103 protein-coding genes, 4 tRNA genes and 3 pseudogenes (2 of these 110 only partly in view) are annotated in these 112,593 nt (G+C 67.4%); 69 read left to right on the forward strand and 41 right to left on the reverse strand.

Annotated elements, in window-relative coordinates; all coding sequences use genetic code 11:
- The 3 genes in view from DWG18_RS03570 to DWG18_RS03580 are tightly spaced (at most 1 nt apart) and all read left to right on the forward strand, a layout consistent with a single transcriptional unit that may run on beyond the window.
- A protein-coding gene (locus DWG18_RS03570) for a 3-oxoacyl-[acyl-carrier-protein] synthase III C-terminal domain-containing protein (protein WP_162823686.1) crosses the window boundary here: on the forward strand, positions 1–978 show its 3' portion. It extends 69 nt beyond the left edge of the window; 978 of the gene's 1,047 nt are visible here — the last part of the coding sequence; the start codon falls outside the window, past its left edge; its stop codon occupies positions 976–978.
- 1 nt (position 979) lies between these two features.
- Complete coding sequence (locus DWG18_RS03575; protein ID WP_115645478.1) at positions 980–1,993, forward strand: NAD-dependent epimerase/dehydratase family protein; 1,014 nt, start codon at positions 980–982, stop codon at positions 1,991–1,993.
- Positions 1,990–2,853 (forward strand): MBL fold metallo-hydrolase, encoded by an 864-nt coding sequence (locus DWG18_RS03580; protein WP_162823687.1) that lies wholly within the window; start codon positions 1,990–1,992, stop codon positions 2,851–2,853. The genes DWG18_RS03575 and DWG18_RS03580 overlap by 4 nt, the downstream gene beginning before the upstream one ends.
- A 9-nt stretch (positions 2,854–2,862) precedes the next feature.
- On the opposite strand, the gene miaB is transcribed toward DWG18_RS03580, so the two are convergent.
- Positions 2,863–4,263, reverse strand: a complete 1,401-nt coding sequence (gene miaB / locus DWG18_RS03585) for a tRNA (N6-isopentenyl adenosine(37)-C2)-methylthiotransferase MiaB (protein WP_115645482.1) — start codon at positions 4,261–4,263, stop codon at positions 2,863–2,865.
- Positions 4,264–4,409: 146 nt separating this feature from the next.
- Here miaB and DWG18_RS03590 point away from each other — a divergent pair, with 146 nt between their 5' ends.
- From DWG18_RS03590 to DWG18_RS03615, 6 genes and pseudogenes are all read left to right on the forward strand, one after another.
- The gene (locus DWG18_RS03590; protein ID WP_115645484.1) at positions 4,410–5,321 is read left to right on the forward strand and encodes a lytic transglycosylase domain-containing protein; all 912 of its coding nucleotides are present in this window, start codon (positions 4,410–4,412) and stop codon (positions 5,319–5,321) included.
- 219 nt (positions 5,322–5,540) lie between these two features.
- A complete protein-coding gene (gene petA / locus DWG18_RS03595) occupies positions 5,541–6,173 on the forward strand; it encodes a ubiquinol-cytochrome c reductase iron-sulfur subunit (RefSeq protein WP_115645486.1) in 633 nt (210 codons plus the stop codon).
- A 1-nt stretch (position 6,174) separates the two neighbouring features.
- Positions 6,175–7,464: a cytochrome b N-terminal domain-containing protein gene (locus DWG18_RS03600; RefSeq protein ID WP_115645488.1), complete on the forward strand. Its 1,290-nt coding sequence runs from the start codon at positions 6,175–6,177 to the stop codon at positions 7,462–7,464.
- Between the two features lie 130 nt (positions 7,465–7,594).
- Positions 7,595–8,251 (forward strand): annotated as a pseudogene (locus DWG18_RS03605) (cytochrome c1); the annotation flags it as partial.
- Positions 8,252–8,371: 120 nt separating this feature from the next.
- Positions 8,372–9,007 (forward strand): glutathione S-transferase N-terminal domain-containing protein, encoded by a 636-nt coding sequence (locus DWG18_RS03610; protein WP_115645492.1) that lies wholly within the window; start codon positions 8,372–8,374, stop codon positions 9,005–9,007.
- Between the two features lie 113 nt (positions 9,008–9,120).
- A complete protein-coding gene (locus DWG18_RS03615) occupies positions 9,121–9,618 on the forward strand; it encodes a ClpXP protease specificity-enhancing factor (RefSeq protein ID WP_115645494.1) in 498 nt (165 codons plus the stop codon).
- Positions 9,619–9,624: 6 nt separating this feature from the next.
- On the opposite strand, the gene DWG18_RS03620 is transcribed toward DWG18_RS03615, so the two are convergent.
- Entirely contained in the window at positions 9,625–9,966 is a 342-nt protein-coding gene (locus DWG18_RS03620; protein WP_115645496.1) for a DUF3301 domain-containing protein, read from the reverse strand.
- 66 nt (positions 9,967–10,032) lie between these two features.
- Here DWG18_RS03620 and DWG18_RS03625 point away from each other — a divergent pair, with 66 nt between their 5' ends.
- Positions 10,033–10,797, forward strand: coding sequence for an FHA domain-containing protein (locus tag DWG18_RS03625; protein WP_115645498.1), 765 nt, complete (start codon positions 10,033–10,035; stop codon positions 10,795–10,797).
- 16 nt (positions 10,798–10,813) lie between these two features.
- Here the strand turns inward: DWG18_RS03625 and nadC are convergent, their stop codons facing one another.
- Positions 10,814–11,665 (reverse strand): carboxylating nicotinate-nucleotide diphosphorylase, encoded by an 852-nt coding sequence (gene nadC, locus DWG18_RS03630; protein ID WP_115645500.1) that lies wholly within the window; start codon positions 11,663–11,665, stop codon positions 10,814–10,816.
- On the reverse strand, positions 11,662–11,928 hold the full coding sequence (locus tag DWG18_RS03635) for a Trm112 family protein (RefSeq protein WP_115645502.1): 267 nt from the start codon (positions 11,926–11,928) through the stop codon (positions 11,662–11,664). The genes nadC and DWG18_RS03635 overlap by 4 nt, the downstream gene beginning before the upstream one ends.
- Positions 11,929–11,983: 55 nt before the next feature.
- Here DWG18_RS03635 and purE point away from each other — a divergent pair, with 55 nt between their 5' ends.
- A complete protein-coding gene (gene purE / locus DWG18_RS03640) occupies positions 11,984–12,490 on the forward strand; it encodes a 5-(carboxyamino)imidazole ribonucleotide mutase (protein WP_115645504.1) in 507 nt (168 codons plus the stop codon).
- Positions 12,487–13,632, forward strand: coding sequence for a 5-(carboxyamino)imidazole ribonucleotide synthase (locus DWG18_RS03645; protein WP_115645506.1), 1,146 nt, complete (start codon positions 12,487–12,489; stop codon positions 13,630–13,632). Before purE ends, DWG18_RS03645 begins: the two co-directional genes overlap by 4 nt.
- A gap of 6 nt (positions 13,633–13,638) precedes the next feature.
- Here DWG18_RS03645 and DWG18_RS03650 read toward each other — a convergent pair whose 3' ends face one another.
- Positions 13,639–14,148 (reverse strand): hypothetical protein, encoded by a 510-nt coding sequence (locus tag DWG18_RS03650; RefSeq protein WP_115645508.1) that lies wholly within the window; start codon positions 14,146–14,148, stop codon positions 13,639–13,641.
- 101 nt (positions 14,149–14,249) lie between these two features.
- Positions 14,250–14,828 (reverse strand): Fe-Mn family superoxide dismutase, encoded by a 579-nt coding sequence (locus DWG18_RS03655; protein ID WP_115645510.1) that lies wholly within the window; start codon positions 14,826–14,828, stop codon positions 14,250–14,252.
- A 94-nt stretch (positions 14,829–14,922) separates the two neighbouring features.
- Here DWG18_RS03655 and grxD point away from each other — a divergent pair, with 94 nt between their 5' ends.
- The 5 genes from grxD to ppnN all read left to right on the forward strand — a co-directional run bounded on the left by grxD (position 14,923) and on the right by ppnN (position 21,573).
- On the forward strand, positions 14,923–15,243 hold the full coding sequence (gene grxD, locus DWG18_RS03660) for a Grx4 family monothiol glutaredoxin (RefSeq protein ID WP_115645512.1): 321 nt from the start codon (positions 14,923–14,925) through the stop codon (positions 15,241–15,243).
- Complete coding sequence (locus DWG18_RS03665; protein ID WP_115645514.1) at positions 15,240–15,995, forward strand: SDR family NAD(P)-dependent oxidoreductase; 756 nt, start codon at positions 15,240–15,242, stop codon at positions 15,993–15,995. Before grxD ends, DWG18_RS03665 begins: the two co-directional genes overlap by 4 nt.
- Positions 15,992–16,576 (forward strand): YhgN family NAAT transporter, encoded by a 585-nt coding sequence (locus DWG18_RS03670; RefSeq protein WP_115645516.1) that lies wholly within the window; start codon positions 15,992–15,994, stop codon positions 16,574–16,576. The genes DWG18_RS03665 and DWG18_RS03670 overlap by 4 nt, the downstream gene beginning before the upstream one ends.
- Before the next feature lie 151 nt (positions 16,577–16,727).
- Positions 16,728–20,066 (forward strand): TonB-dependent receptor, encoded by a 3,339-nt coding sequence (locus tag DWG18_RS03675; protein ID WP_115645518.1) that lies wholly within the window; start codon positions 16,728–16,730, stop codon positions 20,064–20,066.
- Positions 20,067–20,178: 112 nt separating this feature from the next.
- Entirely contained in the window at positions 20,179–21,573 is a 1,395-nt protein-coding gene (gene ppnN, locus DWG18_RS03680; RefSeq protein WP_115645519.1) for a nucleotide 5'-monophosphate nucleosidase PpnN, read from the forward strand.
- 4 nt (positions 21,574–21,577) lie between these two features.
- On the opposite strand, the gene DWG18_RS03685 is transcribed toward ppnN, so the two are convergent.
- Positions 21,578–22,603 (reverse strand): histidine kinase, encoded by a 1,026-nt coding sequence (locus DWG18_RS03685; RefSeq protein ID WP_115645521.1) that lies wholly within the window; start codon positions 22,601–22,603, stop codon positions 21,578–21,580.
- Positions 22,604–22,800: 197 nt separating this feature from the next.
- Here DWG18_RS03685 and DWG18_RS03690 point away from each other — a divergent pair, with 197 nt between their 5' ends.
- The 7 genes and pseudogenes from DWG18_RS03690 (at position 22,801) to DWG18_RS03720 (ending at position 29,345) form a co-directional block, all read left to right on the forward strand.
- Entirely contained in the window at positions 22,801–23,322 is a 522-nt protein-coding gene (locus DWG18_RS03690) for a GspH/FimT family pseudopilin (protein ID WP_162823688.1), read from the forward strand.
- A 3-nt stretch (positions 23,323–23,325) separates the two neighbouring features.
- Entirely contained in the window at positions 23,326–23,763 is a 438-nt protein-coding gene (gene pilV / locus DWG18_RS03695) for a type IV pilus modification protein PilV (RefSeq protein ID WP_115645525.1), read from the forward strand.
- Positions 23,760–24,797, forward strand: a complete 1,038-nt coding sequence (locus DWG18_RS03700; RefSeq protein WP_115645527.1) for a prepilin-type N-terminal cleavage/methylation domain-containing protein — start codon at positions 23,760–23,762, stop codon at positions 24,795–24,797. The genes pilV and DWG18_RS03700 overlap by 4 nt, the downstream gene beginning before the upstream one ends.
- Positions 24,794–24,976: pseudogene (locus DWG18_RS15465) on the forward strand (PilX N-terminal domain-containing pilus assembly protein); the annotation flags it as partial. The gene DWG18_RS03700 and the pseudogene DWG18_RS15465, both read left to right, overlap by 4 nt.
- A 77-nt stretch (positions 24,977–25,053) precedes the next feature.
- Positions 25,054–25,344, forward strand: a complete 291-nt coding sequence (locus tag DWG18_RS15470; protein ID WP_240318635.1) for a pilus assembly protein — start codon at positions 25,054–25,056, stop codon at positions 25,342–25,344.
- A 9-nt stretch (positions 25,345–25,353) separates the two neighbouring features.
- Entirely contained in the window at positions 25,354–28,908 is a 3,555-nt protein-coding gene (locus DWG18_RS03715) for a PilC/PilY family type IV pilus protein (protein ID WP_162823689.1), read from the forward strand.
- The gene (locus tag DWG18_RS03720) at positions 28,905–29,345 is read left to right on the forward strand and encodes a type IV pilin protein (protein WP_304466096.1); all 441 of its coding nucleotides are present in this window, start codon (positions 28,905–28,907) and stop codon (positions 29,343–29,345) included. The genes DWG18_RS03715 and DWG18_RS03720 overlap by 4 nt, the downstream gene beginning before the upstream one ends.
- Positions 29,346–29,398: 53 nt before the next feature.
- Here the strand turns inward: DWG18_RS03720 and DWG18_RS03725 are convergent.
- Both DWG18_RS03725 and DWG18_RS03730 read right to left on the reverse strand, forming a co-directional pair.
- Positions 29,399–29,475, reverse strand: a tRNA-Asn gene (locus DWG18_RS03725).
- A gap of 66 nt (positions 29,476–29,541) precedes the next feature.
- Positions 29,542–30,069, reverse strand: coding sequence for a GspH/FimT family pseudopilin (locus tag DWG18_RS03730; protein ID WP_115645537.1), 528 nt, complete (start codon positions 30,067–30,069; stop codon positions 29,542–29,544).
- 154 nt (positions 30,070–30,223) lie between these two features.
- Between DWG18_RS03730 and uvrB the strand changes: the two genes are divergently transcribed.
- Entirely contained in the window at positions 30,224–32,287 is a 2,064-nt protein-coding gene (uvrB, locus tag DWG18_RS03735; RefSeq protein WP_115645539.1) for an excinuclease ABC subunit UvrB, read from the forward strand.
- Between the two features lie 76 nt (positions 32,288–32,363).
- Positions 32,364–32,438, forward strand: a tRNA-Val gene (locus tag DWG18_RS03740).
- 1 nt (position 32,439) lies between these two features.
- Here the strand turns inward: DWG18_RS03740 and DWG18_RS03745 are convergent.
- The gene (locus tag DWG18_RS03745; RefSeq protein WP_115645541.1) at positions 32,440–32,781 is read right to left on the reverse strand and encodes a hypothetical protein; all 342 of its coding nucleotides are present in this window, start codon (positions 32,779–32,781) and stop codon (positions 32,440–32,442) included.
- Between the two features lie 166 nt (positions 32,782–32,947).
- Between DWG18_RS03745 and moaA the strand changes: the two genes are divergently transcribed.
- The 18 genes from moaA to DWG18_RS03835 all read left to right on the forward strand — a co-directional run bounded on the left by moaA (position 32,948) and on the right by DWG18_RS03835 (position 47,942).
- On the forward strand, positions 32,948–33,928 hold the full coding sequence (gene moaA, locus DWG18_RS03750; protein ID WP_115645543.1) for a GTP 3',8-cyclase MoaA: 981 nt from the start codon (positions 32,948–32,950) through the stop codon (positions 33,926–33,928).
- 21 nt (positions 33,929–33,949) lie between these two features.
- Positions 33,950–34,915: a bifunctional molybdenum cofactor biosynthesis protein MoaC/MoaB gene (gene moaCB, locus DWG18_RS03755; protein WP_115645545.1), complete on the forward strand. Its 966-nt coding sequence runs from the start codon at positions 33,950–33,952 to the stop codon at positions 34,913–34,915.
- Positions 34,912–36,153, forward strand: coding sequence for a molybdopterin molybdotransferase MoeA (locus DWG18_RS03760; RefSeq protein ID WP_115645547.1), 1,242 nt, complete (start codon positions 34,912–34,914; stop codon positions 36,151–36,153). The genes moaCB and DWG18_RS03760 overlap by 4 nt, the downstream gene beginning before the upstream one ends.
- Positions 36,150–36,407: a MoaD/ThiS family protein gene (locus DWG18_RS03765; protein ID WP_115645549.1), complete on the forward strand. Its 258-nt coding sequence runs from the start codon at positions 36,150–36,152 to the stop codon at positions 36,405–36,407. Before DWG18_RS03760 ends, DWG18_RS03765 begins: the two co-directional genes overlap by 4 nt.
- Position 36,408: 1 nt before the next feature.
- The gene (locus DWG18_RS03770; RefSeq protein WP_115648016.1) at positions 36,409–36,861 is read left to right on the forward strand and encodes a molybdenum cofactor biosynthesis protein MoaE; all 453 of its coding nucleotides are present in this window, start codon (positions 36,409–36,411) and stop codon (positions 36,859–36,861) included.
- Positions 36,825–37,400, forward strand: a complete 576-nt coding sequence (locus tag DWG18_RS03775; RefSeq protein ID WP_115645551.1) for a molybdenum cofactor guanylyltransferase — start codon at positions 36,825–36,827, stop codon at positions 37,398–37,400. Before DWG18_RS03770 ends, DWG18_RS03775 begins: the two co-directional genes overlap by 37 nt.
- A complete protein-coding gene (locus tag DWG18_RS03780; RefSeq protein WP_115645553.1) occupies positions 37,397–37,720 on the forward strand; it encodes a hypothetical protein in 324 nt (107 codons plus the stop codon). Before DWG18_RS03775 ends, DWG18_RS03780 begins: the two co-directional genes overlap by 4 nt.
- A 193-nt stretch (positions 37,721–37,913) precedes the next feature.
- Positions 37,914–39,812 carry a threonine--tRNA ligase gene (gene thrS / locus DWG18_RS03785; RefSeq protein WP_115645555.1) on the forward strand — a complete coding sequence of 633 codons (1,899 nt, stop codon included), beginning with the start codon at positions 37,914–37,916 and terminating at the stop codon, positions 39,810–39,812.
- A gap of 63 nt (positions 39,813–39,875) precedes the next feature.
- Positions 39,876–40,403 carry a translation initiation factor IF-3 gene (infC, locus tag DWG18_RS03790; RefSeq protein ID WP_240318636.1) on the forward strand — a complete coding sequence of 176 codons (528 nt, stop codon included), beginning with the start codon at positions 39,876–39,878 and terminating at the stop codon, positions 40,401–40,403.
- Positions 40,404–40,988: 585 nt separating this feature from the next.
- The gene (gene rpmI, locus DWG18_RS03795; RefSeq protein WP_027083463.1) at positions 40,989–41,186 is read left to right on the forward strand and encodes a 50S ribosomal protein L35; all 198 of its coding nucleotides are present in this window, start codon (positions 40,989–40,991) and stop codon (positions 41,184–41,186) included.
- Between the two features lie 13 nt (positions 41,187–41,199).
- Positions 41,200–41,559, forward strand: coding sequence for a 50S ribosomal protein L20 (gene rplT, locus DWG18_RS03800; protein WP_115645559.1), 360 nt, complete (start codon positions 41,200–41,202; stop codon positions 41,557–41,559).
- Positions 41,560–41,792: 233 nt separating this feature from the next.
- Entirely contained in the window at positions 41,793–42,803 is a 1,011-nt protein-coding gene (gene pheS / locus DWG18_RS03805; protein ID WP_115645561.1) for a phenylalanine--tRNA ligase subunit alpha, read from the forward strand.
- A 30-nt stretch (positions 42,804–42,833) separates the two neighbouring features.
- Positions 42,834–45,227 (forward strand): phenylalanine--tRNA ligase subunit beta, encoded by a 2,394-nt coding sequence (gene pheT, locus DWG18_RS03810; protein ID WP_115645563.1) that lies wholly within the window; start codon positions 42,834–42,836, stop codon positions 45,225–45,227.
- Between the two features lie 19 nt (positions 45,228–45,246).
- Positions 45,247–45,552: an integration host factor subunit alpha gene (locus tag DWG18_RS03815; RefSeq protein WP_115645565.1), complete on the forward strand. Its 306-nt coding sequence runs from the start codon at positions 45,247–45,249 to the stop codon at positions 45,550–45,552.
- Positions 45,545–45,901 carry a MerR family transcriptional regulator gene (locus tag DWG18_RS03820; RefSeq protein ID WP_115645567.1) on the forward strand — a complete coding sequence of 119 codons (357 nt, stop codon included), beginning with the start codon at positions 45,545–45,547 and terminating at the stop codon, positions 45,899–45,901. The genes DWG18_RS03815 and DWG18_RS03820 overlap by 8 nt, the downstream gene beginning before the upstream one ends.
- Before the next feature lie 396 nt (positions 45,902–46,297).
- Positions 46,298–46,567 (forward strand): hypothetical protein, encoded by a 270-nt coding sequence (locus tag DWG18_RS03825; RefSeq protein ID WP_115645569.1) that lies wholly within the window; start codon positions 46,298–46,300, stop codon positions 46,565–46,567.
- Positions 46,568–46,624: 57 nt separating this feature from the next.
- Positions 46,625–46,701: transfer RNA gene (locus tag DWG18_RS03830), tRNA-Pro, on the forward strand.
- A gap of 176 nt (positions 46,702–46,877) precedes the next feature.
- A complete protein-coding gene (locus tag DWG18_RS03835) occupies positions 46,878–47,942 on the forward strand; it encodes a TraB/GumN family protein (RefSeq protein WP_162823690.1) in 1,065 nt (354 codons plus the stop codon).
- Between the two features lie 113 nt (positions 47,943–48,055).
- Here the strand turns inward: DWG18_RS03835 and dxs are convergent, their stop codons facing one another.
- The 10 genes from dxs to DWG18_RS03885 all read right to left on the reverse strand — a co-directional run bounded on the left by dxs (position 48,056) and on the right by DWG18_RS03885 (position 60,991).
- Complete coding sequence (gene dxs, locus DWG18_RS03840; RefSeq protein WP_115645573.1) at positions 48,056–49,957, reverse strand: 1-deoxy-D-xylulose-5-phosphate synthase; 1,902 nt, start codon at positions 49,955–49,957, stop codon at positions 48,056–48,058.
- A gap of 91 nt (positions 49,958–50,048) precedes the next feature.
- Positions 50,049–51,266 carry a hypothetical protein gene (locus DWG18_RS03845; protein WP_115645575.1) on the reverse strand — a complete coding sequence of 406 codons (1,218 nt, stop codon included), beginning with the start codon at positions 51,264–51,266 and terminating at the stop codon, positions 50,049–50,051.
- 124 nt (positions 51,267–51,390) lie between these two features.
- Positions 51,391–52,050 (reverse strand): HNH endonuclease, encoded by a 660-nt coding sequence (locus DWG18_RS03850; RefSeq protein WP_115645577.1) that lies wholly within the window; start codon positions 52,048–52,050, stop codon positions 51,391–51,393.
- A gap of 74 nt (positions 52,051–52,124) precedes the next feature.
- Positions 52,125–53,921, reverse strand: a complete 1,797-nt coding sequence (locus DWG18_RS03855; protein ID WP_115645579.1) for an acyl-CoA dehydrogenase C-terminal domain-containing protein — start codon at positions 53,919–53,921, stop codon at positions 52,125–52,127.
- 10 nt (positions 53,922–53,931) lie between these two features.
- The gene (locus DWG18_RS03860) at positions 53,932–54,414 is read right to left on the reverse strand and encodes an LEA type 2 family protein (RefSeq protein ID WP_115645581.1); all 483 of its coding nucleotides are present in this window, start codon (positions 54,412–54,414) and stop codon (positions 53,932–53,934) included.
- A 70-nt stretch (positions 54,415–54,484) separates the two neighbouring features.
- Positions 54,485–55,126, reverse strand: coding sequence for a response regulator transcription factor (locus DWG18_RS03865; RefSeq protein WP_115645583.1), 642 nt, complete (start codon positions 55,124–55,126; stop codon positions 54,485–54,487).
- 55 nt (positions 55,127–55,181) lie between these two features.
- Entirely contained in the window at positions 55,182–55,877 is a 696-nt protein-coding gene (locus tag DWG18_RS03870) for a sensor histidine kinase (protein ID WP_115645585.1), read from the reverse strand.
- Positions 55,874–59,131, reverse strand: coding sequence for a serine/threonine-protein kinase (locus DWG18_RS03875; protein WP_115645587.1), 3,258 nt, complete (start codon positions 59,129–59,131; stop codon positions 55,874–55,876). Before DWG18_RS03875 ends, DWG18_RS03870 begins: the two co-directional genes overlap by 4 nt.
- Positions 59,128–60,033, reverse strand: coding sequence for an FHA domain-containing protein (locus tag DWG18_RS03880; RefSeq protein ID WP_240318595.1), 906 nt, complete (start codon positions 60,031–60,033; stop codon positions 59,128–59,130). The genes DWG18_RS03875 and DWG18_RS03880 overlap by 4 nt, the downstream gene beginning before the upstream one ends.
- Positions 60,034–60,166: 133 nt before the next feature.
- The gene (locus tag DWG18_RS03885; RefSeq protein WP_115648018.1) at positions 60,167–60,991 is read right to left on the reverse strand and encodes a DUF6689 family protein; all 825 of its coding nucleotides are present in this window, start codon (positions 60,989–60,991) and stop codon (positions 60,167–60,169) included.
- Between the two features lie 241 nt (positions 60,992–61,232).
- Between DWG18_RS03885 and DWG18_RS03890 the strand changes: the two genes are divergently transcribed.
- On the forward strand, positions 61,233–63,731 hold the full coding sequence (locus DWG18_RS03890; RefSeq protein ID WP_115645589.1) for a S8 family serine peptidase: 2,499 nt from the start codon (positions 61,233–61,235) through the stop codon (positions 63,729–63,731).
- Positions 63,732–63,818: 87 nt separating this feature from the next.
- Here DWG18_RS03890 and DWG18_RS03895 read toward each other — a convergent pair whose 3' ends face one another.
- Positions 63,819–64,232: a DUF6491 family protein gene (locus DWG18_RS03895; protein ID WP_115645591.1), complete on the reverse strand. Its 414-nt coding sequence runs from the start codon at positions 64,230–64,232 to the stop codon at positions 63,819–63,821.
- A gap of 151 nt (positions 64,233–64,383) precedes the next feature.
- On the opposite strand from DWG18_RS03895, the gene DWG18_RS03900 reads away from it, so the two are divergent.
- Positions 64,384–64,459: transfer RNA gene (locus DWG18_RS03900), tRNA-Phe, on the forward strand.
- Positions 64,460–64,777: 318 nt separating this feature from the next.
- On the opposite strand, the gene DWG18_RS03910 is transcribed toward DWG18_RS03900, so the two are convergent.
- Positions 64,778–65,665 (reverse strand): DUF4034 domain-containing protein, encoded by an 888-nt coding sequence (locus tag DWG18_RS03910; RefSeq protein WP_162823691.1) that lies wholly within the window; start codon positions 65,663–65,665, stop codon positions 64,778–64,780.
- A 677-nt stretch (positions 65,666–66,342) separates the two neighbouring features.
- On the opposite strand from DWG18_RS03910, the gene DWG18_RS03915 reads away from it, so the two are divergent.
- From DWG18_RS03915 to DWG18_RS03925, 3 genes are read left to right on the forward strand one after another with little or no spacing between them, the layout of a single operon-like run.
- Positions 66,343–67,233, forward strand: coding sequence for an MBL fold metallo-hydrolase (locus DWG18_RS03915; protein WP_115648019.1), 891 nt, complete (start codon positions 66,343–66,345; stop codon positions 67,231–67,233).
- The gene (locus DWG18_RS03920; RefSeq protein WP_162823692.1) at positions 67,230–67,946 is read left to right on the forward strand and encodes a TMEM43 family protein; all 717 of its coding nucleotides are present in this window, start codon (positions 67,230–67,232) and stop codon (positions 67,944–67,946) included. Before DWG18_RS03915 ends, DWG18_RS03920 begins: the two co-directional genes overlap by 4 nt.
- Positions 67,946–68,347: an MAPEG family protein gene (locus tag DWG18_RS03925; protein WP_115645597.1), complete on the forward strand. Its 402-nt coding sequence runs from the start codon at positions 67,946–67,948 to the stop codon at positions 68,345–68,347. Before DWG18_RS03920 ends, DWG18_RS03925 begins: the two co-directional genes overlap by 1 nt.
- A gap of 73 nt (positions 68,348–68,420) precedes the next feature.
- Here the strand turns inward: DWG18_RS03925 and DWG18_RS03930 are convergent, their stop codons facing one another.
- Entirely contained in the window at positions 68,421–69,929 is a 1,509-nt protein-coding gene (locus tag DWG18_RS03930; RefSeq protein ID WP_115645599.1) for an aminotransferase class III-fold pyridoxal phosphate-dependent enzyme, read from the reverse strand.
- Between the two features lie 204 nt (positions 69,930–70,133).
- On the opposite strand from DWG18_RS03930, the gene queA reads away from it, so the two are divergent.
- The 5 genes from queA (at position 70,134) to secF (ending at position 75,730) form a co-directional block, all read left to right on the forward strand.
- Positions 70,134–71,177 (forward strand): tRNA preQ1(34) S-adenosylmethionine ribosyltransferase-isomerase QueA, encoded by a 1,044-nt coding sequence (gene queA, locus DWG18_RS03935; protein WP_115648020.1) that lies wholly within the window; start codon positions 70,134–70,136, stop codon positions 71,175–71,177.
- A gap of 90 nt (positions 71,178–71,267) precedes the next feature.
- Positions 71,268–72,404, forward strand: coding sequence for a tRNA guanosine(34) transglycosylase Tgt (tgt, locus tag DWG18_RS03940; RefSeq protein ID WP_115645601.1), 1,137 nt, complete (start codon positions 71,268–71,270; stop codon positions 72,402–72,404).
- A 65-nt stretch (positions 72,405–72,469) separates the two neighbouring features.
- A complete protein-coding gene (gene yajC, locus DWG18_RS03945) occupies positions 72,470–72,814 on the forward strand; it encodes a preprotein translocase subunit YajC (protein WP_115645603.1) in 345 nt (114 codons plus the stop codon).
- Between the two features lie 73 nt (positions 72,815–72,887).
- Positions 72,888–74,750 (forward strand): protein translocase subunit SecD, encoded by a 1,863-nt coding sequence (secD, locus tag DWG18_RS03950; protein WP_115645605.1) that lies wholly within the window; start codon positions 72,888–72,890, stop codon positions 74,748–74,750.
- A gap of 8 nt (positions 74,751–74,758) precedes the next feature.
- Positions 74,759–75,730 (forward strand): protein translocase subunit SecF, encoded by a 972-nt coding sequence (secF, locus tag DWG18_RS03955; protein ID WP_115645607.1) that lies wholly within the window; start codon positions 74,759–74,761, stop codon positions 75,728–75,730.
- A 161-nt stretch (positions 75,731–75,891) separates the two neighbouring features.
- Here the strand turns inward: secF and DWG18_RS03960 are convergent, their stop codons facing one another.
- The gene (locus tag DWG18_RS03960) at positions 75,892–76,725 is read right to left on the reverse strand and encodes an inositol monophosphatase family protein (protein WP_115648022.1); all 834 of its coding nucleotides are present in this window, start codon (positions 76,723–76,725) and stop codon (positions 75,892–75,894) included.
- A gap of 93 nt (positions 76,726–76,818) precedes the next feature.
- Here DWG18_RS03960 and DWG18_RS03965 point away from each other — a divergent pair, with 93 nt between their 5' ends.
- The 3 genes from DWG18_RS03965 (at position 76,819) to DWG18_RS03975 (ending at position 80,744) form a co-directional block, all read left to right on the forward strand.
- Complete coding sequence (locus DWG18_RS03965; protein ID WP_115648021.1) at positions 76,819–77,577, forward strand: RNA methyltransferase; 759 nt, start codon at positions 76,819–76,821, stop codon at positions 77,575–77,577.
- A 153-nt stretch (positions 77,578–77,730) separates the two neighbouring features.
- A complete protein-coding gene (locus DWG18_RS03970) occupies positions 77,731–78,612 on the forward strand; it encodes a phosphate/phosphite/phosphonate ABC transporter substrate-binding protein (RefSeq protein WP_115648023.1) in 882 nt (293 codons plus the stop codon).
- Entirely contained in the window at positions 78,609–80,744 is a 2,136-nt protein-coding gene (locus tag DWG18_RS03975; protein WP_115645609.1) for an EAL domain-containing protein, read from the forward strand. The genes DWG18_RS03970 and DWG18_RS03975 overlap by 4 nt, the downstream gene beginning before the upstream one ends.
- Before the next feature lies 1 nt (position 80,745).
- Here the strand turns inward: DWG18_RS03975 and DWG18_RS03980 are convergent, their stop codons facing one another.
- Together DWG18_RS03980 and DWG18_RS03985 are read right to left on the reverse strand one after the other, a co-directional pair.
- On the reverse strand, positions 80,746–81,363 hold the full coding sequence (locus DWG18_RS03980; RefSeq protein WP_162823693.1) for an exopolysaccharide biosynthesis protein: 618 nt from the start codon (positions 81,361–81,363) through the stop codon (positions 80,746–80,748).
- Positions 81,347–82,663, reverse strand: a complete 1,317-nt coding sequence (locus DWG18_RS03985) for a hemolysin family protein (protein ID WP_115645613.1) — start codon at positions 82,661–82,663, stop codon at positions 81,347–81,349. Before DWG18_RS03985 ends, DWG18_RS03980 begins: the two co-directional genes overlap by 17 nt.
- A 217-nt stretch (positions 82,664–82,880) precedes the next feature.
- Here DWG18_RS03985 and DWG18_RS03990 point away from each other — a divergent pair, with 217 nt between their 5' ends.
- Both DWG18_RS03990 and DWG18_RS03995 read left to right on the forward strand, forming a co-directional pair.
- A complete protein-coding gene (locus DWG18_RS03990; protein WP_115645615.1) occupies positions 82,881–83,507 on the forward strand; it encodes a DUF47 family protein in 627 nt (208 codons plus the stop codon).
- A 10-nt stretch (positions 83,508–83,517) separates the two neighbouring features.
- Positions 83,518–84,645 carry an inorganic phosphate transporter gene (locus DWG18_RS03995; protein WP_115645617.1) on the forward strand — a complete coding sequence of 376 codons (1,128 nt, stop codon included), beginning with the start codon at positions 83,518–83,520 and terminating at the stop codon, positions 84,643–84,645.
- Positions 84,646–84,829: 184 nt separating this feature from the next.
- Here the strand turns inward: DWG18_RS03995 and DWG18_RS04000 are convergent, their stop codons facing one another.
- Positions 84,830–85,240: a hypothetical protein gene (locus tag DWG18_RS04000; protein ID WP_115645619.1), complete on the reverse strand. Its 411-nt coding sequence runs from the start codon at positions 85,238–85,240 to the stop codon at positions 84,830–84,832.
- Positions 85,241–85,273: 33 nt separating this feature from the next.
- Between DWG18_RS04000 and DWG18_RS04005 the strand changes: the two genes are divergently transcribed.
- Positions 85,274–85,618: an MGMT family protein gene (locus DWG18_RS04005; RefSeq protein ID WP_115645621.1), complete on the forward strand. Its 345-nt coding sequence runs from the start codon at positions 85,274–85,276 to the stop codon at positions 85,616–85,618.
- 80 nt (positions 85,619–85,698) lie between these two features.
- Positions 85,699–86,370 carry a rhomboid family intramembrane serine protease gene (locus tag DWG18_RS04010; RefSeq protein WP_115645623.1) on the forward strand — a complete coding sequence of 224 codons (672 nt, stop codon included), beginning with the start codon at positions 85,699–85,701 and terminating at the stop codon, positions 86,368–86,370.
- A 52-nt stretch (positions 86,371–86,422) separates the two neighbouring features.
- Here the strand turns inward: DWG18_RS04010 and DWG18_RS04015 are convergent, their stop codons facing one another.
- The gene (locus DWG18_RS04015) at positions 86,423–88,450 is read right to left on the reverse strand and encodes a M13 family metallopeptidase (protein WP_115645625.1); all 2,028 of its coding nucleotides are present in this window, start codon (positions 88,448–88,450) and stop codon (positions 86,423–86,425) included.
- A gap of 146 nt (positions 88,451–88,596) precedes the next feature.
- Entirely contained in the window at positions 88,597–90,702 is a 2,106-nt protein-coding gene (locus tag DWG18_RS04020) for a M13-type metalloendopeptidase (RefSeq protein ID WP_240318596.1), read from the reverse strand.
- A gap of 416 nt (positions 90,703–91,118) precedes the next feature.
- Here DWG18_RS04020 and DWG18_RS04025 point away from each other — a divergent pair, with 416 nt between their 5' ends.
- On the forward strand, positions 91,119–92,423 hold the full coding sequence (locus DWG18_RS04025) for a DEAD/DEAH box helicase (protein WP_115645629.1): 1,305 nt from the start codon (positions 91,119–91,121) through the stop codon (positions 92,421–92,423).
- A 99-nt stretch (positions 92,424–92,522) separates the two neighbouring features.
- Here the strand turns inward: DWG18_RS04025 and DWG18_RS04030 are convergent, their stop codons facing one another.
- The 10 genes from DWG18_RS04030 to trxA form a co-directional block, all read right to left on the reverse strand.
- The gene (locus DWG18_RS04030) at positions 92,523–93,665 is read right to left on the reverse strand and encodes a DUF1501 domain-containing protein (protein WP_115645631.1); all 1,143 of its coding nucleotides are present in this window, start codon (positions 93,663–93,665) and stop codon (positions 92,523–92,525) included.
- A 1-nt stretch (position 93,666) separates the two neighbouring features.
- Positions 93,667–95,082, reverse strand: a complete 1,416-nt coding sequence (locus DWG18_RS04035; protein ID WP_115645633.1) for a DUF1800 domain-containing protein — start codon at positions 95,080–95,082, stop codon at positions 93,667–93,669.
- Entirely contained in the window at positions 95,072–95,329 is a 258-nt protein-coding gene (locus tag DWG18_RS04040; protein WP_115645635.1) for a hypothetical protein, read from the reverse strand. The genes DWG18_RS04035 and DWG18_RS04040 overlap by 11 nt, the downstream gene beginning before the upstream one ends.
- A gap of 273 nt (positions 95,330–95,602) precedes the next feature.
- On the reverse strand, positions 95,603–97,417 hold the full coding sequence (locus DWG18_RS04045) for a DUF885 family protein (protein WP_115645637.1): 1,815 nt from the start codon (positions 97,415–97,417) through the stop codon (positions 95,603–95,605).
- Positions 97,418–97,504: 87 nt separating this feature from the next.
- Positions 97,505–98,311: a queuosine precursor transporter gene (locus DWG18_RS04050; RefSeq protein WP_115645639.1), complete on the reverse strand. Its 807-nt coding sequence runs from the start codon at positions 98,309–98,311 to the stop codon at positions 97,505–97,507.
- Positions 98,308–99,480 (reverse strand): SMP-30/gluconolactonase/LRE family protein, encoded by a 1,173-nt coding sequence (locus DWG18_RS04055; protein WP_115645641.1) that lies wholly within the window; start codon positions 99,478–99,480, stop codon positions 98,308–98,310. Before DWG18_RS04055 ends, DWG18_RS04050 begins: the two co-directional genes overlap by 4 nt.
- Positions 99,477–100,133, reverse strand: coding sequence for a DUF502 domain-containing protein (locus DWG18_RS04060; RefSeq protein WP_115645643.1), 657 nt, complete (start codon positions 100,131–100,133; stop codon positions 99,477–99,479). The genes DWG18_RS04055 and DWG18_RS04060 overlap by 4 nt, the downstream gene beginning before the upstream one ends.
- 28 nt (positions 100,134–100,161) lie before the next feature.
- Positions 100,162–102,138: a bifunctional serine/threonine-protein kinase/formylglycine-generating enzyme family protein gene (locus DWG18_RS04065; RefSeq protein WP_115645645.1), complete on the reverse strand. Its 1,977-nt coding sequence runs from the start codon at positions 102,136–102,138 to the stop codon at positions 100,162–100,164.
- A gap of 62 nt (positions 102,139–102,200) precedes the next feature.
- Entirely contained in the window at positions 102,201–102,650 is a 450-nt protein-coding gene (locus tag DWG18_RS04070) for a DUF4442 domain-containing protein (protein WP_115648024.1), read from the reverse strand.
- A gap of 77 nt (positions 102,651–102,727) precedes the next feature.
- Positions 102,728–103,594, reverse strand: a complete 867-nt coding sequence (gene trxA, locus DWG18_RS04075) for a thioredoxin (protein ID WP_115645647.1) — start codon at positions 103,592–103,594, stop codon at positions 102,728–102,730.
- 74 nt (positions 103,595–103,668) lie between these two features.
- Between trxA and DWG18_RS04080 the strand changes: the two genes are divergently transcribed.
- Complete coding sequence (locus tag DWG18_RS04080; RefSeq protein WP_115645649.1) at positions 103,669–104,298, forward strand: DUF998 domain-containing protein; 630 nt, start codon at positions 103,669–103,671, stop codon at positions 104,296–104,298.
- Here the strand turns inward: DWG18_RS04080 and DWG18_RS04085 are convergent.
- Both DWG18_RS04085 and DWG18_RS04090 read right to left on the reverse strand, forming a co-directional pair.
- The gene (locus tag DWG18_RS04085) at positions 104,246–104,497 is read right to left on the reverse strand and encodes a SemiSWEET transporter (protein ID WP_115645651.1); all 252 of its coding nucleotides are present in this window, start codon (positions 104,495–104,497) and stop codon (positions 104,246–104,248) included. The two genes, DWG18_RS04080 and DWG18_RS04085, sit on opposite strands and share 53 nt — an antisense overlap.
- Before the next feature lie 124 nt (positions 104,498–104,621).
- Positions 104,622–106,358 (reverse strand): diguanylate cyclase, encoded by a 1,737-nt coding sequence (locus DWG18_RS04090; protein ID WP_115645653.1) that lies wholly within the window; start codon positions 106,356–106,358, stop codon positions 104,622–104,624.
- 124 nt (positions 106,359–106,482) lie between these two features.
- On the opposite strand from DWG18_RS04090, the gene leuS reads away from it, so the two are divergent.
- The 6 genes and pseudogenes from leuS to rlmH all read left to right on the forward strand — a co-directional run.
- The gene (leuS, locus tag DWG18_RS04095) at positions 106,483–109,254 is read left to right on the forward strand and encodes a leucine--tRNA ligase (RefSeq protein WP_115645655.1); all 2,772 of its coding nucleotides are present in this window, start codon (positions 106,483–106,485) and stop codon (positions 109,252–109,254) included.
- 83 nt (positions 109,255–109,337) lie between these two features.
- Positions 109,338–109,913, forward strand: a complete 576-nt coding sequence (gene lptE / locus DWG18_RS04100; RefSeq protein WP_115645657.1) for an LPS assembly lipoprotein LptE — start codon at positions 109,338–109,340, stop codon at positions 109,911–109,913.
- A gap of 10 nt (positions 109,914–109,923) precedes the next feature.
- Positions 109,924–110,988: a DNA polymerase III subunit delta gene (holA, locus tag DWG18_RS04105; RefSeq protein WP_115645659.1), complete on the forward strand. Its 1,065-nt coding sequence runs from the start codon at positions 109,924–109,926 to the stop codon at positions 110,986–110,988.
- The gene (gene nadD / locus DWG18_RS04110; RefSeq protein ID WP_115645661.1) at positions 110,985–111,659 is read left to right on the forward strand and encodes a nicotinate-nucleotide adenylyltransferase; all 675 of its coding nucleotides are present in this window, start codon (positions 110,985–110,987) and stop codon (positions 111,657–111,659) included. Before holA ends, nadD begins: the two co-directional genes overlap by 4 nt.
- Positions 111,660–111,701: 42 nt before the next feature.
- Positions 111,702–112,079 (forward strand): annotated as a pseudogene (gene rsfS, locus DWG18_RS04115) (ribosome silencing factor); the annotation flags it as partial.
- A gap of 141 nt (positions 112,080–112,220) precedes the next feature.
- On the forward strand, positions 112,221–112,593 hold the 5' portion of the coding sequence (gene rlmH / locus DWG18_RS04120; RefSeq protein WP_115645665.1) for a 23S rRNA (pseudouridine(1915)-N(3))-methyltransferase RlmH. Its footprint extends 98 nt past the window's final position; only the first 373 of its 471 coding nucleotides appear in the window; it begins with the start codon at positions 112,221–112,223; the stop codon falls past the right edge of the window.

Here is a 112,593-nt window from a genome sequence, read left to right on the forward strand (position 1 = left end):
GTCCGTATCGCCGGCACCGGGCGTTACCTGCCGCGGCGCGTGGTCGACAGCGCGGAGATCGAAGCGCGTGTCGGGCTGCCGGCCGGGTGGGCGCGCACGTACAACGGTGTCGCGAGCCGGCACTGGGCGCAGCCCGACGAAACCGCGAGCTGGATGGGCGCACAGGCCGCATTGCAGGCGTGCGCCGCAGCCGGCATCACCCCGGAGTCGGTCGACCTGATCCTCGGCGCGTCGGGCTCGGTCGAGCGGGCGATCCCCGACGGCGGCCCGCTGCTGCAGCACGCGCTCGGGCTCGGACGATCCGGCATTCCGAGCTTCTCGGTGCACGCCACGTGCCTGAGTTTCATCGCCGCGTTCGAACTGGCAGCAGAACGCATCCACAGCGGACGTATCCGGCGTGCCCTGATCGTCAGCAGCGAGATCGCGTCGGTCGCGCTCGACTTCACCGCGCCCGAAGCCTGCACGCTCTTCGGCGACGGTGCGGCCGCGTGCGTGCTCGAACGCAGCGATGACGACGACACCGGACGCGTGCATCGCATCGAATGGATCACGCACGGCGCGGATCACGAACTCACGACGGTGCGCGGCTGCGGCACGTTCCGCCATCCGAACGCACCCGATGCCGATCCGCTCGACGCGCTGTTCCGCATGCAGGGCCGCGCGACGTTGCGACGCGCGTCGCGCCTGGCGCCGGAACTGCTCGATCGCCTCGCGCTCCATCACGCCGCACGCCGCGCGTTGCGCTGGGTCGCACCCCACCAGACCAGTCGCGCGGGAATGGATGTCGTGGCGGCGATGGAATTCGGCGATGACGCGGTAATCGACATCCTCGCCCAGACAGGCAACTGCATCGCCGCGTCGATTCCGATGGCGCTTGCGCACGGCATCGCCGAGGGACGTATCCAACGTGGCGAACGCGGGTTGCTGATCGGCACGGGTGCGGGCCTGTCCGCAGCCGGCATCGTGATGACGTACTGACGTGACGGCATCGCAGCGAATCGTCGTCACCGGTGCCACGGGATTTCTCGGCGGCGCGGTCGCCCGCCGCCTTCATGCGACGCGCCCGGACGTGCAGGTGCGCGCCGTGGGTCGCGACGCCGCGCGCGGCGCGGCGCTGACGGGCGAGGGTATCGAATTCGTCCGCACAGACCTGTGCGACGCCGCCGCCGTCCGGCATGCAGTCGATGGCGCCGATGCGGTCATTCACGCGGCAGCGCTTTCGAGCCCATGGGGAGCGCGGCCCGCGTTCGTCGCCGCGAACATCGATGCGACAGAAAACATCGCACGTGCGTGCGCCCACGCCGGTGTGTCGCGGCTGGTCCACATCTCGACACCCGGCATCTACCACGATGGCCGCCCGCATCTCGGCATCCGCGAAGACGACGCCTTACCGGCGCGCGCGGTGAACGACTACGCCGATACCAAACGCATCGCCGAGCGACGCGTGCTTGAACTGACGGACGGGACGTCGGTTTCGACGCTGATCCTGCGCCCGCGCGCCATCTTCGGTCCGGGCGACAGCTCGCTGCTGCCGCGCATCGCCGAAGCGCTGCGCCGCCGACGGCTGCCGCGCATCGGGGACGGGCGCTGCACCGTCGATCTCACCTACATCGACAACGCGGTCGACGCCGTGCTCAACGCGCTCGAAGCACCCGTGATGCTGCACGGCCGTGCCTACAACATCAGCAACGGCGAGCCGGCCCGCATCTGGGACGTGATCGATCGACTCGCAGCGGCACTGGGCGAACCAGCGCCGCGGCGTCACGTATCGGCATCGCTGCTCGGCGCCGTCGCCAGTGCGCTCGAACGCGTGCATCGCATCGCGATGCCGCAGCGGGAGCCGGCATTGCTGCGCTACGGCGTCGAACTGCTCAGCGTCGACATGACGCTCGATATCTCTCGCGCCCGGTCGGAGCTCGGGTACCAGCCGCGCGTGGCGCTGGACGACGCGCTGTCACGCACGTTCGCTGCGTTGGTGGAGCAGGGCACGTGACCCGCGTGTGGCTCGGCGTCTCCGGCCACAGTCACGTGGATCCGGTGCTGGCCTCGCTGCCCGAACGCGACGGTGGTCGTGTCGCGTTTCCCGCGGGTTGGGCGCTGATCGAACATCCGGCCCAGGGCCCCATCCTGTTCGACTGCGGTTACGGCGAACCCGCGCGTACCGCGATGCGCCGCGGTCTGCGACGCGTGTATCGCGGCGTGCTGGGCGTCTGCTGCCCGCCTGAGGGCGATGCCGTGACCTTGCTCCGTCAACGCGGCATTGCGCCGGAGGACGTGCGCTGGATCGTCATCAGTCACTTCCATCCCGACCACGTCGGTGGCCTGCGCGCATTCCCGTCCGCGCGTTTCGTCGCGCATGCCGATGCGTGGCGCACGATGCAGCGCGGCCCGCTCGCTCGCCTGCACGCGCAGGTCTGGCGCGAGCTGTTGCCGGACGATTTCGAGTCGCGTTTACAGGTGGTCGGCAGCGGTGACTTCGCGCCGCTCGGGCGCGATCTGGCATCGCTGGGGCGTGGGCACGATCTTTTCGGCGACGGCCACATCGTCCTGGTCGACCTGCCCGGTCATGCGCGTGGGCAGATCGGGCTGGCTGCGCGCCACGACGACGCACGCGTGCTGCTCGTTGCCGACGCCTTCTGGCAGCACGCGCAGCTCGATAGCCGCGGCCCGCTGTCGTGGCTGGCCCGGCAACTGGCGATGGATGCGTCCGACGATTACGCGGCCACGCTGTCGCGCCTGCGCCGGTTCCGCGACGAACAACCCGACGCCTGGATCATCGCGTCCCACTGCGCGCGCACGCTGGCACGCTGGGTCGAGCGGTATCCGGACGCGCTCATGCGCGCGCCGGCATAGCCGCTTCGTTTACGCCGGAACCGCCTCGTCCTGCGTCACCACGCGGCCGCGAAGCGAATTCGACAGCGCCTCGGTGATCACGACGTCGACGAACTGACCGACCAGGCGCTTCGGCGCCGCAAAGTTCACCGAACGCATGTTCTCGGTCTTGCCCGTCAATTCGTTCGGATCCTTGCGCGACGGCCCTTCGACGAGGATGCGCTGCACGCTGCCGACCATCGACTGCGAGATGCGCGCCGCGTTCGCGTTGATCGTCGCCTGCAAACGCGACAGGCGCGCATGCTTGGTCTCACTCGATACATCGTCCTCGAGATTCGATGCCGGTGTGCCCGGACGACGCGAGTAGATGAAGGAGAACGACTGGTCGAAGCCGACGTCCTCGATCAGCTTCATCGTCTTCTCGAAATCCGCATCGGTCTCCCCGGGAAAGCCGACGATGAAGTCCGACGAGATCGAGATGTCGGGCCGCACCGCACGCAGCTTGCGGATCTTCTGCTTGAATTCGAGCGCGGTGTAGCCACGCTTCATCGCGGCGAGGATGCGGTCGGAACCCGACTGCACAGGCAGGTGCAGGTAGTTCGCGAGCTGCGGCACGTCGCGATAGGCCTCGACCAGCGAGTCGGAGAACTCGAGAGGGTGGGACGTGGTGAAACGGATGCGGTCGACGCCGTCGATCTGGGCGATCGTGCGGATCAGGAGGCCGAGGTCGGCGATCTCGCCTTCACCCATCGGTCCGCGATACGCGTTGACGTTCTGGCCCAGCAGGTTGATCTCGCGAACGCCCTGTGCGGCCAGCTGCGCGACTTCGACCAGCACATCCTCGAACGGACGGCTGACTTCCTCGCCGCGCGTGTAGGGCACTACGCAGAACGAGCAGTACTTCGAGCAGCCTTCCATGATCGAGACGAACGCGCTCGGCCCGTCCGCGCGCGGCTCGGGCAGGCGGTCGAACTTCTCGATCTCCGGAAAGGAAATGTCGACCTGCGGCTTGCCCGACTCGCGGCGGGCCTCGATCAGCTCCGGCAGGCGGTGCAGCGTCTGGGGGCCGAACACCAGATCGACGAATGGGGCGCGCTTCACGATCGCCTCGCCCTCCTGGCTCGCCACGCAGCCACCGACGCCGATCAGGACCGGCTTGCCGCCCTGCTTGAGCGAGCGCCAGCGGCCGAGCTGGCTGAAGACCTTTTCCTGGGCCTTCTCGCGGATCGAGCAGGTGTTGACCAGGATGACGTCGGCTTCGGCCGGGTCATGGGTGATTTCCAGACCCTCGGCGACGGCGAGAACGTCGGCCATCTTCGCCGAGTCGTACTCGTTCATCTGGCAACCGTGGGTTTCGATGAAGAGCTTGCCGCGTGGGGTGGCGGCAGGGGACGTCGTCGGGTCGGCGACGGGGAGCGCGAGATCGGTCATTGGAATCCGGGAAGGGCGGCGATTAATCCGGGCCGGCCGGTGCAGTTTACCGCGGTGCAACAGGCCGGGTGACCGCGTCCGCAGATCAACAATTCCTGTCCGATCAACGGCTTGTGAAAATTCCGGGAACACGGAATGATGGCCCCATGAAGACGCCCGTCGCACTTCTGCTGGTTGCCGGTCTGTTCGGCGCCGCAGCTCCGGCCATGGCCGGCACCGTGTACCGCTGTGATGTCGGCGGGGTCCGCAGCTACTCCAGCAAGCGGCTGTCCGGCGCGAACTGCGAGGTCGTGAGCCGGTATACGGCGAAGAAGGCGCCGCGTTACGTCGCGCCGAAGATGCCGGCGCAGGGCGCGGTGACGCCGGTCAATCTCGTTGCCGGTTCACCGGCCACGGGATCGCTCCCCGCCGTGTCGACCGCTGCCGTCGAGATCGCTCCGGCGGCCAGCGCACCGGTATCGTCCGCGCCGCCGACCCGCCTCGTGCAGGGCCAGATCTATTCGTACATGCAGGACGGCGTGCGGCACTACTCGAGCCGCCGCCCGGTCGGCGTGGCGAGCGCCGGTGCGGTGCGCACGATCAAGTACAGCTTCATGGAGACCTGCTACGCCTGCGGCGCGCAGCCGGGCGTCAATTTCTCCACGATCCGCTTGAAGACGGACGCCTACCGCAACGAGATCGCCGCGGCCGCCGCGCAGTACGGCGTCGAGGAGTCGGTGGTCCGCGCGATCATCCATGCGGAGTCGGCCTACAACCCGAACGCGCTGTCGCGCGTCGGCGCGCAGGGTCTGATGCAGCTGATGCCGGCCACTGCGCGCCGTTTCGGAGTCGGCAACGCGTTCGACCCGGCACAGAACATCCGCGGCGGCGTGCAGTACCTGGCGTTCCTGCTGAAGCGCTTCAACGGCGACATCCGCCTGATGGCCGCGGGCTACAACGCGGGCGAGGGCGCGGTCGACAAGTACGGCGGCGTGCCGCCCTACAGCGAGACCCAGCGTTACGTGCAACGCGTGGCGCTGCTTGCGGACCGTTACCGGAGTTCGCCGGTCCTGCGCTGACGCGCTTGCCCGGTGGGAATCACGAAAGGCCAGCCCTCATCCGGCTGGCCTTTTCGCGTTCCGGGCGGCGCGGAATGCGAAATCCGTCCGGCATCCTCGCCGGAACGCCGTTAGCCGATTGTCGGCCCGTTCACCGTTCCGTTACACTTCCGCGTCTTTATCAGCCGTCCCGTGTTGCCTGCGGGGCGGCCCATGTCGAATCAGTTTTCGGAGTGCCGGATGGCCAACGAAGGGGTCAACGAGCCCACCCACGAGCCGGTCAACCTCGGCCGCCGTCGGTTCCTTACCGCGACGACCGCAGTCGTCGGCGCGGTCGGTGCCGGCTTCGCCGCGGTGCCGTTCATCAAGTCGTGGAACCCGAGCGCGCGCGCGAAGCTCGCCGGTGCGCCGGTTACGGCGGACATCAGCGGCCTGCCGATGGGCCAGCGCATGATCATCGAGTGGCGCGGCCAGCCGATCTGGATCGTCCGTCGCTCGCAGGACATCCTCAAGGCGCTGCCGACGCTCGACAACCGCCTGCGCGATCCGAAGTCGGAAGACGTCGACCAGCAGCCGAAGTACGTGCTGAAGGGTGACGTCCACTACCGCTCGATCAAGCCGGAGATTTCCGTGCTCGTCGGCCTGTGCACCCACCTGGGCTGCTCGCCGGAAATGAAGGCGGAAATCCGCCCCGAGCCGTTCGACCCGGAATGGAAGGGCGGCTACTTCTGCCCCTGCCACAAGTCGCGTTTCGACATGTCCGGCCGCGTGTTCCAGGGCGTTCCCGCGCCGAAGAACCTCGCCGTGCCGCCGCACTACTTCGAGAACGACAACAGCATCGTGATCGGCGTCGATCCGAAGGGAGCCGCCTGACATGGCCACCAATAACGATACGAAGCAGGCGCCGAACGATCCGGCGACCGGCCTGATCGCCGGCGTCGTGAACTGGTTCCACGACCGTGCCCCCGGCGCGGGCGAGGCGTACAAGAAGCACATGACGGAGTACTTCGCTCCGAAGAACTTCAACGTCTGGTACTACTTCGGTTCGCTCGCGCTGCTGGTGCTGGTCAACCAGATCGTCACCGGCATCTTCCTGACGATGCACTTCAAGACCGACGCCGCGCAGGCGTTCGCGTCGGTGGAGTACATCATGCGCGACGTCGAGTGGGGCTGGCTGATCCGGTACATGCACAGCACCGGCGCCTCGCTCTTCTTCATCGTCGTCTACCTGCACATGTGGCGCGGCCTGATGTACGGCTCGTACAAGAAGCCGCGTGAGCTCGTGTGGATCCTCGGCATGGTGATCTACCTCGTGCTGATGGCCGAGGCGTTCATGGGCTACGTGCTGCCGTGGGGCCAGATGTCGTTCTGGGGCGCGAAGGTCATCATTTCGCTGTTCGGCGCGATCCCGGTCATCGGCAACGGCCTGACCGAATGGATCATGGGCGACTACCTGCCGTCCGACGCCACGCTCAACCGCTTCTTCGCGCTGCACGTCATCGCGCTGCCGCTGGTGCTTCTGCTGCTCGTCGTGCTGCACCTCGGTGCGCTGCACGAAGTGGGCTCGAACAATCCGGACGGCGTCGACGTCAAGTACGGCCCGAAGGGCAATCGCTGGTCGGCCACCGCGCCGAAGGACACGATCCCGTTCCACCCGTACTACACGGTCAAGGACATGGTCGGCGTCGGCTTCTTCCTGATGCTGGCGGCCTTCATCATCTTCTTCGAGCCCACCGTCGGTGGTCTGTTCCTCGAGCACGACAACTTCACCGAGGCCAACCGCCTGGTGACGCCGTCGCACATCAAGCCGACGTGGTACTTCACGCCGTACTACGCGATGCTCCGCGTGGTGCCGAACAAGCTGCTCGGCGTCATGACGATGTTCGGCGCGATCATGCTGCTGTTCTTCGTGCCGTGGCTGGACAAGGCCAAGGTCAAGTCGATGCGCTACCGCGGTGCGCTCGCCAAGACCATGTTCCTCCTCCTGGCGTTCGCCTTCCTGTGGCTCGGCAAGATCGGTTCGGGCCCCGGCACGGACGTCAACGAGACCTACATCGGTCGCGTGCTGACGTTCTTCTACTTCATGTTCTTCATCACGATGCCGATCTGGACCCGCATCGACAAGACGAAGCCGGTGCCCGAGCGGGTGACGATGCATGACTAATCCGTCCGTTCGTCCCTCCACCTCCTTCCAGCCTGTCGGATCCAAGAAGATGCGAGTTCTGCGATCGCTTGCGACGCTCATGCTCGGCCTCGCGGCGTCGATGCCGCTGTTCGCCGAAGAGGAGGGCAACCTCCAGCAGGCCGGCACCGACATCACCGACCGCGCCTCCCTGCAGCGCGGCGCCCAGTTGTTCATGAACAACTGCTCGGGCTGCCATTCGCTGCAGTACCTGCGTTATTCGCGCATGGCCGAAGACCTCGGCCTGACCGAGGACGAGGTGCAGAACAACCTCAACTTCACGGGCGCCAAGGTCGGCGAGACGATCGGCGTCGCGATGCCGGCCGAGTCGAAGGACTGGTTCGGCAAGCAGCCGCCGGATCTTTCGCTGATCGCCCGCGTGCGCGGTCCGGACTGGATCTACACGTACCTCAAGTCCTTCTATCTGGACGAGTCGCGCCCGGTCGGCTGGAACAACACCGTTTTCCCGAACGTGTCGATGCCGAATCCGCTGTGGCAGCTGCAGGGTCTGCAGCATGCCGAGTTCGGCAAACCCGACGCGACGGGCGAGCGCCCGGTGCTGGGCCTGAAGGTCACCGAGCCCGGTACGCTCGATGCCCAGGGCTTCGACCGTGCGGCGCGCGACATCACTACATTTCTCGAGTACGCCGGCGAACCCGCGGCCATCAAGCGTCAATCGATGGGCGTGTGGGTGGTACTGTTCCTGGCGCTGTTGACGTTCCTCGCCTGGTTGTTGAAGAAGGAATATTGGCGCGACGTCGAGCATTGATCGCGGCTGCGGTGTCGGGGATAGGACACCGCATCGCCGTGACTCGGGACCGTTGGCGACCGCCCGCACGGGGTGGGCGGCGCCCTGCGGCCGGCGGTTTCCGGTCGATCGAGGTCGACGATGGCGGCGAGTCCACGCATGCGTAATACCCTGACCCTGTTTTCTTCCACCGATTGCGTCCTGTGTCATCGCGTGCGCCTTGTGCTCGCGGCCAAGGGCGTGACGTACGACCTCATTCCGGTCGACCCGCAGAATCCGCCGGAAGATCTGGTGGATCTCAATCCGTACCAGTCGGTGCCGACCCTGGTCGAGCGAGATCTGGTGCTGTACGCGGCGAGCGTCGTCAGCGAATACCTCGACGAGCGTTACCCGCATCCGCCGCTGATGCCGGTCGACCCGCTGTCGCGCGCACGCCTGCGCCTGGCGATGCTGCGCCTCGAGCACGACTGGGTGCCGCAGGTGCAGGCGATCCAACTGGGCAACAAGGCGCAGCAGGAAGCCGGTCGCAAGCGCCTCAAGGAACTGCTGACCGCAGCGGTGCCGTTGTTCAAGGCCAGCAAGTTCTTCCTCAATCCCGAGATGAGCCTCGCCGACTGCGCGATGGCACCCATCATCTGGCGCTTGCCGGCGCTCGGCGTGCCGCTGCCCAAGGACGGCAAGGTGATCGAGGACTATGGCAACCGCATCTTCCGGAATCCGGGTTTCACACGCAGCCTGACCGAGCAGGAGCGCAAGTTGCGCGACCTGCCGATGTAATTCGGGTTGCGGCGATATCGATTCGGGCCCGCCTTACGGCGGGCTTTTTCGTTGGCAAACGTCCTGTCGCGTGTCACGCGCGCCTGCGACAGTCCCTCGCTTAAACTGCGCGCATGAGTGACGAATTCGAGATGACCAGCCACCGTCCGTACCTGCTGCGGGCGCTGTATGAGTGGATCGCCGACAACGGCCTGACCCCGCATCTGCTGGTCGACGCGACGCGTCCCGGTGTGCAGGTGCCCAAGCACGCGATCAACGACGGCCGCATCGTGCTCAACGTTGCCCAGCGCGCTGTCGCGGGCCTGGAAATGACGAACGAGATCATTCGCTTCAGCGCGCGCTTCGGCGGCGTCAGTCATGCCGTTTCCGTGCCGGTGGGCGCGGTGCTCGCCATCTATGCACGCGAGAACGGGCAGGGCATGGCGCTTCCGCCGGATTCCGAGGAAGCCGGCGCCACCGCGGCGTTGCCGGCGGGCGCGCTTGGTGAAAACGGGCCGACACTCGAGCTCGTTTCCGATACGGGTGACGAAACACCGGACGACACGGGTGATGACGGCGACCACGAGCCGCCGACGCCTCCGCGTCGGGGCCACCTGCGCGTCGTCAAGTAAGGCGATTCAGTCGAGGGGCACGCGCGGCGGAAATGGCACAGGTTCCGGCGTCGGCGGCCCGACGAAGCTGACCAGGCGATCGCCGCGCAGCACGAGGCGCCCCTGGTGGCGATCGGCGCCGTTGAGCGAGTAGTCGAACCGGAACGTGCGTTCCCATCCGAGCTTCCCACTCTCAAGGCGGCGCGGTCGCAGGCCGATGACGTGGACGGAATCGTCGAGCCATTGCACGCGCGCGGCGCGGCAGGCGTCGCGACCCAGGTCGCGTGCACGTTCGGCCGCAGCGCGTCCGGCGTTCCAGAACGCCACCGCAACGGCCGTGAAGACCATCATCACGATCAGTGTTGGCATTTTGTTACTGTGGCGACCGCAGCGGATCTCGGCAAGAGCCGCCAAGGATCGAGGGGGCGATCACCGATGAAACTCGTATTCCCGGGTGGCGAACACCCGCAGGTCATCCTGCAACCGGGCGTCAACAGCGTCGGGTCCGCACCGGACGCCAACATCGTGCTGGACCGGCCCGGCGTACAGCCGAAGCATTGCCAGCTGCACGTCACCGCGAATGGCGTAATGCTTGACGTGCCGACCGACGCATCGGTCGCGGTGAACGGTTCGCCGGTGCGTGGCCTGATCGCACTGCGCGACGGCGACCGCGTTGCGTTCGATCGTTTCGAAGCGCGCCTGACGGGCATGGAGAACGTCGCGGCCGCGCGTCCCGGCGCAAACGCGCCGCCCGCCAACGACGACCTCTTCGCGACGACGGTTCGCGCCGCGCTGCCGAGGTTCGTGCTGCGCGGCATGTCGGGTCATCTGTTCGGCCGCAGCTTCGCACTTGCCGCGACCAATACCGTCGGCCGTGCGCCGGAGTCGACGCTCCGCTTCGACGAAAACGGCATCTCGCGCGCGCATGCGCGCCTCGTCGCGACCGACACCAGCGTCCAGATCGAGGATCTGGGCTCGACCAACGGCACCTTCCTCAACGGCAAGCGCATTCTCAGCGGTGAGGCCAGGATCGGCGACGAGATCGGCTTCGACACGCTGCGCTTCCGCGTGCTGTCGACGGTGCCGTCCGAGAATGAATCACACGAGGCGGTCGAGTCCTCGCGCATGGATCCGCGCCTGCTGTGGGGCGTCGCGATCGGCATGGCGTTGCTCGCCGCGGCGATCGTCGTCGCGCTCTAAATCCCCGACGAGTCGCTCAGCCCGGCTTGCGACCGAGCTTGAGCGATAGGTCGATCGCGCGGACGTGCTTGGTCAGTCCGCCGATCGAGATGCAGTCCACGCCGTCCTCGGCGATCGCGCGCAGGCTCGCGAGATCCACGCCGCCCGACACTTCCAACGGAATCCGCCCGTTCGCGATGCGCGCGGCTTCGCGGCGCGTGTCCGCATCGAAATCATCGATGAGGATGCGTTCGCAGCCGGTCTCGAGCGCTTCGCGCAGCTGATCGAGCGTTTCGACTTCGACGATCACCGGCAGCGAAGGCGAGCGTTCGCGCGCGTTGCGCACCGCGCCCGCGATCGAACCGGCGGCGCGGATGTGGTTTTCCTTGAGCATCACCGCATCGAATAGGCCCATGCGGTGATTGCTGCCGCCACCGACCCGCACCGCGTATTTCTGCGCCTGGCGCAGGCCCGGAATCGTCTTGCGGGTGTCGAGGATCTTCGCCCGTGTGCCGGCGACCGCCGCGACGTGGTCGGCCGTGACCGTCGCGGTCGCCGACAGCGTCTGCATAAAGTTCAGCGATGCGCGCTCGGCGGTGACAAGCGCGCGCGCGCGGCCTTGCAATGTCGCCAGGAGCGTGCCGGCACGCACGCGGTCCCCCTCGGCGACATGCCAGGCGATCGCGACGTCCGGATTGAGGGCGCGATGGCAGGCGTCGAACCACGGCCGGCCACAGACGACGGCGACTTCCTTGCACAGCAGGTAGGCGGTGTCGTCGATGTCGGGCAGAAGGGCCGCGGTGGCGTCGCCCGTACCAATGTCTTCCTCGAGCGCGCGACGGACGTCGGCCTCCACCGCGGCGAGCGGCGGGTCGAACGGAAGGCTCATGCCGCGGTGATGCCGCAGGTCGTCAGGTCCAGCGCTTCTTCGGCCAGCAGGACCGGGATGCCGTCGTCGATGCGGTAGGCGAGGCGACCGTCGGCGGTCACCAGCGCGGCGTCGACCGCGGCCGACTGCGGGCTGCCGTCGCCGCGCTTGACGGCGCCGCCGGCGATGGCCGCGTTGAGATCGTGCAGCACGCGGGCGTCGGCCGGACGCAGCGGCTGTCGGGTGGTCGGGCAGGCCAGCAGGTCGAGCAGCTTGCGGTCCATGGCAGGGAATCGCGGGTGGGCCGTTTAGAATACGTCTTTGACCGGAAGGGAACGTATGGCTGCCGTGCAATCGCCCGCCGCCGTGGTCGGCATCGTGATGGGGTCGCGCTCGGACTGGGAGACCATGCAGCACGCGGCTGCGAAGCTCGAGGAGCTGGGCGTGCCACACGAGGTGCGCGTGGTATCCGCGCATCGCACGCCGGACGTTTTGTTCGATTACGCCGCGACGGCGCGCGATCGCGGCCTGCGCGCGATCATCGCCGGCGCCGGCGGTGCGGCGCACCTGCCGGGCATGCTCGCGTCCAAGACGCCGGTGCCCGTACTTGGCGTGCCGGTGCAGTCGAAGGCGCTCAACGGCATGGATTCGCTGCTGTCGATCGTGCAGATGCCGGCCGGCGTTCCGGTGGCAACGTTCGCGATCGGCAATGCGGGTGCCTCGAACGCGGCGCTGTTCGCTGCCTCGATGCTGGCCGCCGAGATGCCGGAGATCGGCGCGAGGCTCGACGCGTTCCGCGCGAAGCAGACCGCCGACGTCATGCAGAACGACGATCCGCGCCGATGACGACCGTCGGCATCCTCGGCGGTGGCCAGCTCGCGCGCATGCTCGCGTTGGCCGGTGCACCGCTTGGCCTGCGTTTCCTCATCATGGACAACGTCGCCGACGCCTGCGCGGGTCAGTTCGCGCCGATGGTGGTGGGCGACTATCGCGACGACGCTGCCCTTGCCGAATTCGCGTCGCAGGTGAATGTCGCGACGTTCGATTTCGAGAATGTGCCGGCCGAATCCGCGCAGTGGCTGACCGAACGCGTCGACGTCTTTCCTAACCCGCGCGCACTGGCGACCGCGCAGGATCGACTGGCCGAGAAGACGCTGTTCCGGGACCTGGGTATTCCGGTGCCGCCGTTCGCCGCCATCGACACGCTCGACGATCTGCGCGCCGCGATCGCGACGATCGGTACGCCGTGCATCCTCAAGACCCGCCGGCTCGGCTACGACGGCAAGGGCCAGTTCCGCCTGCGTAGCGCTGACGACATCGATGCGGCTTGGGCCGCGCTCGGCGCGCAGGCACCGAAGGTCGGGCTGATCCTCGAAGGTTTCGTGCACTTCGAGCGCGAACTGTCCGTCGTCGCGGTGCGCGGCCGTGACGGCGAGTTCCGCGCGTGGCCGCTGACCGAGAACTGGCACGTCGACGGCGTGCTGTCGGCGAGTCTCGCGCCCGCAACCGCCGACGACGCGACGCATGCGCTCGCATTCGGCCACGCGAAGCGGCTCGCCGAAGCGCTCGACTACGTAGGCGTGTTCGCGCTCGAGCTGTTTTCGCAGGGCGGCGTACTGCTCGCCAATGAGCTCGCCCCGCGTGTGCACAACTCGGGGCACTGGACCATCGAAGGCAGCGAGACGTCGCAGTTCCAGAACCATCTGCGCGCCGTGCTGGGTCTGCCGCTCGGCGACACGCGCATGGTCGGCCACGCCTGCATGCTCAACTGGATCGGCGAGATGCCGGATGCGACGCCGGTGCTCCAGGAGTCGGGCGGGCATTGGCACGATTACGGCAAGGAATCGCGCGCGGGTCGCAAGGTCGGGCACGCGACGCTGCGCGCTGACGATGCGGAATCGCTCGCGTCGGCTCTGAAGCGCGTGGGCGAGCGATTGGGGCGCGACGCACAGGTCGCGCCGGTGATCGAGCGGCTTGCGAGCCGCTGATCGGAATCAGGGCGTGACGACCGCGCCCGGCGCGGCGGTCATCCGCTTCATGCGCTGCATGAGGCCGAGGCCCTGCACGACGTAGAACGTCAACACGGTGGCGGCGATCGCGAGCGTCAAGGGACTGGACGTCTGCGGTGTGGTGAAACCGCCCGACACGAAACGCCACGCCATGCGGCCGACCAGCAGGCCGGTCAGCGCCGCGCCGATCCACGGATTCGGCGTATAACCGGGCTGTCCGCCCGTGGTGTCGAAGCGCATCAGTCGCAAGGCGAGCAGGCCGAGCCCGATACCCAGCGCGGCACCGACGCCGATGCCCCAGTTCTCCGTCGGCCGGACGACGGCGAGCAACGCGAGCGGCACCAGGAACAACGACAGGATCACCACACGGGCGATCGTGCGTTTCGGGCGCCACGGCTGGCGACCGAAGTGGCTGCGGATGCGTCGATAGATGCTGAAGCCGACAGTGGCGGCGATGAGGTACGGCACGTACCCCGGCATGGCGGTCGCGGTCATTCGGAAAGATCTCCCCTGGTGCCGCCAAGCCTAGCGCGGGGCGCTGGAAACGCGAACGGCCGGGTTTGCCCGGCCGTTCGTCGAACCCGTCGCGCGACGGATCACTTCATGTTCGACGCCACGAAGTCCCAGTTGACGAGGTTCCAGAACGCCTCGACGAACTTCGGACGCAGGTTGCGGTAGTCGATGTAGTACGCGTGTTCCCACACGTCGCAGGTCAGCAGCGGCGTGTCTTCGCCGGTGATCGGCGTGTTCGCGTTCGAGGTGCTCACAAGTGCAAGCGAACCATCCGGACGCTGCACCAGCCAGCCCCAGCCCGAACCGAACGTGGTGACGCAGGTCTTCGCGAACTCTTCCTTGAACGTGGCGAAGTCGCCGAACGCCAGGTTGATCGCGTCGGCCAGCTTGCCGGTCGGCTCGCCGCCGCCGTTGGGCTTCATGCAGTTCCAGAAGAAGGTGTGGTTCCACACCTGCGCGACGTTGTTGAACAGGCCGCCCTGCGCCTTGCGGATGATGTCCACGAGCGGCATATCGGCGAACTCGGTGCCCTCGATCATCTTGTTGGCGTTGTCGACGTACGCCTTGTGATGCTTGCCGTAGTGGTAGTCCAGCGTCTCCGCCGACATGTGTGGCTCGAGCGCGGCGCGGTCGTAGGGCAGGGGAGGCAGTTCGATGGCCATGCGGCAACTCCTTGTGGGGGCGTACAATTTCCCATTCTATCCCCACGATGCCGTTGCGATCCGTCGCAGCGGTGCAATGCACAGGAACCAGCCCATGACCATCATGGAGCGCATCGAGGCGGAGATCGACCGCCATCCCGTCGTCCTCTTCATGAAGGGCACGCCGCAATTCCCGATGTGCGGTTTTTCCAGCCGCACGGTGCAGGCGCTGCGTCAGGCGGGCGCGACCGAGCTGCACACGATCAACGTCCTCGAAGACCCGGAGGTGCGCGCCAACCTGCCGCGCCTGTCGAACTGGCCGACATTCCCGCAGCTCTTCATCCACGGTGAGCTGATCGGCGGCTGCGACATCACGCTCGAGCTGCTGGAGTCGGGCGAACTGGCGCGTATCGTCAGCGAGACGCAGGCTTCGTGAGCGAGTCGGTGTCCCGCTCGCTTGATGGCCGCGTGGTCCTCGTCACCGGCGCACACGGCGGCTTCGGCAGCGCCGTTGCCGTCGCCTGCGCGGAAGCAGGGGCGACGGTCGTGCTGCTCGGCCACAAGGTGCCGCGGCTCAATCGCGTGTATGACCGGATTGCTGCAGTCGGCGCAGAGCCGGCGATCTATCCGCTCGACCTCGAAGGCGCATCGCCCGACGACTACGCTGAGTTGGCCGAGCGGCTGGAATCGGGCTTCGGTGGCCTGCACGGCATCGTCCACTGCGCGGCCGAGTTCCGTGGCCTGACGCCCGTCGTCCACGCCGACCCCGCCGACTTCGCGCGTTCGATCCACGTCGGATTGACCGCGCCATGGTGGCTGACCCAGGCCATGCTGCCGCTACTCGCCAAGGCGGACGATGCGGCCGTGGTCTTCACGCTGGACTCCCCGGAGCGCGTCGGCGCCGCGTACTGGGGCGGTTACGGGGTCTCGCAGTTCGGGCTGCGGGGCGCGGTGCAGATTCTCCATGCGGAACTTGCCAATAGCCGCGTTCGCGTCGCCGGACTGATGCCGGGCCCGATGCGCACGACGCTGCGCGCGAGGGCCTGGGTCGAGGAGACGGACCGACAGGCCGTGGACCCGTCGGTCTACGCACCGGCAGCGGTCGAGCTGCTGTCCGGAGCGGGCCGCTCGCGTCGCGGGACGATCTGGTCGCCGACGCCCGCCGAACTGACCGCGTCGCCGGCATGACCGTCGCCTCCGCAGCGCTGCTGCTGTTCCTGATCCTCGATCCGCTGGGGAATATCCCGGTCTTCCTGAGCCTGCTGCGGGCATTGCCGCCGCGGCGTCAGCGCATCGTGCTGGTGCGTGAGCTCGTGATCGCGCTGGGCGTGCTGTTCGCCTTCCTCTGGGGGGGCAAGTACGCCCTGGAACTGATGCACCTGCGGCAGGAGTCGGTGTCGATCGCGGGCGGCATCGTGCTGTTCCTGATCGGCATCCGCATGATCTTCCCACCGCCGGAAGGGCTGATGGGCGAGATCCCGGATGGCGAGCCCTTCATCGTTCCCATGGCGATCCCGCTGATCGCGGGCCCCTCGGGCATGGCGGCCGTGATGCTGATGGGCAGCAACGAGCCCGGGCGCTTGAACGACTGGAGCCTCGCCCTGCTGATCGCCTGGGCGGCGACCGCGACCATCCTGTTCTTCGCCACCGTGCTCTACCGCTTCCTGGGCAAGCGGGTGCTGATCGCGATCGAGCGGCTGATGGGCATGCTGCTGGTCGCGATTTCGGTCCAGATGTTCCTTGACGGACTGTCCGCCTACCTCCGCTGAAGGCTTCAGCCGTCCGTCGGGAGCTGTGATTTGCGTTTCGTCACGCGCCTGTCACGAAAGGCTCCTAGCGTGTTAACCTCATCTTAACCACAGCCGGGACGGGGAGTTTCGGCTGTGCCATTCCGTCTGACCGTGTCCATCGAGGCCTCGTATGACCCATCCCAGCCGCCTGCGGCTGTCCAAGCTGACGCTTGGCCTGTTCACCGCCCTTGCCGCCGCTTCTGCTTTCGCCCAGAGCACCTCCTCGGGTGTCGGCGGTACCGTCACCGATGCCGCGGGTCAGCCGATTGCAGGCGCCGACGTCACGATCACGCACGTCGAGTCGGGCACCGTCAGCCACGCGACCACGGACGCGAGCGGCCACTACAACGCGCGCGGTCTGCGCGTCGGTGGTCCGTACACCATCACGGTGAGCACGCCGGCCGGTAACGGTCATCAGGAAGGCGTCTACCTCGGCCTCGATCAGGTTGCCGACGTCGACATGCACCTCGCCAAGACCGACGTGGAGCTGGGCTCCGTCGTCGTCAAGGGCAAGGCCACGGCCGCCTACTTCGGCGCCGACATGAAGGGCATCAGCACCAACCTGTCGCGTCGCGACCTCGACCGCATGCCGGCCCCGGACCGTTCGATCCAGAACGTCGTGCGTGCCGATCCCCGCATCGTCGTCACCGACCGCGACCGCGGCGCGTTCTCGGCCGCCGGCCAGAACTTCCGCTACAACAGCATCACGATCGACACCATCCAGGCGGGCGACCCGTTCGGCCTGAACGACAACGGCCTGCCGACCAAGGGCACGCCGATCTCGCAGGACGCGATCGAGAGCTACAACATCTCGACGGCCAACTTCGACGTGGCGACGCGTCGTGGCGTCGGCGCGTGGGTCAATGCCGTCACCAAGAGCGGCACGAACGACTTCCACGGCTCGGTCTATTACGTCTACCAGAACGCCGACAACATGATTGGTGAGAACCAGTCGGGCGCGAAGTGGACGGGCTTCACGAAGGACACGACCATCGGCGCCACCCTCGGCGGCCCGATCGTCAAGGACACGCTGTTCTTCTTCGCCAGCTACGAAGAGAGCAAGAAGACGAGCCCGGGCGCGCCGTACGGCCCGTCGGACTCGAATGCCACACTGAAGGTGCCGGGCATTACGCAGGCGCAGGTCGACCAGGTCATCGCCGCGGCCAAGGCCAACGGCATGACGCCGGGTGATCTCAGCGCCTCGAACGTCGACACCGACAGCAAGCGCGCGCTCGTCAAGTTCGACTGGAACATCAACGAGCAGCACCGCGCCAGCCTCCGCCTGAGCCAGACGAAGGAAGTCGAGCCGATCATCGTCAACGCGACGACGACGGGTGCGAGCCCGATCCTCCCGCTGTCGAGCAACTGGTACGTCCTCGACAAGAAGGCGACGAGCTACGCGCTCAGCCTGTATGACGACTGGACCAGCAACTTCTCGACCGAAGCGTCGATCGGCTACAACGAGTTCACCCAGGACCGCGATCCGCTGATCGGTGGCCATCAGCCCGAAGTGACGGTCCGCCTTGGCGGCGCCGACACCGGTCCGGCCGTGCGCATCGGCACCGAGTTCTCGACGCAGGCGAACCGCCTCGCGGTCAAGACCTGGAACGCCTACTTCGCCGGTACGTGGTACGCCGGTGACCACACGGTCAAGGGCGGCTTCGACTTCCAGCAGGACGACTTCTACAACCTGTTCCTGCAGGGCTACAACGGCTCGTACGCGTTCAACTCGATCGCGGACTTCCAGAGCGGTACGTACCGTCGTTACCAGCTGAGCCAGCCGGCACCGGGTTATGACCTGGGCAACGTCGCCGCCGAGTTCAAGATGAAGCAGTACGGTCTGTTCCTGCAGGACACCTGGCAGGCGACCGACAAGCTCTCCGTCCAGTACGGCCTGCGCTACGACGTTCCGTACATCAACCCGGATCCGACGTTCAACCCGTGCTTCGCGGCGCCGCCGAACACGCTCGGTAACCAAGGCAACCCGGCCGTTTGCGGTCTGCGTGCGAATCCGCGCGCAGGCGTGGGCGGTGCGCAGGGTGGCTTCGGCTATTCGAATCAGGGCACCATCGACGGCAACGCCGTCTTCCAGCCGCGCGCGTCGTTCAACTTCCAGATCGACGACAACACGCAGCTGCGTGGTGGCGCGGGTGTGTTCGTGTCGAACACGCCGGCGGTGTGGGTCGCGAATCCGTATTCGAACAATGGCGTCGCCGTCGCCAGCTATGACGTGAATCGTCGTCGCCTGCCGACCGATCCGGCGTTCAGTGCCGATCCGAACAACCAGCAGATCCCGGGCGGCGTTCGCACGCTGCCGGGCAACGGCACGTCGCAGATGAACCTGTCGGTCGTCGATCCGGATTTCCAGATCCCGACGGTCGCCAAGTACACGATCGGCATGGACCACACGTTCCCGTGGTTCGGTGGCACGGTCGGTAGCGCCGAATTCCAGCGCATCGATACGATCAAGGGCATCCTGTACCAGAACATCAACCTGGGTACGCCGACCGGCGTGCTCCCGGATGGTCGCCTGAGTTACGCCCTGAACCCGAACGGTACGCCGGGCGGTGCGAACACCAACCGTGTGAATGCCAATCCGTCGTTCGGCCAGCAGATGATCCTGCTGACCAACACGGACAAGGGCTTCTCCAACAGCCTGACGTTCTCGCTGCGCAAGCCGATGGCGAACGACTGGTCGGCGTCGATCGCCTACACGTATACGCAGGCGAAGGACGTCAACCCGGGCGCGTCGAGCGTCGCCAACAGCAGCTTCCAGAACCGCGACTGGATCAACCCGAACGACGACTACCTCGCGACCTCGAACTACGAGATCCCGAACCGCGTCCTCGCGCAGGTGACCTGGCAGCACCGCTTCTTCGGCGCGTACAACACCAGCTTCTCGGCGCTGTATGACGGCCACAACGGTGCCCCGTACTCGTGGATCTTCGGCAACGACGTCAACGGCGACTCGTACTTCCGCGATCTGGCGTACATCCCGACCGGCGCGAACGACATCGTCTGGGCGCCGGCGACGGCCAATGCGCCGAACTCGGCCGCGCTGATCCAGTCGTTCTACGACTACATCGCTGCGCATCCGGAACTGGCCCGCTTCCAGGGTCAGATCTTCGATCGCAACGAAGCGCGCGCGCCGTGGGTCAACCAGCTCGACCTGTCGTTCTCGCAGGAAATCCCGGGCTTCATGAAGGGTCACAAGGGCGAAGTCCGCCTCGACGTCTTCAACTTCCTCAACATGCTCAACAACAAGTGGGGCGTCGAATACCGCGCTGCCTTCCCGCTTGAGCGCGTGCTGGCGGACGAGCAGGGTGTGCAGAACGGCAAGTATGTCTACGACATCTCGAAGTACCGCAACGCACAGGGTCTGTACTCGCCGCAGGCCCTCGCGCCGAACGAGAGCATCTCCCCGTCGCAGCGCTGGTCGGTCCTGCTGACCCTGCGTTACAAGTTCTAAGCGACACCCGAAGTAGTGAAGACGGCCGGGCTCGCCCCGGCCGTTTTCTTTTGCGGCAGCGCCTGCGCTAGAGTCCGCGGACACAAAACAGACGAAAGCAGCAAGCGGAAAAATGAGCGCCGTGACCGAAACACCTTCCAGCATCATCCTTCCGACCGTCGACGCGCGGATCTACCCGCGCAACGGTCTCGACATCCTTTCCCGCACCGAAGTTGCGCGCCTGCGCGATGCCTCAAGTGGCGGCATGCACGAGCTTCTGCGTCGCTGCGCCCTGGCGGTGCTCACCAGCGGCAGCACGAGTGACGATCCGCGCGCGGCGCGCGAGCTTTATCCCGATTTCGACATCCAGGTGCAGCAGCAGGACCGCGGCGTCCGCATCGACCTGATCAAGGCGCCCGCGATGGCCTTCGTCGAAGGCGAGCTGATCCAGGGTGTCGCCGAACTGCTCGCTGCCGTCGTGCGCGATCTCGCGTACACGGCGATCGAGCTTGGCCCCGATAGCAACCGCGACCTCGAAAGTACCGACGGCATCACCGACTCGGTGTTCGGCCTGCTGCGCAACGCGCGCGTGCTGACGCCGGGGGATCCGAACCTCGTCGTGTGCTGGGGCGGGCACTCGATCAACCGCGACGAATACCTCTACACGAAGCAGGTCGGCTACGAGCTGGGCCTGCGTGGCATCGACATCTGCACCGGCTGTGGCCCGGGTGCGATGAAGGGCCCGATGAAGGGCGCGACGATCGCGCACGCCAAGCAGCGTCGCCGTCGCATGCGCTACATCGGCATCACCGAGCCCGGCATCATCGCGGCCGAGTCACCGAACCCGATCGTCAACCACCTCGTGATCATGCCGGACATCGAGAAGCGCCTCGAGGCGTTCGTCCGCATGGCGCACGGCATCATCGTGTTCCCGGGCGGCGTCGGCACCGCCGAGGAGATTCTGTACATCCTCGGCATTCTGCTGCGCGAAGAGAATCAGGGGTTGCCGTTCCCGCTGATCCTCACCGGCCCCACCGCGTCCGCGCCGTATTTCGAGCAGATCGACCAGTTCCTCCGACTCACGCTCGGTGAAGCGGCGACGTCGCGTTACGAGATCATCGTCGGCGATCCGGCGGAGGTGGCGAAGCGCATGGCGAAGGGCATGCGTCGCGTGCGCGAACACCGCATCGCGCATCGTGATTCGTTCTTCTTCAACTGGTCGGTCGACATCCCGCTCGCGTTCCAGCAGCCGTTCGTCCCGACCCACGAAGCGATGGCGACGCTCGACCTGCATCACGGCCGCAAGCCGCATGAGCTCGCTGCGGACCTGCGCCGCGCGTTCTCCGGCATCGTCGCGGGCAACGTGAAGGAGGATGGTATTCGCCGCGTGGAAGAGAATGGTCCGTTCGAGATCCACGGTGACGCCGACATCATGCTGGCGCTGGACGCGCTACTGCGCGCCTTCGTGCAGCAGCACCGCATGAAGATCGCGGGTGACTATCGCCCGTGCTATCGCGTGGTGACCTGAAGGCTCACGCCGATGTGGTGACGCTGCTCCTGTCGAGGGGTAGCGTCATCCGAGCCACGTAGCGGCCACGTTCTGTCAGCGACTCGACGTGCCCGCGCCCGTCCGTGAGCGCGTGCACACGCTCGCGCGACGAGGCGAGGCCGATCGCGTGACCTTGGTCGTCGCTGGGACTGTCGGGCAGGTCGTTCGCAAGGACGACCTCGACCCGGTCCGGCAAAGCGCGAACATGGATATCGATGGCGCCGCCGTTTCGCAGACGCTCGATGCCATGTCGTATGGCGTTCTCCGCCAGCGGCTGCAGTGAGAGTGACGGTACTCTGGCGTCCGGAATTGTCTCGGGTAGATGCCAGTGCACTTGCAGGCGTTCGCCGAAGCGAAGCGATTCGATCTCCAGATAGCGACGCGTGAGATCGAGTTCCTGGCCGAGCGGAACGAGTTCCGGATCCCGAAGCGCGGCACGAAAGAGGTCCGCCAAGTCGAGCAATAGTCGTTCCGCCTCGTCCGGTCGGGCGTGCACCAACGCCGCCCCAGTGTTGAGCGTATTGAATAGAAAATGCGGCTGAATACGTGCCTGGAGCGCTTCCAATTCGAGCTGCTTGGCGCGCACCGCCAGCTTTTGCGCCCGCCAGTAGTTCTGGTATGTCATGAGACCGAATACGCCGACGATCAGAGCGATTGCGAGCATTCGCAGAACGAACGACATCTTCTCCGCGTGATCACCCGACGTATCGAGCGTGTAGGCCGCAAGCGAGACCAGTAAGCTCATGGCGAGCAGTACAGCGAGCGATGTCCACGCGACCGCGGTCGATGACGATCGCGACAGCGGACGTCGCAGCAGGTAGATCGCGCACAACGTGCCGAGCGACGTCCATTGGATCGCGAGTGACGCCAGCCCGAACTGGATCAGGCGCCATGTCGTCACTTGGGCGGGAGCAAGCGTAAGGATCAGGGCCAGCGCCTCGCCGGCAAGAACCACTGCGATGAGTGCCGCAGGCCGGAAGAGAGCGTCGAGGGGGCGATGGTCAGGCATGGTGCAGAGTGTGACCGCGTTCGCTGAAGGAACAACAGGGGGGCGTCGCTCGCCCGAAAGCGGAACCGTATACGCCCGGAGATGGGCCGCCTATCGGGAGCAAATGGCCTGATCGGCAGGTGTGGCTTACGGTACGTATGTCGATTCTGGGGGAAAACATGCCGACTAGCCGCTACCGACCTGCCGCCCGCGCTGCCGTGCGAGGCTTCAGCCTCGTCGAGCTCGTCGTGACGGTTGTTGTTCTGGGCGTCCTGGCGGCCATCGCCGTGCCGCGCTTCGCCAATCTCATTGCGCGAAGCCGATTGAGCGGGTCGGCGAACGAGATGGTGGCGTTGCTTCAGACCGCGCGCGCCGAAGCCGTCAGTGGGCGCGCCAGCGCGACGGTCTGCCCGAGCGCGAATGGAACCGCATGTAGTGCGACGATCGGCAATCGATGGATCGCGGTGATGACGAAGAACAGCGTAACCACTGTATTGCGCGACAGCACCATGAATTCCGCCATCACCATCAAACCCAGCGCCAATCTGCTAGCTGGCGCGAACAAGTTTACGTTCACGCCGAACGGCTTCTCGGCGGCGGGTGCTAACGCTAGCGGCACCGTCCGTTTCTGCGCGCCTAACCTTCCGGGCGAAAACGCGATCGACATCGGGGCGATCGTCGGCCGTATAAGCACGCGCCGCCTCACCTCAACGGCCTGCGACGTGCCCGCGGAGTACTGAGACATGACGAGAGTGAATTCACCGGGACGACAAGGCGGCGTGGGCTTGATCGAAGTGATGGTCGCGATTCTGGTGCTCGCCATCGGGCTCCTGGGCATCGCTGCGCTCCAGGCGATAACGCTTCGCAACACCGGAAGCTCTGCAAGCCGAACGCAGGCTGCGATCCAGATCTACTCGATGATGGACATCGTCCGGGCGGATCGCGCCAACCTCGCGACTTACAACACCAACATTTACACCGCGGGCACCGGCAGCGGCACCGCCGGCACGATGGCCGGATGGCTCGACGGCCTGAAGACGACGGTCGCCCCGGACGCGAAAGGCCTGGTCACATGCACGGCCGCCACGATGACGTGCACGGTCGGTGTGCAGTGGAGCGACGCTCGTACCCCGGGTGACACGGGCACCCCGATCGAAGTGAAAATTGCGAGCCAGCTATGACACGCGTGCCGCGTTACATTCCTGCCGCGCAGCGCGGCTTTACGATGATCGAGCTAACAGTGTCGCTCCTGCTCGGGCTTCTGGTGGTGGGGGCTGCGGGCAGTATCTTCCTGTCGAATCAGCGCGTGTACGGCTCGACGGAGGCGATTAATCGCATTCAAGAGAACCAGCGCAGCGCGTTCGAGATGCTTGCGCGCGATATCCGCGAAGCGGGCACTAACCCGTGCCTTCGCTTCACGGCGACGGTTCAGCCGGTCATGCAAATCAATCCGCCCGACACGGCGACCTGGGCGCGCTTCGCGAATGCCATTTCCGGAGTAGACGGCAGCGGTGCCGGGGGTTCCGACGAGATCACGCTCTATTCCGGCGCGGGGACCGTCTACAGCGTGAGCCAGCATCGGCGGTCGACAGACCCGTTGACGGTGAGCACACCGACGGCGGGGATTGCGAACGGCCAGCAGCTGATGGTGTGCAACACCGATAACGCGATCGCGTTTTCAGCGACCAATGTGGTCGCAGGCGGGACGACGATCGGCCACGACACCCCGTCGAATTGCGGCAAGAGCCTGACGCCGAGGCCCGACTCTACCCAGTGCACCCAGACCGCAGCGGGGCCGGGATACTGCTTCTGGCTGGGTGCACCGGCAACCGCGGCCGACGTCACGAGCTGCCCGGGTGGTATCGGTAATTCCCCGGCGTTTGTGGTGGTGCCTGTCAACGCGCGGTGGACCGTGGCGACGAACGGACGGGGCAGCAATTCACTTTGGCGCACGGTCGGAACGGGTGCCCCGAGCGAGATCGCGGAAGGTGTCAGCGCAGTCAACCTGACCTACAAGATCGGCAATTCGGCTAATTACGTCGATGCTTCCGCAGTTACAGACTGGGCACAGGTCTCCGCGGTGCACGTGCAGATGACGTTTCAGGCCGTGACGGGTGCGCTGTCCGCGAATCAGATCAAGGGGACCGACAACAACGCGCTGAGCCGGCAACTCGACGACTACATCGTGCTCAGAAATCATCAGGACATCCAATGAACATCCGACGCACCACGACGCCGTCGCGCGCAACGCAGTCCGGTGCGGCGCTGCTGGTCGTACTGCTGTTGCTCGTCATCGTGACGCTGTTGGGCTTGGCGTCGATGCGTGGCGCGATCATGCAGGAGCGCATGGCGGCAAACATCACTGCGCGCGGCATGGCGTTTCAGGTCGCGGAAGCGGGGCTTCGCCAGGCGGAAACGATTGCGCGGACGAACACGCTCACATTCACGGGCACCGGCTGCACGGCTGGGCGCTGCGTCATGGTTGCCCCCCTGCGGAACCCGCATGGGCGGCTGCCGGATTCTGGGACGACAGCGCCACTGGCTATCAGAACGGTAATGCAGTGGCGGTGGGGAGTACGACGATCACGCCGCGCTTCGTGATCGAAGACTTCGGCACGACCTCTTCCGGCGGCGGCGCTCCATGTCCCGATCTTTCCAAGCCGTGTATCGAGAACACGGTCCAGCGCGTCTTCCGCGTTACTTCCTATGCCAAGACGCCGAACGGCGCCGAGGTGATTCTGCAGTCGCTGTATCGGCGCTGAGGGACGATGATGAAAAACACATTCGAGGCAGTTCTCCCGCGCGGCATCAACGCCGCGATCGCCGGCGCGCTGGCGGTCCTCGTGGCCGCACCGATCGCAGGTGCTGCATCGTTCCCGCAATACCCCCTCTTGACGGGCGGTAATGCGATTCCGCCGAACATCCTGCTGATCCTCGACGACTCGGGGTCGATGGCCTTCCCGAAGATGCCGGAGGACAAGTCGGCGCTGTCCGACAATCCGTCCGATCGCTCGTATGTGAACAATACGCTTTACTACAACCCCGCGAACGACTACTTGCCATGGCGCACGTCGAGTACGGATCTCAACGACCGCTTGGCGGACGCCGATTTCCGTAGTGTCGCCAGCAGCGCCACCAGCCCGACCGCGTCCACGATCGACCTGCGTGATCAGACCGAGTCGTATTTCTACTACCCCATCGTCGCTAACCCGGGGACGACCGCTTCGAATTACGACAAGTACCGGATTGGTACCTCCGGCTCCGGCTACAACGGGGGCGCGGTTCAGAAGCTCGTCAGGAGCGATGTCGACAACGGCAATTTTTCGGCGAACAGCAACAGTTACTCGAACTGCATCAACGTCAACGTGAACGTCGGTGACAGCGTCACCGTGAGTACGTCGGGCAACCGCAACCATTATCTCTACGTCTACAGGAACGCGGGCTGCACGAACGCGAACCTGATCATCCAGGACGAGTCGAACTCGAGCGCGCAGTCCGACACCTTCGTCGCCACGACATCCACTGTCTCGTTCTGGATTTACCGGTCCGGCGCCAATAAGGTCGACGCGACCTGGGCCGTCACGGCGACGGGTTGGCGGAACGCGACGCCTACCGGCCGCAGCCAACAGGACGAGCTGCAGAACTTTGCCAACTGGTACCAGTACCACCGCACGCGCAACAAGATGGCGAAGGCCGGTGCGTCGGAAGCGTTCGGCCGGCTCGGCAAGAATTACCGCGTCGGCTTCGACACCATCTGGAACCGGAACGCGAGCGGCAACAGCATCGGTGTCACTGGTTCTGCGCCCGCCTATCCCATTCCGTATGCGTCGAACAATGGCCTGTTCGAGGACAGCGGAACGTCCGCGATGAACCGCAGCACGTTCTATTCGCGACTGCAGGGTGCCATCGCGAGTGATGGCACGCCGCTGCACGGCGCGCTGCAGCGCGCCGGACGCTACTTCGCCACGGACAATCCCTGGAAGGATTCCGACGGCGCGATGCTGACCTGCCGCCAGAACTACGCGATTCTGACCACGGACGGCTACTGGAACCAGAAGGATGGTTTCAACGGCTCGTCGTTGGCGACCTATTCCAACGGTGCGACCGCCGGCAATGGCAGCGGCAACGTGGACGGTACGGCCGGCTACCCGTACCAGGACAATATCGCCTACACGCTTGCGGACGTGGCCTATTACTACTGGAAGAACGATCTCCGTACGGGGATGGCGAACAACGTCAAGAAGAGCGGCTCAGACGACGCCGACTGGCAGCACATGGTCACGTTCGGTGTGTCCATCGGCCAGCAGGGCAATCTCGACCCGAGTGGGCAAAAGCCCAATCCGTGGCCGGACGTGTGGCTGAGCGACGCATACAGCAACTCGTCGTGGACCAATAGCGACGGCAAGCAGCGCATCGATGACCTCTGGCATGCATCGGTCAACGGTCATGGCAGCTTCGTCGTCGCGACCGACACGGAAAAGTTCGCGACAGCGCTTTCGGATGCGCTGAAGGCGGTCGATGCGCGTACCGCGTCGGGCTCGAATGTTTCGTCCAGCTCCACGAAGACCGCCACCACAACGCTCACCTTCGAAGCGGGTTTCACGTCGAGCTCGTGGTGGGGCGAAGTCCTGGCCAGCCCGTTCAATGCCGCCATGACCGGCGTGTCGGATACACCGATCTGGAAGCTGTCGCAGACGTTCGGGTCAGGCGGCGTCAATCAGGCGTATGCCAGTCGCACGGTACTGACCAGCAAGGGCGGAAGCGCTTCGACCTTCGGTACGTCCATGGTAGGCGCGTCCGACCTCGCAGCGCGGACCGGGCAGGCGGACGAAGTGTCGGCCGCCGACAACATCGCCTATCTCAAGGGCGATCAGAGCAAGGAGATTGGCAAGCCCAACGGTACGCTGCGCAAGCGTGTGTATCCGATGGGTGACATTGTCGACTCGTCACCGGCTTACAGCGCCGATTCGAACACCTTGTTCATCGGGGCGAATGACGGCATGTTGCACGCGCTCGACGCGAGCACGGGCAAAGTTCTCTTCTCCTACGTCCCCAAGGGTCTCGACTTCACGTCGATGGCGACGCTGAGCGCCACCGCCTACGAGCACCGCTATTTCGTCGACGGTCAGATCGACGTGATCAGCAAGAGCAACCAGGGCAACGGCAAGAACGTTCTCGTGGCGGCGCTCGGTAGGGGCGGCCGCGGCGTCTTCGCGCTCGACGTGACGAATCCGACAACGATGGGGGCGAGCAACATCCTTTGGGACAACACGACCCAGGATTCCACGACGGAAAAGGACATGGGCTACGTGCTGGGCCCCATCCGCATCCGAAAGGGCAATGGCGGCAAGACCTATGCGTTCGTACCCAACGGCGTTGACAGTCCCAACGGTTCGGCAACACTTTTCGTCTACCAGCTCGATGCCAATGGCGGCATTGCCGCGACCACTCGCCTAGTGGCGGCCAGCGGCGGGGGGAATGGCCTCATGTCGCTTGGCATGGCCGATCTCAATGGCGACGGCCTTGTTGACCTCGTCTACGGCGGCGACCTCAAGGGCAACGTGTGGCGATGGGACTTCACCGGAACCACAGTGCCCGCGTCTGCCACGCTGCTCTTCCAGGCGAAGGATGCCGCCGGCAACACGCAGCCGATCACGGGCGGACTTGGCGTGGGGATCGACCCCAATAGCGGTGCGCTGTTTGTCGGATTCGGCACCGGTCGATTCCTTCTCAGCATCGACGTCCCGAGCGTCGCCACGCAGACCACGCAGACGCTCTACGGCATCATCGACAGTGCCACGACGATCACCGGTCGCAGCCAGTTGCAACAACGCACGATCCCGTACAGCGGAACAACCGAAAAGGGGGACGGGGGGCGCGGCTTCGAAAACTATTCGGTGCTGCCGAATGGGAAGCGGGGCTGGTACGTCGATCTTCCAGTCCCGGAGCGCGTAATTTCGGCGCCGACGATCTACGGGAGCGGAATGTACATTTCGAGCATCGTCCCCAATACGGGCGCCAGTGACTGCGAGGGTGTCGCTGGCAGTGGCTACCTCAATGCCATCAACCTGTTTACAGGCACGAGCCCCCAAGGCACCGGCTACTTCACGACGGGCGCGACGTTGGTCAATGCCGGGGGGCAGGGTGGCGTGCTTGGCTCGGTCGCCATCGGTGGCGGGCTGCCAACAGAGGTCAACATCACCACCGGTCTAGCGACTGTGGGCACAGGCGGCGGCCCGGGTGAGCGGAAGAACGAGGGCACTCCGCCACCGACAGGCGGTCTCCCCACCCGTGTCAATTGGCGCGAACTGGTGCCGACGCAATGAACATCGGAGGCGCAATGAAGTCGAGAAGTGCCGGGTTTACCCTCGTCGAGTTGATGATCGTGGTTGTCATCATCACGATTCTGGCGAGCATCGCGTACCCCGCCTACACGCGGCACATCGTCAAGGCCCGACGCTCCGCGGCAGCAGGATGCTTGCTGCAGCAGGCGCAGTTCATGGAACGCTACTACACGACCAACATGACGTACGTCGGCGCTTCACTGTCACCGGCGGGGTGTCCGCAGGAACTCAGTGCCTTCTACACCTTCGCGATTTCCGTTCCGGCAACCGCGGCGAATCCGACGGTTTACGGACTAGCGGCGACGCCGTTGGGTGCTCAGGCAGCCAAGGACACGGAATGCGGAGTCTTGGCGATCGATCAGAAGGGCGCCAAGACAGTTACCGGAAGTATGTCGGGCACGCCGGCAAAGTGCTTCTAGGCACCGAACCGCATAAACAAAAAACCCGCCTCTCGGCGGGTTTTTTTGTTATCTGGCGCCCGAAGTTGGACTCGAACCAACGACCCCCTGATTAACAGTCAAGTGCTCTAACCGGCTGAGCTATTCGGGCGGGGACGCGCATTGTAATGGGCGCTTCCGGGTCGGGCAAGCCGGCCGTGCGGCGGGACGCGCAGCATCAGGTGGGGCAGCGGGCCGACGGCTTCGGCCGCTCCGAACGAGCGCGCCCGGTGTTGTTCACGATCACCGAGCCGAGCAGGTTTCCCGCCCGGTCGCAGACCGACAGGGTGAGATTCGCGCCCGCGGAGCGACCGTCGGGCAGGTAGCGCAGCGACCGCCGACCGGTCGTACTGCGAATCGTCAACACGCCCGGAGATGACCTGGCCTCGACGCGCACGAGGCGGTCCACAGCACTCGGAGCGCGGTCGCCGTTGTCGTCCTGGAAGAGGATCCAGCCGCGACTCCAATCGGTGCCCCCGGTACACGTCGAGCCGTCGACCGAAGGGCAGAGGACCGCGTCACGGCGGGACATGATTGCCGCGGCCCGGGCCTCCGCCATGTATTCGACGAGTGCGTTCATCGTCGACGTTGCGCGCTGGCGCTCGAGCAACCGGGCGAACGAGGGCACAGCCGTTCCGACACAGATCGACAGGACGCACAGCGCCACCAGCAACTCGACGAGGGTAAAGCCCGATTCCTTTCGCATTGCGCAGCTCCGATGCAGATTGCGAAAGTCTGGGCGGCGCCGTTGACCCGTGATATCGGCAGGTGGCCCGCCGGCGAGTCGGATTAGTCCGAGCCCGTCTCAGCCCTTGCACGGGGCGGGCGTAGACTTTCGGCGTCGTCTCCGTGAATCCCCCATGGCAGAGCTTTCCCATTCCACGCCCCGCACCGGCGCCGGTGCAGGTGCCGGTGCATTCCAACTCGTCTCCCCGTACTCCCCCGCAGGCGACCAGCCGCCGGCGATCGAGCGGCTGGCGGACGGCTTCGAGGCTGGCTTGGCGCACCAGACGCTTCTGGGCGTGACGGGTTCCGGCAAGACCTACACGATCGCGAACGTCGTGCAGCGGATCCAGAAGCCGACGATCGTGATGGCGCCGAACAAGACGCTCGCGGCGCAGCTGTACGGCGAGTTCAAGGCGTTCTTCCCGCACAACGCGGTCGAGTATTTCGTCAGCTACTACGACTACTACCAGCCCGAAGCCTACGTTCCGTCGAGCGACACCTTCATCGAGAAGGACAGCTCCGTGAACGAACATATCGAGCAGATGCGGCTGTCGGCGACCAAGGCTCTGCTCGAACGTCGCGACACGCTGATCGTGTGCACGGTGTCGGCGATCTACGGCCTCGGCAACCCGAGCGAGTACCACCGCATGGTGTTGCACATGGTGCGCGGCGAGCGCATCGATCAGCGCGAGCTGATCCGCAAGCTCACCGAGATGCAGTACTCGCGCAACGACACCGAACTCCGTCGCGGCACGTATCGCGTGCGTGGCGAAGTGATCGATGTGCATCCGGCCGAAAGTGATGGCGAGGCGATCCGTATCGAACTCTTCGATGGCGAGATCGAGCAGCTGTCGTCGTTCGATCCACTGACCGGCGAAGTATTTCGCAAGCTGCCGCGCTACACGATCTATCCCAAGTCGCATTACGTGACCACACGCAAGACGGTGCTGGAGGCGGTCGAGACGATCAAGGCGGAGCTCCGCGTGCGGCTCGAGCAGCTCTATGCCGAAAACAAGCTGGTCGAGGCGCAGCGCCTGCAGCAGCGCACGCAGTTCGACCTTGAGATGCTGGCGGAAGTGGGTTTCTGCAATGGCATCGAAAACTACTCGCGGCACATGACGGGTCAGTTGCCTGGCGAACCGCCGCCGTGCCTGTTCGATTACGTCCCGCCCGACGCGCTGATGGTGGTCGACGAATCGCACGTGACCGTTCCCCAGGTCGGTGCCATGTACAAGGGCGACCGCTCGCGCAAGGAGACGCTGGTCGAGTTCGGTTTCCGCCTGCCGTCCGCACTGGATAACCGGCCGCTGAAGTTCGAGGAGTGGGAAGGCCGCGCCCCGCGCGCCATCTACGTGTCAGCGACGCCGGGTAAGTACGAACTCGAGAAGTCGGAAGGCGAGATCGTTGAACTCGTCGTGCGGCCGACCGGCCTCATCGATCCGGAAGTGGAAGTGCGGCCGGTCGCGACGCAGGTCGACGACCTGCTCGGCGAGATCAACAAGCGCGTCGCGATGGGCGACCGCGTGCTGGTCACCACGCTGACCAAGCGCATGGCGGAGAACCTCACCGAATACCTGACCGAGCACGGCATCAAGGTGCGCTACCTGCATTCGGACATCGAGACCGTCGAGCGCGTCGAGATCATCCGCGACCTGCGCCTCGGCAAGTTCGACGTACTGGTCGGCATCAACCTGCTGCGCGAAGGACTCGATATGCCCGAGGTCTCGTTGGTCGCGATCCTCGATGCGGACAAGGAGGGTTTCCTGCGATCGGCGGGCTCGCTGATCCAGACCATCGGTCGCGCCGCGCGCAACGTGCGCGGCAAGGCGATCCTGTACGCGGACGTGGTCACGCGGTCGATGAAGATGGCGATGGACGAGACCGATCGTCGTCGCCAGAAGCAGGTCGAATACAACGCCGAGCACGGCATCACGCCGCAGTCGGTGGTGCGTCCCATCGTCGACATCCTCGAAGGCGCGCGCAGCGAACCGGACGATGCGAAGGGCAGGGGTAAGAAAGCGCGCCGTGTCGCCGAACCGGAAACCGACTACGCCGCGCTCAGCCCGGCGCAGCTGGCGTCGCGCATCAAGGCACTGGAGCAGCAGATGTACCAGCACGCCCGCGACCTCGAGTTCGAGGCGGCAGCGAATGTGCGTGACCAGCTGCGCAAACTGAAGGAGGCGGGCTTCGCGAGTTGAGCCGCAGCGCGGCTTGCCGCTGGCGGCCGGCCCGGCTAGACTGTGCGCCCTTCGCCGAGGCAGCCGCTTCGGCATTGGGCGGTTAGCTCAGCGGTAGAGCACTACCTTGACATGGTAGGGGTCACAGGTTCGAACCCTGTACCGCCCACCACTTACGTGGTCAGACGGCGCGATCTCACGATCGCGCCGTTTGCTTTTTGGGCCTCGGGCAACGCGGCGCTCGGACCCGTAGGCGTTCGCGCGCGCGCGACGGAGCGGCCGTGGCGACGGTGCGCGGCGCGGCGGTGGGCGCGGGCTTCCAGGCGTTCGGCCGCGCGGCCCTCGAACTCGAGCAGGACCAGCCACGCAACGAGGCAACCGACGGCGGCCACGGCCGCGACGGCACGGCTTGCAGCCTCGGCGCGGCAGGCCGCGGCGATCAGCATCGCGGTCAGAACGGCGAGAAGTGCCAACGTGCGGCGCAGGCGACGCAGTGGGCGGGGCGTGGCGGGCATGGGAGCGCTCCGGGTCGGTCGCGCGCCATTCTTCGGGCGTGCGATGACAGCCCGGTGAGACCGCGCTGAAAATTCGATGACGGGCCGTCTCCGCCGGTGAATGCCCGAGACGTTAAGCTGCACGCCTGTCATGCCGGCGGCGCTGCCGACGGCGGGAAGGAGTCCGATGTCCGTCCTGTCCGACCCGTTCGGTCGCACATTTCCCTACCTGCGGCTCTCGCTCACCGAGGCCTGCAATTTCCGGTGTGGCTACTGCCTGCCGGACGGCTACGCGGCGGACGGTCACCCGGTGTTCCTGGCGCGCGACGAGGTGCGTCGCCTGGTCGGCGGCTTCGCCAGTGTCGGCATGCGGAAGGTGCGTCTGACCGGCGGCGAGCCCACGCTGCGCAAGGACCTGGTCGCGATCATCGGCGACATCGCTTCGGTGCCTGGCGTGTCGAAAATTGCGCTGACCACGAACGGAACGCGGCTTCCATCGCACGTGGAGGCATGGCGCGACGCGGGGCTGACGTCGCTGAACGTGAGCGTCGACAGTCTGGATCGCGAAGTCTTCCACGCGGTCACGCACCACGATCGTCTGCCGGAAATTCTTGAGGGCGTCGACCAGGCGCTGTCGCTGGACTACGACGCGGTGAAGCTCAATGCCGTGCTGCTGCGCGGTGTGAACGACGACAGCCTGCCGCAATGGCTCAACTACCTGCGCGATCGGCGTGCCAGCGTTCGCTTCATCGAGCTGATGCGCACGAATGACAATGTGGCGTACTTCGAACGTCACCACGTGCGTGCCGAAACGATCGAGCGGACGCTGGTCGAAAGTGGTTGGGTGCGCATGATGCGTGCGTCCGATGCCGGCCCTGCGAACGAATATGTGCATCCGGACTACGCGGGCCGCATCGGTATCATCGCGCCGTATTCCCGCGACTTCTGCGCCGGTTGCAATCGCCTGCGCGTCACGGCACGTGGCGACCTGCGTCTGTGCCTGTTCGGCGAGTTCGGCGTGCCGCTGCGTCCGCTGCTGCAGCGCGACGAGGATCGCGATGCGCTTGTCGACCTCATCGCGGGCCAGCTGCGGCTGAAGGCGGCAGGTCACGGCCTGCACGAAGGCAACAGCGGTATCACGCCACATCTCGCGTCGATCGGAGGCTGAGTGTCCGTCGAGTCATTCCACATGGCCGACGTGCGCGGCAAGCGGCCGACGCGTCGTCGTGCCGTCGCCGTCGGTGAATTGCACCCGGGTGCGGAGGCTTACGCCGCGATCGTCGAGCGTCGCCTGCCCAAGGGCGACGCGATGGTGATGGCGGAAATCGCCGGCCTGCAGGGCGCGAAGCAGGCGTCGAACCTGATGCCGCTTTGCCATCCGCTATTGCTCGAACTCGTGCGCGTGCGCTGCGTCCCGGTGCCGGAGCGCCACGCGATCCGCGTGTATTGCGAAGTGGCGACCGAAGCGCGCACGGGCGTCGAAATGGAAGCGCTCGCGGGCGCCGGCGCGGCATTGCTCACGCTGTACGACCTGACGAAGCCGGTCGAACCCGCGCTGTCGATCGAGGCGGTGCGCCTGCTGTTCAAGGAAGGCGGAAAGAAGGGTTTGTGGCGTCATCCGGCGGGCATGAGCGACGAGGAGATCGCGCACTATCGACCGCGCGACGTGGCGCGGCTCGACGGCGTTCGCTGCGCCGTGATCACGTTGAGCGATCGCGTCAGCGCCGGTGAAGCCGACGATGCGTCGGGCCCGGAACTCGCCAACGCGCTCGCGTCGCTCGGGGCGGATGTGCGCAGCGAACAGTTGCCCGACGGGATCGAACCGTTGCGGTCGCGCCTCGCGGCGTTGGCGCGCGATGAGATGCGTCTTTGCCTGTGCACCGGCGGCACCGGACTCGGCCCGCGGGACTGCACGCCCGAAGCGCTGCTGCAGGCCGGGGGTATCGAAGTCGAAGGCCTCGCCGAAATGTTCCGAAGCGAAAGCCGCCACTACACACCACTCGCATGGCTCAGCCGTGCGCGGGCGATCCGTCTTGGCGGCATGCTCGTGATTGCGTTGCCCGGCAGTCCGCGCGCCGCGCGACAGGGTTTCGAAATCCTCGCGCCGCTGCTCGCGCACGCGTTGGTGATGGTCGAGGGGGCAGGGCACGCGTGATCGACTACGACGACGCGCTGCGACGTCTGCTCGACGCCGCTAAGCCCCTTCCGTCCGAACGGATCGATGCAGCGGACGCGATCGGTCGCATCCTCGCGGCACCGCTGACGAGCGCGGAATCGCTACCGCCGTTCGACAACTCGGCAATGGACGGCTTCGCCCTGCGCACCGCTGGCGAGCCGATCGCTGCGGGGACCGAATTCGACGTGCAGGGCGGCCGCGCCGCCGGTGATGGCGCGGCGCAGGCGACGTCCGGCGCCTGGGAAATCATGACCGGCGCGCGCATGCCGGACGGGCTGGATGCGATCGTGCCGATCGAGCAGGTCGACGTGCTCGATACGGACGCCGACGGGCGGCCGTCGCGCATCCGCCTCACGGCCGCCGTTACGCACGCGCAACATCTGCGGCGCGCGGGCGAGGACATTGCGGCGGCCACTACCTTCGCATCGCCGGGAGCGCTTATCGATCCCGCAATGCGGATGCTCTGCGCTTCCGTCGGTATTGCGACGGTGGACGTCGTGCGTCGTCCTCGCGTGGCGCTGATCAACACCGGCCGCGAACTCGTCGACGATCCGCGGCAGCCCCTGGACGCCGGACAGATCCGCAATTCCAACGGCCCGTTTCTCGCGGCGCGGCTGCAGGCCGCCAGTGCCGACGTCGTCGGAGCACGCACGGTCGGCGATGACATCGATGCGTTCCTCGAGGCCATCGCCTCACTGCCGCCGCACGTTGTGATCCTCAGTACCGGTGCGGTCTCGATGGGGCGTTTCGACTTCGTCCCGGAAGCACTGGCGCGCCTCGGCGCGACGACGTTGTTCCACAAGGTGCGCATCCGGCCGGGCAAGCCCATCCTTGCGGCGACGCTGCCGTCGGGCGCGCTGTTCTTCGGTCTGCCCGGCAACCCGGCTTCGACCGCCGTGGGCCTGCGCTTCTTCGTCGAACCCGTGCTGCGCGCGATGCTCGGCCTGCCGCCGGAGGTCGCGACGTTCCTGCCCCTGCGCGCGGCGTACACCAAACGCGTCCCGCTGCGCATGCACCTGAAGGCGCGCGTCGCGCTGGACGCGGATGCACGCGCGGGCGTCGAGGTCCTCGGCGGGCAGGAATCGTTCCGTATCCGCCCACTGCTCGATGCGAATGCGTGGGCGGTGGTGGAACCGGACGTCGATGTGCTCGATGCCGGCGCGCGCGTGCGCGTGATGAGTCGCGGCCATCTCGAGCCGCTATCGGTGACGTCATGACGACGGTGCACATCGAGCTGTTCGGCGCGCTTCGCGAAGTCGTTCCCGGCGCGCGTATCCACACGACGACGGAAGCGCGGACGGTCGGCGAACTGCGCGCACAGATCGATGCGGAATCCGCCGGCTGGCCGGCGCAGGCCCGTGCACTGCTGTCGCGTTCGGCATTCGCGAGCACGACGACCGTGCTGCGCGATTCCGACCCGCTACCGGACGACGGCCGCCTCGCGCTGCTGCCCCCGGTGAGTGGAGGCTGACGTGGGACCGGTGCATCTCGGCGTCGTCGACGCGACCACGGGGCCGCTCGACCTCGCGGCTGCGTTCGAGTTCGTCGCCGATCCGGGCTTCGGCGGCTACAACGCGTTCGTCGGACGCATCCGCGATCTGAATCATGGGCGGCGCGTGGCCGGTGTCAGCTACGACATGTTCGACGCGCTCGCGATGCAGCGTTTCCGCGAGATCGCGGACGAGGCCATCGCCGCGTTCGGGCCGGACATCTGGATCTGGATCGAGCACGCCAAGGGTCGGCTGGATGTCGGCGGCATTGCGGTGGTGATCGCCGTCGGGACACGCCATCGCGACGAAGCCTTCCGCGCGTGCCGTCAGGTGATCGAGGCGGTCAAGCACACGGTGCCGATCTGGAAGCAGGAGCACTACGAGGACGGCAGCAGCGAATGGAGCGAGGGTTGCTCGCTGTGCCACGCGGAGTGACGCCGTTCACTGGGGTTGTGCTCGCGGGCGGCCGGTCATCGCGCATGGGTCGCGACAAGGCGATGCTGGTGGTCGACGGCTGCACGCTGCTCGATCGCGCGATCGCGGTGCTGCGCGACGCGGGTGCGACGACGGTGCTGGTCAGTGGCGATCGGCCGCTTCACGGCGGCATCGGCGACCGCGTTCCATTCGCGGGGCCGGTGGGCGGCATCGCGAGCGTGCTGCCGGAAGTGGCCGATGGCGCTACGGTCGTGGTGCCGGTGGACCTTCCGGATCTGGACGTCGCGACTTTAGTTCAACTGCTGGGAGCGCTCGAACAGGCGCCCGCCGCGTGCTTCGAAGGGCATCCACTGCCTTGGGCTGCGCGCGTGGATCAGAACCTTCGCGTCGCGATCGAGCGCGTGATGCAGGAGATGCCCGGCGGCCCCGCAATGCGCGCGCTGCACGGCGCGATCCGGGGAATCGAGATTCCGCCGCCCGCACCGCATGTCCTGCGCAACCTCAACACCCCCGCGGACTTCGAGGACTTCTCGCGATGAAGGTGCAGTTCGACGACCGCCAGATTCGCATCCGCCTCGGCAAGGCGGAGTTCGCCTCGCTCCGTGAGGGCGTGCATCTAGACGTGCGTAACGAGTGGCCGGACGGAGCCTGGTCGCTCGCGCTCAGCGCTGGCGAGACGTTCCACCTGGCGGGCAACGACGGCGGCCTCGACGTCACCCTGCCGAAAGCCGACCTCGATGCACTGGCCGCCCGGCTGCCTGCGAAAGACGGCCTGCGCTACGCCATCGAGCGGCCGCAGGGCGCGCTGGACGTGACCGTCGAAGTCGATCTGCACGACGGCCGCACCCGCACGCGTTGACGTTGGCGCCGAAAGCCCCAACCATTACGGCTCGCGTGGCGTCCCCGCCGCGCCCGAATGAGGTGGCCCGCGGGAACGCCGGCCGAGCGTGCGACATGAGCACTACCATCGCCCCGCGCTGAATTCCTCCCGCACCGGCCGCCGCCGGTGCCGCGTTCCCGTGCCGCTTCCGGCACCGAAATACCGGACCCCCATGATCGCCATCACGCTGCCCGACGGCTCGCGCCGCGAGTTCGACCATCCCGTTTCCGTGTCCGAGGTTGCGGCCTCGATCGGCCCGGGCCTCGCCAAGTCCACCGTCGCCGGTGAAGTCGACGGCAAGCTCGTCGACGCCTGCGACGTGATCGACCACGACGCGAAGCTCCGCATCATCACGCCGAAGGATCCCGAGGGCATCGAGATCATCCGCCACTCCTGCGCGCACCTCGTCGGCCACGCGGTGAAGCAGCTCTATCCGAACGCCAAGATGGTGATCGGCCCGGTGATCGAGGACGGCTTCTACTACGACATCTGGAACGAGCGCCCGTTCACGCCTGACGATCTCGTCGCCATCGAAAAGCGCATGGCCGAGCTGATCGACAAGGACTACGACGTCATCAAGCGCGTCACGCCGCGCGAGGAAGTCATCGCGGTCTTCAAGGATCGAGGGGAGGACTACAAGCTGCGCCTGGTCGAGGACATGCCCGACGAGAAGGCGATGGGCCTGTACCACCACGAGGAATACGTCGACATGTGCCGCGGCCCGCACGTGCCGAACACGCGCTTCCTCAAAGCGTTCAAGCTGACGCGCATTTCCGGCGCCTACTGGCGCGGCGACTCGAAGAACGAGCAGCTGCAGCGCATCTACGGCACGGCATGGGCCGACACCAAGCAGCTCAAGGCCTACATCCAGCGCATCGAAGAGGCGGAGAAGCGCGACCACCGCAAGATCGGCAAGCAGCAGGATCTCTTCCACCTGCAGGAAGAAGGCCCGGGCCTGATCTTCTGGCATCCGAAGGGCTGGTCGATCTGGCAGGTCGTCGAGCAGTACATGCGTCGCGTCTACCGCAGCTCGGGCTACCAGGAAGTGCGTTGCCCGCAGATCCTCGACGTGTCGCTGTGGCAGAAGTCCGGCCACTGGGACAACTACAAGGACAACATGTTCTTCACCGAGTCCGAGAAGCGGACGTACGCGCTGAAGCCCATGAACTGCCCCGGCCACGTGCAGGTGTTCAACCAGGGCCTGCACAGCTATCGCGACCTGCCGATCCGCTACGGCGAGTTCGGCGCCTGCCATCGCAATGAACCGTCCGGCGCGCTGCACGGCATCCTCCGCGTGCGCGGCTTCACGCAGGACGACGGCCACGTCTTCTGCACGGAAGACCAGATCGAAGCGGAAGTCCGTGCGTTCCATGCGCAGGCGCTGAAGGTGTATTCGGATTTCGGCTTCACCGACATCCAGATCAAGATCGCGCTACGTCCGGACAATCGCCTCGGCGACGACGCCACGTGGGACAAGGCGGAGGACGCGCTGCGTTCCGCGCTGCGTGCCGCCGGCGTCGAATGGGAAGAGCTGCCGGGCGAGGGCGCGTTCTACGGCCCGAAGATCGAATACCACCTGCGCGACGCGATCGGCCGCACGTGGCAGCTCGGCACGATGCAGGTCGACTTCATGATGCCGGCACGCCTCGGCGCGGAGTACGTCGACGAAGCCTCGCAACGCCGCCATCCGGTGATGCTGCACCGGGCCATCGTCGGCTCGATGGAGCGCTTCATTGGCATCCTGATCGAGCACCACGCGGGCGTCTTCCCGAGCTGGCTGGCGCCGATCCAGGCCGTCGTCATGAACATCACCGACGCCCAGGCGGACTGGGTGGCCGATGTCCGGAAAACCCTTATGGATCAAGGCTTCCGGGTCGATTCCGATTTGCGGAACGAGAAGATCGGCTATAAGATCCGCGAGCACACGCTGCAGCGCGTGCCGTACCTGCTGGTGGTCGGAGACCGCGAGAAGGAGAACGGCATGGTCGCCGTGCGGACCCGCGGAGGGGAGGATCTGGGCTCGATGACCGTCGACCAGTTCGCCGCGAGACTGCGAGGCGAGGCCCTCTAAGGGCCTGGCTGCCGACTAGACCGGCCGTCCGGACGGCCGGTTTCCATACCTGGAGACCGCAACATCAGTACGCTCGAAAAGCCGAATCGCAAGAATGCTGAAATCCGCGTCCCGCGCGTCCGAGTGATCGGAAGCGACGGCGAGATGATCGGCGTGCTCACGCGCGACGAAGCCCTCACGATGGCCCAGGACGAGGGCCTCGATCTCGTCGAAATCCAGCCGAACGCGGACCCGCCGGTCTGCAAGATCATGGACTTCGGCAAGTTCCGCTTCGAGCAGCAGAAGAAGGCCAACGAGGCCAAGAAGAAGTCGAAGCAGGTCGAGATCAAGGAAATGAAGTTCCGCCCCGTCACCGACGAGGGCGACTACCAGATCAAGCTGCGAAACATGCGCCGCTTCCTGGAAGAAGGCGACAAGATCAAGGTCAACATCCGCTTCCGTGGCCGCGAAATGAGCCATCAGGAGCTGGGTCGCGAGATGGCCAACCGGATCGAGAGGGATCTGGGCGAGGACATCGTCATCGAGTCCCGGCCGCGCCTCGAAGGCCGCCAGATGGTGATGATGATCGCGCCGAAGAAGAAGCAGCCGTAACGGCCGCTTCGGACGCAGGACGGCCCGCTTCGGCGGGCCGTTCGCGCTTCTGGCCTGGTGCCCGGGCCGTCTCCATTAGCCCGCGTTGCGACCTGCCGACGTGGGAGGGGGGCGACGCACGTGAGTGGCGGCTGTCCGCTTGCCTTAGGCGCGGCGCCATGGGCCCACGACTACCGCGGGCTCGTCGGCCGGCTGAGAGCGCCGGTCAATGCTCATCGGAGTTGAATGGGCGCCGAGCCGACGGACCGCCCACCGGTCAGCGAGGACGATGGAGGCCGCGCCGTCACTGCGCTGCAGTTGGGGGTGAGCCCGGTCGCGCCTGACCCGATCCGATCCCGAGCGTCCCTCGCCCCGGGCGGCGGTCCGCTGCCGCCGGCACGCCCGCGCTAACCGATTCAATTTGCACGGGTTTAACGGCTCGTGCACAATACGCGGCCCGGTTCACGCCGGGCGTGCCGCGAGGCACTTCAGGACCCGTCACGACCGGCTCGCCGGTTCGTAGACCAACACGCCGGTATGGGCAGGACGGAAAGCGTGGCGCAGGCCACCGCCCAGCCAGTCAGAAACTCCGATTAGGACATCGCAATGCCCAAGATCAAGACCAATCGGGCGGCGGCCAAGCGCTTCCGGAAGACCGCTTCCGGCAAGTACAAGTGCGGCCACGCCAACAAGAGCCACATCCTCACCAAGAAGGCGACCAAGCGGAAGCGCAACCTGCGGCAGACGAACCACGTTCGTGCCGAGGATGCGGGCCGTCTGGACCGCATGCTTCCGTATCTCTGAGGAGGGCTGAACAATGGCACGAGTTAAGCGTGGCGTGATGGCGCGTCGCCGTCACAAGAAGGTCCTCGCCCAGGCGAAGGGTTACTACAACGCGCGTCGCAAGGTCTTCCGCGTCGCCAAGCAGGCGGTCACGAAGGCGCTGCAGTACGCGTACATCGGCCGCAAGCAGAAGAAGCGTCATTTCCGCACGCTGTGGATCGCGCGTATCAACGCCGCGGCCCGCATGAACGGCATGAGCTACTCGCGCTTCATCAACGGTCTGATGAAGGCCGGTATCACGCTCGATCGCAAGGTGCTGGCGGACATCGCCGTGCACGACGCGGCGGCGTTTACCGCGCTGACCGAGAAGGCGAAGAGCGCGCTCGCGGCGTAAGAAGCATCAAGCGAAGCCCGCGCTCCATGCGCGGGCTTTTGCCGAAAGCCTCACGCATGGGGAAGGGCGCAAGTCCTTCCCCATGTTCGTTTCTGCAGTCCCGAATTCCCGTTTCATCGCATCGATCGCGGATCTCTCGTTCCGACATCGCTGCCGTTCCACCCGACCGACCGGCGTGCCACCAATCGCCGGCGCAGCCCGCGTTGCGGGATCGAAGAAGAGAGTGGTCGTCCATGAGTGACATCTCGTCGCTGACGCAACACGCGCTCGCCGACATCGCTGCCGCCGATTCGCCCGATGCGATCGAAGCGCTGCGTGTCGCGCTGCTCGGCAAGTCCGGCAGCATCACCGGGCAGCTCAAGCAGCTCGGTACGTTGCCGCCGGAGGCGCGCAAGGCGGCAGGCGAAGCGATCAACGCCGCGCGCGATATGGTGACGGCGGCGCTCGGTGAGCGTCGTAGCGCACTCGAAGACGCGGCACTCGACGCGCGCCTGGCCTCCGAATCCATCGACGTCACGCTGCCCGGCATCGACGTCGCGCACGGCGGCCTGCATCCCGTCAGCCGCTCGCTGGAGCGCATCGCCGAGATCTTCGGTCGCCTCGGCTACCAGCTCGCCGACGGTCCGGAGATCGAGGACGACTGGCACAACTTCGAAGCGCTGAATTTCCCGCCGCACCATCCGGCGCGCGCGATGCACGACACGTTCTACTTCGGCGACGGTCGCCTGCTGCGCACGCATACCTCGGGTGTGCAGGTGCGCTTCATGCAGGACGCCGTGGCGTCGAAGAGCGGGCCGCCGCTGCGCATGATCGCGGCCGGCAAGGTCTACCGCAGTGACAGCGATCAGACGCACACGCCGATGTTCCATCAGGTCGAGGGCCTGCTGGTCGACGAACACGCGAGCTTCGCCGACCTCAAGGGCACGCTGGTAGAGTTCGTGCGCGCGTTCTTTGAGCGCGATTTCGACATGCGCTTCCGCCCGAGCTACTTCCCGTTCACCGAGCCGTCGGCGGAAGTCGATATCGCGTGGGCGCAGCCGGACGGCAGCACGCGCTGGCTCGAGGTTCTCGGATGCGGAATGGTGCATCCGAACGTCCTGCGGAACGTCGGCATCGATCCGGAGAAATACACGGGTTTCGCATTCGGCCTCGGCGTCGAGCGCTTCGCAATGCTGCGCTACGGCGTCGACGACCTGCGCAGCTTCTTCGAGAACGACGTGCGCTTCCTGCGCCAGTTCGCCTGACCGCCCGACGGACCGCACTGGAATTCCTGAATGAAGTTCTCCGAAAACTGGCTCCGACAGCATGTGCCGACGCAGGCCTCGCGCGATGAACTCTCCGCGACGCTCACCGCGATCGGTCTCGAAGTCGAAGAGGTCACGCCGCTGGGTGATTCGCTGGACGGCGTCGTCGTCGCGCGCATCGTCAGCGCCGAACGTCATCCCGAAGCGGACCGACTGCAGGTGTGCAGCGTCGACGCGGGGCAGGGCGAACTTCTGCAGATCGTGTGTGGCGCGCCGAACGCACGCGCGGGTCTGCGTGCGCCGCTCGCGATGGTCGGTGCGATGCTGCCGGGCGGTATCGCGATCAAGGGCGCGAAGCTGCGCGGCGTCGAATCGAACGGCATGCTGTGTTCGGCGAAGGAGCTCGGCATCGATGCCGACGCATCCGGCCTGCTGGAACTGCCGGACGACGCGCCGCTCGGGACGCCGATCGCCGAATTCCTTGCGTTGCCCGACGCCAGCATCGAAATCAAATTGACGCCCAACCGCGCCGACTGTTTCAGCGTGCGCGGCATCGCCTATGACGTCGCTGCCGCACTCGCAGGCGAAGTCCTTCCGCTCGACGCGGCGCCGGTGCCCGCACAGACCGATGCGACGCTGCCCGTCGAACTCGATGCCGGTGCGCGCGTTCCCCGTTTCGCCGGCCGCGTCATCGACGGTGTCAATGCGAATGCGCCGACGCCGGTGTGGATGGCCGAGCGCCTGCGTCGCAGCGGTGTGCGTCCGATCAGTTTCCTCGTCGACGTCACGCAGTACGTGATGCTCGAACTCGGGCAGCCCATGCATGCCTTCGACAAGGACATGTTGGACGGCGGCATCGTCGTGCGCGCAGCGCGTGCAGACGAAGCGCTGAAGTTGCTCGACGGCCGCACCGTCATGCTCGATGACGACTTCCTCGTCGTTGCCGACAGCCAGGGCGGTCACGGCGCACGCGCGGTGGCTCTCGGCGGCATCATGGGCGGCTACGACACGCGCGTGACCGATACCACGCGCAACGTGTTCCTCGAAGCCGCGCACTGGATTCCGTCGGCGATCATCGGGCGCAGCCGCAAGCTAGGTCTGCACACGGACGCCGGGCATCGTTTCGAGCGCGGTGTCGATCCGGAACTGCCGCGTCAGGCGATCGAATACGCGACGCGACTGATCCTCGACATCGCGGGCGGGCAGCCTGGGCCGGTGACCGATGTGGCGCGCGAAGCCGACCTGCCGAAGCCGTCGCCGATCACGCTGCGTCGCGAGCGTCTCGCGCGCGTGTTGGGCACGCAGGTGGAGGACGCGGAGGTCGAGCGCATCCTGCGTGCGCTCGGTCTGGCGGTGGACGCGGACGCAGCGGGCTGGCGCGTCACCCCGCCGTCCCGGCGTTTCGATCTGGCGATCGAGGAAGACCTGATCGAGGAGATCGCACGCATCCACGGCTACGACGCGATTCCGGCGACGCTGCCGAGTGGCGTGGTGCCGCTCGCGCCCGCGACCGAGACGCGCGTCGAGCCGGCATTCCTGCGCCGTTCGCTGGCCGGTCGCGATTTCCTCGAGGCGATCAACTACGCCTTCGTCGACGCTGCGTGGCTGGACGCGTGGTCGCTGCAGGCGAACGCGGTGCCGCTGGCCAATCCGCTGAGTGGCGAGCTGGCGATCATGCGCACCTCGCTGCTGCCTGGCCTCGTGGCCGCGCTCGCGCGCAATGCCGCGCGCCAGCAGTCGCGCGTGCGCCTGTTCGAACTGGGCAACGTCTTCCACGCGGCAGGCGCAGGCCAAGCGCCTCTGCACACGCAGCGAATCGCGGCGGTCGCGTGCGGGGACGCACAGGCGGAGCAGTGGGGCGAAAAGTCGCATCCGGTCGGTTTCCACGATCTCAAGGGCGACCTCGAAAGTCTGGCCACGCTGTCGGGTGCCGCGCTCGCATTCGAACGCTCGGCGCAGGCCTGGGGGCATCCGGGACGCTCGGCGGACATCCTGCTCGACGGCCGCGTCGTCGGCTGGATCGGGCAGCTGCATCCGCGCCTGCAGCAGGCGTTGGGGCTGGACGTTGACGTGGTCGCCTTCGAGATCGACCTGGAGGCGGTTCAGCGCCGTGCGCTGCCGAAGGCCGAGGGCCTTTCGCGCTATCCGTCCGTTCGTCGCGACCTCGCGTTCGTGGTCGCCGAGACGACGCCGTGGGCGGCGATCGAAGCATCGGTCCGGGCGGCCGCGGGGCCCTCCCTGCGCGATCTTGTGCTTTTCGACGTCTACCGTGGCAAGGGTGTCGAAAACGGTTTCAAGAGTGTCGCCATGGGCTTGATCCTGCAGGAGAAAAGTCGCACTCTGACCGACCGCGACGTGGACGCTGTCGTCGGCGAAGTGACCGCTTCGCTGCAGCGCGAACACGGCGCGGTGATCCGCAGCTGAGCCCGAGGAATTCGCACCGATGACGCTGACCAAGGCCGAGATGGCCGAGCGACTGTTCGACGAGGTCGGCCTCAACAAGCGTGAGGCGAAGGAATTCGTCGACTCGTTCTTCGACGTGCTGCGCCAGGCACTGGAACACGGCCGTCAGGTGAAGCTGTCGGGCTTCGGCAACTTCGACCTGCGCCGCAAGAACCAGCGCCCGGGTCGCAATCCGAAAACGGGCGAGGAGATTCCGATCTCTGCACGCACCGTGGTGACGTTCCGTCCGGGCCAGAAGCTGAAGGAGCGCGTCGAGGCGTACTCCGGAGCGAACGAACATGCTTGATCCGGGCAGCAACAAGGAGCTTCCGCCGATCCCGGCCAAGCGCTACTTCACCATCGGTGAAGTGAGCGAGCTGTGCGACGTCAAGCCGCACGTGCTGCGCTACTGGGAGACGGAATTCCCGATGCTCAATCCGGTGAAGCGTCGCGGCAATCGGCGTTACTACCAGCGCCATGAAGTGCTGATGGTGCGGCAGATCCGCGGCCTGCTGTACGAGCAGGGCTACACGATCGGTGGTGCGCGCCTGCGGCTGGAAGGCGACGGACAGAAGCAGGAGTCGGCGCTCAGCTCGCAGATCATCCGCCAGGTGCGGATGGAGCTCGAGGAAGTGCTGCAGTTGCTGCGTCGCTGACGGCGGGGTCTCCTCGGCCGCGTGGCCGTTGCGAATGAGGCGCGTCGCGACATCAGGATGAGGGTGGCGAGGGTGGCCGTCGCGTCGTTGCGAGGCGTGCGCTGCCTGAAGGTGTATTGCGCGTCGGCGCTGTGAGTGCGAGTCGCACGCTTCCGCGTCCGCTAGTCATCGACAGAGTGCGTTGAAGAAGCGACCGCCTTGGCTTCGAACAGTCTTCTTCCCGCCCGCCGAGCGGCATGCTCGCCACTCGCAACTGCGTGGTGCGTTTGCGCGACGTCGCGGCTTCATGTGAATCGGTCAGACTCCCTCTCGGAAGCCAGCGGATCGAGACCGCTACCGCCGATGCAGCGGGCGTAGCATCAGCCCAGATCATCCTGTCATTGGCGGAGAATCACGATGCATCCGATGCACTGCCCGCATTGCGGCGCCGTCGCCATGCGCTATCGGGACAAGGCGTCGCTGGGGCCGATGGCGTCGCGCGGATGCCAGGCTTGCGGGCGGGCGCTGTCGGTCCGGTGGTCGGCGCTGGTCGCGCTGATGCCGGCCATGTTCGCCATCCCGTTCGCCGTCGAGATGTGGCCCTCGAACGCGGCGATGCTGCTCGCGGCGATCGGCGTCGGGGCGACACTGGCCCTGCACGCGCGTGTGCCGCTGGTGGCGCGCTGACTCCGCTCGGCACGCCGTCGCGCTATACTTCGCGCCCGCTTCGGCGGACCGGCTTTCCGGGGTATAGCGCAGCCTGGTAGCGCACCAGTCTGGGGGACTGGTGGTCGTCGGTTCGAATCCGGCTACCCCGACCAATTCGATGCATCACGACGCCCGGCCACGTGCCGGGCGTCGTCGTTTCGGGCGCGTGTCGTCGGTCATGGCGACCTCCGGCCGGTGCCGTCGCAACGCGACCATCGCAGACTCCGGAACTTCCGCCGCGCCTGTCGAGTCACAGGCGCCGACTTCGTCCATGGAATCAGGAGCCTGCATGCGCGTTGCACTGTCGTCGTTGTTCGTCCTCGCCGCGTCGTTCGCATTCGACGCCGCCGTGCAGCAGCCCGTGGCCGAGACACAGGTCGGCACCGAGGGGCGTGTGCTCGAAACCGCGATCGTGCGGGCTCCGGGCCCGGGCATGTGGAAGGTGCGGCGCGGCGACAACACGCTGTGGATCCTCGGCACCGTGTCGCCGCTGCCGGCGAAGATGGCCTGGAATTCGGCGCGCATGCGCTCTGTCGTCGCGTCGGCGGACGAGGTGATGTACGAGCCATCCGTCATGGTCGACGCCGACGTCGGGTTTTTCGGCAAGCTGGCGTTGCTGCCGTCGCTGATCGGTGTGCGTGATCTTCCGGATGACGCGCATCTGCGTGACGTGTTGCCGCCGGCCTCGTACGCGCGCTGGCTGCGTCTGAAGCAGCGCTACATCGGCAGCGACAACGGCGTCGAGTCATGGCGACCGATCTTCGCCGCGCAAAAGCTGTACGAGGAAGCGATCAGGACGCGCGGGCTCTCGTCGCGCGGCGTGGTGTCGGATGCGCTCGGTGAGTCGTTGAAGGCGCGCGGCATCAAGGGTGTGTCGACCGCCGCGAAGGTGACGATCGCCAATCCGAAGAAGGCGTTGAAGGAGTTCAAGGGGGCCCAGCTCGCCGACGTCCAGTGCTTCGAGCGCGTGCTCGATCGCGTCGAGAACGATCTGGACCTTCTGCAGACGCGAGCCGATGCCTGGGCAGCGGGCGACGTCGACACCTTGCGCCGATTGAATCGCCCCGAAGCGAGTGCCGCCTGCGAGAACGCCGTGCTGAGTGGCGCGTTCGCGCAGAAGTACGGCCTGGATCGCTTGCAGGCGCAGGCCACCGCGAAGTGGCTGACCGAGGCCGAAGCGAGTCTTGGGCGTAACCGCGTAACGTTTGCGACGCTCCCGATGAGCGAACTGCTGTCGCCGACCGGCATCGTGGCGTCACTTGCTGCGAAGGGCTATGTGGTCGAAGCGCCGGACGTGGTGCAGGCTTCGACGTCCGATGCCGCCCCCGCGCCGCAGCCGGGTGCCGGGCGCTAGTCGCAGCATCCGCGTCGCAGGTCGGCGCGTTGATCGCTTCGACGCGCGCGTATCGCGCGGCGGGGTGACGCGGCGAGCCACGGCGTCACCGCGTCGCTAAACAGCTGGACGCGTCAGACTGCTGCGGCGCGGGGCGGATTGAGCAGCTGCGGCCATCGCGTGGCGATCGATGCGCGAATCCCCGCAACGTCGAGTCCGGCTTCCGCGAGCAGCTGCTCACGACTCGCGTGATGCTGGAACTCGTCCGGCAGGCCGAGGTGCAGCACCGGCAGCGTGATGCCTTCGGACGCGAGCAGTTCGGCGACACCGGAACCTGCACCACCGGCGACGACGTTGTCCTCGAGCGTGACGAAGCCTTCGTGCGTGCGCGCGAGTTCGAGGATCAGCTCGCGATCCAGCGGCTTCACGAAGCGCATGTTGGCGACGGTGAGGCCCAGTTCGTCGCCGACCGTCTGCGCGGCCGGCACGATCGCCCCGAACGCGAGTAGCGCGATGCGCGAACCGCGACGGCGGATCTCGCCGCGACCGATCGGGAGCGTGTCGAGCGTCGGCTCGACCGCGACGCCCGGGCCGGTGCCGCGCGGATAGCGCACGGCGGCCGGGCCGTCGAAGTAGTGGCCGGTCGACAGCATCTTGCGGCACTCGTTCTCGTCCGCTGGCGCCATCACCACCATGTTCGGCACGCAGCGCAGGTACGAGAGATCGAGGTTGCCGGCGTGCGTCGCGCCGTCCGGGCCGACCACGCCGCCGCGGTCGATCGCGAACAGCACGTCGAGGTGCTGGATCGCGACGTCGTGCACGAGCTGGTCGTAGCCGCGCTGCAGGAACGTCGAGTAGATCGCGACGACGGGCTTCGCACCTTCGCAGGCCATGCCGGCGGCGAGCGTCACCGCATGTTGTTCGGCGATCGCGACGTCGAAATAGCGTTCCGGATATTCCTTGCTGAAACGCACGAGGCCGGAGCCTTCGCGCATTGCCGGGGTGATGCCCATGACGCGCGGATCGGCTGCGGCGATGTCGCACAGCCAGTCGCCGAATACGTCGGTGTAGGTGGGCTTCTTCGCGCCTGTCTTCGCGACCATGCCCTTGGCGGGATCGAACGGCGACACGGCGTGGTAGCCGATCTGGTCGCCTTCGGCGGGCTCGTAGCCCTTGCCCTTGGTCGTGATGATGTGGAGCAGCTGCGGGCCCTTGAGACCTTTCAGTGTCTTGAGCGTGGCGACGAGCGCGTCCATGTCGTGGCCGTCGATGGGGCCGGTGTAGTGGAAACCCATCTCCTCGAACAGCGTGGACGGCACGAACATGCCCTTCCAGTGTTCTTCCCATCGACGCACGAAACGCGCGGGACCCTTGTTCTTGTCACCGAGCAGCTTCTTGCCACCCTCGCGGATCGCGTTGAGCGCGCGGTTGCCGCTCAGACGGCCCAGCATCTTCGTCAACCCGCCGACGTTCTCGCTGATCGACATCTGGTTGTCGTTGAGGATCACGAGCAGGTTCGGCTCGGGTTCCATGCCGCCGGCGTGCATCAGCGCTTCGAACGCCATGCCGGCGGTCATCGCGCCATCGCCGATCACCGCGACGACCTTGCGGTCATCGCCCTTGGCCTGCGCGGCGATCGCCATTCCGAGCGCGGCGGAGATCGACGTCGAGCTGTGGCCGACGCCGAACGCGTCGTATTCGGATTCCTCGCGCTTCGGGAACGGCGCGACGCCGTCCTTCTGCTTGACCGTCGCGATCGTGTCGCGGCGGCCGGTCAGGATCTTGTGCGGATACGTCTGGTGGCCGACGTCCCAGACCAGGCGGTCGACCGGCGTGTCGAACAGCCAGTGCAGGGCGACCGTCAGTTCGATGACGCCGAGGCCCGCGCCGAAGTGGCCGCCGACCAGGGCGACCTGTTCGATCAGGTACGCGCGCAGCTCATCCGCGATGTCCCGAAGTTCGGCTTCGCCGAACTGGCGGAGGTCGACCGGCGTCGCGATACGGGAGAGGCGCGGGTAGCGCTGCGGATCGATCATGGAAGCGGCCGGAAAAGCGAGCTGCACATTGTCCCGCCGCGAGGCGGGCACCGGCAAGGCGCGCCGTGTTGCGTACGGCGCGCGTACAGCGTCAGCGGCCGCGCAGGCGTCCGAACAGGCCGGACTTCGCGGCATCCGGCTCGGGCTCCGGCTCGCTGTACGGCTCGGCGAATCCGGAGGCGAGCGAGGCATTCACGAAATCGGCGACGTCCGTTTCCGGCACGCTGCTCGCTTCGGCGACTTCCTTCACCGTCGCCGGGCCTTTCATCATCGCGGTGGCGATGCGGAAGTGCTTGGGGAATTCGCGCTCGGTCTGCGGCCACTTGATGAGGCGGAAGCGGTCGTTCGGGTCGTAGCCGGGCGCGATGCGGCCCTCGCCGGCCAGCAGCGCTCCGTACCAGATCAGGCGGGCGATCGGCTGCGGTGCGCCGAGTGCGGCGGTCTGCGCGTTCCAGACATCCGCCGACACGGCTTCGAAGTCGGCGACCGTGGCGTTGCGCGAGAACAGTGGCGTGACCGGCTTGAGCCCGGATGGGCCGAAGTACTGGCGCTGGTCGGTGTCGAGCAGCACGGCGGTGCCGTTATCGGCAAAACGCACGCGGCCACGCAGCCGGCCCGAAGCCAGCCACTCGGCGAGCGACTGCGGTTCGGCGCTGCGGGCGGGCGTTGCGGCCGGGGTGGGGGCAGGCGTCGGCGCAGCCGCAGGCGGCGGGGCGACCGGCTGGATGCTCGGCGCTGGCGGCACCACCTGGCCGACAGCGACGCTCGGCGGTTCGTTGACCGGCGCCGCGGGCTCCGTAATGGCCGCTGGATTAGCCGGCAGCTCCGTCGCGGTGATCGGGGCGGGGCGTTCTTCCGGCAGCTGGTCGGTCGGCTGCGGCGACGGCGTCATGCCCGAGGGCTTGGCGATGACCGGTTCGGCGACAGCCGCCGGTGCAGCAGGAGCAGGCGCAGGCGCAGCGGGCGGGGCAGCAGCTGGAGCCGCAACCGCTTCAACGCCATTGGCGACGCGGATGTCGCGCAGCAACTCGGTGAGTGCGTCCGCGTCGACCGGACGCCCCAGCCGATACGGCGCCTGGGTCCGCGGCGAAGCGGTGAGGCCGACCACTTGCTTGCCCGCGTTGTGCAGACGCAGCCAGCTCATCGGGCCGTACATGCTGTCCATGTCGACGACGACGTAGTCCGCGTGCGTGTCGGGCACCAGCTGCCAGCCGCCGCCCGATGCCGGCAGCGCTCGCTCGAACGCGGTGCGCAGCTCGCTCTCGGTGGACGCATCCATGCCGGTGAAGCCCAAAGTCAGTGCGGCCATTACGTCTCTGCCTGATATTTGGGTCGAGTGTCGCGAAGGGGTCCGGCGACGTCAACGCACAAACGGCATACGTGCGGACGGGCGACGACAGAGCGTCACGGAATCGTGAACAGGGGCGCAGTCCTCAGACCGCGACGCGGCGTTCGCGTCGTGGCAGGTGCGCTTTAAGGAATTCCATCTGGTCCGCGAGGATGTGGCGGTTCGACAGGATCAGGTGCTCGATCCAGCTCGGCCGGTACGGCACCGCGAGCAGCGGCATGCCCGCCTGCTGCGGCGTGCGGTTGCGCTTGCGCGAATTGCACGGGAAACACGCGGCGACCACGTTCTCCCACGTGTCGCGTCCGCCCTTGGACAACGGCATGACGTGATCGCGCGTGAGCTGGCTGCGCGGAAACACGTCGCCGCAGTACAGGCATAGATGCGCGTCGCGTGCGAACAACGCGGGGTTGGTCAGCGCGGGCGTCGGATTGAGCGCGTGTGCACGCGCCCGACCGCGCGTCGCCACGATCGGATGCAGCTCGATGACGCTCTGGTCGCCGGTCGCGCGGGCCTGTCCGCCGCGCACGCGCAGGCACGGTTCGCCGAGCGTCCAGGCGACCGCACCGCGCGCGTAGAGGCAGGTGGCTTCGTGCCAGTGCAGCCAGTCGAGGACGTGGCCGTGGGCATCGAGGGAGAGCAGGCGCACGCCATCGAGCGGGAAGCCGCCGGGCGGCGGCGACAGCGGTTCCGCGGACCAGACGGGATCGTGGTCGACGAGTCGCAGCCGTGCGGTGTGGTGCGCCATGGCCCGAGCTTATAACGAGCCGGCGACGAATGGGCGTCACCGGCTCGCGGTTGGCCGATCGGGCGGCCGCCGGTTCAGCGCCCGGCGTCGAACGCCTCGGCGTCGAGGCTCATCAGTGCTTCGGCGCCGGCGCGGATGGCGGCGGCATGGGTGAGCGTACGCGGCAGGATGCGGTCGAAGTAGAAGCGCGCGGTGGCCCGCTTGGCCTCGGCGAAAGCGGGCGTCACCGACGCGCCGTCGAGCGCGGCGACGCTGCGCACCCACCAGTAGCCGAGCAGCACGTAACCCGAATACATCAGGTAGTCGTAGGCCGCGGCGCCGAGCTCGTCCGCGTTCTCGCCGCTGCGTTGCGCGATGGCCACGCTCAGGTGCTGCCACTGCGCGGCGAGGTCCGCGAGCGTCGTGCAGTAGCCACCGATCTGCGCGTCACCGGCACGCGCTTCGGCGAACGCGCGGATGCGGCCCAGCATCGCCTTCAGTCCCGCGCCCTTCATCTGGATCACCTTGCGACCCAGCAGGTCGAGTGCCTGGATGCCGGTCGTGCCTTCGTACAGCGTGGTGATGCGCGCATCGCGTGCGAGCTGCTCCATGCCGTGTTCGTGGATGTAGCCGTGACCGCCGAAACACTGCAGGGCATCGTAGGTGACCTCGATACTCCACTCCGTCAGGCAGGCCTTGACGATCGGCGTGAGGAAACCGACCAGTGCATCCGCTTCGGCGCGCTCGTCATCGGTAGTGCCGTGCGAGGCGATGTCGAACTGCAAGGCCGCGTCGTACGACATCGCACGGCCGCCTTCGACCAGCGCCTTGCACGTGAGCAGCATGCGGCGCACATCCGGGTGGACGATGATCGGATCGGCCGGCTTGTCGGGGAATTTCGCGCCGGTCGCCGAGCGCATCTGCAGGCGTTCCTTCGCGTAGACCAGCGCGTTCTGGTACGCGCGATCCGATAAGCCGAGACCCTGCAGGCCGACGGCCAAGCGCGCGGTGTTCATCATGACGAACATCGCCATCAGGCCCTTGTGCGGTTCGCCGACGAGGTAGCCCTCCGCGCCGTCGAAGTTCATCACGCACGTCGCCGAGCCGTGGATGCCCATCTTGTGTTCGAGGCTGCCGCAGCGGAGCGTGTTGCGGTCGCCGATCGATCCGTCCTGCGCGACGCGGAACTTGGGCACGACGAACAACGAGATGCCGCGGCTTCCCGCAGGCGCATCGGGCAGTTTCGCGAGCACGAGATGAACGATGTTGTCCGTCATGTCGTGCTCGCCGGCGGTGATGAAGATCTTCGTGCCGGAGATCGCGTACGTACCGTTGTCGCGCGGTTCGGCGCGCGTGCGCAGCAGGCCGAGATCGCTGCCGCAGTGCGGTTCGGTGAGGCACATCGTGCCGGTCCAGCGACCTTCGACGAGCGGTTTCAGGAAGACCTCGCGCTGCCACTCGGTGCCGTACACCGACAGCGCTTCCACCGCGCCGTTCGACAGCAGCGGGAAGTTGCCCCAGGCGAGATTCGCCGCGTCGACCATTTCCTTGATCGGGAAGCCGACCAGACGCGGCATGCCCTGACCGCCGTGCTCGGTCGCAGTAACGAGGCCGGTCCAGCCGCCGTCGACGTACTGCGCGTACGCCTCCTTGAAACCCGGCGGCGTGCGGACCTCGCCGGTTGCAGTGTCGAGCGTGCAGCCGACTTCATCGCCGACGCGGTTGAGCGGGGCGAGCACCTGCGTGGCGAAGCGCGCACCTTCCTCCAGCACCGCGTCGATGACGTCGCGCGTGGCATCGGTGTAACCGAGGTGCGCGAACGCCTGTTCGCTGCGCAGCAGGTCGAACAGCACGAAACGCATGTCGGTGAGCGGGGCGTCGTAACGGCTCATCGTCGTAGCCTCAGCGGAGCACGCCGGGCAGGCCCGGTGCCGGATTCAGCGTGCTGTTGTGGTGGACGTCGAACGTCTGCTGCGACTTCTTCTCGGGGGTCGCGCTGATCTTGCCTTCGAGTCGATAGTCGACCGCACGACCCGACGCCAGCGCATCGGCGACCGCCAGTTTCGCGCCGGTGGACGGTTGCACGCGCACGTCGATGACGTCGGCCGATTCGGGGCCGATGTCGAGCGCCGGCGATGCGACGACATCACCGGCCGCCTGGTTCGCGGCGTTGAGCGTGAGATGCACGCTGTCGAAACGCATGGGGATCGAGCTGTAGTTCTGCAGGCGCAGCTGCAGCGTCCAACCGCCGTCGGCGCGCACCGTGAGCTGCTGGATCTGCGCGGTCGGTTCGGACACGCGACGGACCGGGCCGCCGGCGCAGGCGGCGAGCAGCGCGAACGCAAATACCGCGAGGGCGAGGCGGAAGGAAGAAGCTGGGCGCATCGAGCGACTCCGGAGGGGATCGCGTCGAGCATACCGCCCCGCACGGTGGCTGCGGGTCAGTTCGCGGGGGTCAGTCGAGCAGGCCTTTGCGCAGCGCGTAGCGCACCAGCTCGGCGGTGTTGCGCACGCCGACCTTGTCGAGCACGCGCGAACGGTGGTTCTCCGCGGTCTTCGCGCTGATGTCGAGCGTCCGCGCGATTTCCTTGGTGGTGTGGCCTTCCGCGATGAGATGGAAGACCTCGCGCTCGCGGGCGGTGAGTCGCCCGTACGGATCGTCCAGCGTGCGCTCGGGATGCTGCAGCTGCTGCGCGAGCGTGCGTGCGGCCTGCGGACCGAAATGGCCGCGTCCCGCGTGCAGGTTGCGCACCGCCGCGAGCAGCTCGGACGCCGCACTGTCCTTGACCAGATAGCCCGACGCACCGGCGCGTACGGCCTGCAGCACGTACTCGTCTTCCTGGTGCATGGTCAGCACCAGGACGCGCGTCTGCGGCAGTGCCTCACGCAGGCGCCGGACCACCTCGATGCCGCCGAGCCGCGGCATCGACAGGTCGGCGACGACGACGTCGGGGCGCACCGCGATGGCCTTCTCGACGGTCTCGATGCCGTCGGCGGCCTGCGCGACCACCTGCACGTCGCCCTCGGCCTGCAATAGCCCGACCAGGCTTTCGCGCACCAGTGTGTGGTCGTCGGCGATGAGGATGCGGATCGGCATCGGCGCACCGTGCGGGCGAGCGGCCGTGGCGTCAAGCCGGGCGCGCCCGATCGCGTCAGGCGTCGAGCGGGACCACCGCGCGCAGGCGCGTGCCGTCGCCCGGTGCGGAATGCACCTCGAGCGTGCCGGCGAACAGGCGCAGGCGCTCGCGCATGCCCGACAGACCGCTGCCCGCGGCGCGTAGGCTCGGGTCGAAGCCGACGCCATCGTCCACGATCTGCAGCTGCAGGCGACCGTCGCGTTCGACGACACGCATCAGCACACTGCGCGCCTGCGCGTGCTTGGCGATGTTGTTCAGCGCCTCCTGTGCCACTCGGAACAACAGCGTCTCGCGCTCGCCATCGAGCGGTGGCAGCGGTTCGACTTCGACCGCAATCGAGATGCCTGCGGCTTGGCCAACACTCCGGCCGAGCCAGCGCAACGCGGGTTCGAGGCCCAGGTCGTCGAGGATGGTCGGCCGCAGCAGGCGCGAGAGTTCGCGGGTGTCTTCCAGCGTGTCGGCGCAGAGCGCGACCGCGGCGTCGAGCGCGTCGCGGAGCGTGGGGTCGACATCGGCGGCGTCACGCAATTGCGCCAGCCGATGCTTCAGCGCGGTGAGGTTCTGCCCGACGCCATCGTGCAACTCGCGCGCGAGGCGGCGCCGCTCGTCTTCCTGCACGCGCAGCACGGAGCGGCCGAGACGGCGGAACTCACGCTCGTTTGCTTCGAGACGCTGCAGCAGTTGGGCGTAACGGTCGACGGGTTCGTTCATGGCGTCTTGGTCGCGGCGGTCGACGCGGGGCGCGCCGCGGCGAAGCGGTCGCGCGCGCTGCGGGCGGCGGTGTCGGCATCGCGCGCGGCGGCTTCGTCACCGCTCATGCGCTCGGCGGCGGCGGCCTGTTCGTGCAGCGAGGCGATGGTTCGACTCGACGCACCGCGCAGCCACGGCGCAACGTCGCGACAAAGCCGCAACGCAGTGGCGGCGTCGCGGCGGGCGAGGGCGGCGCGCATGGCCAGGTCGGTCCATTCGAGCCGCAAGCCCGCGTTGCCCAGCGACGCGGTCGGTGCGTCGAGTGCGGCGGGATCGCGGTGCGCGAGACGTGCCTGAAGAAGATCGAGCTCGAGTTGAAGCGCGCGAACGCCCGACGCCGTGGCGAGCGGCTGCGCTCTCGCGACCGCGGCCAGCGCGGCGCGGTTGTCACCGCGCGCGTCGGCGAGTTCCGCATCGAGGCGACCGGCGATTGCACGTTGCTCGGTCGATGCCTCGGCGAGATTCGCACGCAAGCCATCGAGCACGCGCGAGGCCGCATCGAGATCGCCCGCCTGGATGCGCGCGTCCGCGTCGAGCAGCTCGGCATCGACCGTCCCGCGCAGGTCGTCGCGCTCTTTGAACAGGCGCGTCGCTTCCGCCGCGTTGCGCAGCGCAGCTGCGGTGTCGCCGCGCGCAATCGCAAGTTCGGCGAGGTTGCGATACGCGACGGCGGCTTCCTCCGTCATCTGTCGACTGCGCGCCTGCGCCAGCGCGTCGAGTTGCGCCTGCTGGGCTTCGGCCCAGCGACCGCGTGCCGCGTGCAACAGGCCGAGATTCTGGCGCGTGCGAATCGTGCCGGTCTCGTCGCCCAACGTGCGATACGCATCCGACGCGCGCTGCCAGTAGGTCTGCGCATCGTCGTAGGCGCCGAGCTGGTACTGCGCGAAGCCGATGTCGTTCAGCGCCTGTGCGACGCCGTGCGGATCGCCGGCACGCTCGTAGCCCTGCAGGGCGAGGCGGAACGCATCGAGCGATGCCGCGTAATGGCCGCGTTCTTCCTCGAGCAGGCCGCGCTCATTGTCGACCGCTGCAAGCCCCGCGCGATCGTTGAGTTCGACATTGATGCGCCGGGCCTCGTCCAGCGCCGCCGCGGCCGCGTCGAATGCACCGCGCTGGCTGAGCAGGTTGGCGAGATTGCGCTGGCTGGTCGCGACGCCACGTCGATTGCCGACCGCACGACGCAGCTCCACGGCGTGCCGGTACTGCTCTTCGGCCTCGGCGGTCTGGCCGAGCCGCCCGTAGCCGACACCCAGAGCGTTAACGGCCTCGGCTTCGCCGTAGGCATTGCGGCCGCGCTTGAACAGCACGAGCGCGCGCACGAGATAGTCGTCCACGGCGCGGCGCGCATCGCCCTTGAGGATCGAGAACTTGCCGAGCTCGAACCACGCGCGTGCGTCCTGCGCGTCGCGCCCGGTGAGCTGCTGCAGCGTCGTCACGGCAGCGTCCAGGTCGCCGGCCGCGCCGAGCGCCCGCGCGAGCTGCAGCTCCGCATGGGTATCGGACGGCGACTGGGTCGCGAGACGTCGCCAGATCGCCGCGGCGGCTTCGCCATCGCCTTCGAGCAGCGCCCGTGTCGCTGCGATGCGGTCGCGGAGATGCGACGACGTTGCCGATGCACGTTGCGCCCGATCGACCGCGTTGAGTGCGACGTCGTCCTCGCCGACCGACTGCGCGACGTCGGCGAGTGCAAGCCAGCCCGGAGCGCTGTCGCGATCGAGCGTCGTCGACTGGCGCAGCGCGGCGAGCGCCGCGTCGTAATGCCCGGCACGACGCGCGACCTCGGCTGAACCCTCGAGCGCGAGCACATTCGATGCAGGCAGCTGCAAGGCCGGCGCAGTTGTCACTCCGAGTGTCGACGACGCCTGTGGCGTACGCAGCCACGCCGTGAGCGCCGCAGCAGGCGAGGGGGCATGCGGTCCGTCGATGCGTGCGTCGCCGCCGCCTTCCTGCTCACCCACGACATGCCATGCGTTCGCAACGCGCGCGAGTTCGAGACGCACGACGCGACTGGCCGCACCCGCGCGACGCATCGCGTCGAGCGACGGCCGTCCCGCGCTATCCAGTTGACCGAGCGCCTGCAGCGTGCGATCGGTGTCGACATGCGCGAGTCCGGGCGCATCCGCGAGCGCGGCGCGAAGCCGCATGTCGAGACCCACGCGCTCGCTCTCGGCCACAGCATCGCCTTCCAGCGGCATCAGCAGCACGCGTTCGAGCGGGCGTGACGGCGCGGGTGCCACGTGATCAACCGGTGCGCGATGCGTCCACCAGAACGCACCGCCTGCCGCGACCAGCGCGACGATGGCGATGCCCGCCAGCCAGCGCTTGCGTCGTACCGGATCGCGCGGTACTTCGCGACGATCGATCGCCTGCACGACCGCCGCCGCATCCGGCAGGCGATGCGCGGGCTGCGGACGCAGGAGGCGCTCGACGAGGCGCGCGATCCATTCCGGAACATCCGGTCGCTTGCTCGTGACCAGCGGCGGCGAGCGAACGAGGCGCTGCGCAAGGGCTTCTGCGGCTGTCGCCGTCGCGAACGCGCGCTCGCCGGTCAGCATTTCGTGCAGGATCAGGCCGAGCGCGTACAGATCACTGCGCGGGCCGATCGGATCGCCGCGTGCCTGTTCGGGCGACAGGTAGTCCGGTGTGCCGACGATACCGACGGTCGCGCTGCGCGTGCTGGTGGCGATCGAACGCGCGACGCCGAAATCGGTGATCGATGCGCTGCCATCCGCGGCGACCAGCACGTTCGCCGGCTTCAGGTCGCGGTGCACGACGTCGCGCGCATGCGCCGCCTGCAGCCCGAGCGCGACGTCGCGCGCGATGCGCAGCGCGGCGTCGATATCGAGCGGGCCGCGGTCGATGACGTGATCGAGCGGCTCGCCCTCGATCAGGTCCATGCTGATCAGCCAGCGCGTTTCGCCATTGGCGAATTCGTGCTTCGCGATGTCGTGGATGCGCACGACATGCGGACTCGACACCTGCCGCGCCAACAGCAGTTCCTGACGGAAGCGCTCGAACGCGTCGGCACGCTGCGCGATCTCGGGACGCAGCAGCTTGATCGCGACCGGTACGCCCAACGCTTCGTCATGCGCGCGATAGACCACGCCCATGCCGCCGACGCCGACCAGGCTCTCGATACGGAAGCGCCCGGCGAGAACGGTGCCGGGCGCGAGGTCCATCTGCGCGTAGAGGCCGGTGGACGTGGCGTCGCTCATCGCGTCGGTGCGTGACCTGCGAGCAATTGCGTCCACTCACCCGGCCCCGGCGGCTCGATGCCACCCTGCGACTCGCCGCGCGCCGCCAACCACAGCGCGCAACGCTCGGCGAAGGCCTGCAGCAGTTCGACGTCCAGCGTGGTCAGCGGCGGACCCGCTTCGCGGCGGTCGGCGTAGATCGCGCCGAGCACGCGCGTGCCGTCCATCAAGGGCAGCGCGATCAGCGTGCGCAGGCCACCGCGCACGACCGACTCGCGGCCCGACAGCCAGGCGTCCTGGCCGATGTCGTTGAAGACGACCGGCGCGCGTGCGCGCAGGGCCTGGGCGACCGCGCCGAGGCTGCCCGTGAATTCGGTGCCCGTCGAGAGCGAGGCATCGAGTGCGATCGACGTCGCCACGCGATAGCGTCCGCCGCCCGACGTCAGTACGAAGCCCCGCGTGCACTGCGCGAGTTCCAGCACGGCGCGCAGGCTGTGTTCGAGCAACGTGCTGGTCGGCGCGGCGCCGTCCTGCGGCTGCGCCATGGCCTCGATGCGTGCGGTCAGTCGCGAGGCTTCGTGGCGACGTTCCTGCCAGCGCCGCGCCTGCTCTTCTGCGGCGCGACTGTCGAGCATCGCGAACTCGCAATGCACGTCGCCGAAGCGCAGCCAGCAACCGCGTGCGAGCGTGGTCTGCGAAATGCGTGCGCCATCGACGAAGGTGCCGTTCTTGCTGTCGACGTCGACCAGCCGCCACGTGCCGTCGGGCTGCGACTCGAGCTCGGCGTGGCGTCGCGATACCGACACGTGCGAGAGCACGAAGTCCGCGTCGGTCGAACGCCCGATGCGCAGGCGATCACCGGGTGCGGCGATGCGCGCGATCGCGGGGCCTTCGGGAATGTATGCGATGAGCCGGGCCTGCATGCCCGCATCTTAGGCCGACTCCTGCCGCTTGCGGCGCGCGGTGCGTGCCGTACGCCGCGGTTTGGAGCGCCGACACGCGAAGCCCCCGGCATGCGGGGGCTTCGAAGATGAATCCGGCAGCGGGAACCCGGCGTCAGTGCCCGAAGTTGCGCAGGTAGGCGATCGAGAACTTCGCGGTCGCCACGCCGGCGAGTAGGTCGCCCGCGGCGTTGTTGCCGCTGCCGCCCGCGAGCCAGGTGTTCGGAATCGCGGTGCCCGCGCGGTCGTCCACGCGCGCGGCGAGGGCGTCGAGCGCGCCGAGCGCGTCGTCGTAGCGGGCGTCGGCGACCGCCTGCGCGGCGGCAGCGCGCTGGACTTCCAGCGGCGCGGCTTCGGTGGCGGGCAAGGTCGCGATGCGCAGGCGCAGGCGCTCGAGCTTGTCGTCGACGACATCACCGGTGCGGCGTACGTCGGCGAGGACCAGGAACTGCGAGAAGCCGCCGGTGGTGCCGCGCGCCCGCACGCTGCCCTGCGCCACCTCGGTGGTGATGTCGCGGAACGCCCCGCCCAGTGGCGCCTTGAACAGGCGATAGCTCGACCCGTAGGTGTAGGCGAGGGCATGGGTGTGGATTTCGACCTTCACCGTGCGATCGAACGACAGCCCGCCCGCGGGCGGTTCGACGGTCACCATCAGCGGGAACGAGGAATCCAGCGAGGCCAGCGTGCCCGGCAGGCGCGCGAGCAGTTGCGGATCGGTGAGCGACACCGTCTGCGCGCTGATGCCCAGGTTCGCGGCGGTCAGCGCATGCGGCGAATCGAAGGTGAGCGTCATGTCCGCCAGTGGTGCGGCGGACGGGCCGATCACCACCGTCGCGACATTGCCCTGCACGCCGACCTGGACAGGCAGCGATTGCGCGGAAGCGAAAGGTGCGGCGACGGCGAGCAGCGCGAAGATGAACAGGCGGACCAGACGCGTCATGGCGACCCCGGCAACGTGGTGAACCCCGTGATGCGGCGACGCTAGGACCGGCGCGGTGAAGCAGGCGTCGTCGCGGACGCCACGACGGTACACCGCCATCCGCGCACCGCGCGAGTCGGGAAACCCCCACGGCGCGTGGGTGTTTACCCCCGGTCGTGGTGAAGGCAACACCGGATGGGACGCCAGCGGACAAAGCGCGACAACAGGACGTCGCCCGCCCGGGCCCGCCCTGGAGTCATCGATGTCCGCTTCGCGCTCTCTCTCCCTCCGCGTTTCCGCCCTCGCGTTCGGCCTGCTCGCCAGCGGCGTGGCCCTGGCCGATGCCCACCTCGACAACCAGCTCGTCCAGAAGCTCGCCGCCGCCGCGCCGGCCGACCAGCTCGGCGTGGTGGTAACCTATCGACAGTCCGGTCCGGTGAACGCGACACAGCTCGCGACGCTGAAGTCGCTCGGCATCGAAAAGGGCCGCACGATGCGCACCCTGCCGATCGCCGGCGTCATCGCGACACCCGCGGAAATCCGCGCACTCGCCAAGAACGACGACGTCGTCTCCATCTTCTACAACGCGCCGGTGCGCTACCTCGACGTCGAGGCGAACCAGATCTCCAGCGTGACGCGCGCGGTCTCGAATCCGGGCGACTTCAGCCGCGCGATTCCGTTCAGTGGCAAGGGCGTCGCCGTGATGATCAACGACTCCGGCATCGACGCGACGCACGATGACCTCAAGCTCGGCACGCACGTCGTGCAGAACGTGCTCGCGCCGCAGAACGTCCTTGCGTCGCTCGCGTCCGATGTCGCGCCGGGCATCGTGCCGATGACGTACGCCGAGAACGTGCCGAACTCCGACATCAGCTCCGGCCATGGCACGCACTGCGCGGGCATCGTCGGCGGCACCGGCGCGCGTTCGAACGGCCTGTATCGCGGCGTGGCCCCGGGCGCGTCGCTGCTGGGCTACGGCTCGGGCGCGGTGATCTCGATCCTCGATGCGGTCGGTGGCCTCGACTACGCGGCCACCAACCAGTTCAGCTACCGCGACACCATCCGCGTCGTCAGCAACTCGTGGGGCAGCAGCGGAACGTTCGATCCGACCAACCCGGTCAACATCGCGACGTACGAGCTCTACAAGCGCGGCATCGTCAGCGTGTTCGCCGCCGGCAACGACGGTCCCGGCGAGGACACGCACAACCCGTACGCGCAGGCGCCGTGGGTGATCTCGGTCGGCGCGAGCGAGAAGGACGGCGTGCTGACCGGCTTCTCGTCGCGCGGCAAGCGCGGCGAAACCGGCACGTTCACCATGCCCGACGGCAAGACGTGGACCTACGTCAACGAGCCGACCATCGTCGCGCCGGGCGTCGACATCATTTCCGATCGCGACCTCGCCGGCGCGCTGCCGCCGCTCGAAGCGCAGCACGACGCGGAAACGCTCGACCCCGCCTACCTGCCGTTCTATACGCACATGAGCGGTACCTCGATGGCGACGCCGCACGTCGCCGGCATCCTCGCGCTGATGTTCGAGGCGAATCCCAACCTCACCCCAGCGCAGGCCAAGGACATCCTCAAGCGCACCGCGACGAACATGACCGGTCGCCTGTCGTGGGAAGCGGGTGCGGGTCACGTCAACGCGTACGCCGCCGTCGCCGAAGCGACCAACGTGCGCACCGGCTACGGCGCCACCGTCAATTCGCTGCGGACGTTCAACTCCAACGCGGTGCTGGTGAAGGGCGCGGATCCGAAGCCGTTCTCGCTGTTCTTCGCGCCGGCCGGCACGGTCGACACGATGGAGTTCGATGTCGGTCCTGAAGTCGCGTTCGTCAGCGCGCGTGCCACCGTCGACAACACCGTCGCGCTGGTACTCATCGATCCGGACGGCGAGCAGTACGGTTCGTCGATCGCGCTGCCGGCGATCGGCGACACGATCACCGCGGGCGCACCGGGCAAGCCGGGCAAGTGGAAGCTGACCGTGCGTGGCATCGGTTCGGTGTCGGGCGCAAGCGTGGACCCGCTCAAGGTCACGAATGGTTATGCGGCACCGGGCTACGTCGACGGTGAAGTGAGCTTCCTCAACTCGGGCGGCTACAGCGGACTCAACGACATCGCCAGCCATCCGGCACGCGAGGCCATCGAGTTCGCCGTCGCGAATCGCCTGGCCGACGGTTATGCCGACAAGACGTTCCGCCCGGATGCCAACCTCAAGCGCATCGAGCTCGCGCAGTACCTGTCGATGGGCCAGAACATCGGCCAGTCGTTGCCGTTCAACGGACGCTCGAGCTTCACCGACCTCGGCACCGGCGCGACGGGCTATGCCTATGCCGAGTCGGCGATTGCACACGGCGGTTCGCTGCGTGACCTCGCGCATTCGCAGGACGGCGTGATGGGCACGGTCAATGGCGCATTCCGCCCGAACGACGCCGTGACGCGTGTGTCGCTGGCGTACTCGCTGGTGCAGAGCATGGCCCTGCAGTCGCAGGCCCAGTCGTTCAGCGGCGACCTCACCGCGTTCTACGACGGCAAGCGCGTGCCGGTCGTCGATGCGGCATCGATCCCCGCGGCGCTGCGCGGCTATGTGCAGCAGGCGCTGGACCTCGGCCTCATCAATGCGCGCTTCGTGGTGGAGCAGGGCCCGTACGACCTGCAGCCGACGCTCAAGGCCTACTTCGATCCGAACAAGACGGTGACGCGCGCAGCGTTCGCGGTCGCGGCGGGTCGATACCTCACGGCGTACCGCGCAGCGGAGGATTGATCGCGCTCCCCCACCGCGCGACTCGCGACGCGCAAAAAACGCCCCGGGTGACCGGGGCGTTTCTTCTGAGCGCGACGTGCGTGCCGCTCAGGTGCCGCGTGCAGCGCGCTCGGCCGCGCGGATCGCATCGACGTCGAGTGGCCGGATCACTTCGATGCGGCACGACATCGGGGCGACGTTGCGACTGAGCGGCGTCACGCGATCGAAGCGTGCCGAGACGCGGCTCCCGCTGTCGCTGAGGCTGATCGCCTGCGCCCACTCGAGTTCCGAGCAGTCGGACACTTCGAGCAGCCACGCGCGCGACGGCGACGTCCACACCGCGAGCGCATCGCGCCCGAGCGGCGTCCACTCCTTGAGCGGCGCGAGATACGGAAAGCTGTCGACCGGCGCGCCGGCGTGTTCGCGATACAGCGCGAGCTTGCTGGCGGTCCTGTCGTCACGGCCGGTGGCGCAGGCGGACAGCGACATGGCCAGGAGTGCGAGCAGGGCGAGGCGACGCATGGCGGCGGCTCCAAAGCAGGGATGGGCTGATGATGCGCCGATGCGAAACGCACGGAAGGCCGCCGCGTCGTCCCGTTAAGGCGCGATGCGGCTTGCCAACGCCTCCACGCGTCCGTAACATGCCGCCTCCCACGGCGACCCCGTGGTTCGTGGCCGGGTAGCTCAGTTGGTAGAGCAGGGGATTGAAAATCCCCGTGTCGGCGGTTCGATTCCGTCCCCGGCCACCACGAATTCAAGGCGTTACGAAACCCGCACCTCGTGCGGGTTTTTCGTTTATGGCGCCAGTGTGCCGTCGATCCGACACGCCGCCCCGCGAAGGTGATCCGCCGCAAGGTGGGCATACCGCAGGACCATCTCGAAGCTGGCCCAACTGCCCAGCTCCATCAGCTCCTGTAGAGGCGTCCCGTTCTGGACGTGTCACGAGGCCCACGTGTGCCCGGCGGCCGAGCACCGGCGAGTGGGCTGAGCATTCGCATTCGGACCGATCTAGAGGACTATGCGCCGGTATGTGCCGCAGGGACGGTGGATTTCCAAAGCCCAGGCGGCTAGCGCCCCGTCTTGTGGCACAGCTCGCGCGGTTTCGTCACTTCGCGGTTGTAGCAGGTGGCAAACGGAAGCGGCCCCATGGCGGCCCCTCCGACCGCCTCGTGAAGCTGCAACGCTTTATGGAAATACCTGTCCGCAGCGGCCTTGTCTCCTCGCAGAAACGCTGTATCTCCCATGTCGTCGAACATCAGGGACTGGAGTTCAAGAATCCCTTTAGGAGTTGCTCCGGTGCGCCTCGCGTAATCGATAAACGCGCGCATTTCCTCGTAGGATCCGCCCCATCGCGGCGTGAGAAACAAGATGTAGCGGCCACGTATCAGCCGATTCGTGGGCAGCATCCTGGTGCCGAACTCCATTAGCTCCTTGCGCGGCGGACGATTCACTCCCTCCAGCGTCATCATCTGAAATACCGACAAGAAGGGCTTTTGAGTTAGAGGCAGCGACGCGGTGAACTCCGCGAGAGCTTGTTCGTTGTCCAGCCGCATGCCCAGGAAATTTTCCGGCGGGGTCTCAGACGCCCACTTTGTTCCTCTGGCGGCGGCGCCCCTCCGGGCGTAGAACGTGCCTCGAACGAGATGCACTGCATACGATTTTGGAAAGGCGTCCTGCCAGCGATCCAATTTCCGGAGATCGGCACCGTTGAGGTCGTAGAACTGGCGATACGCGTCTCGCAAGTCGGTTTCTGACACGCGGCCACTCTCGAACTGTCGCTGTAGGGACCTCGTCCCGGCTTCTAGCGACTTGAAATCGTTCAGGCGTAGCTGTCTCAGGAACTCTCCATTGTCCGCCGCGCGCGAAAACCCGCTGGCGACGAGCGCCAAAAACAACAGAACCAGCCGTGCGAATTGGCCGACAGGGACTTTCTGTGATCCCTCGCGATAACCCATTGCTACTCTCCGTTGGCCTTGCAGCCTGTGGCGAACCCATAGAAGTTTCCTGATACCAGGCCATCGTCTGCCGTACCGAGACCGTTCCGCCGATGCAAGCTGGGTTCGCCCGCTCGTTGTTGGCGCGGAGCACGCCCAGCAACTCCAGCGCGAAGGCGTTGGGGCCGTGCTGGATCGGTTCGGCTGCATCGGGATCGACCGGGCGGGGCGTGCGGACAGATCGCTTCGAGCCGATAGATTGCTCAGGTTCTCGTTCAGATCTTGCGCCGCGGCACGAGCTGTAGCCCCACTGCTACCAGCTGGACGACGTCGGCAACCAGTACGCTCAGCATGACGCCTGCCGCAATCGGCCGCACCAGCGACCACGGCGATTACACGTCGTGGATGTGACCACTCATGTTTTTCCCCTTGCTGTGGGGCCACGATATGCCACTCGACTGGGATGGGCAACGGAACAAGAGCTAGGCAAGTGCAGTAACTGGCTGACTTAGTTGAAAAAGCCGAGATTGATGGACGTGCCTTGAAAGTCCCCGTGTCGGCGTTCCATTCCGGACCCGGCCACCACGATTCGATCGAAAAAGCCCGCAGTCGCCTGTGGGCTTTTTTGTTGCGCGGAATTCGCCTTGACCCGGCCCCGCTCAGGGGGTCGAATGATGGGCGGAACTGCGGAGGTCGCCATGAAGCTCTGGTCCATCGACGGCAACGCACAGAAGCTCGATGGTGGCGCGATGTTCGGCAACGCGCCGCGCGCGTTGTGGTCGCGCTGGGCAGCCCCGGACGAGCAGGGCCGCATCGACCTGGCCTGCCGGGCGTTGCTGGCGTCGCCGCTGGCAGGCAGGACCGTGCTGTTCGAGGCCGGCATCGGCGCGTTCTTCGAACCCAGGCTGCGCGACCGCTACGGCGTCGTCGAAGACCGCCACGTGCTGCTCGACTCGCTCGCCCATGCGGGCTTCCGTCCAGACGGCATTGATGTCGTCGTGCTTTCGCACCTGCATTTCGATCACGCGGGCGGCTTGCTCGCGGCGTGGAAGGAGGGTGCGGGGCCGTCGCTCGTGTTCCCGAACGCAACCTACGTCGTCGGCCGCCGCCACTTCGAGCGCGCCCTCGATCCGCACAATCGCGACCGCGCGAGCTTCATCCCCGCGCTGCCCGGACTTCTACAGTCGACCGGTCGGCTGGAGCTCGTCGACAGCGAGCATTCGCGCACCCTCGGTGATGCGGTGCGTTTTCATTTCAGCGATGGCCACACGCCGGGCCTGATGCTCGCCGAGATCGTCGCCGCGCATGACGCGAACGGTCATCCCCATGGCGGCGTCGTTTTCTGTGCCGACCTGATTCCCGGCCGCCCTTGGGTGCACGTGCCGATCACGATGGGATACGACCGCAACGCCGAGCTGCTGATCGACGAGAAGAAGGCCTTTCTCGACGACATGCTCGCTCGCGATGTCCATCTGTACTTCACGCACGACCCCGCATGCGCGCTCGCGCGCGTCGTGAAGTCGGCGGACGGGCGTTTCAGCACGACCAACGAAGTGCCCGCGTTGCAGGCGCGTCCCCTCGCTGCATGAGGCCGATCGCAACGCTCCCGCTGGCCGCGCTGTTCGCCATCGGCGTGGCGCGCGCGGACGTCGTACCGGAGAACGATCCGGTGCCGTCGAACGCGCTGGAGGATCCCGATTTCCACATCGGCTCGAAGCAGTTCGGGCTCGAGCGGCGCGTCGAGATGTTCCAGTGGGCGCGCGGCGACGATGGCCGCTACAGCACGATCTGGAACGCGGCGCCGATCGACTCCGGCGATTTCGACGCGGCGCATCGCAATCCCGAGCGTCTGCCGATTCGCAATCGCCAATGGTGGGTGGATTCGGTGTCGCTGGATGGACGTCCGCTGCCGCTCGAGGTCGTGCGCCTGCTCGGCCAATGGAAGACATTGCGACCGAATTTCTCGCGCCTGCCCGGCGATCTCGGCGCGAGCTTCCAGCCCGAAGGCGATGGCCTGGCGAGCAGCTACAACCCGCTGGCGCCGGCGATCGGCGACGTGCGCATCACCTGGCATGAGTTCGTGCTGCCGCCGCTGGCGGGCAAGGTCGATCTGCGCGACGGAGCGTGGGCGCTGAGCCCCAAGGCGGCCGCCGCGCCCGCGGTGGCGCGTCCCGCCGTCGACATCGCCGCGGCCGCGCGAACGCCGGCGATTAAGCTGCGCCCGTGGCTGATCGCGATCGCCGTGGCCGCGCTGGTCGGCCTGTGGTTCCTCACCCGTGCCATTACCGGAGGCAAGTCCTGATGCCCGTCGTCACCCTGCTGGTCGCCGGCGTGCTCGGCCTGATGTTGATCGCGCTCGCATGGCCGATCGTGATGTTGCGGCGTGGACGCAAGGTCGGGCTCGGCGACGGCGGTGACGCGCTGTTGCAGCGTCGCATCCGCGTCCACTCCAACTTCGTCGAGTACGTGCCGTTCGCGATGCTGGTGCTCGCCCTGCTCGAAATTTCGGGGCTGGACCGCACGTGGGTTGCCGCGCTGGGCGGCCTGCTGCTCATCGGACGCCTGCTGCACGTGATCGGGCTGTCGCGGTCGTCGGGCTATTCGTTCGGGCGCTTCTGGGGCACGTTCCTGACGTGGTCGATGATCATCGCGGCGTCGGTGCTGGCCATCCTCCGCAGCGTCGCGATGCTCACCATCCACTGAGGCGATTTGCTGATCGGTACATGAAAAAGGCCGGCGAGAGGCCGGCCTGTCTTCTCTCGCAGAGCGAGTTCGTTTACGCCGCGGCGGCCTGCTCGATGCGCGGGCCTTCCTTCAGTGCGCGTGCGACCATCGCGACCACCATCTCGAGTTCCTCGCTGGTGATGGTGAACGTCGGGGTGAAGCGCAGCGAATTCGCGCCGCCATGGATCACGCCGATGCCGCGCTCGCGCAGCCACTCCTCGGTCGATCCCGCGCCGTAGCACTTGAACTTCGGCGACAACTCGCAGGAGAACAGCAGGCCGGTGCCCTGGACCTTGGTGATCAGGCCGCCGAGTTCCGACTTCAGGGCTTCGAGGCGCTGCAGCGCTTCAGTGCCGCGCGCACGGATGTTCTCGCGCACCGCGGGCGTGACCTGGTCGATCACGGCGCAGGCGACATCGAGCGCGCGCGGGTTCGTCGTCATCGTGTTGCCGTAGAGGCCTTTGCGATACAGGCCGGCGGCGCGGCCGTTCACCGCGAGCACCGACAACGGGTACTGGCCGGCGTTGAGCGCCTTGGAATAGGTCTCCATGTCCGGCGGATCGATGCTCTCGAAGCCCGGGTAGTCGATGATCGACAGCACGCCGTTCGCGCGCAGGCCGGCCTGGATGGAGTCGACGAGAAGCAGACCGCCGTGCGACTTCGTCAGCTCGCGTGCGGCGTCATAGAACGCGCGCGGCACGCTGCGGCCCGGGTCGCCTTCGCCCATCACCGGCTCGAGGAACATCGCCTCGATGAACCAGTCGTTCGCGTCCGCATCGGCGAACGCGCGACGCAGCGCGTCGACGTCGTACGGCTCGACCGTGATCACCGAATCCTCGCCACGGAAGCTGGCGAGGTGCTGCACGTAGGTCTTGCGCGACGAATCGGAGTACAGCGCCGGGCGTTCGGTACGGCCGTGGAAGCTGCCCTTGACGACGAGGCGCTTGATGGTGCGGCCGGCATGGCGCGCACCGGGGTCCGTCATCAGCTTCGCGTTCGCATCAGCGATGCGCGAGGCCAGCGACACCGATTCCGAACCGGAGTTGAGGCAGAAGAAGCGCTCGTACGGGCAGCCGTTCGCCAGGCCGATCACACCGCGGATGGCGCGGTCGAAACGACGCTGCGCGAGCGACGGCGTCATGATGTTGGCCATCACCTGCGGCTTGGCCATCGCGTCGATCACCGCCTGAGGCGCGTGACCGAAACCGAGCATGCCGTAGCCGCCAGAGTCATGGAGCACGGCGCCCTTGAGCGTGACCACCCACGGACCGCGCGCGACCAGCGCGACGTACGGATTCACCGCGTCGTCGGGATAGAAGTTGACGTAGCCCGCCTGCACCGCGTGGATCTGCGCGTCCTCGTCGAGGTCGAGCAGGTCGGCGGCGTCCGCCTTCACCGCATCGAACTCCCGTGCCGCGGCTTCGAGCGCTTCGCGCAGGTCGGGGTGCGAGGCGGCGAAGCGTTCGATCGTCGCGTCGTCGAGCCCCACGGTCCGGCGGGTTCCGCCGCGGGCGCGCAGCGGCGCGAGGAGGGCGACGGCGTTCGGTGCGGGGTTCGACATGACAGCGGCTCCTGGGTCCTGACGACAACTGGAAAACGCGGGAAAGACGCGGGCGCGGAAGCGCGCGCGAGGCGTTTTCCGTTTCCATTCAAAAGGTTGCGGCCATGCTAACACGCGGTTTTTGCGCCGATAACCCCCGCCGCGCCGGTACACTACGCGGCCGTCCGCGCCGCGGATGAACGGCCGACGATGGTCCCCGTCCGCGTGAAGAAGTCCGACTTCGACTACGAACTTCCGCCCGAGCTGATCGCCCAGGCGCCGCTGCCCGAGCGCTCGGCCAGCCGCCTGCTGGTGGTGCCGCCGGGGGACGTGCCGTTCGAGGATCGCGTGTTCCGCGACCTGCCGAACCTGCTGCGCGTCGGCGATCTGCTCGTCTTCAACGACACCCGCGTGATTCCCGCCCGCCTGTTCGGCCAGAAGGCCACGGGCGGGCGCGTCGAGATCATGATCGAGCGCCTGCTGGGCGGTGACCGCGCACGCGCGCAGCTCGGGGTGAGCAAGTCGCCGAAGGCGGGCGCCGAAATCGAACTCGATGCCGGCGGCGTCGCGCGCGTGCTCGGCCGCGAGGGCGGGTTCTACGACTTGCAGTTCGAGGTCAACGAGCCGCTCGAATCGTGGCTGTTGCACGCCGGACGCCTGCCGTTGCCACCGTACATCCAGCGCGAGCCGGGGCAGGACGATGCGGAGCGCTACCAGACCGTGTTCGCGAAGGAGGTCGGCGCCGTCGCCGCGCCGACCGCAGGCCTGCACTTCGACGAGGCGCTGCTCGACCAACTGCGCGCGATGGGCGTCGAGTTCGGTCACGTCACGCTGCACGTCGGCGCCGGTACGTTCCAGCCGGTGCGCGTCGACGATCTGAGCGAACACGTGATGCACAGCGAATGGATCAACGTCGGCGCGTCGCTGGTCGAGCAGATCCGCCGCACGCGCGAGGCGGGTGGTCGCGTCATCGGGGTCGGCACGACGGTCGTTCGCGCGCTCGAGAGCGCGACGCGTCGCGATGAGAACGGCATGGCCGAAATCGTGCCGTTCGCGGGCGAGACGCAGCTCTTCATCCTGCCGGGCTATCGCATCACCAGCGTCGACGCGATGGTGACCAACTTCCACCTGCCGCAGAGCACGCTGCTGATGATGGTGTCGGCCTTCGTCGGCCGCACGCGCATCTTCGACGCCTACCGTCATGCGATCCACGCGCGGTATCGCTTCTTTTCCTACGGCGACGCGATGCTGCTGTGGGGTCGCGACTGACATCCCGGCGCAATACCCCCACGCACCGCAACGCGCTGAAGCGACCCACGTGCGCGCTTTCGACAACGAACACCGGAACACGACCCAGCCATGAGCCGCATGTCCTTCCAGCTTCTCGGCACCGACGGCGTCGCCCGTCGCGGTCGTCTCACGTTCCCGCGGGGAACGGTGGAGACGCCCGCTTTCATGCCGGTGGGCACCTACGGCTCGGTCAAGGGCGTGACACCCGACCAGGTGCGCGAACTCGGCGCCGAGATCATCCTTGGCAATACCTTCCATCTGTACCTGCGCCCGGGTCTCGACGTCATCGCCGACCATGGCGGCCTCCACGGCTTCTCGCGCTGGAACGGCCCGATCCTCACCGACTCCGGCGGTTTCCAGGTGTTCTCGCTCGCGCACCGTCGCAAGATCACCGAGCAGGGCGTGACCTTCGCGTCGCCCACCGACGGCGCCAAGGTCTTCCTCGGCCCCGAGGAGAGCATGCACATCCAGAAGGTGCTCGACTCGGACATCGTCATGATCTTCGACGAGTGCCCGCCCGTGCATAAGGACGGCGTGCCGGTGTCCCCCGATGTGATCCGTCGTTCGATGGAACTGAGCCTGCGCTGGGCCGAACGCAGCAAGCGTGCGCATGAAGGCAACGACGCCGCGCTGTTCGGCATCGTGCAGGGCGGTGTGCATCGCGACCTGCGCACGACGTCCGCCGACGGCCTGAAGGCGATCGGCTTCGACGGCTACGCGATCGGCGGCCTGGCGGTCGGGGAGACCGAGGACGAGCGCAACGCGATGCTCGAGCACACCGTCCCGCAGCTGCCGACGGATCGTCCGCGCTACCTGATGGGCGTGGGGCGCCCGGAAGACCTGGTCGAGGCGGTGGCGCGCGGCGTCGACATGTTCGACTGCGTCATGCCGACGCGGAACGCCCGCAACGGGCACTACTTCACGTCGACCGGTGTCGTCCGCGTGCGCAATGCCAAGTACGAACGCGACACGCGGCCGATCGAGGAAGGCTGCGACTGCTATGCCTGCCGCAACGGCTACACGCGCAGCTACCTGCGCCACCTCGACCGTTGCAACGAGATGCTCGGCCCGGTGCTGGGCACGTTGCACAACCTGCGCTACTACCAGCGCCTGATGGCGGGCATGCGCCAGGCGATCGGGCGGGGGCGCTTTGCAGAGTTCCGCGAGGCCTTTTACGCGGCTCGTCGGAGCGGCGAGGGCGCCTGAACAGGTCGGTCGGGAGCCGGCAGGGCACGTGGCATAATCCCGGGTCGCTTTCGCCGGAACCACCCATGTCCATGCTCGATTTCGTGATTCCCGCCGCCCACGCCCAGGCTACGGGCGCCGCCCCCGGCGGTGCTTCCGGTGTACTCGGCTTCCTGCCGATCCTGATCGTCGTGTTCGTCATGTACTTCCTGATGATCCGCCCGCAGATGAAGCGCGCGAAGGAACATCGCGGCATGCTCGACAAGCTCGCCAAGGGCGATGAAGTGCTGGCCGCCGGCGGTCTCGCCGGCACCGTGACCGACATCGGCGAGAACTTCGTCACGATCGAAGTGGCCGACGGCGTGCGCGTTCGCGTGCAGAAGTCCGCGATCGGCAACGTCCTGCCCAAGGGCACGCTCAAGGCGGCCTGAGCCGCGACGACTTGAAGGCGGCTCCGGCCGCCCTTACACGCTTTGGACGCGGCGGGGAGCCGCCTGGACTTCGATGCTGACCTACCCGCGCTGGAAATACGCCCTCGCCGTCATCCTGCTGCTGTTGAGCGCGCTGTACGCGCTGCCCAACGTGTTCCCGCAGGATCCCTCCGTCCAGATCACCGCCAACCGTGGGGGCGTGATCGACAACGCGCTCCGCACCCGCGTCAGCGGCCTGCTCGCGCAGGCGGGCACGCCGGCCAAGGACATCGAGATCAAGAACGGCAGCATGCTCGTTCGTTTCGCGAACCCGGACCAGCAGGTCAAGGCCGCGGACATGATTCGCGATCCGCTGGGCAACGACTACGTCGTCGCGCTGAACCTTGCTTCGACCGCGCCGGAGTGGCTCGCCAACATCGGCGCCAAGCCGATGACGCTGGGTCTCGACCTGCAGGGCGGCGTGCATTTCATGATGCAGGTCGACCAGAAGGCGGCGATGGACAAGCGCCTCGACGCGCTGGCCGAAGACGTGCGCGTGCAGCTGCGCGACGCCGGCATCCGCTACGAGTCGGTCGAGCGTCGTCCGGACGGCAGCGTCGTCGCCACGCTGGCACCGCAGGACGTCGCCCGTGCGCAGCAGCTCGTGCTGAAGAGCCAGCCGACGGCGGACATCACCACCGCGGGCAGCACGATGACCGTGCGCATCAATGCCGCGGAACAGCAGCGCCTCGCACTCGAAGCCGTCGAGCAGAACGTCAGCACGCTGCGTAATCGAATCAACGCCATCGGCGTCGGCGAGCCGATCATCCAGCGCCAGGGCACCGACCGCATCGTCGTCGAGCTGCCGGGCGTGCAGGACACCGCGCAGGCCAAGCGCATCATCGGCGCGACCGCGACGCTCGAATACCGCGCGGTCATCGAAGGTGATGCCGCCGATGCGGTGCGCACCGGCGCCGTGCCGCCGGAGGCGCGCGTCTACTACCGCCGTGCGCAGACGCCGAACGGCCCGCGTGCACCGGTGCTGCTCAGCAAGCGCGTGATCACCTCGGGCGACCAGCTCGTCGGCGCCACTGCCACCACCGATCCGCAGTCGGGCACCCCGGCGGTGAGCATCCGACTGAACAGCGTCGGCGGCCAGCGCATGTTCGACTTCACCAGCGAGAACGTCGGCAAGCCGATGGCGGTGGTGTACATCGAGCGCGTGCCGGAAGTGAAGATGGTGGACGGCAAGGAAGTCCGCACCACGCGCGTCAACGAGGAAGTGATCTCGGTCGCGACCATCCAGGGCGTGTTCGGCAAGGAGTTCCAGACCACCGGCCTGTCGAGCTCGAACGAAGCCTCGGACCTCGCGCTGCTGCTGCGATCGGGTTCGCTCGCTGCGCCGATGGACTTCGTCGAAGAGCGCATCGTCGGCCCGAGCCTCGGTCGCCAGAACGTCGAGCGCGGCCTCACCGCCGTCGGCGCGTCGTTCGCGTTCACGCTCGTGTTCTTCCTCGTCTACTACCGCATGTTCGGCATCATCACGAGCCTCGCGCTGCTGATGAACCTGCTGATGGTGGTCGCCATCCTGTCGGTGTTCGGCGCGACGTTGAGCCTGCCGGGCCTTGCCGGTGTCGCCCTGACGGTCGGCATGTCGGTCGACGCGAACGTGCTCATCAACGAACGAATCCGTGAGGAATTGCGACTCGGATTGCCACCGCAGACGGCGATCTCGGAAGGCTACGAGCGTGCGAAGGGCACGATCGCCGACGCCAACCTGACGACGATCCTCGCCGGCCTCGCGCTGTTCGCGTTCGGCACCGGCCCGATCAAGGGCTTCGCCGTGACGCTCATCGTCGGCATCCTGACCTCGATGTACACCGCGGTTTCGGTGTCGCGTGCGATTGCGACGCTGATCTACGGCCGTCGCCGCAAGCTGCAGTCGATCGCGATCTAAGGGACGACATTTCCATGAAGCCTTTCAATGTTTTCCCGTACGACAGCAACGTCGACTTCATGCGCCTGCGGTGGGTCTCGCTGACCATCGCCGGCCTGCTGATGCTGGCCTCGTTCGGCGCGATGATCTTCCACGCGTCGCAGGGCGGGCTCGACAAGACGTTCAACTTCGCGCTCGATTTCACCGGCGGTTCGGTGGTGGAACTGCGCTTCGACCAGCCTGTCGACACCGACCAGGTGCGTAGCCGCCTCGACGCTGCGGGCTTCCACGGTGCGCAGGTGCAGGGCCTCGGTACCAGTCGCGAGCTGATGGTCCGCCTTCAGGCGGAAGGCGGCCAGGCCAAGGACCGCACGGCCGCGGCAGTGGTCCAGGCGGCGAGTGCGCCGGGCAACGCCGCACACGTCGTGCGCAGCGACTTTGTGGGCCCGCAGGTCGGCAAGGAACTCGCGTGGAAGTCGCTGTACGCCTTCATCTTCGTGCTCGCGGGCCTACTGATCTACATCTCGTTCCGGTTCGAGTTGAAGTTCGCGCTGGGCGCGATCATCGCGACCGTGCACGACGTCAGCATCGTTGCCGGCTGGTTCGCGATCACGCGCCACGAATTCGACCTTACGGTGCTCGCGGGCCTTCTCGCGGTCATGGGTTTTTCGATCAACGACACCATCGTCGTCTTCGACCGCGTGCGCGAGAACTTCCGCAGCATGCGCGCCACGCCGCGCGAGATCATGAACAAGGCGATCAACCAGACGCTGTCGCGCACGGTGATCGTGTCGTTCGTGGCGTTCCTGTCGATGCTGGCGCTGTACCTGTTCGGTGGCGCGTCGCTGCGCGGCCTGGCCGAAGCGCAGATCATCGGCACCGTGATCGGTACGCTGTCGTCGATCTTCATCGCCTGCCCGCTGCTGCTGTGGTTCGGCGTAAGCAAGCAGGACCTGATGCCGAAGGCCAAGGACGAGGCGGCGCTCGCACGTCGCCCCTGACCGCGATCGACGGATCACGAAAAGGGCCGCAGCGATGCGGCCCTTTTTTGTTTTGCCTATGTTCCGATTGGCCCGACGCGGACCAATCAACTTCAGTGAAATCGAAGGCAAACAAAAGGCCGCATCGCTGCGGCCTTTTGGTTTTTGAACATGCGCGAAGATTACGCCGCGTCGAATGCGGTCGCGTAACCCGAGTCGACGATGCGCTTCTGCAATTCGTCGCAGACCTTGAGGTTGCCGGCTACCAGCGGACGACCCACCAGCCCGCGATTGTCCATCGGACCCGTCGCGCGACCCCGGTAGTCGACGACCTTGCCGCCGGCCTCGCGCACCATCAGCACGCCGGCAGCGATGTCCCACGGCTTCACGCCGGCCTCGAAGTAGCCGTCCGCGCGCCCGCAGGCGACATAGGCGAGATCGAGCGCGGCCGAGCCGGTGCGGCGGATGTCCTCGGCGTGCAGCAGCAGGCCGTCGATGCACTTGAGCTGTGCGCTGGCGGTCGCGCGCTCGCGCGGCGGGAATCCCGTGATCAGCATCGCGCCTTCGAGATCCTTGCGGTCGGCGACGCGGACGCGCTTGTCGTTGAGCACCGTGCCTGCGCCGCGACTCGCGGCGAAGATCTCGTTGCGCAGCGGGTCGAAGATGACGCCGTGGATCGGCTCGCCGTTCTCCACCAGCGCGATCGACACGCAGAAATGCGGGATGCCGCGCAGGTAGTTGCTGGTGCCGTCGAGGGGATCGATCACCCACGTATAGCGTGCCCGCGCGCCGGTGTTCAGCGGACCGCTTTCCTCGCCGAGGATGGCGTAGTCGGGGGTCGCGCGACGGAATTCCTTGATGATTTCCTTCTCGGCCAGCGAGTCGACTTCGCTGGCGAAGTCCATGCGACCCTTCTCGACGACGTTCAGTGCGTCGAGCTTGTGCATGTGGCGGAGCAGCACGTTGCCGGCGGCGCGCGCGGCCTTGATCATCAAGGTGATGGCGGGTTTCTGCATGGGGATGTCCGGGCGCGCGGCCGTGGAAAAGAGCGATCCCGCCATCGACGGCGGGGCGCGAAGCTTACCATTGCGGGCATGACCTCCGATTTCATGACGCTCGCCGCCGACCGCATCCGCATCGTGCTGGTGGGGACGCAACATCCCGGCAACATCGGTTCCGCGGCCCGCGCGATGAAGACCATGGGTCTGCGCCGGCTCGTGCTGGTCGCGCCGGAAAAAGCGCCGAATGCCGAGTCCGACGCCCTCGCGGCTGGCGCGGACGACGTGCTGGCGCAGGCCGAGCGCCATGACGACCTCGCGTCGGCGCTGGCGGGCTGCACGCACGTCATGGGCTGCACCGCCCGCAGTCGCCGCGTCGCGCTGCCCGAGCTCGACCCGCGTGAAGCGGCCGTGGCGCTGGCCGATGCGGCGATCGATGGCGACGTCGCACTCGTGTTTGGCCGCGAACGCACCGGTCTGACCAACGAGGAGCTCCACCTCTGCCACCAGGCGGTGCACATCCCCGCCAATCCGGACTACAGCTCGTTGAACCTCGCGGCCGCTGTGCAGGTGCTGGCCTACGAGGTCCGGATGGCGCTGCTGGGGCGGGCGGATTCTGAGGAAGCCGCCGGACCGGGCGATCCACGCGCCTCGCACGAGCAGCTGGAAGGCTTCTACGGGCAGTTGGCCGAAACGCTCGATGCCATCGACTTCCACAAGGGCCGCATGCCCGACAGCGCGATGCGCAAGCTGCGCCGCATCTTCAACCGGGCCGCGCTGGACGAGCGCGACGTCCGGCTGCTCCGCGGCGTGCTGGCCGATGCGCAGCGCATGGCGCGACTGGCCGGCGATCCGGGCTCGACCTCGTAGGCGGCAGCGACCGCCGTGAAGAAAACGGCGCGGATCGCGACGGACGTCCCAAACCCGGCCGGTTTTGCTTTAGGCTCCGCGAGGGCCCTCCGGTCGTCTGCCTTGATCACGCGCGTTCTTCGCTACGCCTGGTTCCTGCTGCTGGCGCTTGCCGTGGCCCCCGCCTCGCTCGAGGCGGCGGGTGAGACGTCGTCGTCCGGCGTTCTCGTGCTCGGACGCGTGAGCGACGACCCCGCCCAGCACTACGACCAGCTCAAGCCGCTGCTCGACTACGTCGTGCCGCGCATGGCCGACGTCGGCATCCGCGAAGGCCGCATCCTGATGGCGCGCGATCCGCAGCAGATGGCGAGCTACATGCGCCGCGGCCGCGTGGACTGGGTCACCGAAACCGCCGGCACCGCGATGCTGCTCAACCAGCGCGTCGGTGCACGCCCGCTGCTGCTCACCGAGCGCGACGGGGTCAGCCGCTACCGCAGCGTGTTCTTCGCCCGTCGCGATCGCGGTCTGTCGTCGCTCGACGATCTGCGCGGCCATCGCATCGCGTTCCAGCGCCCGTCATCGACGAGCGCCTATTACGTGCCGGCAGGCGAACTGCTCGATCGCGGCATGCACCTCGAAATCCTGCTGTCGCCGGACGACCAGCCGGCTGCGGGCTCGGTTGGTTACCTGTTCGCGCGCTCCGAACTCAACATCGCGACGTGGGTGCACAAGGGCCTGGTCGACGCGGGCGTGATGAGCAACGTCGACTGGGACAACCCGGCACGTGTGCCGTCGACGTTCCGACGCGACTTCGTGCTGATCGGCCAGACGCCGGACTACCCGCGCGCCGTGGAAGTCGTGCGCGGCGATCTCGATCCACGCATCGCCGCGCGCCTGCGCGAAGTGCTGCTCGAAGCTTCCAACGATCCGGCCGGCCGCGAAGCGCTGCTCGCGTTCTTCGGCACCACGCGTTTCCTTCCGCTCGACCCGGCGTCCGAACGCGCGCTGGCCGGCATCGGCCGCGGCGTCGCCCGCATCAAGGCGGACGTCGAATGAGGTTCCGCATCGGCCTGCAGGCGCAGTTCTTCGCCATGGTCGGCTTCGCGATCCTCGCGGCCAGCGCGCTGATGGTGCTGTTCTGGATGCGCCAGCAGGAAGTGCAGACGACGGTCGAAGGGCTGTCGCGCCAGGCCACCGACCAGGTGCTCGACGCCAACCTGCGTCGTCGCGCGGACGGCACCGCCGAGCAGCTCGCGAAGGCGCTGGTCAATCCGCTGTACTACTTCGACCTCGACGCGGTCGGCGATCTCGCCAAGAGCACGCTTCGCCAGCCGGGCGTGCGCTACGTGCTGGTGTACGACGCCGACGGCAACATCCTCCACGACGGCACGGCGGACATCCCCACTTATGGCCGGCGCATGGACGATGCGCTCGCGTTCGAGGCGATCGGCGCGCGCGAACTGCATGCGCAGACGACGCGCGACATCCTCGACGTGTCGGCGCCGATCCTGATCGGCGGGTCTCGGCTCGGCGGTGTGCGCGTCGGTTTCGATCGCACCGAAGGCCGCGATTTCCAGCAGGCGGCGATGACGCAGCTGCGTCAGCAGATCCGCGATCTGGGCCATCGCCAGCTGCTCGCGATCCTGCTGCTGAGTGCGGCGCTGCTCGCGCTCGGTGGCGTCGTACTGGCGCTGATCCAGCGCACGTTGGTGCATCCGATCGGCGAGCTCGCGGATTCGGCGCGTGCGATCGAGGCAGGGCATTTCGATACGGGCATGCCCGTGAGTCGTCGCAAGGACGAACTCGGCGATCTGGTGCGTGCGTTCGGCCGCATGAGTTACAGCGTCGCGCGCCATGATCGCGAGATCCGCCGCATGGCCTACACCGACGCGCTGACCGGCCTCGCGAACCGCCTGGCGTTCCGCGAGATGCTCGATGCGCGCCTCATGCAGCTCAACGGCGCCGGTCGCGAGCTCGCGCTGCTGTTCGCCGATGCGGACGACTTCAAGCGCATCAACGACACGCTCGGCCATGACGCCGGCGACGAAGTGTTGCTGCAGTTCGCGCACCGCATCTCCGACACCGTGGCCGAGATGGGCGGTGCCGATGCGCGGGTCGCGCGTTTCGGCGGCGACGAGTTCGTGATCCTCGTCGAGGACGGCGACGTGCGCGCCGGCGCGACGCAGCTCGCCGAACGCCTCGTGCAGGTGCTGTCCGAGCCGCTGGTGGTACAGGGCAGGCAGGTGTTCCTCGGCACGTCGGTGGGCGTGACGCTCTACCCCGAGGATGCTGACGGTGCGACGGCGCTGCTCAAGAACGGCGACATCGCGATGTACCAGGCGAAAGTCGCGGGCAAGAACTGCTACCGCTTCTACAGCCGCGCCATGAATGAGGCGGTGGAGCGCCGTGTGCATCTCGAGAACGAGCTGCGCGGGGCATGGGACCGCGGCGAGCTGCGTCTCGTCTACCAGCCCGTGTATCGCCTCGCGGACCAGCGTCTCGTCGGTGCGGAAGCGCTGCTGCGCTGGCGTCATCACGAGCAGGGCGTCATCGCGCCGTCGGTCTTCATCGACGTCGCGGAGCAGAGCGGCCTGATCGACACGATCGGGCCGCAGGTCATGCGCGCGGCGTGTGGCGACGCGGTGCTGTGGGAGCAGGCGCGTGCGGCCGACGCCGAACCGCTGTTCGTCTCCGTCAACGTCTCGCCGCGCCAGCTGCGCAGTGGCGACCTCGCGCGCATGGTGGAAGCGAGCCTCCGCGATGCCGGGCTCTCGCCGGACCAGTTGCACATCGAACTCACCGAGACCGCGGTGATCAGCGACGAAGCGCATGCGAGCCAACTGCTCACGCGCCTGCGGTCGCTGGGCGTGAAGGTATGGCTGGACGATTTCGGCACCGGGTTCTCGGGCCTGAGCCACCTGCGCCGCGTGCCCGTCGATGGCGTCAAGATCGACCGCAGCTTCGTCGCCGACGTGCTGCGCGATCCCGACGATCTCGCGCTCACCACCGCGATCATCGCGATGGCGCATTCGCTGGGTATCACCGTCGTCGCCGAAGGCGTCGAGAAGGAGGGCCAGTACGCGCTGCTGCGCGAGCGCCGCTGCGATCTGGCGCAGGGCTACTGGCTGGGCCATCCGCTGGAGATGGAGGAATTCCTTGCCCTGGTGGCAGAGGAAGTCGTCGCCTGAGTCAAAAGTACTGCGCGGCCATTCGCGCAAGGCTTCCCGACAGCAGGCCGAACACCACGATCGACGCGATCGCGCCCGCCCAGGCGACGAGCATCAGCACACCGTCGCGTTCTAGGAAGGCCAGCGCGAACAGCAGCACCAGCACGCCCAATGCGTAATTGGTGAAGGGAATCGGCAGCGTGAGCAGCAGGCCCGTCACCAGCACGAGCAGGCCGGTGACGATGCCTGGCAGCCAGTGATCGAGCAGCACCTCGGCGCGTGGGCGTACGACGCGCTCCAGGCGTGCGAGCCAGGGGGCGATGCGATCGCGCAGGTGCACCAATGTGGTCGGGCGCGGACTGCGGCGGCCGATGAACTTCGGCAGCCAGGGGCGCTGCAGGCGCACGACGAGCTGCACGCCGACCAGCCCCACCAGCGGTCCGCTGAGGCCGCCCGCGAGTCCGGGAATCGGAATGAACGCCGGCGCCGCGGCGGCCATCAGCAACATGCCGAACGCGCGGTCGCCGAGGCCCGCGAAGAGTTCGGCGAAGGTAAGCCTGTGGGTCGACGCCGCGTCGGCGAATCCGTCGAGCAGCACGCGGGTGCTGCGATCGTGGTCGCCGTCAGCCGGATCGTGCATCGTCGCCTTCATTCTCGGACGACACGCGCTGCATCAGCAGTTTGTCGACGCGCGGTCCGTCCAGGTCGATCACCTCGATGCGCCAGCCGTTCCATTCGAAGTGCTCGCCGGCGTGTGGAATACGCCCGAATTGAGCGATCACCATGCCTGCGGCGGTGTGGAAGTCGTGTTCGTCCTCGCCTGGCAGCTCGCCGGCACCCAGCAGCTCGCGCAGTTCCTCGACACCGAGCGAGCCGTCGACCAGCAGTGAACCGTCGTCGCGCACGACGATGCCGCTCGGGCGTTCGTCGCTGTCGTTCTGGATACGTCCGATCACCGCACCCATCAGGTCGTTGACCGTCACCAGGCCGCTGATGTCGCCGTATTCGTCCACGACCAGCGCGAGCGACTGCTGCTCTTCGCGGAAGATCTCGAGAAGCTTGAGCGCGGGCGTCGACTCCGACACGAACAGCGGTTCGCGCAGGCTTTCGAAGAGCGCCGGCATCTGGCCGCGGCCGATCGCCCGCAGCAGCGACTTCGCTTCGAGAATGCCGACCACGTCCGAGTCGCTGCCGCGATAGACCGGAAAGCGCGAGAAGGGCGCCTCATGCAGTGCCTCGAGGTTTTCCGCGGGCTCGGCGGAAGCGTCCAGCCAGACGATGCGCGTGCGGGGCGTCATCAGGCTTTCGGTGGTGCGGTCGCCGAGGCTGAGCACGCGATTCATCATCTTGCGCTCGTCGGCATCGATCACGCCCTGCTCGTGGCCTTCGCTCACCAGCATGCGGATCTCTTCTTCGGTCACCGCTTCGTCGCCGCTGTCGCCCAGACGCAGCAAACGCAGGAGCAGGCGCGTCGAGGTCGAGAGCAGCACGACGAAGGGCTTCGCCAGCTTCGCGAAGAAATCCATGGGGTAGGCGACGAGCGCCGCGATCGACTCGGGCCGCAGCGTGCCGATGCGCTTGGGCACCAGCTCGCCCACTAGGCCGAAGAAGAACAGCACGACGAGGAAGCCGCTGGCGCGCCCGATGTAGGTGGCGTAGGGCGCGAGCGAAGGAACGTCGCGCAGCGGTTCGGCGATCTTCTCGCCCATGGACTCGCCACCGAAGTAGCCGGTGAGCAGGCTGAGCAGCGTGATCCACAGCTGCACGGCGGACAGGAAGCTCTCGGGCGACTCCGCGAGCTCCAGCGCCTTGTGCGCGCGCGAACTCGTCGACGCCATGTGGCGCAGGCGGCTCTTGCGCGAGGTCATCACCGCCATCTCCGACATCGCGAAGAAGGCGTTGAACACCACCAGCAGGAGGACGATCAGCAGGTCACGCACGGACGGGGTCCCGGTCGGGGCGGTCGCGGTGCGTGCCGAGGGCCGGGCCGGCCTGGGCGGGACGGCGGGTCCACACTGCGGATGGGGAAGGGGGAGGCTTCAAGCGGGCGCGATCTTAGCAGGTGGCGAGACGCCGCCCCCGTGAACGTGGCGGGGACGCGCTATTCCACACCGTCCGTTGTCATAATTCCGCGATTCGAACGCCCGAGAGACCCGCATGTTCTCCCTCCAGACGATCTTCGGCCAAGGCAAGCAGTTCTACGCGCTGCTCGAGGAAGCCGCCGTCGCCGCGCACGACAGCACCAAGGCACTGCACGCGATGCTGCGCGAATCGGCCGGCCAGCCGACGCTCGACGTGTTCAAGCTCACGCGCCAGCGCGAGCGCGCCGCGTCGGACAAGATCCGCCACGAGCTGGTGAACAGCTTCATCACCCCGATCGAGCGCGAGGACATCGAAGCGTTGGCGTCCGCGCTGTACAAGATTCCGAAGCAGGTCGAGAAGTTCGCCGATCGCTATTCGATGGCGCTGCGCCACCTGCAGGGCATCGACTTCGCGCCCCGTGCCGCGATGCTCGAGAAGGCGGCGGGTGTGGTGGTCGAGATGGTCCAGGCGCTGCCGGCGATGAAGCTGGAAACGATGAAGGGCCTCAGCGACCGCCTGCGTTCGATCGAGAACGAAGCCGACCGCCTGATGCTCGAGCTGTATCGCGACATCTATTCCGGCCGCCTCGACGCGCAGCAGATGTTCCTGCTCAAGGAGTTCTTCGAGATCCTCGAGAAGGCCATCGACCGCTGCCAGGAAGCCGGCGTCGTCGCCTACGAAATCGTGCTGAAGAACTCCTGAGGCGACGCCGATGCTGACCCTCGTGCTGGTCGTCGTGGCCGTTGCGCTCGTCTTCGAGTACATCAACGGTTTCCACGACACCGCCAACTCGATCGCGACCGTGGTCGCGACCAAGACCCTGTCGCCGATGCAGGCCGTGATGATGGCGGCGGCGACCAACCTGTTCGGCGCGCTGTGGGGCACCGCGGTCGCCAAGACGATCACGTCGGGCATCGTCGATGCGCATGTGGTCGATATCACCTCGCAGCTGGTGCTGTGCGCGCTGATCGGCGGCATCGTCTGGAACCTGATCACGTGGGCGCTCGGCCTGCCGTCGTCGTCGTCGCACGCGCTCATTGGCGGTCTGTGCGGCGCGGCGCTCGCGGCCGCGCGTGGCAACTGGCACGCGATCATCTGGGCCGAGCACAAGGATCCGTGGTTCAAGAGCGGCGGCGTGCTGTGGAAGGTGATCATCCCGATGGTGTCGTCGCCGTTGCTGGGCTTCATCGTCGGCTTCGCGGTGATGGGCCTGCTCTACGCGATCATCTCGGGCATGGCATCGGGCGGACGGCTGACGCGTCGCGCGGCGCGTCCGCGTCCGGTGAACGCGTTCTTCGGCAAGGCGCAGGTCGTCAGCGCCGCGGCGATGGGCTTCGCGCATGGTTCGAACGACGCGCAGAAGACGATGGGCATCATCGCCATCGCGCTGCTGGGCGCGCAGTCGGCGGGCACGCTTGACGCGTTGCCGGCGTGGCTTGCATTCCTGCATCCGTCGGCGAATGCGATCGAACACAAGGACATCGACACCTGGATCAAGGTGTCGTGCGCGCTGGTGATGGCGGCGGGCACCGCAGCGGGTGGCTGGCGCATCATCAAGACGCTGGGCCACAAGCTCGTGAAGCTGCAGCCGATCAACGGCTTCGCCGCGGAAGCGAGTGCGGCGACGGTGATCCTGACCGCGTCGGCGCTGGGCATCCCGGTGTCCACGACGCACAACATCTCCGCGACGATCATGGGTGTCGGCACCGCGAAGCGCTCGAACGCGATCCGCTGGACCGTCGTCGAACGCATGGTCTGGGCGTGGATCCTCACGATTCCCGCGGCCGGCGGCATCGCGTGGCTGTCGTACGAGGCGCTGCGCGCGTTGGGCTGGGCCTGACGCAAAGGAACCCCGGTGGGGCTCCGACCACCGGGGTTCCACCTCCCGAGCGGGAGACGCACTCGCTTCGGTGAGTGCACGGCGGGTGAGCGCCGCGCACTGACGATCCGCCCGAAGCAGTTAGGCAGACGTCAACACGCTGTTAGGTCGCAGCGCGCGGTTCAGCACGCTGCGTGAGCGTCCATCAGAACAGGTCGCCGCCTGCGGACAGCGTGCGCTCCATGCGATCGCCGACGCCGCCGATTTCGAGCACGAGACGGTGCACTTCGGCGAGGTCGAGGCCGTCCAGCGGACGGTTTTCGCAGAGCTGCAGATGCGGCACGCCATCGAGATCACCGATCGCGAGATGGCCGACCTGGCTGTCCCAGTTGAACGTGAGCGCCCGGCGCGGGTCGACGCCCGTCATCGGCGCTACGACCGTGCTGACGCGCAGGTAGGCGCGTCCATCTTCGTCGGGAATGCGCGTGAGGAAGATGGCCTGGTGACGGCGGCCGTTTTCCAGCGACAGCTCGACGCACACCATCCCGTCGTCGTGCGTCGTCAGTTCGTGGCCTGCGCCGTCCAGGTACTCGCGGATGTCTTCGAAGTCGCGCATGGTCAATCTCCTTGTGGCGACTATGCTAGCGCCATGTCCGCTCCCGACACGAACGACGCGGCCCGTCGCATATTCGCCGCGATCCGCGCGATCCCGAAAGGCGAGGTCGCGGGCTATGGGGAAGTCGCCCGTCGCGCGGGCCTGCCGGGTCGTGCACGCATGGTGGCGCGACTGCTGAGCACGTCCGCCGAACCGAACCTGCCGTGGCATCGCGTGCTGCGTTCCGACGGGCGCATCGCGTTTCCGGACGGCTCGGACGGCTATCGCGAACAGAGCGCGCGCCTACGTGCGGAAGGCGTCCGCGTGCAGTCCGGCAAGGTGGTGGGCATGCGCAGGGCTCAGACGCTCGATGAGTCGCTCTGGGGCCCGCCGGAGTGAATGCCGCGGCCGCTGCGCAGCGGCCGTGACGACCGTTACTGCAGTGCAGCAGGTACCATGACGGCTCCCGAGGAGCCGTGATGTTTTCGAAGATTCCGCCCGTCACGCGGGCCCTGTTGATCGCCAACGTCGTGGTGTTCCTGCTGCAATGGCTGGCGGGCGAATCCGTTCTCGGCGATGTGCTCGACGTGATGCAGCTCTGGCCGATCGGAGCGGGTGATCCGTACGGCGCGCCGTCGTTCATGCCGTGGCAGCTGCTGACCTATGCCTTCATGCACGGCAGCATCCAGCACCTGTTTTTCAACATGCTCGCGCTGGTGATGTTCGGGTCGCAGGTCGAACACGTCTGGGGCGCGCGACGCTACCTCGGCTACTACCTCACCTGCGTCGTCGGCGCGGCGATCTGCCAGCTCGCGGTGGGCTACGGCACGATGGCGATGGGCGGCGAGGCCTATCCCACCGTCGGCGCCTCGGGCGCGATCTTCGGCCTGCTGCTCGCCTACGGCATGCTGTTTCCGCAGCAGCGCGTGATGCTCCTGATCCCGCCGGTGCCGATGAAGGCGCGCACGCTGGTGATCGTCTACGGCGTGCTCGAGCTGCTGATGGGCATCACCGGCACGATGCCCGGCGTCGCGCACTTCGCGCATCTGGGCGGCATGCTGTTCGGATGGTTGCTGATCCGCTACTGGCGACGTCGCCCGCCGTCGCGCGGCGGTCGCAACCGGCCACCGAACATCCGCATCGTGCACTGACGAAAACGTCCGCCGAAGCGGGCGTTTCCATTTCAAGCGAAGCGCTCTGCGCTCACGGCCAGAGACGCACCTGCTGGTCCGGCTTCGGCTGCATCGGATTGCCGACCTTGCACGCGAACGCCGTGCCGAACGTCGGCTGGTTCATCAGCGGCAGGTTCACGCGCCAGCGGCCGGGCGGATACGCGCTGGTCGCGGCGCGCGCGGTGGCTTCGTCGACCGACACCTGCTCCGGCCAGAGGTGCGCCCAGCCGGTGTAGAACGCCTGCATCGTCTCCTTCGGCGCGCCGGGCTGCGCGGCCTGCAGCGCGGCCTGCGCGAGCTCGACACCCGCCTGGTCCGCGACGAGCTGGTCGCGCACGAGCGTGCCATTGATCTTGACGCCGGTGAGCTGAGGATAGGCGAGGGTGCCCGCTTGCGACGAAATGCGATCGCCAAGCGCGGACCACGCGGCGGCTTCGGTGGGCGTCCACCAGTCGCGGCCCTGGCCCTTGGAGTCGATCAGGCGACCCTGTGCATCGATCGCATGGCTGAGCTCGTGACCGACCAGTGCACCGTACGCGCCGTACAGCGCCGCGCCGGGCTGCGCGGTGTCGAACACCGGCGCCTGCAGCATCGCGGCAGTGACGATCAGGCGGTTCTGCGGCACGTCGTAAGTGAGCGCGGGCTGCTGCGGCAGCACGTCCCATCGGCGATCGGCATTGCCGCGGCCGATGCGACGCATCTCCTCGCGGTGGCGCCAGGTGGACGCGATCAACATGTTGCTGCCGAAGCTGCCCCGACCCATAGGCTGCACCGAATAGTCGAGATCGCGACGGGGTGCGCCGACTTCGATCTTGAGCCCGGCGAGCTTGGCTTTTGCTTCGGCCTTTGCTGCATCACCAAGACGCGGATCGCGATCGACCATCGCCGACAGCGCATCGCGAATCTGCGTGGCGATCTGCGTGGCCTGCGTACGCGACGTCGCGGGCAGGTAGCGCGCGACGTACTCGCGACCGAGCATCGGGCCGGCGGCGAGATTGATCGCGTCGAGCACGTCCTGCTGGCGCGGCGGCGGCAGGACCTGTCCGGCGAGAACGTGATTGCGGAAGTCGAAGCTCGCGTCGCGCCACGACTTGCTGAGATACGGCGCCATCGCATCGCCCACGCGCCAGCGCAGGAAGGTCTTCCACTCTTCGACCGGCACGCCGGCGATGAGGTTGTCGAGCGTGGTGAAGAGTTCCGGGTTCGCCATCGACACCTGGTCGTCGGTGACACCCTGCGCCTTGAGGAAGTCGCCGAGCTGCAGGCGCGTGTAGGTCTTCGCAAGGTTGGCGGTCGGCACCGCGGCGTAGTTCGCGCGCGGGTCGCGCTGCATCGACAGCGGACGTTCCGCCGCGGCGATGCGCGTCTCGATGTCCATGACGTAGCCGAGTTCCTGCGGGATCGACGCCTGCGTCGAGCCGGTGAGCAGCAGGATCTTCTGGACGTAGGTGCGGTAGCGGTCCATCACCGCGCGCGTGTCGGCATCGGTGCGCGAATAGAACGCGGGATCCTGCAGGCCGATGCCGCCGCCGGTGAAGTAGCCGATGTGGCGGCTGGTGTCGGCGAGGTCGACATCGGCGCTGAAATTGAATGCGACCGGGATACCAACCTGGTGCAGCGCCGCGATCGCCGGCGGAATGTCCTTGGCCTTCTTGATCGCGTTGATGCGGCTGAGCAACGGCGCGATCGGGTTCGCGCCATCGCGCTCGACCGCGGCGTCGTCGATACCGCTGGCCCAGAAGTCGCCGAGCAACTTCTGCACATCGTTCTGCGGTGTGCTCATCGCGCCGTTGAGCAGGTCGATCTGCTGCTGGTAGGCGCGCAAGCGCAGCTGGTCCAGGGCGGAGACCGCCGACACGGCCGGTGAGGCGGGGTTCGCAGCAAGCCACGCCGCATTCGCATAAGCGTAGAAGTCGGTGCAGGCGCTCGGCGCGGCCGGCTTGGCGGTGCGGGAGGACGACGTGGAGGCCTTCTTTTTCGCCGCGGCGGCGGATTCGGGCGTGGACGTCAGGGCGAAGAGGGCAACGGCCAGTGCGGCGACGATCGGGCGTGCTGTCATTGCGGGCGTCCTTGGGAAACCGGCCGCAGTCTAGCAACGGACCTGCAGAGCCACTGAACGATTTCCTCACGCGTTCGCACGCGACATCGCAAAAACGAAAGGCCCGGGTCGCCCCGGGCCTTTCGCGTGTCACGGGATGCGTGCGATTACCAGATCACGACCTGCTGATCGCCACCGCGCACCATCGGGCTGCCCGCCTTGCACTGGAACGCCGCCGCGAACGCCGGCATGTTCGACGGCGCACCGATCGCACGGAAGTTCGCCGGCGCGTGTTCGTCGGTGGTGATGCGCAGCTTCAGCTCGTCCGGGGTGAAGTTGCGGCGCCACACCGTGCCGAAGTTGAGGAAGAAGCGCTGATCGCGCGTCAGACCATCGGTCTTCGGATCCGGCGTGCCCGCGGTGGCCTTCTTCATCGCGTCATACGCGGTGTTGAGGCCGCCGAGGTCGGCGATGTTCTCGCCGAGCGTGTGGCGACCGTTGACCATCAGGCCCGGTGCCGCCTGGTAACCGCTGAACTGGTTGATCAGCTTGTCGGTGCGACCTGCGAAGCCCTTCGCATCCGCCGGCGTCCACCAGTTCTCGAAGTTGCCGGTCGGTCCGAAACGGCTGCCCTGGTCGTCGTAGCCGTGCGTCATCTCGTGGCCGATCACCGCACCGATGCCGCCGTAGTTCATTTCGGCCGGCGCCTTCGGGTCGAAGAACGGCGGCTGCAGGATCGCGGCCGGGAACACGATCTCGTTCTTCGACGGATCGTAGTAGGCGTTCACCGTCTGCGGGCTCATGCCCCATTCGGTCTTGTCGACCGGCTTGCCGATCTTGCCGATGTCCCACTTGTAGTTGAACTCGTTCGCGGCGAGCACGTTGCCGATGTAGCTGTCGCGCGAGGTGCTCAGGCCCGTCCAGTCACGCCACTTGTCCGGATAGCCGATCTTCGGCGTGAACGCGGCCCACTTCTCGATCGCCTTCTTCTTGGTGTCCGGGCTCATCCAGTCGAGGTTCTCGATGCGCGCCTTCAGCGACTCGCGCAGGTTCTGCACGAGCGTCTCCATTTGCGCCTTCGAGTCGGCCGGGAACGCCGCCTTGACGTACAGCTGGCCCATCGCTTCGCCGGCCGCGCCGTTGAGCGTGGCGAGCACGCGCTTGGCGCGCTCCTTGATCTGCTTCTGGCCACGCATCGTCTGGTTGTAGAACGCGAAGTTCTCGTTGACGAACGCGTCCGACAGGTACGGCGACGCTTCGTCGACGGTGTGGAAGCGCAGGTAGCTCTGCCACGTGGTCGCCGGCACGTCGTCCAGCATCTTGCTGACTTCCTGGTGGAAGGACGGGATCGCCAGCGAGAACATCGTCGGCACTTCCAGGCCCTGCGACTTGAAGAACGTCGACCACGGGAAGTTCGGCGTCAGCTTGTCCGCTTCGGCGGGGCTGACCGGGTGGTAGATCAGCTCGGCGTCACGCGACAGGTCCTCGCGGGACTTCGACACCTTGGCCAGACGCGTTTCGAACGCGACGACGTCGGCCGCCTGCTTGGCCGCATCGGCGGCGGCGACGCCCGACAGCTCGAGCACCTTGGCGACGTGCGCCTGGTACGCGGCGAGCAGCTGCTTCTTGCTCGGGTCGGTGTAGAAGGTCGTGTCCGGCAGGCCGAGGCCGCCCTGGAACGCGACGCCGATGTTCATCGACGAGTTCTTGAAGTCCGGCGTCGAACCGAAACCGAACAGCACGTTCTCGCCCTTGGCGGCGGACGTGCGGATGTAGTCGGCGATCGCGGCCTTGTCGTTCAGCGCCGCGATCTGGTCGAGGCGCGGCTGGATCGGCTTGATGCCCTGCGCGTTGACCTTGGCTTCGTCCATGCCGGTGGCCCAGAAGTCGCTGACGATCTTCTCGACGCCGGTGGCCGACGTGTTCTTCGCGACCTGCTCGGCGATCTGGCGCTGCACGGCGTTGCTGCGCTCATCGAGCATCTCGAACGCGCCCCACGAGGTGCGGTCGCCCGGAATCTGGTTCGCGGCGAGCCACTTGCCATTGACGTAGCCGCCGAAGTCGGCGCACGCGTCCTTGGTGGTGTCGAGGTCGGACACCGCGAAGCGGTTCACCGGCGGCAGCTTGCTCTCGTCGAGCGTAATTGCAGGTGTTGCGGCGGGCGTCGCGGTCGACGCCTTGGCGTCGGCCTTCGGCTCATCCTTGGACGGGCAGCCGGTCAGAACGGCCGCGATGGCCAGGGGAAGCAGGAGTTGCGATTTCTTGAAAGTCACGTCGGGCTCCGAGGCCAGGACAGGGGTCGACCCGGGCACGCGGGCACGGGCGACACGCCAGAAGGCATGCCGGCCGGACACTAGCGGCTGGCGCGGGTGGGGAGGTGTGCCGGAGGTCATGTCGAGGGGCCCCGGCTGAACCGTGGCGGCGAGCGGCCGGGCAGGGCGTCGCGTTTTCCCGTAGCATGCGCCCGGTCCAGCGTCTGGCATTCCGCCCTTGGGCGCGTTTTCCAGGTTTCTCGCAGGCCCACCTGGGCCGCGCCGCGCAATGCGGCATCGCGACGTCATCCGCACGCATTCTCGACGCCGACACGCACCGGGTCTTTCCGGCGCGTCACCCTTTCGCTCGCAGCGCGGTCAGGAAAGCTCCGAGTCGCCCCATGGTTCGCGCCGTGGTGCTTTGCTTTGGAGTTTTCATGACGATCGAATCCTCGGCTTTCGAGGCCCTCGGCCTGCCGCCCGCCGTGCTGCGCGCGCTCGCCGACAAGAACTACACGACCCCGACCCCGATCCAGCAGCAGGCGATCCCGCTGGTGCTTTCGGGCCGCGACGTGCTCGGCGGTGCCCAGACCGGCACCGGCAAGACCGCCGCATTCAGCCTGCCGCTGCTGGCCCGCCTGTCCAAGGCCACGCCGCCGAACGGCCCGCGCCGTCCGCGTGCGCTGATCCTCGTGCCGACGCGCGAACTCGCCGTGCAGGTCAACGAGAGCATCCGCAACTACGGTCGCCACCTGCGCCTGACCACCGGCATGATCTTCGGTGGCGTCGGCATGGGCCCGCAGATGGACCTGCTGCGTCGCGGCGTCGACATCCTCGTCGCCACGCCGGGCCGCCTGATCGACCACCTCGAGCGTGGCACCGCCAAGCTCGACGCGATCGAAATCCTCGTGCTCGACGAAGCCGACCGCATGCTCGACATGGGCTTCCTCGCGGCGATCAAGCGCATCGTCCAGCAGGTGCCGAAGCAGCGCCAGACGCTGCTGTTCTCGGCGACGTTCGAGTCGCGCGTGCGCGGCCTCGCGATGGAATTCCTGCGCAACCCGGCGGAAGTCGAAGTGGCGGCGCGCAACACCATCGCGTCGACGATCCAGCACATCGCGCATCCGGTCGACAACTCGCGCAAGCGCGATCTTCTGACGCACCTGCTCGCGACGCGTTTCCAGGACCGCGTGCTGGTGTTCGGCAAGACCAAGCACGGCTGCAACCGCCTCGCGGAGCAGCTCGAGGAATCGGGCATCAAGGCGGTCGCGATCCATGGCAACAAGAGCCAGGCGCAGCGTCAGAAGGCGCTCGATGCGTTCAAGGCCGGGCGCGCACGCGTGCTGGTCGCGACCGACGTGGCCGCGCGCGGCCTCGACATCCCGGCGCTTCCGCTCGTCATCAACTACGACCTGCCGCTGGTGGCCGAGGACTACGTGCACCGCATCGGCCGCACCGGTCGCAACGGCGCTACGGGTGAAGCGATTTCGCTGGTCGCGATCGACGAAGGCGGCTTGCTGTCGCAGGTGCAGAAGCTGCTGGGCCAGAACGTGCGACAGGTACTCGTCGAAGGCTTCGCGCCGTCGCAGCCGCTGCGCATGGATGCCAAGCCGGTGCAGAGCAAGCGCCAGGCGCGTCCTTCGGCACGTCCGCACGGCAAGCCGGCAGTGCGCCATGCGCATGCGCAGGCCCCGAAGGGCCGGAGCGGTGCAGGCGCGCAGCGTTCGCGTATGGCGCGCTGACCGCGACTGACCGTCGCGACGACGTCGCGGCGCTCGTTCCGCAGTAACGAAACGCCGCCGGCTGCGAATGCCGGCGGCGTTTTTGTTTGACGACTGGCGTCAGGCGATGAGGCCGGTCATCGGGCGTGCGCCGACGCTGTCCGGAAACACCTGGCGATCGATCGCGCCGCGATCGAGTCCCATGTGGTCGGCGAGCACGCCCTTGAACACGGCGCGCAGGTCGGTGGTCGCGTGCAGGTCGCGACCCTCGAACAATGCGGACGGCGACAGGCCGGGCCAGTCCCCCGCGATGCGACCGCCGCGCACCGCGCCGCCCGCGAGGAACGCGACGCCCCCGGTGCCGTGATCGGTCCCATCCGTGCCGTTGGCCGCCGCGGTGCGGCCGAATTCGGTGACGATCGCGACGACCGTCTTCGGCCAGATCGATTGCGCCGCGTCGTGGAATGCGCGCAGTCCGGCATCGAGTTCGCCGAGCTTGCGCTTGAGCTGGTACGCCTGGCCGCCGTGGCTGTCCCAGCCGGTGTCCTCGACGAACGCGACGCGCGGGCCGTCGTTCGCGCGCATGAAGGTGGCCGCGGCCTGCATCGCCTGCGGCAGACGTAATGCGCCGGATGACCCCATGTCGCCGCTGCGCTGCATCGCATCGGCGAATGACGGCGCGAGGTCTCGGTCGCTCGCGTAAAGCCCCTGCAGGCGCTGCAGCATCATCGGATCGACGTCGTCGGCGAACGGCGGCGACCACGTGCGCACATGCCCCGGTCCGCGCGCGGACAACGGCGCGACGCTGGCGACCGCAAGCGCCTCCGCCCCCGCCATCGCCGCGCTGGTGCGGCTCAGCCAGCCCGTCTGCAGGTGCGCGCTCGCATCGCCCCCGCTTTCGACGTTGTCCTGCGCTTCGAAGTGCGAGCGGCCGCGATAAGGCGGCGCGATGGCGACGACCGGCAGGAACTGTTTCGACGCATACAGCTGCGAGGCGAACGCGAGCGAGGGATGCAGCCCGAAGCCACCGCCGAGTTTCAGCGCATCGGTGACGGCGAGATCACGGCGTAGGCGCGCGTAGTCCGGGTCATCGACGGGCGGCAGCGCATGCAGCGCGTCGAGTCCACCGCGCAGCAGCACGACGATAAAACGTACGTCGTCATTGCCGCGCAGCGCGCCGGCGAACGAGGGCAGGCGCGGCCACAGCGCGAGCGACGCGCTGGCACCGGCGACAGCAAGAAAACGGCGACGGCTCGGATCCATGTCAGGTTCTCCACTGGAACGCGGGGCTCGCGAACAGCAGTGCGAGGCCCGAACGGGCGGATTCGGCGCGACGCAGCGTGGTGGCGGTCGCGTCGTCGAGATGGGCGCCCAGCGCGATGCGCGCGGTGGCGAGCGGATCCGGTGTCACAGGCAGCGAGGCGAGGCGCTGTGCGGCCTGGATGCGCTTGAACAGCGCGTCGCCGCCGCTCCATGCGGTCGTCACGTCGGGAAACCCGGCCGGCGAGCGGGGGGTGAATGCGGGCTCGCCAAGCTGCGTCAGCACCGGTTGCAGGCGCGCGATGGGTTGCGACGCGTCCATTGCGCGCAATGCGGCGACGAGGAAGTCGTCCGGCGTGCGGAACTTGCGTGCGTCCGGCGCCCACGCTTCCGGGCTGTCGATCAATGCGCGATACACGTCGACGAGCGCGCCGCCGCTGCGCGTCCACGCCTGCGCCATGCGATCGACAACGACTTTCGGTGGATCGTCGGCGACGAAATGGCGCGCGAGTTTGTTCGACACGTGGCGCGCAGTCGCGGGATGCACGGCGAGGTCGCGGAGGATCGCGCGCCCCTGCAGCACGCCGGAATCCGCGTACATGCGGCCGAGCACGCGACGCGCGCCGCCTTCGTGTGCGTTCGGTCGGAAGACGAAGGCGGTCGATGGCACCGAATCGATCGCTTCGCGCGGCGCAGGTGTGCTCCAGCCGGTGATCGCGCGCGCCAGCTCGGTGACGTCGGTCTGCGTATAGCCGCCATCGACACCGAGCGTGTGCAGCTCGAGGATTTCGCGTGCGAGATTCTCGTTGAGCCCGAGTTCGCGCTTGCCGGACAGGCGCCTTGCGATGCGCGAGTCGTCACCCACGGACCGCGTGTTGTCGAGGTAACGAAGCATCGCCGGATGCGACGCGACGGCCTGCAGCAGCGCATCGAAGTGACCGAACACGTTCGGGCGGATCGCCTCGCGCTCCATCGGCGCGGCGTAGAGCAGGGCGGGACGCTTGTCGAGCGACACGGCGAAATGGTTCGACCAGAAGCGCACGAGGCGTTCGGCAAAACCGTCGGGCGTGGTCGCGGCGTGGCGATAACGCGCGTCGAGTTCGGCGCGCACGGCTTCTCTCAGCTCACCGCGTCCTGCGCGGCGTTGCCGTGCCGGTGTGGGCGCGGCGTCGTCCTGCATGGGCGACATGCCGGGGTCGTCGCGCATGCGCTTGTTCTGTCTCGCCGCCGCGAGTGCCACGGCCTCGCGATGCAGGTAGTCGGTGCTCGCGGGCAGCCCACTGAAGGCATTCGCGCCGACGTCGCCCGACAACTGGCGTGCGAGCACTGCGTGCGGATCGGTCGCGTGGTCGAGATCGCCGGGGCGTGCGCCCAGGCCGAACCGGTTGTACGCGCTGGCGAGTTTCAGGTCATCGGTCATTGCGCTCCTCCCGGGACGGAAACGCCCGGGGGAGATCGCGGTTGACCGGTTTTGCACAGGCGCGCGTCAGCGGTGCGCGGTCTTGTTCAGCGCCGCAGGCATCGAGCGGCCTTGTCGGTGCGAGCGGCCTCGCCGCAATCAGGAACGCGAGGGCGAGGAGGGCGACGCCGAAGGCGATGCCCGCCACGATCGCGACGGCATCGCGGAGTGCGGCGCGGTGGCGGAGATCGGGCGCGTCCTGCGTCATCGAGCGGCATTCCGTGGCGTGGGCCGGGTGTTCGCGTATCCCGCCGGGCGAGGCGACGTGTCGTCCGCGGCATCGCGCGGGCGGCGGACGGCGACAGCTCGGCAGCGGCGGTCCATGGCGAGGCGAATCATCCGCGGCACGAACGGCCCGTGCATGGGCCCGGTTGACCGGCGCCGATGCACGGTCGCGCCCGGTGGGCAGACGGTCTTCACGCGACGCCGGAAACGGAACGGGCCGCGTCGCGCGGCCCGTTCCGGTGAAGCCGGACGTCGGTCAGGACGCTTTCTTCGCCTCGATCCAGCGGTTGATCTTGGCGTCCAGCACGTCCAGCGGCACCGCGCCGTCCTTCAGCACTTCGGCGTGGAACTCGCGGATGTCGAACTTCGGGCCCAGCGCCTGCTGCGCACGCGCGCGCAGTTCCTTGATCTTCAGCTCGCCCGACTTGTACGCCAGCGCCTGGCTCGGCCATGCGATGTAGCGCTCGGCCTCCGCGGTCGCCTGCGTTTCGCTCTCGGCCGAGTTGTCGAGCATGTACTTGATCACCTGGTCGCGGCTCCAGCCCTTGCTGTGCAGGCCGGTGTCGGTGACGAGTCGGATCGCGCGCCACAGCTCGTTTTGCAGGTAGCCGAAGTACGAGTACGGATCCTGGTAGACGCCGAGATCCTTGCCCAGCGATTCGGCGTACAGGCCCCAGCCTTCCGCGAACGCGGTCTCGCCACCGAAGCGGCGGAACTTCGGCATCGTGCCCATTTCCTGCTGCAGCGAAATCTGGAAGTGGTGGCCCGGGATCGCCTCGTGCAGGTACAGATCTTCCGCGTCCCACTTCTTGCGCGAGGGCAGGTCATACGTGTTGACGTAGAAGATGCCCGGGCGCTTGCCGTCCTCGCTCGCGCTCTGGTATTCGCCGCCGGCTGCCGATTTCGCGCGGAACGGCTCGACCGGACGAATCTCGAACGGCGACTTCGGCACCAGCGAGAACTGCTTCGGAATGCCGGCGTTCACCGACTTCTCGAGGTTGCGGTAATAGGTGAGCAGCTCGTCTTCGGTCTTGAAGTTGAACTGCGGGTCAGTGCGCATGAACTGGAAGAAGTCCTGCAGCGACCCCTTGAAGCCGACTTGCTGCATCACCTTCTGCATTTCACCGTGGATGCGCTCGACCTCGCTCAGGCCGAGCTGGTGGATTTCCTCCGGCGTGCGGCTGGTCGTGGTGCTGTTGCGCACGTTGTACGCGTACCACGCCTTGCCGTTGGGCAGTGCGTCGAGGCCGACGGTCTCGCGAGTCTTCGGCATGTATTCGTCGTTGATGAAAGCGCGCAGGCGCTTGTACGCCGGCATCATTTCGCCGGTGATCATCGTGCGGTAGGCCTTGGTCAGGCGCTCGCGATCGGCTGCGGAGAACGTCTTCGGCATGTTCTGGATCGGGCCCCAGAACAGCGTCTTGGTCGGATCGTCGTTGATCAGCGCATCAAGCTGCGGCACCACCTTGACCATCAGCACGCGCGGCTGCACCACACCGGCCTTCATGCCTTCGCGCATGTTGCCGACGGCGGTATCGAAGATCGCCGGCAGCGCATGGGCGCGCTTGAGCCAGTTGTCGTAATCCTTGACCGTCTTGAACGGCTGCGGGCCCGTGCCCGAACCGAACATCGCCGCATAGCTCGCGATGCTGCCCATCTGGTTGACGGGCATCATCCAGTCGGGGAACTGCTCGCCTTCGAGCGAGCGCTTGGCGCCGTCGACGAAGATCTCGTAGCTCAGCAGATCCTGGCCGGTCAGTCCGTCGCTGCCGACCTTCTGCACCGCATCCAGCCACTTCACCGTGAAGTCGTGCGACTTCTTGCGGTAATCCGCCGCGAGGAAGTTCGGCAACTGGTCGTTGTAGCGCGGGTCACCCTGGAAGGTGGCCTGCAGCGGGTTGAGCTTGAGCAGCTCTTCCCAGTACTGCTCGTACATTGCCGAGAGCTTCTGGCCCTTCGACTGGTTGACCGCCGCCTTGACGGGCGTGGCCTTCGCCGGCGCGGCGATGGAGGGCAGGGCGGCAAGGCCGAACGCGAGGGCGACGGCGAGGGTGAGGGGACGCAAGGGCATGACGGGCTCCGTCTGGGGACCCGTGGAGCATGGCGGTCGCCGACCGGTCGTTCGCCGGTCGGAAGTCATGGGCGGCGCCGCCTTCCGTCAGGCCGCGGCCTGGCGGCGCAGTTCGTCGGCGCGCGCGTGGCCGAGGTAGCGCACCATCGCGTTCTTCATGATGTAGATCAGCGGAATCATCGCGACCGCCGCCAGCATCTTGTAGACGTAGTTGACCGTGCTTACCGCGAGAAACAGGCCGATCGGCCAGTGCTGCGGGCCGATCACGAACGCGATGTAGAGCACGACGAAGCTGTCGACCAGCTGCGACACCGCGGTCGAACCGGTCGAACGCAACCAGATCGCGCGGTGGCCCGTGGCGCGGCGGATGCGATGGAAGACCGCGACGTCGATGAACTGCCCGAGCAGGAACGCGACCAGCGAGCCTGCGATCGTCCACATGCCCTGGCCGAACACTGCCGAGAACGCGGCCTGGTAGTCCGAGACGCCCTGCGCTTTCGCTGCGCCCACCCACCATCCGGCCGGCGCGAGCGAGATGGCAGCGAACGCGAAAGCGAAGCCGTACACGATCAACGCAGCGGCGAGCAGCGAGATGATCCGCACGCCGCGTCGTCCGTAGAACTCGTTGATGACGTCGGTCATCAGGAACACGATCGGCCACAGCAACGTGCCGGCGGTGAAGCTCAGCGAACCGTTCTGTCCGAACAGGTGCCATTCGAACGGCTTGACGCCCAGCGTGTCTTCGAGCGCGAAGATCTTCACGCCGATGAACTCCGCCAGCACCGTGTTGACGCAGAAAAGCGCGGCCAGGCCGATGAACAACCGCACGGCGCGGTCATTCAGAACATGCGGGGTGCCGTCCTGCGGGATGCTGTCGTCGACGATCGCGCTCATGGAGTCTTTCGCAGGTGGTAGATGACGCCCTTGCGGTCGTCACTGAAGTACAGGCCGCCGACGCCGTCGTCGATCAGTCCGGCCGGGCGGCCGTTGACGGTGCGATCGTCGAGGAAGCCCGTGATCAACGGTTCGACCTTGCGGCCGTCGTGGCTCACGCGCACGAGCATGTAGCCGTGACCGATGCGTTCGTTGGTCGAGCCGTGCAGGGCGACGATGTAATGGTTCGCGAGCACGTCATCGCCGTCGTGCGCCGGCATCGGCAGGACGCCGAGCGCCGACGAATGGGCGGGGAAGTGCGCGAAAGGCGTCGCGACCCCCTTGCAGCCCGATGCGCGCGGGAACTTCGAATCGGCCCGAACGCGGCCACCGTCGCTGTAGCAATACGGCCAGCCCGCATCCATGCCGTCGACGATGCGGTACATGGTTTCGTCGGGGCGGTTGAGGCCGAGGTGATCCGCGCCCTGGTTGGTCGCGATCAGTGCATCGCCGTCCCGAATCAGGCCGACGGCATTGCGCAGGCCGCGCGCGACGGTGCGCTGCTTACCGTCCGGGGCAAGGGCGATGATGCTCGCGCGGACCGGTTCCTTCTCGACGCAGGCATTGCAGCTGCTGCCGACCGACACCAGCGCGGTGCCGTCCTTCTCGACGATCACCGTGCGCGTGAGATGCCAGCCGCCGTACTTGTAGCTGAGGCCGTAGTCGGGAAACGTCGCCAGTGTTTCCGGCGCGCCGCTGATGCGACCGGTCGCGACGTCGTAGGGATAGCGCAGCAGCGCCTGCGTGAGTGCGAGATAGAGCCACGTGCGCGACTTCGCATCGGTGTGAAACGCGATGCTGTTCGGGTTGCGCAGCCCGTCGAGCATGACGGTCGGCGTCGACCATCGCGTCGCGGCCGCATCCGGCCGACCCAACATCAGGAGCTGACCCTTCCGGTTGTCGGTGAGGTCGTGCATGTCGGTGACGAGCAGGCGGCCCATCGGATCGCGGGCGAAGAAGCGCACGCGGTGCAGGCCCTGCACGACGGGGTCGAGCCGGTAACCGCTCGGCACCTTCAGCGTGAAGTGCGAAGCATCGTCGAGCGTGATCGCCTGCGGGACGAGTCGCGGCTGCGCGGCGAGCGAGGATACGAACGTCAACGCCAGTAGCGCGACGAGTACGCGCGTCACGGCGCGTCCTGCGTCGGCGTGCTGAAGGGGATGGAGTCCGGAGACACCGCGCCGCCCGAGATGATGAAGCTCATCGCCTGGTCGACGGTCCAGTCGGTGGGCGTGATCTTCTCGATGGGGATGATTTCGAGATAGCCCGACGTCGGGTTTGGCGTGGTCGGCACATACACCGCTGCCAGTTCGCGGCCCGTGCCCTGTTCGCGCAGCACGCGGGTGACGAAGCCGATCGACTTCATGTGCGCATTCGGGAAATCGACCAGCACCACGCGCTGCGTGCCGTCCGGTTTCGTCTGCAGGATGTCGAGCAGCTGGCGGGCGCTGCCGTAGATGAGGTTCGCGAACGGAATGCGCTTGATGAGCGCCTCGAACCAGCGCAGCAGGCGCTGGCCGAATACGCGGCGCGCCATCATTCCCGACATCAGGATCACCGCGATCGTCGCCAGCAGCGCAAGCCCGTTCTGCACCCACGGTGCGGCGACCCACGCGAGCGAATGGTCGTTGTCGGCGATGTTCTGCAGGCCCGGCCCGATCAGCGGACGGCTGATGTCCGAGAGCAGCACGAATACGAACTTGACCACCACCCACGTCAGCCAGATCGGCAACAGGGTGAGCAGGCCGGTGAGGAAGAGCTTCTGCAGGTTGGTTTTGCCCATGCGGCGATTGTAGGCCGCGGGCGGGGGCTCAGCGCTCGCGCAGGAGTCGGAAGCCGACGTCGTCGTAGCCGCGATTCGCCGTCAGCGGTTCCTGCGCGGTGCGGCCGCGCCACGAATGCGCCGTCACCATGCGTTCCAGGCAGCTGCCACCGCAATCGCGCAGCCACAGGCTGATCGAACGTCCGCCGACATCCGCCGACGTGCGTCCCGACTCCGACGACGACGGCAGGCGGAAGCGCCCGCCTGTCTGCGCACCCAGCCAGTTCGCATAGGCTTCCGCGTCCTGCAGCGAGACGCAGACCACCGCGTCGTTCGGGCCCTGTGAGAAGCCCGGCGACTGCCAGGTGCGCGGCGCGAATACGCGCAGCAGCGATGCGCGCTCGCGACACAGCGCGGGCGGGCGATGCGTGGCTTCGACGAAACGCTGGTACTCGCCGCGCGTGACCGGATGCGGGGAGACGCCGCCGCGATCGAGGTCCGCGACCTCGTCGCCGACGACTTTGCGCGGTGCACCTTCGATCGCGCCGGCCTCGCGCGTCCAGCGTGCGAGCTCGGTGGGTGCGAGGCGCAAGTCGCGTGCGAGCACGAGGGCCAGCTGCGCGCGCTTGCGGTCGTTGTGGGCGAGGGCGTCGTCGAAACGGGTGCGCAGGGCCTTCTGAATATCGGACGAGGCGACCGCGCCACGTTGGCCGATCGCATTGCCGAGCTGGTCGGCGTGCGCGGCGAGATCGCGCGCGCGGGTGTCGTCGGTGCTACGGATGGCGGCGACGGTGCGGGCGCGCAGCGCGTCGGTCAGCTCACCGGCAACGACCCGTACGCGCGGATCGTCGCCGTGGTCGGTCCATGCGTTGAGCACGGTCGCGAGGGCGTTGTCACCATCCGGCGCGGTCAGGGCGTTGCGCGCGATCTGTGCACGGGCGCGGGACACCGCCATCTCCACGTCCGCACCCGGCAGCGGCTCGAGCATGCGGTCCGTGGGGTCGTAGGCGGCGGGTGTCTCGGACGATGTGGTGCCGGCCGGCTTCTGCGCGTGGAAGAAGGCGTCGTGTTCGCCACCCGGCCACATCGCGGCCACGCCCCAGGCGATCAGGCCCAGCACGACGAGGCCGCCGCCCCAGCGCGCGGCGGGATGGCGCGCCGCGCCGCGGAGGCGATCCCAGACCGGCAGCCAGCGTGGCGGACGCACGGCCAACATGGCTTCGCGCATGTCGGCGGCGTTCTGGAAGCGCGAGTCCGGCGACTTGGCGAGCGCGCGGTACATGAAGCGCTGCCAGTGACGCAGGTGCGCGGGCAGCTTCGGGATCGGCTGCTGCGCATGGGCGATCGCCATCGACAACGCGTCCCCGGCCTCGTAGGGCAGGCGGCCGGCCAGCATTTCCCACAGCACGACGCCGAGGCTGTAGAGGTCGGCGCGACCGTCGACGTCCTCGCCGCGCGCCTGCTCCGGCGCCATGTAGGCGGTGCTGCCGACCGCGAGGCCGGCGGTGGTGACGCGCGGGCCGAAGCCACGTCGCAGGGCGATGCCGAAGTCGGCGAGCAAGGGGCGGCCGGCGTCGTCGAACAGCACGTTTTCCGGCTTGACGTCGCGATGCACGACGCCGCGCGAGTGCGCGTATTCCAGCGCCGCGAGCAGTGCGATCCCGATCTCCACGGCGCCCGCCTCGTCGCGCGTGAAGTCGCGCTCGCCGAGGTGGCCGCGGGTGAGGTGCGGCATCGAGTAGTAGGGCAGGCTGTCCTTGGTGCGCCCGAGCTCATGGATGCGGACAACGTGCGGATGCTCGAGGCGCGCGATGGTGCGGACTTCGTTCTCGAAGCGGCGGCGGCTGACTTCGTCGGCCAGCGCCTGCGGCGCCATCACCTTGATCGCGACCTCGCGCCCGAGCGCGGTCTGCTCGGCAAGGTAGACCGTCGACATGCCGCCCCGGCCGAGCAGGCGCAGCAGGCGGTACCCGTTGATCTGCGGGAGCGGTTCGACGTGGGCGTCGGCGGGCGTGGCGTCATCCATGCCGGGCCGAGGATATAGGTATGGAACGGCGTCGCGAAGGCCGCGTGCGTTCCGGAATGTGATCAGCGACCCGGCTTGCGTCGCACGTAGAGTTGCTTGCGCACGTGCGCGACGGTCTGGCCTTCCGCGTCGACCACCGGCGTCTCGAACCAGCGCAGGTGCTTGCTGCCGTCCGCGGCCTCGGCGCGGATGTCGTCGAGGGTGGCGTCGTCGAGGCGGAACTCGGCCGAGACGGTGCCACGGCCGGGGCGTTCGAAATCGATGGAACCGGAGCGGTCCCAGACGAAATAGTCACGCCCGATGCGGCGCATGACCAGCAGCATCCAGAACGGGTCGGTCATCGCGAACAGGCTGCCGCCGAAATGCGTGCCCACCGCGTTGCGATTCCACGGGCGAAGGCGCAGCTCGACGCGTGCGTAGCGGAAATCGTCGGCGAGGTGGGTGACGCGGATGCCCGCGAACAGGAAGGGCGGCCAGAGGTTGAGCACGTGCCGCAGCGTGCCGGCCCGGATGGTCTGCGCGTTCAAGAGCGATTCCGCGGTGGAGCGCGGCGCGAGCGCCGCAGGTGTGGGGTTCGACGTGCGTCGCCTCAGAACAGCAGCGACGACATCCTGCGCCGGTAGCGGCCCACGAGGTCGTCGTCCTGCACCACGCGGAACGCGTCGATCAGTGTGCGGCGTGCGAGGCCATCTTGGTACTGGCGGTCGCGACGCAGCATCTCGATGAGGTGCTCGAGCGCGTCCTCTTCGCGGCCGCCGAGCAGGCGCTGCACGGCGAGCAGGTAGCGGGCGCGCAGGTCGGTGGCATCGGCGGCGATCGCGGCCTCGAGCACATCTGCAGCGGGCGCGTCCTTCGCGGCGGCGACGAGGCGCAGGTGCGCGCGGGCGCGTTCGGTGCGGTCGTCGGTGGCGAGGTTGGCCGGCAATGCGTCGATGAGCTGCTCAGCTTCGGCAGTCGCGCCGGTGCGGAGCAGGGCGAGCGCGAGGTCGAGCTTGAGCGCGTCGTCTTCGGGCTTTTCGCTGACTTCATGACGCAGGCGGACGACTTCCGCGTGCGGATCGACCGGTGCCTCGTCGACCGGCGCTGGCGGCTCCGCGCCAGCGCGCGGCTCGATGCCGTGCGTCTTCAGGAATTCGCGCAAGGTGCCTTCGGGAATCACGCCGGGAAAGCCGTCGGCGAGCTGGCCGTCCTTGACCAGGAAGACGGTCGGGATCGACCGCACCTGGAAGGCGGCGGCGAGCTGCTGTTCCTTGTCGACGTCGACCTTGGCCAGCACGAACGCGCCGTTGTATTCCGTGGCGAGCTTCTCCAGCACCGGCCCGAGCTGCTTGCACGGCCCGCACCACTCGGCCCAGAAATCCACCAGCACCGGCGTCTGCAACGAGCGTTGCAGGACCTCGTCCTGGAAGGTCTCGGCGGTGGCGTCGAAGACGTGCGGGTTCGCGTCGGCGGTCATGGCAGCTCCTTGAAGTCGTCGCGACATGGGGGCGCGGCCCCGGCAGCGCAAGGCGGGCACGCTAGCATGGGCTCATGCAACGCTCCGTCAGCCCCGCACCCGTCGCCGCGATCACCGCGGCCGTCCTGTTCGTCGCGGCCGTGCTCGGCTACGGCGCGCTGTTTCCGGCGTTTTCGCAGCTTCAGCATCCGGTCGCGGCGCTGGGCGCGTCGGGCGTGCCGCATGCGCTGGCGTTCAACCTGATCGGCTTCGTGCTGCCGGGCCTGCTTGCCGCGTTCGCCGCGCAGACGCTGCGGGGTCGGATGGGCGATGCGCCCTACGTCGCGCGCCTCGGCGTGCAGGCGCTGACGCTCGCCGCCGTCGCGTTCGCCGCCCTCGGCCTGATGCCGCTGGATTCGGGCGACCTGCTGTCCTCCGCCAGCCGCCTGCACGCCGCAACGTGGACGTTCTGGTGGGTGGCGGTCGTAGTCGGCGCGACGTTGCTCGGCCTCGGCATGCGGGGCACGCGGCACGCCCCGCGCTCGTGGGCCGTGACCGCGTGTGCGCTGGTGACGCTGCTCTTCGCGATCATCCTGCCCGGCGTGATTCCGGTGGGACTGTCGCAACGCATTGCCTTCGCCGCGTGGTTCGCCGCGACCTACCTGATGGCGCCTAGCCGTGCCGCAGCTTCAACGTCAGGATCGTCGCCGACAGGCCCAACGTAAGCAGGTTCGACACGATCATCGGCCACGACGTCAGTGCGAGGCCGTAGAGGAACCAGCAGGCGACGCCGACGGTAAACACGACGTACATGCCGAGCGAGATGCCGCTCGTGTCGCGCGTGCGGATGGTCTTGATCGCCTGCGGCAGGAACGACAGCGTCGTCAGCGACGCGGCCACGTAGCCGACCCATTCGCCGATCATGCGGCGCGCTCCGCGTCGGGGAAGACGGACGTCGACCGCATGGGATGGTGCGGTTCGTGGAAGGTGATGCACATGCAATGGGACGTCCGGGAATCGAGGAAGGAAGATGCGAGCGCGGATTTGATCACGCGCTGGCGCTGCCGGGGAGGGCGCCGGCGTGCAGCGACGGCAACGTCGCGCTCAGTACGCGATTGCGGCCCTGTGCCTTGGCCGCGTACAGCGCGCGATCGGCCGTGGCAAGCAGCGTTTCCGGCGTGTCGAGCCCGAGCTGGAGTTCGTGCACGCCGATCGACGCGGTGACGGGGCCGAGTTCGCGGCGCATGTAGGCGATCGACGCTTCCGCGATCGCAAGGCGGATCTGCTCCGCGCGGATCAACGCCGTCTCGAGATTGGCCTCGGGCATGACGATGGTGAATTCTTCGCCGCCGTAGCGGCAGGCGATGTCCTCACCGCGCGTGACCGTCGCGAGCACCTGGCCGATCTTCGTCAGCAGTGCATCGCCGGCCCCGTGGCCGTGTTCGTCGTTGAAGCGCTTGAAGTAGTCGACGTCGACCATCAGCACCGAGAGCGGCCGTCCGCGACGCTCGCAGCGCTCGATCTCGCGCGGCAGGCTCTCTTCCAGATAGCGACGGTTGTACAGGCCCGTCAGCGGGTCGCGCAGCGATTGCACGCGCAGGCTCTCGCGCAATTCGAGGCTGTAGAGCACGACACCGAGATGCTCGGCCACGGATTCCACGGCGGCGAGTTGCAGCTCGCTGAGCGGCTCGCCAAGCCGGCTGCCGACGTGCAGCAGGCCGAGCGACATGCCCTGCGATGCGAGCGGCACGCAGACGCCACAGGCCTGGTCGTCGGTGAGGTCGCGCAGATGGTCGCAGCGTGCGGTCGGTCGCGCGGGATCGAACGCATGCAGGTAGCCGCGACGCAGCGCCCAGCACTGGTCGGGGCGCATCGCGTCCGGATATTCGTTGCCATGCGTTCCGAACAGCGGACGCAGTTCCAAGAGGTTCTGCGATGCGCGCATCACGTAACAGACGCCCGCCCCGTTCGGTACGAGCTGTGCAAGCGCATTGCCGGCGATATCGAGTGCTTCGTCGACGTTCTGGCAGCTGTGCAGCAGGCCGGCGAACGCACCGAGCAGGCGGCGCTGCTCGGCGAGTTCTTCGCGTTGTTCGGTCGACGCTTCAAGCGTGGCGAGCGCTTGCCGCGTTTCGCGCTCGAGCCGGACGGTGCGACGCGTTTCGCGACCGATAATCTGCAGCAGCACGTACAGCATCGCCAGCGAAATGAGTGTTCCCGTCACCACGATCGCGGTGAGGATCAGCGCGTCGCGGCGGCGTTCGCTTTCACGCCGAGCCAGCAGGGCGCGCTCGGCAGCGAGCATCGCGTCGGCGGCCGCGTCGATCTTCTGCATCTGCGGCACGCCGTTCGACAGCATGTGCCGATTCGCTTCGTCGGCGTTGCCGGTGCGGAAATCGTCCACGGCACGCGCGATCGACTGCAGCCGCTTCTGCACAAGCCCTTGGAGTTCGCGCGCATGGCGCTGCTGCGTGGGGTTGTCGTCGACCAGGTCCACGAGGTCGGCGGCGCGCGCAGCGGGGACGGTACGCGACATCTCGTAGGCCCGCTGCAGGCCGGCATCGCCGGTGAGCCGGTAGCCGCGGGCGACCGACTCGGTGCCTTCGATCGCCGAGCGAACCGATTCCACCTGGCCCATCACCTGGTAGGTGTGGCTGACCCAATGCGAGCTCTCGCCGAATGAGCGGATGCCCGCCAGCATCGCGCCGCAGACGGCCAGCAACAGGCCGATGAGGGCGATCAGCAGCGGCAGGCGGCGGCGGTCGGTGTGGGCGAGGATCGACATGAACACGAGCGTGGCGGGCTATGGGCGATCATGCAATCGGCATGCCCGCCCGTCGCCGCGCGTGACGGCCGTTTGTGCACTGCGATAGGCTTTTCGACCGCCCGCCTGTTTCCGGACCGCCCTCGTGTCTTCCCCCACCGCGAACGACGTCACATCTTCCGGCTCCGAGCCGCGCGCCTACGAACCCGGCGCGGTGGAGTCCGCCGCCCAGGGCTTCTGGGACCGGACGCGGGCGTTCGAGGTCGACGAGTCGTCCGCGAAGCCCAAGTACTACTGCCTGTCGATGCTGCCGTACCCGTCGGGCGCGCTGCACATGGGCCACGTGCGCAACTACACGATCGGCGACGTCATCAGCCGCTACAAGCGCATGACCGGCCATAACGTGCTGCAGCCGATGGGCTGGGATGCCTTCGGCCTGCCGGCCGAGAACGCGGCGATCAAGAACCACACCGCCCCGGCGAAGTGGACCTACGCCAACATCGAGCACATGAAGGCCCAGCTGCAGCAGATGGGCTATGCCATCGACTGGTCGCGCGAATTCGCGACCTGCCAGCCGTCGTACTACGTGCACGAACAGCGCATGTTCGTGCGGCTGATGAAGCAGGGCCTGGCATACCGAAAGAACAGCGTCGTGAACTGGGATCCGGTCGACCAGACCGTGCTCGCCAACGAGCAGGTGATCGATGGGCGCGGCTGGCGCACCGGTGCGGTGGTCGAGAAGCGCGAGATTCCGCAGTGGTTCCTCAAGATCACCGACTACGCGCAGGAACTGCTCGACGGCCTGGACACGCTGCCGGGCTGGCCGGACGCGGTGAAGACCATGCAGCGCAACTGGATCGGGCGGTCGGAAGGCCTCGAGATCCGCTTCGACGTGCGCTCCGCGAAGGGTGCGCCGCTCGAGCCGCTTACGGTATTCACCACGCGCCCCGACACGCTGATGGGCGTGACCTTCGTTTCGATCGCCGCCGAGCACCCGCTCGCGCTGGCGGCCGCCGAAGGCAATCCTGAACTCGCCGCGTTCATCGCGGACCTGCGCCAGGGCGGCGTCTCCGAAGCCGAGCTGGAGACCCAGGAAAAGCGCGGCATGGACACTGGCCTGCGCGCGATCCATCCGCTCAGCGGCGAAGAGGTGCCGGTGTTCGTCGCCAACTTCGTGCTGATGAACTACGGCACGGGCGCGGTGATGGGCGTCCCGGGCCACGACGAGCGCGACTGGGCGTTCGCCAAGTCGTACAACCTGCCGATCCGCATGGTCATCGCGCCGACCGAAGTGCGCGATGCGATCTTTGAAGCGGCGAAGCACCTCGCGCAGCACGACGATCCGATGACCGTCGCGCTCGGCGAACATGCGCCGGCCGATCCGTACGAAACGCGCGCGGCGGTCGAAGTCGTCGACGCCTTCGAGCGCAGCATCCTCGATGAGGGCGCGTGGACGGAGAAGGGCTGGATCGTCAATTCCGACGCCCTCGACGGCATGGAATACGCCGAAGCGTTCGAGTTCCTCGCGTCGAAGCTCGAAGCCGAAGGGCGCGGCCGTCGTCGCGTCAACTTCCGCCTGCGCGACTGGGGCGTGAGCCGCCAGCGCTACTGGGGCTGCCCGATCCCGGTCATCTACTGCGCGTCGTGCGGCGGGGTGCCGGTGCCGGAAGACCAGCTACCGGTCGTGCTGCCCGAAGACGTCGAATTCAGCGGTGTCGCCTCGCCGATCAAGGCCGATCCGGAATGGCGCAAGACGACGTGCCCGTCCTGCGGCGGTGCGGCCGAGCGCGAGACCGACACCTTCGACACCTTCATGGAGTCGAGCTGGTACTACGCGCGCTACACCTCACCGGGTGCGGCGACGCAGGTCGACGAACGTGCGAAGTACTGGCTGCCGGTCGACCAGTACATCGGCGGCATCGAGCACGCGATCCTGCACCTGCTGTATTTCCGCTTCTATCACCGCCTGCTGCGCGACGCGGGTCTCGTCGACGGCGACGAGCCTGCGACCAACCTGCTCACGCAGGGCATGGTCATTGCCGAAACCTTCTACCGCGAGCTCGACAACGGCGCGAAGGACTGGATCAACCCCGCCGACGTCGAGATCGATCGCGACGAACGCGGCAAGGTGATCGGCGCGCACAGCAAGGTCGACCGCGGCCGCGTGCAGATAGGCGGCATCGAGAAGATGTCGAAGTCGAAGAACAACGGCGTCGATCCGCAGATCATGGTGGCCAAGTTCGGCGCCGACACCGTGCGCCTGTTCTCGATGTTCGCCGCGCCCCCGGAGCAGTCTCTGGAGTGGAACGAGGCCGGCGTCGAAGGCATGGCGCGCTTCCTGCGCCGCTTCTGGCGCGAGGTGATCACGCACGTGTCGCAGCCGGATCATCCGGAAGTCGATGCGTCGCAGCTCAACGCCGCGCAGAAGACGCTGCGTCGCCAGCTGCACGAGACGATCCAGAAGGTGGGCGACGACTACGGGCGTCGCCACGCGTTCAACACCGCGATCGCCTCGCTGATGGAGCTGCTCAACGCCGTCTCGAAGTTCGACGACATGAGCGACCAGGGCCGTGCCGTCCGCCACGAGGCGCTGCAGACGATGGTGCTGCTGCTCAATCCGGTGACGCCGCACGTCTGCCACGCGCTGTGGCAGGCGCTGGGTCATCCCGAGACGCTGCTCGAGGACGTCCCCTTCCCGCAGGCCGATCCGGCCGCGCTGGTGCGCGATGCGGTGACGCTCGCCGTGCAGGTCAACGGCAAGCTGCGCGGCACGATCGAGGCACCGGTCAATGCGCCGCGCGAGGCCGTCGAGGCCGCGGCGCTGGCCGAGCCGGCCGTCGCGAAGTTCCTCGAAGGCCAGACGGTGCGCAAGGTCATCGTCGTGCCGAGCAAGATCGTCAACATCGTCGCCGGCTGACGGGCCGCGTCCACGTGCACACCGCGTGGACGCGTGACCTGCCGCTATTGCCGCCCGCCACCGCCTCGTCCAGACTGCCGCGCATGATCCGACGCCTGATTCCCGCTGTCCTCGTCCTCGCCCTGACGGGCTGCGGTTTCCACCCGCGCGAACGCGTCGCCATTCCGGCGGAGCTCAGCCCGGTGCGCGTCGTATCGGCCGACCGGTACAGCCCGCTCGCGGAGTCGATCGCCCAGTCGGTCGAGCGCGCCGGCCTGCAGGTCATCCGCGAAGGCGGAAACGGTGCGGTACTCGACATCCTCGCCGAGCAGTGGGGCGACACGCCGATCAGCGTCGACGCCCTCGGTCGCTCGCAGGAATTCAGCCTGCGCTACGCGGTGATCTTCGAATTCCGCGACGCGGACGGGAAGGTGGTCGTGCCGCGCCAGACCATCGAGCTCGCGCGCGACTACGTGTCGAACCCGACCAATGCGATCGGTTCGGAAGGCGAGCGCGAGACGCTGGCGAAGGAACTGCGTCGCGAGATGGCGTTCTCGATGCTTCGCCGCATCGAAGCGGTGCTGAAGCTCGGCGCCGCGCCGGGCCAGCAGCTGCAGCCCGTTCCCGTCCCGACGGTCACCGCGAATCCGGCCGACCAGACGGGCCAATCGGGCGGCTGATCGTCCGCGCGTGGAACTCTCGCCGGAGCAACTGGTTGCGCAGCTCGAATCCGGGTCGCTGCTGCCGGCCTACCTGATCGCAGGCGCCGAACCGCTGCTGGTGCTGGAAGCCGCCGACGCCGTGCGCGCAGCCGCGCGCCGTGACGGCATCGCCGAGCGCGAAGTCTTCGAAGCCGGCGCGGGCCAGCGCGAACCCGACTGGGACGGCCTGTCCGCGACGTTCAACGCGCCCAGCCTGTTCGCCTCGCGACGCCTGATCGAACTGCGCCTGCCCAGCGGCAAGCCGGGCAAGGAAGGCGCGAAGCTCATCGTCGACTACTGCGCGAGTCCGTCGCCGGACGTCGTGCTGCTGGTGACGTGCGAGGACTGGAGCCGCAGCCACGGCGGCGACTGGAGCCAATCGATAAGCCGCATCGGCCGCGTGGCCGTCGCATGGCCGGTGAAGCCGCACGAATTGCCCGGCTGGGTCGATCGCCGCCTGCGTGCGCGCGGCTTTTCGCCCGATCGCGACGCGGTGATGCATCTCGCCGAGCGAGTCGAAGGCAATCTGCTCGCGGCCGCGCAGGAAATCGAAAAGCTCGCGCTGCTGTTCCGCGACGAGCCGAACGCCTCGCGCGGCGGGCGACCGCTCACGCTCGACACGCTGCAATCGCTGGTCGCTGACGCATCGCGCTACGACGTGTTCCGCCTGATCGACGCCGCCATGAACGGCCAGCCGGCGCAAGTGGTGCGCATCATTGAAGGCCTGCGCGGCGAGGGCGAAGCAGTCCCGGCGCTGCTCGGCATGATCGTGATGGAACTGCAACGCGGCGCGGCGCTGTCGCAGGTCAATGCGAAGGGCGGGAATCTCGTCGCCGCATTCAAGGCGCAGCGCGTCTGGGACGCCAAGCAGCCGATGTATCGCCGGGCACTGCAGCGCCATTCGCCTGCCGCGTGGGAGGCGATGCTCGTGCAGGCCGGTCTCGTCGATCGCATCGCCAAGGGACGTGCGCCGGGCGATGCATGGGTCGCGCTCGAACGGCTGATGGTCGCGCTCGCCGAACGCGGCGCGGCGCGGCTGCTGGCGACCGGATGACGATGCGCGCCTGGATCGGTTACGGCGGCACGTTCGATCCGATCCACTGCGGCCATCTCGCCGTCGCGAACGCCGTGCGCGATGCGCTCGATGCCGACGTGCACCTGGTACCCGCTGCCGATCCGCCGCACAAGGACGCCACGCACGCCGACGCCTCGCATCGCGCGCGCATGGTCGAACTCGCGGTGGCCGGCGAACGCGGATTGCGCGTCGACCGCCGCGAGCTCGCGCGCGACCGCCCGTCCTACAGCATCGACACCCTCCACGAGGTGCGTGCCGAAGTCGGCCGGGAGACTCCGGTGGTGTGGGTCATCGGTGCGGACTCGCTCGCGCAGCTGCATCGCTGGCACCGCTGGCGCGAATTGTTCGACACGGCGCACGTGCTGGCGGCGGGGCGGCCCGGGTTCTCACTGGATCCGGCGGGGTTCGCGCAGGTCGACGCGGAGCTTGCCGCGCTGATCGCCGCGCGGCTGCGGCCGCTCGCTTCGTTGCTCGACGCACCCTCCGGTGGGATCGCACTGCTGCCGATGGAACCGCCGCGCCGCGAATCGTCGACCGAAATCCGCCGGCTCGCCGCAGCGGGTGACGACGGCTGGCGCGGGCAGGTGCCGTCGCCGGTCGCGGCCTACATCGACCGTCACCGGCTGTATGCACGGGCCCTTCCAGCCTAGTCCCTATACTTCCTCTTCACCGACCCCACGGAGCTGTCCCGCTTGAGCACCGAAGCCCACGTCATCAAGACCCGCCTGCCGAGCCCGCCGCCATCGGTGGACGACCTGCTCAAGACTGTCCGTGATGCGGTCGAGGAGCTGAAGGCGCGCGACGTGGTCGAGATCGATGTGCGCGGGAAGAGCTCGGTCACCGACTTCATGGTGATCGCGTCGGGCACGTCGACGCGACACGTCAAGTCGATCGCCGACGAAGTGGTGAAGTTCTCGAAGCAGCGCCTCGACGTGATGCCGCTCGGCGTGGAGGGCGAGCGCGAAGCCGAATGGGTGCTGGTCGACCTTGGCGACGTGATCGTCCACGTCATGCTTCCGCGTGTGCGCGAGTTCTACGCGCTCGAGCGCCTGTGGACGGTCGGCGACGAGCCGCCGGAGCGCGTGGACGAGCTCGCGCACGGTCATCTCAGCGCGGACCTGAATCCCGATGAGGAGCCGCTGAGCTTCGAGGACGACGCGGACGAGTTCGACGTCGAACGTCGCCCGCGCCCGGCGCTCTGACGCGAAGCCATGAAAGCGCGGCTCATCGCCGTCGGTGAGCGCGCACCCGCGTGGGTCGCCGATGGCTTCGCCGAATACCGGAAGCGTCTGTCGCACTGGCTGCCGTTCGACCTCGTCGAGGTCGAGCCCGGCCTGCGCGGCAAAGGGCGCGATGCCACGCGCGCGCAGTCGGACGAAGGTGCACGCGTCATCGCCGCGGTTCCGCGCAATGCATGGGTGGTGACGCTCGACGGCCGCGGTCGCGGCTACAGCTCGGAACAACTTGCGCAGCGTCTCGAGCACTGGCGCGGGCAGGGGCGTGATCTCGCGTTTCTCATCGGCGGTCCGGAGGGACACCCGCCGGAAGTGCTGGAGTGTGCGGACGAGTCGTGGTCGCTCGGTC

The organism is Lysobacter sp. TY2-98 (assembly GCF_003367355.1).
In the GTDB taxonomy this organism is placed as follows: domain Bacteria; phylum Pseudomonadota; class Gammaproteobacteria; order Xanthomonadales; family Xanthomonadaceae; genus Cognatilysobacter.

What these genes read in the sequence shown, in the direction of transcription:
- yajC (WP_115645603.1), top strand. Translation starts at nt 72,470, where the DNA reads ATGTCCATGCTCGATTTCGTGATTCCCGCCGCCCACGCCCAGGCTACG.
- DWG18_RS03700 (WP_115645527.1), top strand. Translation starts at nt 23,760, where the DNA reads ATGACACGCGTGCCGCGTTACATTCCTGCCGCGCAGCGCGGCTTTACG.
- DWG18_RS04030 (WP_115645631.1), bottom strand. Translation starts at nt 93,665, where the DNA reads ATGGATCCGAGCCGTCGCCGTTTTCTTGCTGTCGCCGGTGCCAGCGCG.
- DWG18_RS03930 (WP_115645599.1), bottom strand. Translation starts at nt 69,929, where the DNA reads ATGTCGAACCCCGCACCGAACGCCGTCGCCCTCCTCGCGCCGCTGCGC.
- DWG18_RS03870 (WP_115645585.1), bottom strand. Translation starts at nt 55,877, where the DNA reads ATGAACGAACCCGTCGACCGTTACGCCCAACTGCTGCAGCGTCTCGAA.
- ppnN (WP_115645519.1), top strand. Translation starts at nt 20,179, where the DNA reads ATGAGCGCCGTGACCGAAACACCTTCCAGCATCATCCTTCCGACCGTC.
- DWG18_RS04045 (WP_115645637.1), bottom strand. Translation starts at nt 97,417, where the DNA reads ATGCCCTTGCGTCCCCTCACCCTCGCCGTCGCCCTCGCGTTCGGCCTT.
- DWG18_RS03765 (WP_115645549.1), top strand. Translation starts at nt 36,150, where the DNA reads ATGACGACGGTGCACATCGAGCTGTTCGGCGCGCTTCGCGAAGTCGTT.
- DWG18_RS03890 (WP_115645589.1), top strand. Translation starts at nt 61,233, where the DNA reads ATGTCCGCTTCGCGCTCTCTCTCCCTCCGCGTTTCCGCCCTCGCGTTC.
- DWG18_RS03895 (WP_115645591.1), bottom strand. Translation starts at nt 64,232, where the DNA reads ATGCGTCGCCTCGCCCTGCTCGCACTCCTGGCCATGTCGCTGTCCGCC.
- DWG18_RS03615 (WP_115645494.1), top strand. Translation starts at nt 9,121, where the DNA reads ATGAGTGACGAATTCGAGATGACCAGCCACCGTCCGTACCTGCTGCGG.
- DWG18_RS04025 (WP_115645629.1), top strand. Translation starts at nt 91,119, where the DNA reads ATGACGATCGAATCCTCGGCTTTCGAGGCCCTCGGCCTGCCGCCCGCC.
- DWG18_RS03780 (WP_115645553.1), top strand. Translation starts at nt 37,397, where the DNA reads ATGAAGGTGCAGTTCGACGACCGCCAGATTCGCATCCGCCTCGGCAAG.
- DWG18_RS03960 (WP_115648022.1), bottom strand. Translation starts at nt 76,725, where the DNA reads ATGCAGAAACCCGCCATCACCTTGATGATCAAGGCCGCGCGCGCCGCC.
- DWG18_RS03685 (WP_115645521.1), bottom strand. Translation starts at nt 22,603, where the DNA reads ATGCCTGACCATCGCCCCCTCGACGCTCTCTTCCGGCCTGCGGCACTC.
- DWG18_RS03600 (WP_115645488.1), top strand. Translation starts at nt 6,175, where the DNA reads ATGGCCACCAATAACGATACGAAGCAGGCGCCGAACGATCCGGCGACC.
- tgt (WP_115645601.1), top strand. Translation starts at nt 71,268, where the DNA reads ATGAGCCGCATGTCCTTCCAGCTTCTCGGCACCGACGGCGTCGCCCGT.
- DWG18_RS03880 (WP_240318595.1), bottom strand. Translation starts at nt 60,033, where the DNA reads ATGCAGGCCCGGCTCATCGCATACATTCCCGAAGGCCCCGCGATCGCG.
- DWG18_RS04050 (WP_115645639.1), bottom strand. Translation starts at nt 98,311, where the DNA reads ATGAGCGCGATCGTCGACGACAGCATCCCGCAGGACGGCACCCCGCAT.
- DWG18_RS04060 (WP_115645643.1), bottom strand. Translation starts at nt 100,133, where the DNA reads ATGGGCAAAACCAACCTGCAGAAGCTCTTCCTCACCGGCCTGCTCACC.
- DWG18_RS04010 (WP_115645623.1), top strand. Translation starts at nt 85,699, where the DNA reads ATGTTTTCGAAGATTCCGCCCGTCACGCGGGCCCTGTTGATCGCCAAC.
- DWG18_RS04080 (WP_115645649.1), top strand. Translation starts at nt 103,669, where the DNA reads ATGCAACGCTCCGTCAGCCCCGCACCCGTCGCCGCGATCACCGCGGCC.
- DWG18_RS04005 (WP_115645621.1), top strand. Translation starts at nt 85,274, where the DNA reads ATGTCCGCTCCCGACACGAACGACGCGGCCCGTCGCATATTCGCCGCG.
- rplT (WP_115645559.1), top strand. Translation starts at nt 41,200, where the DNA reads ATGGCACGAGTTAAGCGTGGCGTGATGGCGCGTCGCCGTCACAAGAAG.
- DWG18_RS03865 (WP_115645583.1), bottom strand. Translation starts at nt 55,126, where the DNA reads ATGCCGATCCGCATCCTCATCGCCGACGACCACACACTGGTGCGCGAA.
- miaB (WP_115645482.1), bottom strand. Translation starts at nt 4,263, where the DNA reads ATGACCGATCTCGCGCTCCCCGTCGCCGACCCGACGACGTCCCCTGCC.
- DWG18_RS04000 (WP_115645619.1), bottom strand. Translation starts at nt 85,240, where the DNA reads ATGCGCGACTTCGAAGACATCCGCGAGTACCTGGACGGCGCAGGCCAC.
- DWG18_RS03745 (WP_115645541.1), bottom strand. Translation starts at nt 32,781, where the DNA reads ATGCCCGCCACGCCCCGCCCACTGCGTCGCCTGCGCCGCACGTTGGCA.
- DWG18_RS03620 (WP_115645496.1), bottom strand. Translation starts at nt 9,966, where the DNA reads ATGCCAACACTGATCGTGATGATGGTCTTCACGGCCGTTGCGGTGGCG.
- grxD (WP_115645512.1), top strand. Translation starts at nt 14,923, where the DNA reads ATGACCATCATGGAGCGCATCGAGGCGGAGATCGACCGCCATCCCGTC.
- DWG18_RS03855 (WP_115645579.1), bottom strand. Translation starts at nt 53,921, where the DNA reads ATGAGCCGTTACGACGCCCCGCTCACCGACATGCGTTTCGTGCTGTTC.
- DWG18_RS04040 (WP_115645635.1), bottom strand. Translation starts at nt 95,329, where the DNA reads ATGACGCAGGACGCGCCCGATCTCCGCCACCGCGCCGCACTCCGCGAT.
- nadC (WP_115645500.1), bottom strand. Translation starts at nt 11,665, where the DNA reads ATGAGCCTTCCGTTCGACCCGCCGCTCGCCGCGGTGGAGGCCGACGTC.
- DWG18_RS03995 (WP_115645617.1), top strand. Translation starts at nt 83,518, where the DNA reads ATGCTGACCCTCGTGCTGGTCGTCGTGGCCGTTGCGCTCGTCTTCGAG.
- DWG18_RS03885 (WP_115648018.1), bottom strand. Translation starts at nt 60,991, where the DNA reads ATGACGCGTCTGGTCCGCCTGTTCATCTTCGCGCTGCTCGCCGTCGCC.
- DWG18_RS03775 (WP_115645551.1), top strand. Translation starts at nt 36,825, where the DNA reads ATGGAGCGAGGGTTGCTCGCTGTGCCACGCGGAGTGACGCCGTTCACT.
- rpmI (WP_027083463.1), top strand. Translation starts at nt 40,989, where the DNA reads ATGCCCAAGATCAAGACCAATCGGGCGGCGGCCAAGCGCTTCCGGAAG.
- pilV (WP_115645525.1), top strand. Translation starts at nt 23,326, where the DNA reads ATGACGAGAGTGAATTCACCGGGACGACAAGGCGGCGTGGGCTTGATC.
- DWG18_RS03915 (WP_115648019.1), top strand. Translation starts at nt 66,343, where the DNA reads ATGAAGCTCTGGTCCATCGACGGCAACGCACAGAAGCTCGATGGTGGC.
- DWG18_RS03590 (WP_115645484.1), top strand. Translation starts at nt 4,410, where the DNA reads ATGAAGACGCCCGTCGCACTTCTGCTGGTTGCCGGTCTGTTCGGCGCC.
- DWG18_RS03980 (WP_162823693.1), bottom strand. Translation starts at nt 81,363, where the DNA reads ATGCACGATCCGGCTGACGGCGACCACGATCGCAGCACCCGCGTGCTG.
- secD (WP_115645605.1), top strand. Translation starts at nt 72,888, where the DNA reads ATGCTGACCTACCCGCGCTGGAAATACGCCCTCGCCGTCATCCTGCTG.
- DWG18_RS04065 (WP_115645645.1), bottom strand. Translation starts at nt 102,138, where the DNA reads ATGGATGACGCCACGCCCGCCGACGCCCACGTCGAACCGCTCCCGCAG.
- DWG18_RS03910 (WP_162823691.1), bottom strand. Translation starts at nt 65,665, where the DNA reads ATGGGTTATCGCGAGGGATCACAGAAAGTCCCTGTCGGCCAATTCGCA.
- DWG18_RS03990 (WP_115645615.1), top strand. Translation starts at nt 82,881, where the DNA reads ATGTTCTCCCTCCAGACGATCTTCGGCCAAGGCAAGCAGTTCTACGCG.
- dxs (WP_115645573.1), bottom strand. Translation starts at nt 49,957, where the DNA reads ATGATCGATCCGCAGCGCTACCCGCGCCTCTCCCGTATCGCGACGCCG.
- DWG18_RS04090 (WP_115645653.1), bottom strand. Translation starts at nt 106,358, where the DNA reads ATGTCGATCCTCGCCCACACCGACCGCCGCCGCCTGCCGCTGCTGATC.
- DWG18_RS03835 (WP_162823690.1), top strand. Translation starts at nt 46,878, where the DNA reads ATGCGCGTTGCACTGTCGTCGTTGTTCGTCCTCGCCGCGTCGTTCGCA.
- DWG18_RS03875 (WP_115645587.1), bottom strand. Translation starts at nt 59,131, where the DNA reads ATGAGCGACGCCACGTCCACCGGCCTCTACGCGCAGATGGACCTCGCG.
- DWG18_RS03625 (WP_115645498.1), top strand. Translation starts at nt 10,033, where the DNA reads ATGAAACTCGTATTCCCGGGTGGCGAACACCCGCAGGTCATCCTGCAA.
- uvrB (WP_115645539.1), top strand. Translation starts at nt 30,224, where the DNA reads ATGGCAGAGCTTTCCCATTCCACGCCCCGCACCGGCGCCGGTGCAGGT.
- DWG18_RS03715 (WP_162823689.1), top strand. Translation starts at nt 25,354, where the DNA reads ATGAAAAACACATTCGAGGCAGTTCTCCCGCGCGGCATCAACGCCGCG.
- DWG18_RS03925 (WP_115645597.1), top strand. Translation starts at nt 67,946, where the DNA reads ATGCCCGTCGTCACCCTGCTGGTCGCCGGCGTGCTCGGCCTGATGTTG.
- DWG18_RS04015 (WP_115645625.1), bottom strand. Translation starts at nt 88,450, where the DNA reads ATGACAGCACGCCCGATCGTCGCCGCACTGGCCGTTGCCCTCTTCGCC.
- DWG18_RS03635 (WP_115645502.1), bottom strand. Translation starts at nt 11,928, where the DNA reads ATGGACCGCAAGCTGCTCGACCTGCTGGCCTGCCCGACCACCCGACAG.
- petA (WP_115645486.1), top strand. Translation starts at nt 5,541, where the DNA reads ATGGCCAACGAAGGGGTCAACGAGCCCACCCACGAGCCGGTCAACCTC.
- DWG18_RS03655 (WP_115645510.1), bottom strand. Translation starts at nt 14,828, where the DNA reads ATGGCCATCGAACTGCCTCCCCTGCCCTACGACCGCGCCGCGCTCGAG.
- DWG18_RS03920 (WP_162823692.1), top strand. Translation starts at nt 67,230, where the DNA reads ATGAGGCCGATCGCAACGCTCCCGCTGGCCGCGCTGTTCGCCATCGGC.
- pheT (WP_115645563.1), top strand. Translation starts at nt 42,834, where the DNA reads ATGAAGTTCTCCGAAAACTGGCTCCGACAGCATGTGCCGACGCAGGCC.
- DWG18_RS03815 (WP_115645565.1), top strand. Translation starts at nt 45,247, where the DNA reads ATGACGCTGACCAAGGCCGAGATGGCCGAGCGACTGTTCGACGAGGTC.
- purE (WP_115645504.1), top strand. Translation starts at nt 11,984, where the DNA reads ATGGCTGCCGTGCAATCGCCCGCCGCCGTGGTCGGCATCGTGATGGGG.
- DWG18_RS03720 (WP_304466096.1), top strand. Translation starts at nt 28,905, where the DNA reads ATGAACATCGGAGGCGCAATGAAGTCGAGAAGTGCCGGGTTTACCCTC.
- DWG18_RS03965 (WP_115648021.1), top strand. Translation starts at nt 76,819, where the DNA reads ATGACGCTCGCCGCCGACCGCATCCGCATCGTGCTGGTGGGGACGCAA.
- DWG18_RS03675 (WP_115645518.1), top strand. Translation starts at nt 16,728, where the DNA reads ATGACCCATCCCAGCCGCCTGCGGCTGTCCAAGCTGACGCTTGGCCTG.
- DWG18_RS03975 (WP_115645609.1), top strand. Translation starts at nt 78,609, where the DNA reads ATGAGGTTCCGCATCGGCCTGCAGGCGCAGTTCTTCGCCATGGTCGGC.
- pheS (WP_115645561.1), top strand. Translation starts at nt 41,793, where the DNA reads ATGAGTGACATCTCGTCGCTGACGCAACACGCGCTCGCCGACATCGCT.
- nadD (WP_115645661.1), top strand. Translation starts at nt 110,985, where the DNA reads ATGACGATGCGCGCCTGGATCGGTTACGGCGGCACGTTCGATCCGATC.
- lptE (WP_115645657.1), top strand. Translation starts at nt 109,338, where the DNA reads ATGATCCGACGCCTGATTCCCGCTGTCCTCGTCCTCGCCCTGACGGGC.
- DWG18_RS04035 (WP_115645633.1), bottom strand. Translation starts at nt 95,082, where the DNA reads ATGACCGATGACCTGAAACTCGCCAGCGCGTACAACCGGTTCGGCCTG.
- DWG18_RS03850 (WP_115645577.1), bottom strand. Translation starts at nt 52,050, where the DNA reads ATGGCGCACCACACCGCACGGCTGCGACTCGTCGACCACGATCCCGTC.
- DWG18_RS03610 (WP_115645492.1), top strand. Translation starts at nt 8,372, where the DNA reads ATGGCGGCGAGTCCACGCATGCGTAATACCCTGACCCTGTTTTCTTCC.
- thrS (WP_115645555.1), top strand. Translation starts at nt 37,914, where the DNA reads ATGATCGCCATCACGCTGCCCGACGGCTCGCGCCGCGAGTTCGACCAT.
- moaA (WP_115645543.1), top strand. Translation starts at nt 32,948, where the DNA reads ATGTCCGTCCTGTCCGACCCGTTCGGTCGCACATTTCCCTACCTGCGG.
- DWG18_RS03845 (WP_115645575.1), bottom strand. Translation starts at nt 51,266, where the DNA reads ATGGCCGCACTGACTTTGGGCTTCACCGGCATGGATGCGTCCACCGAG.
- DWG18_RS03650 (WP_115645508.1), bottom strand. Translation starts at nt 14,148, where the DNA reads ATGACCGCGACCGCCATGCCGGGGTACGTGCCGTACCTCATCGCCGCC.
- DWG18_RS03825 (WP_115645569.1), top strand. Translation starts at nt 46,298, where the DNA reads ATGCATCCGATGCACTGCCCGCATTGCGGCGCCGTCGCCATGCGCTAT.
- DWG18_RS03670 (WP_115645516.1), top strand. Translation starts at nt 15,992, where the DNA reads ATGACCGTCGCCTCCGCAGCGCTGCTGCTGTTCCTGATCCTCGATCCG.
- DWG18_RS04085 (WP_115645651.1), bottom strand. Translation starts at nt 104,497, where the DNA reads ATGATCGGCGAATGGGTCGGCTACGTGGCCGCGTCGCTGACGACGCTG.
- DWG18_RS03820 (WP_115645567.1), top strand. Translation starts at nt 45,545, where the DNA reads ATGCTTGATCCGGGCAGCAACAAGGAGCTTCCGCCGATCCCGGCCAAG.
- DWG18_RS03645 (WP_115645506.1), top strand. Translation starts at nt 12,487, where the DNA reads ATGACGACCGTCGGCATCCTCGGCGGTGGCCAGCTCGCGCGCATGCTC.
- moaCB (WP_115645545.1), top strand. Translation starts at nt 33,950, where the DNA reads ATGGCCGACGTGCGCGGCAAGCGGCCGACGCGTCGTCGTGCCGTCGCC.
- DWG18_RS03730 (WP_115645537.1), bottom strand. Translation starts at nt 30,069, where the DNA reads ATGCGAAAGGAATCGGGCTTTACCCTCGTCGAGTTGCTGGTGGCGCTG.
- trxA (WP_115645647.1), bottom strand. Translation starts at nt 103,594, where the DNA reads ATGACCGCCGACGCGAACCCGCACGTCTTCGACGCCACCGCCGAGACC.
- DWG18_RS03860 (WP_115645581.1), bottom strand. Translation starts at nt 54,414, where the DNA reads ATGCGCCCAGCTTCTTCCTTCCGCCTCGCCCTCGCGGTATTTGCGTTC.